This is a genomic window from Actinokineospora baliensis (assembly GCF_016907695.1).
GTDB lineage: Bacteria > Actinomycetota > Actinomycetes > Mycobacteriales > Pseudonocardiaceae > Actinokineospora > Actinokineospora baliensis.
The window spans coordinates 6,897,686-7,013,028 of the sequence record NZ_JAFBCK010000001.1; the positions used below are offsets into that span (position 1 = coordinate 6,897,686).

Sequence of the window (115,343 nt, forward strand, 5' to 3'; positions counted from 1 at the left end):
CCGCAACCACACGCTGCAGAAGGTCCCGTTCATGCTGATGGCGGGCGCGAAGGACGTGGAGTCGGGAGCGGTGTCGTTCCGGTTCCGGGACGGGTCGCAGCTGAACGGGGTTCCGGTGGACCGGGCGGTGGAGGCCATCGAGGGCTGGATCGCTCGGCGCGAGAACGGGTCGCCTTCCGCGGAGACGTTCGTGGTGGGGTAGGCGCTCGGCTCGCCTGCGGCATTGCGCTGGATCCGTGGTGGGTTGGGTGTGCTCGATGGGGCGAACCTGTTTTGCGCGGGGCCCCTGCGCTGCCCGTGGCAGGACCGCAAAGCTGGGGCCGAAAAGCATGGCCCTGCAGCGCACAACGCTACGGACACCGCCACCCCACGCAAAACAGGTCCGCCCCATCGAGCATTTGGGTGGGCGGCTTCCTGGGAGCGGTGGTGGGGCTGGCGGGGCTGGCTCGGTGGGTTGGGGTGGCACAGCGGCTTCTGGCTTCTTGCTTCTGGCAGGGAAGGTGCCACCGGGACGGCGGAGGGGGGTGGCCGCGGTCCCGGTGGCGGGTCTGTAGGGGGCGGTTCTACAGGACTAGTCGACGGGTAGGACGTGGTGGAGTTGTTGGCTGCCTTCGATGGGGACGCAGCCTTCGCCTTCGAAGACGAGCCTGCTCGGGTCGGTGATGAGGTCGGTTTCGAGGGCGAGTTTGAAGCCCGCGATGCTCGCGGCGGCCCGCATGGTCGGGTTGTCGGCGTTGACCGTGTACTGGAAGAGGCGGATGCCGACCGCGTAGGCGGTGATGAGGGCGGTGACGCCGTCGCCGGTGGAGATTTGGGCGTCTATTTTGAACGCGCCCATGAAGGTGAAGCTGTGGTCCTGGGTGTTGCGGGCGGAGGGGTGGATCAGGGTCTCGGGCAGTGCCCTGGCCGACAGCGTCAACGCGGCGTTCGCACCTGAGAGGTTGGTGGCCGACATGGTTCCTCCTGCGCTGAATGGGGTCCCCCGACCGACGGATACCGTCACACCGAGTCTCAGCACTGAGCGTGGTCCACTCAATGGCACTCGCCCGACCGGGGAACCACTGCCCACCTGTGGGTGACCGCGGACGCCCACCACCTCCCACCTCCGCGCACGGGAGAGTCCACACTGCACCCGACCGGGGTCGGTCAACCCCCCGCAAGGCCGGTCTTCGCCACCCCCGGGTGGGTGTACAACAGCGGAGCGCTGCCGTCCACCGAAGGTGTGCGACCGTAGTGGGGTGCACCTGGTGATCGTCGACGACGAGGCGGCTGTGCGGGATTCGCTGTCGCGGACCCTGCGGTTCGAGGGGTACACCGTCTCGACCGCCGCCGACGGGGCCGCGGCGCTGGGGGTGATCCGCGCCGAGCGGCCGGACGGGGTGATCCTGGACGTGATGATGCCGGTGCTCGGGGGGCTCGACGCGTGCCGGGTGCTGCGGGCCGAGGGCAACTACGTGCCGATCCTCATGCTCACCGCGCGCACCGGGGTCGACGACCGGGTGGCCGGGCTGGAGGCGGGCGCCGACGACTACCTGGTCAAGCCGTTCGCGCTGCAGGAACTGCTGGCCAGGGTGCGCGCCCTGCTGCGCCGCGCCGAGTACCACGCCGACACCGCCACGGACACCTCCTTGCGCTTCGCCGACGTCGTGCTCGACCCGGTCACCAGGGAGGTCGGCCGGGGCGGGCGGTCGCTGCGGCTGACCAGGACCGAGTTCGCGATCTTGGAGGTCTTCCTGCGCCACCCCCGCGTGGTGCTGACCCGCACCGCCATGTTCGACCACGTGTGGGGCTACGACTTCGGCGCGGCGTCCAACGGCCTGGACGTCTACGTCGGGTACTTGCGGCGCAAGCTGGAGGCCGAGGGTGAGCCGCGACTGCTGCACACCGTGCGCGGGGTCGGCTACGTGCTGCGGGAGGACCCGCTGTGAGGTTGTCGCTGCGGTCCCGGTTGACCGTCCTGGCCGTCGGCGCGGTCGCCGTCGCCGTGCTCGGGGTGGCGTTGACCTCGTGGTTGCTGGTGCGCGGCAAGCTCAACCGGGACTTCGACGACCGGCTGCAGTCCGCGGCCAAGGTCGCCGTCGCCGCCCGCTCGCCCGAGGCGGCACTCGGGTTCCTGAGCACAACACCGGCCCGCGACGAGCGCCGGGGGCCGCCGCGCCGTGACCCGTACGGGGTGATCGTGCAGTTCCTCGACGCCGATGGCCGGGTCACGGGTACCGCGGGCGGTCCGGCGATCCCGGTCACCGGTCGCGCGATGCAGGCCGCCGCGGGGGTGGTGCCCAGGGCCCCCGAGGAGGTCTTGGTCAACGACGAGCGCTACCGGGTCCTGACGTTGCCGCGCGCCGACGGTGCCGCGCAGGTCGCGCTGGACGCCGAGGACATCGAGCGCACGCTGGCCGAGTTGGGCGCCTGGCACGGGCTGGTCGGGCTGATCGGGGTCGCGCTGGCCGCCGTGGTGGGGTGGTTGGTGGCGCGCACGGCGCTGCGGCCGGTCGACGAGCTCACCGCCGCCGCGGAGGACGTGGCCAGGACGCAGGACCTCTCGGCCGGGATCGCGGTGCGCGGCACCGACGAGATCGCCCGTCTCGGTGGCGCGCTCAACGCCATGCTCGCCGCCCTCGCGAGCTCCCGCGAGGCGCAGCGCCGCCTGGTCCAGGACGCCGGGCACGAGTTGCGGACCCCGCTGACCAGCCTGCGCAACAACGTCGAACTGCTCGTGCACGCCGCCGGGAACGCCCGTGACCTGCCGGAAGAGGACCGCACCCGGCTGCTGGCCGACCTGCGCTCGCAGGCCGAGGAACTGACCACGCTGATCGGCGAGCTCGTCGAACTGTCCACAGGAGACCGGTCCCCGGAGGCCGAGGAGGTCGTCGACCTCGCCGACGTCGTCGGCCCGGCGGTGGAGCGGGCGCGGGCCAGGGCGCCCAGGGTGCGCTACACCGCGCAGTTCGAGCCCGCGGTGGTCCGGGCGCGGCCGGTGTCGCTGGAGCGGGCCGTGCTGAACCTGCTGGACAACGCCGCCAAGTGGAGCCCGGACGGGGCGACGGTCACCGCCAGGGTCACCGCGGTCGACGGCTGGGCCAGGGTGGACGTCGACGACGAGGGGCCGGGGATCGCCGAGCAGGACCGGCCGCACGTCTTCGAGCGCTTCTACCGCGCCGAGGCCGCCCGCGCGCTGCCCGGGTCCGGCCTGGGGTTGGCCATCGTGGCCCAGGTCGCCGCCCAGCACGGGGGCGGCACGGACGTGGGCACCGCCCCGACCGGCGGCGCCAGGGTGTCGATCCTGCTGCCGCTGGTTTCTTAACCAAGCGCGACCGGGTTCTCATCGAACCTTCATGATCGTCAGCCATCGTCTCTGGTGTGCTGACCACCCACCTGCCCGCTGACGGCGCCGTCCACTGTGGAGGTGCCCGGTGCTGACGCTGGTCGCGGTCCTGTGCGCGGTCGCGGCGGCCTGTTGCTTCGCCGCGGGTGTCCGCGCCCAGCACCGGGCCGTGCGGGCGGCGGTGCCTATAGGCGCGTTGGGCTGGCGCGGGCTGGGCGAGGTCGTGCGCAGCCCGGGTTGGCTGGTCGGCGTCGGGATCGGCGTCGTGGGCAGCGGGTTGCACATCGTCGCGTTGGCGCTGGCCCCGGTGTCGATCGTGCAGCCGATCGGTGTGCTGGGGTTCGTGCTGGTCGTGCTCCTCGGCCGGGGCGCGGTCGACGCGCGGACCCGCAACGCGGTGCTGGCGGTCTGCGTCGGGGTCGGCGGGTTCGTCCTGATCGCGGCCGGGTCGCAGGTGGCGCAGGTGATCCCGGTCTGGCAAGCGCAGCTGCTGGTGGGTGTGGCCGTGGTGGTCGCGTTGCGGGCCAAGGGCGGGTGCACGCGGCTGAGCACGTCGGCTGCTGTGGTCTCCGGGCTCGGCTCGACCGTCATGCACACCGCGGCGGGGTACTGGGGCACGACCGCGGGTCCGGTGCTGGCCGTCCAAGCGGTCGGGTTGCTGGTCGCAGGCGGCTTGCTGCTGCAGCGGGCGTACGCGCGGGGAACGGCCACCACCGCCATCGGCACCACCACCATCGTCGACCCCGTCACCGCGGTCACCGTGACCCTCCTGTTGGGAACCGCGCTCCCGAGCGCCACCGCCCTCGGCGCCCAGGTCGTCCTCGCCCTGGTCGCCGTCGCGGGCGTGCGCGCGCTGACCACACCGGACAGCACCCCCCTGCCCACCCGCCAACGCGACGCCGTCGCGGCGTGATCCCGAACGAAAGGCTCAGTAGATGACCACACCGCAGGACCCGGACACCCCGCGGCCGGAGCCGGAGCAGCCCACCGCCCGCCTCGAGCACCCGACGGCCCAGCCCGCGGTGGAGCAGCCGGACGCCGATCAGCCCACGGTCGAGCAACCCGGTCCCGACCAGCACGGCACCGAACCGCCTCCCGTCGAGCCGCAGCACACCGCCGCGTTCGCCGCGCCCGCGCCTGTGGTCACCCGGTCCCGCTGGCGGCGCGCCGGTGCGGGAGTTGGACGGGTCGCCCGGCACCGCGCCACCCTCCTGGTCGCCGTGCTCCTCCTCGGGGCCGTGCTCGGCGCCGGGACGATGGCGCTGGTCCAGCACGGCAACCGCGACAGCCGCCCCGCCGTGGGCGACGCCCGCGAGCGCGTGGGCCCAGGCGGCCCGGGCGGCCGGTTCGAGCGCCGCGATGACCGCCGAGTGGGCCCGGGTGAGCGCGGGGATGACCGGCGCGGCGGTGACCAGCGTGGTGGTGACCGCGGCCGGGGCGACGACCGGCCTGGACCCGGGCACGGCTGAGCCGTCGCCCACTCCGCGGGTCCCCAGGACGTGTACCCCCAGGCGTCCGGGGACCCGCGGCCCCCACCCTGACCCACTGTCCGCTGTGGACACCAACCCCATCACGCCTGTGGGTTAACCCCTATCCGCTGAGGCAGGTCCCGCAGCGCGACCACTGCCACATCGCGTGACGATTGCGCGCCCAGTCTCCTCAGAACGAAGGCCCCCGCGCCGATTCCTTCACCAGTGCTGAGGGAAGGGGCTTCGGTGAGCGAGCACGGAACCGGCCGACCGGTGCGCAACCCGGTCGCGCGCTGGCTGGCCAACCGCAAGGTCGGGACCAAGGTGCTGGGCACGGTGGGGTTGCTCGCCGTCGTCGCCGCCGGGGTCGGGGTGCTCGCCGTCGTGCGCATGGGGTCGATGGACTCCTCCGCGGAGAGCCTCTACAAGCAGGGCCTGCTGCCGGTCGAGCAGATCTACGAGGTCCGCGTCGACATGGAGAGCACCCGGCGCAACGTGCTCAACCACGCGCTGTCGACCACCCCGGAGACGCTGGCCAAGTACGAGCAGGCGCTGCGCGACGACGACGCCGCCTTCACCGAGGACCTCGACGCCTACGCCAAGCACACCACCGACCCGTCGCTGGTCGAGCAGGTCCGCACGAAGTGGGCCGAGTACCAGCGCATCCGCGACGAGCAGGTGCTGCCCGCGGGCCGCGCGCACGACGTGGAGAAGGTCGGCAACCTGCGCGACACGCTGCTGGTTCCCGCCGCCAAGGCCGCTGAGGACCTGGTCGTGCAGATGGTCAACCACGAGGTCGCGACCGCGGAGCAGCGCCGCCAGCAGGTCACCGACGACTACGAGTCGTCCCGCACCACGATCATCGTCGTCCTGGTCGTCGGCATCCTGCTGTCGCTTGGCGTGGGCTACTACGTCGTGCGCGGCATCCTGGGCGGCCTGCGCAAGGTCGGCACCGCCATCGCCGCGCTGGCCGACAAGGACCTCACCGGGCACGCGGGCCTGCGCGGCCGCGACGAGCTCGCCGTGATGGGCCGCGACCTCGACACCGCCATGGCCACCGTCCGCGCGACCGTGTCCGAGCTCGCCGGGACCGCGATCGCGCTGTCGTCGGCGTCCGTGCGGCTCTCGGAGGTCAGCGGCACGCTGAGCACCGGGTCGGGGCAGGCCGCCGAGCGCGCCGGGACGGCGGCCGACACCGCGGGACGGGTGAGCGAGAGCGTCCGGTCGATGTCGGTCGGCGCGCAGGAGATGACCTCGTCGATCGCCGAGATCGCCAGCAGCGCGGGCAAGGCGGCCGACGTCGCGCAGCAGTCGCTGGAGGCGGCCACCGATACCGGCACCCAGATCGCCGCGCTGGCCCAGGCCAGCTCCGAGATCGGCGAGGTGGTCAAGATGATCAGTGCCATCGCCGGTCAGACCAACCTGCTCGCGCTCAACGCCACCATCGAGGCCGCCCGCGCGGGCGAGGCGGGCAAGGGCTTCGCCGTCGTCGCCAGCGAGGTCAAGGACCTGGCCCAGGAAACGGCCAAGGCCACCGACGACATCTCCCGCCGGGTCGAGGCGATCCAGGCGGGCACCGCGGGCGCCGCCCGCTCGGTCCAGCAGATCCAGGAGGTCGTCGGCCAGATCACCGACCACTCCACCACGGTCGCCTCGGCGGTGGAGCAGCAGTCGGCGACCACGGCCGAGATGAGCCGCGCCATCGACGAGGCCGCCAAGGGCAGCGGCGAGCTCTCCGCCACCTTCGGCGCGGTCGCCGAGGTCACCACCGCGACCACCGACAGCGCCCGAGCCAGCCAGTCCGCCGCGGACGACCTGTCGACGCTGGCCACCAAGCTCAACGCCCTAGTCCGCGTCTTCCACTACTGAGACCCGAGATGACCGCCCCCTACGCCTTCCCCCGCCCCACCCTCACCGACGCCGAGCGGGCGGTGCACCGCCTCTACCCCAACACCGGCGCCCAGGTGTGGTCCGCCCTGCTCGCCCGAACCCCCCTGACCGGCACCGAAACCGACGACCAGGCCCTCCTGGACCTCATCACCACCATGACCCGCTCGGACGAGGTCCTGTCCCTCTACGCCCAAGCCCTGCGCATCCGCGTCGACACCCACACCGCCCTCACCGCCGCCCACGCCCTCGTCCGCGGCGCCGAATAGCCGATCAGGGCATGTCCTCCGGGATGGTCCACGTCCCCGAGGCGTCGAACGCCTCGCAACCGTCGTGTTCGAACTGGACCGTGCGGTCGAACGGCGATTCTGCGTTGGCGCAGGCACCGTGGTCGGATCCGAGGGTCCCTGCGAGGGGGAACCAGTAGCGGCAGGCACCGCATTGCTGCTGGTACCACTCGTCCTGGTACGCCACGTCGTCCACGTTTCGGTTGAGCCCGCTCACCCACCGGTCGTGTATCGCGTCGAGAGCACCCGGCTGCCGGGATACGTGATGGCTCACCACTACTTGCCCTCCAGGAGGCGTGCGATCCCGGCGGGTGTGGACACCCTGTTGTCGATGGTCACCGCGAGCTCGAAGAACCCGCCGTCCATCTGGCGCCCGCGGTCGTGTGTGATCACCTTCGCGCCGAGCTGCTTGGCGAGGTCATAGATCGCGGGGTCCTTCGTGCTGCCCGGAACTCCCATCTCACCCAACGATCGCACATTGTAACCGAGCCCGCGCAACCCCTCGGCCAAACGGGGGGACAGGTTCGCGTCGAGGATGTAGCGCTGCCCGGCGCCGCTGAAACCCGCTCGCTTGGCCATCTCGTTGCGGACAGCGTTGATCACCTGGTTGCGCAGGTTGGTAGCCGACCCGTTGATGATGTTGGACGTCACGGTCGCCATCCGGCTCGACGACGAGGCGGCCCACTTGCCCACGCCGGTCGAGACGAGCTTGCCCAGGACGCTGAAGCCGCCACCGAGGGCGCCGCCCATCACGGCACCCGCCACCGGGTCACCACCGGTCGACCCGGCGGACACAGCTCCGCCGGACGCGCCCGCCGCGACACCGCACCCGAACCACCCGATCGGGGTTGTCCCGCACACCGCGCCGACAGCCACCGCTGCCACGGTGCCCCGGATGACGCCGCACACGGTGCCGCAGCCGGGTTCGCGGTAGCCGGGGATCGGCTCAAGCATCCGCTTGCCCGCTTCGCCCACCGGACGCAGCTCGGCGTCGAAGTAGCGTTTGGACAGCTGCGCACCACCCGGCTTGGACACATCCGCGACGGGCTGTCCCTGCCAGTTCAGCTTGCTGGGGACATAGCCGTTGACCGTGGGCCAGCCGCTGGCCAACTGCCCCGTGGGTTGGTAGCCACAGCCATCACACCACAGTCCGGTCGGGTCCCAGAAAGTCGCCGGGCTGTTGTTGGCGTAGGCGTACCCCGTCCACGACTGCGGGTCGGTGAAATCCTGCACCGGGTCGACCGAGACGAAGCGACCGGTTGCGGGGTCGTAGTTGCGGGCGCCGATGTCCACCAGTCCAGTGGTGGTGTTGGCGGGCATGTTCAGGAAGCCGTGGTTGTCCGCCCACGTCCCGCCCTGGGTCGCGCCGACCTGGTTGCCGTAGGGGTCCATCTCCCGGCGGGTCACCGAGAAGCCGACCGCGCTGACCGAGACCGACGTGGTGTTGTGGTGGTCGGACTGCAGGTACTCAGGGTTCGCGCCGCCGACCCGGCGGGCGACCACGGTGCCGTTGTGGGTGTAGTACCTGGTCCCGGTGATGACTCCCGTCGCGGTGTCGCGGGACCACTCCTGCCCTGGCAGGTAGAGGATGACCTTGCCAGGCTCCCGACGAATCAATTGGTTGCCGTCGGCGTCGTACACGTAGCCGGTGGTCCCCGTCGGGGACTGGACCTGCGTGAGTCGGTTCTCCTCGTTCCAGGTAAGCGTGTGCTGGGCCCCGCCGATGGTGCGGGTCGAGGTGTTGCCCGCGTTGTCGTAGCCGTGGGCGGTAGTGGTCGCCCCCGGACCGGTCGTGGTCGTAGACGTCAACGAGTGCGGCCGCGTGCCTCCTGCCGCCGGGTAGGTGTAGTTGGTGATGGTGTCGGCTTGACCGATGCCGTGCTTGGTCTGATTGGTGCGCAGGCCAATCTGGTTGATCGTCCACGACGTCCAGTACGGATCGGGTCCGCCAACGGTGCTCGTGCTCGGCGCCGCCACGCAGTTGTCCGTTGAGGTCCACGCCTCCGACAGCCGAGCGAGGCTGTCGTAGCCGAAGCACTGGGTGCGGGTGTTGCTCGCGGGGGCGCCCCGGTAGTTGACGATCTTCGTGAGGTTGCCCGCGGCGTCGTAGGTGTAGTTGAGGTCGTCAACCAGGGGGTCCGCGCGTTGAACCGACAGGTGCGAACGGGACAACCGGTGGGTGCGCGGATCGCGTTCGAACGAGAACTTGCCTGCGTTGCCCAGGGAACTCAGCTGGTACTCGACCGCCTCGCCCGAGGCGTTGTAGACGGATCCGGACACGTAGTCGAACGCGGCGCTGGTGCTCTTGAGCCGATTGCCGTACTTGTCGACGGTGAAGCTGAGGGCCTCGCCGGGCAAGCCCCCCTTCGTCGGCAATGCCATGCCGGTCAACTGGCCGGTCGTGGTGTACGAGAACGTCGTGGTCTGGAATCCGGCGAACCCGGTTTCCGACGTGGGCAGTTGGATGACCTGGTTCTGCGGCAGCCCCTGGCTGTTGTACCCGCCGACACCGACGAGGTAGTTGCCGTTGGCGGTATACCGCGTGCTGGAGGTGAGCTTGCCGACACCACCGGTCGCCGTGTCGTAGACCCACGTCGCCAACGTTGTCTTGCCCACCCCGCTCCCGCTGTACTGCGCGGTGCGGCGCCCGAGCACGTCGTAGTCGTAGCTAAGCACCTGTCCGCGCGCGTCGGTCGTCGTGGTGACCTGGCCTACCAGGTCGTATGTGTCGGTGGTCTGCCCCGCGTCGGGGTCGGTGGTGACCGTCTTCCTCCCGAGGAAGTCGAACTGGTACTCCCACTTGTTGCCTGCCGCGTCGGTGACCCGGTCGAGTTGACCCCGGTCGTTGTAGCGGAAGGTCGAGGTCGCCGCCGTCCCACCGGAGACAACGTTGCCGGTCACGGTCGGCTGCGTCAGGTATTGCCGGACCTCCACCTCGCGGCCCAGGGCATCGGTGACGGTCGCCTTGGTCACACCGCCCACGGCCGGGAACGTGGTGACCCGGTCTCCGCCGTACACGGTCGTCGTGGTGGCCTTGGCCGTGGTGCCTTGGTACGAGACGACGGTGGTTGGGCGACCGCTCGGGTCGTAGGTGGTCACGGTCCGGTCGTCAACGCTGGCGTCGGGGACGGTGATGAGGGTCGTGCTGGGCACTCCGGTCGTCACATAGCGGTTGTTGGACCTGATGGCCCATCCGTGCGAGTCATACGTGACCTCGTTAACAACTCGCTTCGTCACACCCGCGGGATCGCTGACGTCGTCCTTCTGCACCTGTCGCGTCCTACCGAACGCATCGGTGAGGGTGACGGAGGTGACGTAGTTTGTACCGGTGCTGTAGTCGACGAGGTTGCGTTCGGTGAGCGCGAGCGGGCCGTTGTCCCGAACCAGGTAGGTGTACTCGGTGTTCGGGGTGTCGCCTGCGGACTTGGACCGACCTGGTCGCCACACAGCCGTGACCCTGCCGAACACGTCGAGCGTCGACTCGGTGATCCGGTTGGCGATGTCCACCACGCGCACCGACGTGCCACGGGCGGGCTCGAATGTTGTGGTCGTGTTCTGGTTCTTGGCGTTCGTCATCACGACCTGCGCGAGCACCCCGCCATCAGCAGGTGTGTACGCGTTCTTGGTCTCCTGGTTGAGCGCGTCCTTCTGCGACAGAACGCGACCGGAGGCGTCGTAGGTCGTCGTGCTCGTGGTCGCCCAAGTGGGTTGCCCCGCGTAGGCGGTGGCCTTCTCGACCTTGGTGGTGTCGCCAACCGTGGCGACCACACCCGCAGTGGCTTGCGAGTCGAAGTAGCTGCGCTCTGACGAGACGATGGGTGCGGGCGCGATGACCTGTCCCGTTGTCGGGCACGCCGCAGTGGACTTCCAGACCTGGGCGACCCTGTCGCGGATCCACAGTGTTGTGTTGTCCGCGTAGCTCGTGGTCGTGCAGCCGTCGGTGATGCCGTCGGCGGAGTCGGTGACCGATACCGGACGCCCAACGGTGTCGTACCGGGTCAGCTGGGTGTTGGTCTGAACGCCGCCCGCGGCGAGGTTGTTGACCTTCTTGGTGCGCGTAATCCGGACGATGTCCGCCGTAGCAGCCGGCAGTCCCGCCCTAACACGTGTTCCCGTTGTCGCGAGTTTGGTCGGGGTATTGGTGCTGGAGCCGAGCTGCGCACCGCTGGTACCGAGGAACGTCTGCGATTCGTAGGCCATGCCCGCGAAGGCGTTGTCATCGGTGGTCGACTCCCCGAGGGAGTTGGTGACCGATGCGGTTCGCTGCTGGTTGCCGGGCAGGGTGTCGCCGTGCATGCCGCGGAAGTAGGTGGTGCGGACGAGGGTCTGCTTGTCGTACGCACCACCGATGCCGTTGACGGTGTTGCCTGTGCGGACCTCGACCTGCTTGTACCCGCGGAACTGCCCGTAGGTGCGGTAGGCGGGCTTCGTCACCTCGGCGTCGTCGTAATGCCAGGCGGGCGGATCCAAGTAGGTGTAGTCGGTGTTCTGCGTCGGGGAGATCCCGTTGGCGTCCTGCAGTTCGACACGGCTAACCGGGTACACGTGGAAGTAGTCCAGCGTGGGGTTCGCGTTGAGCGGCAGCCGCCAGTAGACCGGGTAGCAACGTTTGCCGTTGTTGGCGTTGTCAGTGGGTACCGATGTGGCCGTGCATTCGACGGGCAGGTATGTGACCCGGTAGCGACCACCAGTGGGCGTCGCGACCTCTTGGAGCCGCCAGTGCGCCATGGCGGGCTGGGAGTTGTAACCGGAGACGCGGTTGTCCAGGAGTTGGCTGTTGAACACGACCGGTCCGGTCGAGGTGCCAACACCCGTTTCGGTGTACGCGGTGCGCACGATCTGGTCGAGGCGCAGGGATGGATCACCGAGACCGGGGAAACTCTGGGTCAGCGTGTGCGACTCCACGCGCACCGGAAGGGATCCAGTGCGATACCACGTGGAGATCTCGGTCAGCCGCTTGGTCGACCAGAAGCTGGGCGAGTGGTTGGCGCAACTGGTGGCGGGCAGGCACTGCTGGTCCTGCGGGGTGTCGGGCCAACTGGCCGCGTTGGCCGCGGTGAACTGGGCCGAGTCGCACGTGATCGCGCCCGCGGGCACACAGCGTTCGGACACGGCGAACCGCACCTCGGCGGGGGCGGGTGAGCCGTAGACGGAGCCGCTGATCTTGCGCAGGCCGTACTCGATCCGCTTGAGGGTGCCACCCCGGGTGTAGACCACACCGGAGTTGCCGTTGTTGGCGCCGTAGTAGTTGGTCTCAGGCGTGTAGTAGTAGATGGCGGCGTTGCCGTGTGGGTCTTCGACGTAGTCGAGGTTCCAACGCCAGCCCTGCGTGCAGGACGATTGCGCGAAGCCCGCGGCGTTGTAGCAGGGGTTGCCGACACGGGGCCCGTAGACGGGCACTGTCCAGGTGGAGTTGGTGGCGTCCTGCGTGGTGCGACCGGGTGCCGAGTTGAGCCCGAAGTAGAACTTGGAACCATCGGTGGTGGTGATACGCCAGTGCTCGCCGTTGAGCGCGCCGTTGGCCGCCGAGTAAACCTGCTCGACCCGGGTCCCGTCGTCGTTGGCTTGCCTCCAAGTGCCGGTTGCGTCATCACGGACCAGCGAGGTCGCCCGACCACCGAGGCTCATGCTGACGATCTCACCCGCCCAGCACAGGTCAGCCGTCTGCTGCGCCTGCGGCAGGGTCGTGTCATCCGCACACGTGCGATAGGTCCGCTCAATGAAGCCCGGGGTGTAAGACCAACCCTGCCCCACCCAGGAACTCTGGTTGTTGGTCGCCGCGGTGCGCCCGTCGACCGTGGCCGAGTTGTACGTCAGGGACACCTGGGGGGCCACATCGTTTCCGCTGGCGGTCGGGGGGACCGCAACAGGGTAGGACCAGGTGAAGGCGCCGGTGTTGCCCGAAACGGCCCAGCTCTCGGCCGGGGCGAGGGAGCTCGCGGAGAACGCCCCGTTGGTCCCATCGGCCGCGCCGGTCGCGGCCAAGACGGTTGTGCCGCGGCGCAGGGCGAGGTCGGTGGACACCGATTGCGCGGTGGCGTCGTTCTGTGTCTTGACCGGAGTCTGGACCTGGCAGGTGGGCAGCTGCGGGGTGGTCAGGACGCACTCGGGGAGTCGGACGAGGCGCAGTCTGCTGCCCAGGTCGGCGCCGGAGGCGTATCGGAAGGTGGCGTAGTCGAGCAGCACCTTGGCGTTGTCGAGCTCCCCCCCGTTCGGCTGCAGCGCGATGACGACCGCCGTGCCCGATAGTTGCGCAATCGACCGCGGCGCGAGCTGGACCCGCACGGACGCCCGGCTCGCGCGAACGGGGGTGGATACGCGAACGGGGAGCGTCCCCGCCTGACTCGGCGCGGGTGTTCCCGTCGCCCGGTCGGCCGAGTTGGCCCGCTCGGCGCCGACCGGCGGAACGGCGGCTGCCAGCACGACGTCGGCCGCTCCCGGCGCGGGCCACGACGTTCCGTACCGCGTTCCGTCAAGTTTTTCCGCGATCGGACTGGCGGTCAGTGGAAATGTGGCGTGCGAGATCACCTTGTCCAGGACCGGCGCCGGGAGCCGAGCGGGAGCCGCCGTTGAACTTGGCGCCGAAACGACGGCGACCACGCTCGAGAGCAATGCGGACAATATGATCAACAGGACCGACCGTCCGCGCCATGATCGTTCAAGGGCAGCATTGGGCAGCACTTTGACCTGCATTGATCCACATCCCCAGTACGCGTCAAACCCCAGTTAATGGCACTGCGGGAAACTAAAGCACGGCGACTCAACGGCCCGGAAGCCCCTTCTCCCCAGGCGCCGAAAGTTGCTCCGAACGGTCCACCCGGAATGTTTCTGTGGCCTTCAACTCCCTTCCCCCGGCCGGATTCGGCGGCTATCGTCCTCGGGTCCACGCGCTTTCCTGGGGGTTAGACCATGCGCCGAAGTTCCCGCTTGTCCTCATCCGGTCCGGTCACGCGCACAGCCGCGTTGGCCGGGCAGGCGTTGCTCGTCGCCGGGCTCGTGATCACCGGGTTGTCGGTGCCCGCCGCGGCGGCTCCGGCGAAGCCGTCCGCTGAGCCCGCGCCGCTGTCGGCCGCCGAGAAGAGCGCCTTCTCGGCGGCCCGCAAGACCGGCAAGCCCGTCGCGATCGCCGATCAGGTGACCGAGTCGACGCAGGTCTTGGCGCGGCCGGACGGGTCGTTCGTGTTCGAGTCCAGCGCGGCGCCGCAGCGGGTCAAGCGCGGGGACCACTGGGTGGGGATCGACCCGGCGCTGCGCGCCAACGCCGACGGGTCGCTCTCGCCCGCGGCCACCCCGCTCGACGTGTCGTTCTCCGGTGGCGGCACGGCCCCTTACATCACGCTGAAGTCCGCCGAGGGCCAGGTCGCGCTGCACTGGCCGACCCCGCTGCCCGCGCCGCGGGTCGAGGGCTCCAAGGTCACCTACGCGGGCGTGCTGCCCGGCGTCGACCTGGTGCTGATCGCCTCCGCGCTGAGCTACCAGCAGGTCCTCGTCGTGCACGACGAGGCCGCGGCGGCGAACCCCTCGTTGCGGCAGGTCAAGGTCACCGCGCGCACGACCGGTCTGGAGTTGCGCACCGGCGCCGACGGCGCTCTCTCGGCGGTCGACAGCGCGGGCAAGGCCGTGTTCACCGGCTCCACCCCGACCATGTGGGATTCGAGCAAGCCCGCCGCCACCGACGCCACCCCGACCGCGGCGGACCCCAAGGCGGGGCGGGTGGACAAGGTAGCCATCACCGCCCGCGCGGTCGCCGTCGAACAGCCCGCGGGCAAGCTGACCGCTGCGGCGCGGACCACGGTCAAGGCCGCCGAGGTCGCGATCGCGCCGGATGTCGCCGCGCTGACCAGGCCCGGCGTGAAGTACCCGGTCTACGTGGACCCGTCGCTGACCGGCAACCAGCTGGCCTGGGGCGAGACCACCGCGAACGGTTACAGCTACTTCAACGCCAACATGGACGCCCAGGTCGGCCGCTGCTACAACGGCGCGGGCGCCTGCGGTTCGCTGACCACCGCGCGGTCGTTCTTCCGGCTCAACACCGAGCCCATCAAGCCCCGCTCCGGCTGGGCTGCCGTGGTGTGGACCGCTGGCGTGTACACCACCCAGACCCACGGCGCGCACCTGTGCACCGCGGAGCCCGTGCGGCTGTGGAGCGCCCCGCCGATCTTCTCGGGCATGTCGTGGAACAACCCCGGCTTGTCCGGTCTCCTGGACACCAAGTACTCCGGCGCGGGCGACCAGTGCGGCGGTGCCGGTGGTGTCGCGTTCGACGCGGCCCCGGTCAAGGACTTCGTGCAGACCGCGGCCAACGGCGGCTGGAACGACATCACCGTCGCGCTCGCGGCCGCGGACGAGAACCAGCAGCTGCAGTGGAAGAAGTTCGCCACCTCCGGCGCCGCCGCGCCGAAGCTGGTCGCCGAGTTCAGCTACCGCCCCAACCAGCCGACCGGCTTGAACATCCCGGCCGCGGCCAAGTGCACCCCGTACCCGCAGGTCGTCGGCACGTCGACGCCCGCGTTGCAGGCGAGCGCGACCGACAACAACGACCCGCCGCTGCCCATCGTGCTGCGCTACGAGATCTACAACCGCGCCACGAACGCGCTGGTGACCCACTCCGGCGATGCCGCGCAGATCTCCTCCGGGACCGTGGGGACGTGGACCACCCCCGTCCTGCCCGACGGTGACTACCGGTACCAGGTGGGCGCCATCGGCCTGTACCCCGGCTACCCCGCCCGTTACCTGTGGGGTCCCGCGTACTCGTCGGTGCTCGACTTCAACGTCCGGTCAGCGCCGCTGACGCAGACGCCGACCATCAGGCCGAGCGCCGATTACCCCAAGCTCGCGTGGGGTGCTCCGGCGAACGCCCCCGGTTCCGTGATGCTCAACGACCCGGGCAACGCCGAGGTCGAGGGCTTCACCTACACCTTCAACGGCCCGGGTACCGAGGTTGTCCCTGGCCCGACCGACTGCGTCTACGACCGCGTGTTCGGCACTACGGGCGGCTGGGTCTCCGGTAGGTCCAATGTGAACGTGCGGCTGCCCGCGGGTCTTAGCCCGGGCTACCACACCATGTACGTCCGCAGTTTCGACCGCGCGCACAAGCTGTCGCCCGAGTCTCAGGCGTACGAGTTCTACGTCGCACCGAACGTCGCCTCGCCGTCGACGCTGATCGAGGCCGAGACGATGACGATCTCGCAGCCGAACGGCCAGAACTCGACCGTCGGCGTCCAGGCGGACTGCTGCGGTGTCGACTGGTCGGGCACCGGGCAGGTCCACTTCGTCGGCAACGCGGTGAACCAGACGTTCACGCTGGCCTTCACCGTGGGCACCGAGCGGGACTACGACCTCGGCGTCGGCATCACGAAGTCTTACGACTACGGCATCGTGTCGTACAAGATCGACGGGCAGTCTGTGGGACAACCGTCGCCGAACGGTCCTGCGGGCTCTTACGACACCTACGACGTTGTTGTCCGGTACGGACAGGTGTCACTAGGCACTCGTAGGTTGACGGCAGGCACGCACACGCTCACGGTCACCATGACCGGCACCAACCCCGCCAGCGTCGGTAGCCGCTACCACGCCGGGGTCGACTACCTCGTCTTGGCGCCTACTGGCCGCTTCGAGGCGGAGCAGGCCAGTCAGGTCACGGTCACCGCGTCCGCGGGGGTGACCTTCGGGCGACAGGACCAGGCCGCGGGTACCGCCAGCTGGTCCGAGGGCGCGCAGCTGGCCATCGACACCACCGCCGCGGGTCAGTCGGCGGAGCTGGCCTTCCGCATCCCCACCGAAGCGGACTACGCGATCGGGCTCAACCTCACCACCGGGCCCCAGCAGGGCATCGTGAACGTCCTGCTGGACGACACCCAGCTCGGTGAAGCCAAGAGCACACCGCTGGACACCTACACCGCGGCGGTGGGCACGACCTACTACCGCTTGGGCGGCGCCCACCTCACTGCGGGAATCCACAAGGTGAAGCTGGTCGTCGTCGGCAGGAACAGCGGCTCGTCCGGCTTCAAGGTGGGCGTCGACCACCTCAACGCCATCGCGTTCGCCAACTCGACCGTCACCGACTTCACCTCGGCGATGAACAACAACGGCATCGCACCGGACGGCACCGCCGCGGACCTGGACACCAACGGCATCGCGGGTATCTCGGCACAGACGCTCGCCGCGGCGGGCATGGCACCGGGTCAGTCCGTGGCCGTCGAGGGCGCCACCTTCGTGATGCCCGCGCACCGCGCGGACGGCAACGACAACGTCATCGCGTTCGGCCAGACGATCTCGCTGCCGGTGTCGCAGCAGGTCAAGGCGAGCGCGGTGGGCTTCCTCGTGGTCGACACCTGCTACCAGATCCCTGAGCGCACCGGCGCGGTGACCTACCAGGACAACACCGTCGACAAGCCGCGCTTCCCCTCGGTTCCGGACTGGTTCGACGGCCCCAAGGGGTCCGCGCAGGTCGTGCTGCCCTACGTCACGTGGGGCACCTCGACCAACAACGCCTACCAGCCGAGGATCTACGCGATCTTCGTGCCGACCGACCCGACCAAGGCGCTCAAGAACGTCACGCTGCCCAACTACGGCACCCCGTTCCTGCCTGGCTGCAACGGCGGGTCCGCCCTGCACGTGCTCGCCATGGCACCGCGACCGGTCCAGGCGGGGTGGCTGGGTGCGTGGGCCTCGCAGCCGGACACGGTCACAGTGCCGCCCGCGGGGGCTGGTTTCGCCAACCAGACCGTGCGCACCGTCGTACACCCGAGCGTGACCGGCTCACAGGTGCGGATCACCTTGACCAACGCGGGCAATCCGTCGCCTCTTACCGTCAACAAGGCCTCTGTCGGCGCTCAGCAGGGCACCGGGGTTGACTCTGTCGCGGCACCGGTCGCGCTCGCCTTCGGTGGTAGTGCGTCGGTGACGATCCCGGTGGGCGGTGAGGTCACGAGTGACGCTGTCGCGTTCCCGTCGACCTCCGGTGGCTCGGGCAACCTCGTTGTCAGCGTCTACCACTCCGCTGCGGCAAGCCGAGTGCCCGCGCACTCCGGTGCCACAGCCGCAGTAAGGCTGGGCGCTGGTGACCTAACCACGACAGCCTCCGGCAGCGGGTTCACCACGACTCTTACCGGTACCTACGTTCTGTCCGGTCTTCAGGTCTCTACCTCGGACAGCTCGCTAGGCACCGTTGTCGTCCTAGGCGACCAGCAGTCCGCAGCGGCGGACAGCGATGTCAGTGCCGGACACCGCAAGACGTGGGTGGACAAGCTTCCTGACGCCTTGAACACCGCAGGGATGCCTCTGCCGGGCAGCATCGTGAACGCCAGCCGGTCTGGGCTCTCGACCTCTGCCTCTTGGCGGATGAACGAGGCCAGTGGCACCACGCTGATCGACGCGAATGGGTCGAACGCGGGGACGCTGACCGGCGGCTACACCCGCAGCACCGAGCGCGGAGGCGCCGTCGACTTCAACGGCAGCACTGGACACGCCACCATGGCGGGCAGCCCGATCAGCACCACGCAGAGCTACACGGTGTCGGCGTGGGTGAAGCTGGAGTCGACCGCCGCGTCGGCCACGGTCTTCAGCCGCGGCGACAGCTCCACCGGGTCGCTGCAGTTGCTCTACTCGAAGCCGCAGAACGCCTGGGCACTCACCAACCCCGCTGGTGGCGCGTCTGCCGTGGTCGTCGGCTCCGCGCCTGAGCTCAACGTGTGGACGCACCTGGTCGGCACCTACGACGCCGCTGCCAAGGAGATGAGGCTCTACGTCAACGGCGTGTCCGCCGGAGGCTCCAGGAGCGTCGTCGACGGTGCTGGACCGTTCGTCATCGGGGCGGGCAAGTCCGCAGGCGGCACCGTGTCCGGCTACTTCAACGGGCTCATCAGCGAGCTCCGCGTGTTCCAGGGCCTCGCAACCGACACCGACGCGGGTGTGCTGTTCCAGGGCAACGCGGTCACCGGCCAGCAGGCGGGGGTGAGCGCGCCGTCGCTGTTCGACGCGGCGGCCACGCTCGGCAGGAACGTCTACGACGAGCCCAACCTGCGTACGGTCGTCGTCGCCCTCGGCGCCAACGACGTGCTGGCAGGCAAGAACAAGTCCGACATCCTGGCGGGCTTCAAGAGCGTGATGCTCCAGAGCAACGCGGGGGCGCTGCGCAACACGCGCCGCTCGGACGGCGACCTCACCCACGTCATCGTGTCGACCATCCCCGCGTTGGGCTTGGCCGCCAACGACCCGAGGGAAATCACCCGACAGCAGGTCAACAACGACCTGCTGGTCAACTTCACCGACCAAGGGGCCGACGAGATCATCAACATCGCGGGCACCGTGGCCGACCCGAGCAACGTGAACCTGGTGAACCCGAGCTACCTGACCGGTGGGCTGCTCAACGACGCCTACTTCACCGCGGTGGCCGACGCCATCGCGCTGGCAGCGTCGAGCTTCCCGCCGACCGCGCAGTTCTGATCAGCTAGCCCCCAGTGCCCGCCGTAGTGGCTCTTACCGCTACGGCGGGCACTGGGCTGTCCGGGGTTCTATCGGAGTTCAGCGCCCTTCGTCTCCGGCAACGTAAGGATCACGACGAAAGCGATTGCGGCTGCTGCCGAGAGGTACCAGAAGAAGACTGTTGAAGCGCCTATGTCCGCCAAGGCCGTCACTACGAGCGGAGCGGTGCCACCAAAGAGCGCAACTGTGAGGTTGTACCAGGCGCCGATGCCGAGGCCGCGTAGCTCTGTGGGGAACAGCTCGCTCATGATGGCTGGCGCGATCGACGTCATCGCGGTGTATAGGCCCAGGCCAACGCAGAACACTACGACCAGGTTGCCGAGCCCAGGGCGCACCAGTGTGGACAGTGGGTAGCTGAGAACTGCCATCGCGGCCGCCCAGACCAACAGCTGTGGCTTGCGCCCGAACCTGTCCGCGACCGCCCCCATCGGGTACTGCAGGAGAACGAACAGCGCGGTGCCGATGGACAACGCCAGGAACACATCGCTGTCGTCGACTTTCCTGGTGTTGATGGCGAACGGGGTTAGGGCGCTGAAGAACGTGTAGTAGCACAGCGTGGACAGCATCGTGAACCCGACAAGGTGCACGACCGCCTTGGGGTGCTGCCGCAGCGTCAAGAGCAACGGGTTGGTCAACCGCCGCGCCTTGTCCTTGTTGTGCTCGAACTGGTCCGTCTCGTCCAGCGCGCGGCGCAAGACGAGCCCGACGAGGCCCAGAGCGCCGCCGATGATGAACGGGATCCGCCAGCCGTAGTCCTGCATGGCGGCCTTGCCCAAGCCGCTGTTGAGGAAGTAGCCCAGCAGCGACGCGATCAACACCGCCGACCCGGTCGAGATGTAGAAGAACGCCGAGTACCGCCCCCGCCTGCCCGACGGCGCGATCTCGGCGAGGTAAGCCGAGGCGTTCGACACCTCGCCGCCCATCGACAGCCCCTGGGTGATCCGGGCGAGCAGCAACAGAACCGGCGCCAACCACCCCACCTGCCCGAACGTCGGCAACACCCCGATCGCCAACGAAGCCCCGGCCATCCCCACGATCGTCAGGATCATCGCGGGCCGCCGCCCCCGGGTGTCGGCGAACCGGCCCAGCAGGTACCCACCCAACGGCCGGAAGAAGAACGCCAACGCGTAAGTCGCGAACGTCGCGATCAGCGCCTTGCGCCCCGGTTCGAACAACGCGGTGGCGATGTAGGTGCTGAACGTCGCGTAGACAGTCCAGTCATACCACTCAACCGCGTTACCGACACTGGCGGCGACGAGCTTCCGCACGGGTAAGCGGTGCTTCTCGGTGACGACCTCAACCACGACCCACCTCCTGGCGCGCGCACTGCCGTTGGACAGTGCCACAGTAGAGGCTAGATGTGCAGGGTTGTTTCCACCTTGCTATGTGCGTATTCGGTTATCCCAGCTTCCGCTGGACCGTGTCCGTGTCGGGGTCGGCGAGCTTCTGGAGGAGGACGAGCGCGGCCTCCCAGTGCTCCCGAGCCTCAGCCACCCTGTCGAGCTTCGCCAGCGCGTCTCCGAGGGCATCATGGGCGCGAGCTTCGGTGTGCCAGTCGTCCAGGGTTTCGGCGATGGGGAGCGCCTGGGTCGCGTAGTCGAGCGCCGTAGTGGGGTCATCCATGCTGTTGTGGACGCCGCTCAGCGCCGTGTAGACCATCGCGACGTTGCGCTGGTCTCCGTGCTCCTTGCGGATCTCCAGAGACCGCTGGAGGCTCGCCAGTGCGGCCTCGTAGTCGCCGAGGCTGTCCTGAGCCGCACCGAGCAGCCTCAACGCGGTGGCCTCGCCGAACGAATCTCCCTCGGCGATGTGCAGCTCCAACGCCTCCGAGAGCGTCGCTACGGCAGAGGTGACATCGCCGAGCAGATGTTGAACGTCGCCGATGTCGCGTAGTGCCCACGCTTGCGCCCAACGCTCACCCAACTCTTGCCAGCCCTCGCGAGCCAGGTTGAAGTGCTCTAGCGCGGTGGTGTAGTCACGCAAGCCCCTATAGGCGAGCGCGATGCTGGTGTGTAGCCATGCCAGCGCTAGGGGTTGCTCGGCCGCCTCCGCCGCGCGCAATGCGACCAAGTGCGTCTCCACCCAGTCGTTCAGCGGACGGCGGACCAGGAAGTCGCCGAACATGGTCACGGGCAACTGCCAGGCCAGCGTCAACTCACCCGCACGCTCAGCTTGCCCTACCGCGTCCACCAGGTTGGCCCGCTCCAGGTCGCACCAGTGCAGAGCCTCCGCCCTACCGGCAAACGTCGGTAGCGGCCTTCTCGGCCCGGGGAGCCCGATGTCGATGCGGGTGAAGTTGGGCGCGAACACCCGAGCAGCAGCGTCGGCCACTTGCGCGTACCAGGTCAGCAAACGTCGTAGCGCTTCGGCGCGCTCTTGGTCCTCGGCAGCCCGTTCGGCGGCGTACACGCGAAGAAGGTCGTGGAACCGGTAGCGCTTAGGCGAGTCTTCGCGAACCAGGTGAGCGTTCACCAACGCGTCTAGCAACCGCCGGGCCGCAGCCACTGGGAGGTCCGCCAACGCGGCGACAGCATCGAGGCCGATGTCCGCCCCCGGTGCTACACCAAGAAGGCGGAACAACCGAGCCACGTCAGGCTGCAAGGTTCGGTAAGACAACGAGAACACCACCCGTACGGCTGCGGTGGGGTCCTCATCGTCGGTAAGAGCGTCCAACCGCTCTTGGCGCAACTCTTCAGCGAATTCGGACAGGCTCAACGACTCGTTCGCGGCAAGCCTGCTGCCAACGATGCGTAAGGCCAACGGGAGGTAGCCGCAACTGTGCGCCAAATCCGCCGCCGCACCGGGTTCGGCCGCGACCCGTTCAGCACCCGCGATTCGGGCAAGCACCTCCACTGCCCGCTGCGGGGGCAGCACGTCCAAGGCCATCCGTTGAGCCCCCTCCCTGGTCGCCAATCCAGTCAGTCTACTGCGACTGGTGATCAGCACACGGCACGTGGGCGAGCCGGGGAGCAGCGGCCGCACCTGCTGCGGCGTGGCCGCGTTGTCCAGGACGATCAGGATTCGCTTGCCGTAGACCAGGGATCGGTACAGAGCCGCCCTCGGCTCGGTGCCAACCGGGATGCGCTCTCCCGGGATGTCCAAAGACCGCAGAATCTGCTCTAAGGCGTCCTCGGCGGGCACTGCTTCGTCCGCGTGGTAGCCGCGCAGGTCCAGATAGAGGTCTCCATCGGGGAAGTTGTCACGCACCCGATGGGCCCAATGCGTCGCCAGCGAGGTCTTGCCGACTCCGCCGATCCCCACAATCATCGTTGGTACAACCGGAGCAGGGCTGTCCAGCCAATCGCCCAACGAGGCCAGGTACTTCTCCCGATCGTTGAAGTGGGCGGTGTCGGCGGGCAGTTGCCGCGGGACCGGCAGGGCCACCGGTGTCGTCGAGAAGTGGACGCCACCCACCACCGTGTGCGCCTGCACGACGTTCGACGACGTTGCCGCCAAACGGTTCTGGGTCGGTTGGTCGGCCACGGCGCCCTCAGCAGGTGATCAACGGATCGGCAGGCGGCCACTGTAGCGACCGCGACCGGGCGGCGGAGCGGATTCGCTGGCACTGGGCGGGAACCTGCGCCGTCGCCCAGGCAGCCCGTTCGGGCAAGCGGGGCCTGCGGCCGTTCACCGGCGGTCACCCTCGGCAATCCTATTGATGGAATCCGCTGCACCTACCGTGTTATCCCACGATGAACGGCTTGTTTCACAGCCAGCACAGGAGTCTAGTTTGCGGACGGGCTCTCTTTCGGGGCCCAGATCTCGGGGGAAGTCGCGATGATGTTCGAGGACAACACTTTGCTCGCCGACTGCGCCGCGGCGGTGCTCGCCCGCCACGAGCCGAAGCGCTGGCGGCACGCCGTCGACGAGCGTTGGCACTACGTGCTGCCCGCCGACCACCAGCGCCGCGACCAGGGGTGGAAGCTGCACGTCCCGGCGACACCGCTGTCGGCGTGCCTCGTGCTGTCGCGCGCGGTGGAGGTCCTCGCCCGCAACCGGTGCGCCTTCAAGTTCGCCGCCACCCTGCGCCACCTGCACGAGCTCGTCGGCCCCAACGCCGACCGCAACGCGGCGGGCAAGTTCATCACCGTCTATCCCGACGACGACACCCATGCGCGCGTGGTGGCCGAACAGCTCCACGAGGCCACCCTCGGCCTCCCGGGTCAGTGGATCCTCACCGACCGCCGGTTTCGCCCGCATTCCCAGGTTTTCTACCGCTATGGCGGCTTCACCCCGCCGCTGGTGCTGACCGACGACGGCGAGTACCGCGCGGTGCTGCGCACACCGGACGGAACGGTCATCCCGGACCAGCGGGGTGTTGGCCGCGTGGCCCCGGCCTGGGCGGTCGACCCGTTCCTCGACCCAGACGCGCAACCGTCCACTGTGGCCCCCTCGGTCCTCGTCGGCGGGAGGTTCACCGTCCGCACGGCGATCCGGCAGAACAACCGGGGTGGCGTGTACCTGGCCGAAGACCAGGCGGGGTCGCGGGTGGTGCTCAAGCGCTTCCGCGAGCACACCGGCGCCACGGTCGACGGCGGCGACTCGCGCACCAGGGCCCGCGCCGAGGCGCGCATGCTGTCACTGCTCGGTCCGCAGGGCGCCTCGCCGCGGTTCATCGACATCTTCACCTCCGGCACCGACATCTTCGTGGCCCAGCAGTGGGTCGACGGCGTGCCGCTGCGCCGGTTCGTCGCCCGTGAACTGCGGCCGAGCGCCACCGCGCTCGCACTGGACGTCGACCTCGCCGTGGACCTGACCGGGCAACTGCTCGACCTGCTGGCGAAGGTGCACGCCGCCGGGTACGTGCTCGGTGACCTCACCCCGAACAACGTGCTCGTCACCCCCGAACGCAGGCTCGTGCTGATCGACCTGGAGTCGGCCCTGCGACCAGACGACATCGCACCCCGGCTGCTGACGCCCGGCTACGCCGCCCCGGAAGAGGAGGGGCGGGCCCGGATGATCGTCGCGGCACCCGACAGGGCCACGGACCTCTACGGGCTCGGCGCCACCCTGTTCCACCTCGCCTCCGGCGCGCACCCGCCCGCGGCCAAGGGCACCCGGGTGCGCGAGATGGTCCGGTCGATGGCGCCGCGCAACCCGGTTGTGGCCAGACTGGCCCCGGCCATCACGGGTCTGCTCTCGCCGGATCCCGCGCAGCGCCCGGACATCGAGGATGTTCGCGCGATGCTGACCGCCCCGGTCACGGCCGCCGAGCCCCCGGCCCAGCCGGACATCGCCGAGCTCATCGACGGGATGCTGGCCGATGTCGTCGCCACCGCGGACCCGGCTGGCGCCTCACTGTGGCGCAACTCGGAAACGGCCAGCCGGTACGACCCGTGCTCGGTGCACGTGGGCGCCCCCGGCGTGATGCTGGTGCTGTGCCAAGCGGTCCGGGCGGGCTACACCGGGCTGCTCGACACCATCGACACCGCGGCCCGGTGGACCATGCGCACACTTCCCCGCGAACCACGGATACTGCCCGGCTTGATGTTCGGACGCGCGGGCACCGCTGTCAGCCTCTATGAGGCGGGCGTGGTGTTAGGCGCGGAAGACGTCACTGCCGCGGGCTTGGACCTCGCGCTGACGCTACCCACGCAGTGGCATGTGCCAGATGTGTTCCACGGTGTCGCGGGTGCGGGCCTGGCGTTGGTGCGGCTGTGGCGGCACACCGGCGACGACGACCTGCTCGTACGGGCACGGCAGTGCGCGGACGGCCTGCTCGCCAGCGCGACTGAGGGTCCACAGTGGACCGCGACCGGGAGCTTCCTGTTGGCGGGTACCCGGCACTGGGGCTTCGCCCACGGGGTCGCGGGCATCGCCGCGTTCCTGCTCGACGTCGGCGAGGCCACCGGAGACGACCGCTACCTCGACATGGCCCGCGCCGCCGCCGAGGCCCTGGGGCGAGTCGCGATCATCGACGGCGACGCCGCGTTCTGGCCCAGCGGCGAGGACGACGAGCACGCCGACACCGTTCGCCTCACCGGTTTCTGCAGCGGCGCCACCGGTGTCGGGACGTTCTTGCTGCGGCTGCACCAGTTGACCGGCGACCACGCCGCGCTGGACCTGGCCGACCGCGCGGCCACCGCCGTCCACCACGCCAACTGGACGTCCCCGCCCCTGTGGTGCCACGGCCTGGCCACCGACGGCGACTTCCTCCTCGACTGCGCCGACCTGTCCCCCACCTACCGCGACCACGCCGCCGACACCGCCCGGGCCATCACCGCCCGAGCCGTCCGCCGCCGATCCCACCTCCTCACCCCCGACGACACCGGCGACGTGGTCGCCTCCTTCGCCAACGGCTACGTCGGCACCCTCTCCTTCCTCCTCCGCCTCCACCACGGCGGCCCCCGCCCCCTCCTCCCCACCTACGCCAGGGACGTCGTCCCAGCCTGAGCCAACGAAAGGAGGTGCCCCAATGGACCTGACCGTGAACCCCCTCGACCTCCTACCCGCCGTCGAGCAAACCGGTGACGAGCCCCAGCTGCTCTCCAGCTGCTGCAGCCACTGCTTCTCCTCCATGATGCTCGTCACCAACGGCTGCGAGTGGTAACCCCCACGGTCGGTGGTCGCCCCCTTCACCGGACCGACCACCGACCTCACCACCGGCCTCCGGCTGCATCACCAACCACCGCCCCCCCCCGAAGCAGGAGTGTTAGCCCCCGAGCCTGCCCACGCACTCCAACCCACCGAGTCAGCCCCGCCAGCCCGACCACCGCTCCCAGGAAGCCGCCCACCTAAATGCTTGAGGGGCCTCGAGGTTTCCGGACAGGAACCCAGTAAGATTGTCCTGTCGGGAAGTTGAGGGAGTGCACGTGGCCCATCGGAGTCCGTACTCGCCGGAGTTTCGTGAGGAAGCAGTTCAGATGGCGTTGCGGTCGAAACGGCCGATCGCCGAGACGGCGCGAGAGTTGAATATGAACTCGGAGACACTGCGTGTATGGGTGCGGAGCTATGAGCGGGAACAAGGTGCGGACTCGGCCGTCGCCGTGTCGGAGCCGTTGGCAACGGACGAACGAGCGCGACTACGAGAGTTGGAACGCCGTAACCGCGAACTCGAGATGGAAGTGTCTTTCCTGAAAAAAGCCGCAGCGTACTTCGCGAAGGATGCCGAGTAGTCAGCAAGTACGAGTTCATCGAAACGATGCGACTTGAACCTGCGAAGTACGCGTATCCCGTCCTGTTCATGTGCCGACTGCTCGACGTTTCCAGGTCCGGCTACTACGAATGGCGCGGCCGGGCGGAATCGGCCACCGCGCGACGGCGAGAGGAGCTGAAAGCGTTTATCCGGGACGCGTTCGAGGCCTCGGACTCGACTTACGGCCACCGGCGGGTCCATGCCCAGTTGCGGCGGGCAGGCGTGTGCGTGGGTGTTGAACTGGTCCGGCACCTCATGCGTGAACTGGGGCTGGTTCCCTGCCAGCCAAGGCCCCGGCGGTTCGGGCTGACCACCGCGGCGGCCGCGCCGGTGGGCGACCTGGTCGGCCGTGACTTCACCGCGCCCGCGCCGGGACGCAAGCTGGTCGGCGACATCACCTACGTTCCCACGATGGAAGGCTGGCTTTACCTGGCCACCGTGCTGGATTGCTGCACGAAAGAAGTGATCGGCTACGCGATGGACGACAACTACCAGACACCGCTCATCAGCCGCGCTATCCGCAACGCGGCCCGAAACCGCCCACTCGCCGACGGTGCGATATTTCACAGCGACCGCGGCAGCAATTACATGTCCACCGAGTACCACAACGTCCTCACCAGCCTCCGGTTGAAGCAATCAGCAGGGCGAACCGGAATCTGTTTCGACAACGCGATGGCCGAATCGTTCTTCGGCACACTCAAAAACGAATGCGTCAACCGGATGGCTTACTCCACCCGAGACGAAGCCCGGCAGCACATCACTCGCTACATCGAGTTCTGGTATAATCGCCGACGACTTCACTCAGCGATAGGCTACCGCCCACCGCACGAGGTATACATCGAACACAAGAACCAACAAATCGCCGCTTGAATAGACAGTTGATCCCCTGTCCGGAAACCGCGCGGCTCCTCAGCTCGATGGGGCGGACTTGGTTTGTGTGGGGGAGCGGTGCCCGTAGCGTTGTGCGCGGACAGGGCCATGCTTTTCGGCCCCAGCTTTGCGGTCCTGCCACGGGTGGCGCAGGGGCCCCGCGCAAACCAAGTTCGCCCCATCGAGCCCACCCAGCCACCACGAACCGACCCCGCCAACCCAGCCCACCGAGCCAGCCCCGCCAGCCCCACCACCGCTCCCAGGAAGCCGCCCACCCAAATGCTCGATGGGGCGGACCTGTTTTGCGTGGGGTGGCGGTGTCCGTAGCGTTGTGCGCTGCAGGGCCATGCTTTTCGGCCCCAGCTTTGCGGTCCTGCCACGGGCAGCGCAGGGGCCCCGCGCAAAACAGGTTCGCCCCATCGAGCACCCCGTACCACCGCGATCCAGCGCAATGCCGAAGGCGAGCCGAAACAAGCAACTTCACCCGCGCAAGCACTCCCGCAGCACCGCCAAGTGCTCCTCCCCCATCCCCCTCCGCGGATCCACCGCGATCAACTCCGTCACCACCCCCTCCCGACCAGCCAAGAACTCCTCCCGCGCAGCCGGATACACATCAAAGTCATCGTCCAACCACACCAACGGCCGACGACCGGCGAACGCCGCAACAGGCCCGTACTTCCACGAAGCCCCCGTGTCCGCACAGTCGACCACCGCGAGCGGCGGTAGCCCGATAGCCGGACCGACCAGCGTGTTCGCCTGGTGGTTCCACGTAGTCGCCCACACCAGCTGAGCAGGACCAGCGTCCAAGAGCGCAGCCCCGTGCCCAGGGTTGAGCCACATCCGCAGCGGGTGCTTCCTGCTCCACCCCCGCAGCCGGAACCGGTGTTCAACGAAACCCGGCGGCTTCTCTTCGGCCGCGAAAGGGTTGAGCGGCCCGTCGACATCGAGGAAGACAAGCATCAGGACTCGGCGCGCCAGCCAGGGGGCGGGTCCTCGCCCACTCGCCCGTCAATGGCTTCCCGCAAGAGGTCCGCGTGGCCGGCGTGGCGCCCGTACTCCTCGATCAAGTCGCACACCAGACGCCGGAGGCTGACGTGGTTGCCGTCCCCATCGGAGAGATGAACCAGCTGGTCCAAGCCCCCGTCGGCCAGCGCCGCAGCAAGGCGTGTTCGAGCGCGGGCGACAGCCTGGTCCCACTGGGCGTAGTGCTCGGCGGGTGTGGCGTCGGTCGGGCCGAATCCCCAGTGCGGGTCGCCGGTCCAGGGGGTGCCGGTGAGGCGGACGGTGAAGATGTGGTCTTCGACGACGGCCAGGTGGCGTAGCAGGGTGCCGATGGTCAGGGTCGACGCGCCGATCCGGGTGGACAGGCCGTCGGCGGAGAGGCCGTCGGCTTTCCAGCGGAACGTGGTGCGCAGGCGGTCGAGTGCGCCGGTGAGGTGTTCGGCCTCGGTGCCCGCGAGCGGGGGCTCCCAGGGGGTGTCGGTCATGAGTCCACTGTAGACGAATCCCGTCACTCGCCTCGGGGCTTGGCGCGCACGTGCATGCGTTCGCCTTGCGGGCCGAAGAGGCTGAGGATCTCCACGGGCGCGGTGCCGGTCGAGCCGAACCAGTGCGGGAGGCGGGTGTCGAACTCGGCGGCTTCGCCGGTTTTGACGAGGATGTCGTGTTCGGCGAGGACGAGCCGCAGGGTGCCGCTGAGCACGTAGAGCCACTCGTAGCCGGAGTGGGTGCGCGGGTCGGGTTCGCTGCGGGTGGTCGGGATGACCATCTTGAACGCCTGCAGTCCGCCGGGGTGTTGGGTGAGCGGCACGATCACCGCGTCGGCGTGTTTGATCGGCTTGAGCCGCACCCTGGGGTCGCCGACCGGTGGCGCGCCGACGAGGTCGTCGAGCGGGACCTGGTAGGCGCGGGCGAGCGGGAGCAGCAGCTCCAGGTTGGGCTTGCGCTCGCCGGACTCCAGCCGGGACAGGGTGCTGACCGAGATGCCGGTGGTCTCGGCCAGCTGGGTCAGCGTGGTGCCCCGGCTCTTGCGCAGCGCCCGCAGCCGGGGGCCCACGGCGGCCAGCACCGCGTCGTCGTCGGTAACCATGACCCCAGTTTGCCATAGCGGCAAGAGTGGTAGGAGAAATTTGCCGCCAGATCGCACCATGGCGGCATGACGAAGCGCTGGGCGTTGGCCGCCCTCTCCCTGACCATCCTGTTGCCGTCGTTGGGCACCAGCGTCGCCAGCGTGGCCGCACCGGCGCTGGCCCGGGTGTTCGGCGCCACCTTCGCCGAGGTCCAGTGGGTGGTGCTCGGCTACCTGGTCGCCATCACGGCGCTGACCGTGGTCGCCGGGTTCCTCGGTGACGCGACCGGCCGCAGACGGCTGTTCCTCGCCGGGATCGTCCTGTTCACGGCGATGTCCGCGGCCTGCGCGGCGGCACCGGCGCTAGGGGTGCTGGTGGCGGCGCGGGCCGGGCAGGGCGCCGGGGCGGCGATCATGATGGCGCTGTCGATGGCCTTCGTCAGCGAGACCGTGCCGAAGGAGCGGATCGGTACCGCGATGGGCCTGCTGGGGACGGCGTCGGCGGTGGGCACGGCGCTCGGGCCGCCGCTGGGCGGGCTGCTGATCGCCACCCTGGGCTGGCAGTCGATCTTCCTGGTCATCACCGCGCTCGGCGCGGTCGCGTACGGCCTCGCGCGGCGGCACCTGCCGGACCAGCCCCAGGCGCCGCGCGCCAAGCTGACCACCGCGGTCCTGCGCGACCGCAAGCTCGTCGCGAACCTGACCATCAGCTCCCTGGCCACGACCGTGCTGATGTCGACGCTGGTCGTCGGGCCGTTCTACCTGTCGGGCGCGCTCGGCCTCGACGCGGCGCTCATCGGCGCGGTGCTCGCGGCGGGTCCGACCGTGGCGGCCCTCAGCGGCTTGCCCGCGGGCCGCGTCGTCGACGCGCTCGGCACCCACCGGACGACGGTGCTGGGACTGACCGGGATGGCGGTGGGGTGCGTGGCCCTGGCCGCGCTGCCCGCGAGCCTCGGGATCCCCGGCTACCTCGGACCGATCGTGGTGATCACCGCGAGCTTCGCCCAGTTCCAGGCCGCCAACAGCACCGCGGTCATGACCAACGCCCCCGCGAGCGGTCGGGGCGCGACCTCCGGGGTGCTGGCCCTGTCCCGCCAGATCGGCTTCATCCTGGGCACCTCCGCGATGGGCACCGTCTTCACCCTGGCCGCGGGCACGTCCGACATCACCGCCGCGGGTCCCGCGACCGTCGCGACCGCCCTGCACGTCACCTTCGCGACCGGTGCCGCCGTCATCGCTGTGGCGGTCGCCCTCGCCCACCTCCGGCAGGGCTGGGCCCGAAGGCTCGAGCCGGGCGCCCAGAAGACGACACCCACCGTGACGAGCCGCGCGTAGCGCCACCCAATCGGGTAAATTGCGCTAAACCGGACGAATGGAACACGGCCGGTCGGGGTGCGCGTCGGAGCGCCCCGATCGCCGCGCGGGAGGACGATTCAGCGCATGGACTGGATGCTCAGCCCCGAACTCTGGATCGCCTTCGGCACGTTGCTGCTGCTGGAGGTCGTGCTCGGGATCGACAACATCGTGTTCATCTCGATCCTGGCCGACCGGCTACCGGCCCACCAGCGGCAGCGCGCCAGGATCGTCGGCCTGTCGCTGGCGCTGATCACGCGGTTGCTGCTGCTGGCATCGCTGTCGTGGGTGGTCGGCCTGACCGCGCCGCTGTTCACCGCGCTCGGCCAGGAGATCTCCGGGCGCGACCTGATCCTGCTGCTCGGCGGGCTGTTCCTGCTGGGCAAGGCCACCTACGAGATCCACGAGCAGCTCGAGGGCGCCGAGCACTCGGGCACCCGCAAGGCCGCCTCGTTCGCGGCGGTCATCGCGCAGATCCTGGTGCTGGACGTGGTGTTCTCGCTGGACTCGGTGATCACCGCGGTCGGCATGGTGGACGAGCTGGCGATCATGGTGACCGCCGTGGTGGTCGCGATGATCATCATGCTGGTGTCGGCGCGGGCGATCAGCGAGTTCGTCAACCGGCACCCGACGGTGAAGATGCTGGCCCTGTCGTTCCTGCTGCTCATCGGCGGCAGCCTGATCGCCGAGGGGTTCGACCAGCACATCCCCAAGGGCTACGTGTACGGGCCGATCGCGTTCTCGATCTTCGTCGAGTTCCTCAACCTGCGCGCCAGGGCCAAGCGCGCCGCGCCGGTGCACCTGCACCCGACCTACGTCAAGAAGGACGACGGCGAGCAGGAGGACGGCGAGGTCAAGGACGGCTGAGCGCGGCCAGCGAGCGCTCGATCGCCTCGTCCGCGCTGCTCACGCTCGGGAACGTCGGCACCCGCTCGCTGACCCCGGCGATCCGCAGCACCCGGTGCGCGATCCCGTCCACGTCGGCCACCAGGCACACCCGCACCTGACCGCGCGCGCACGCCCCGACGAACCGGGTCAGCACCCGCGCGCCGTGCGCCGACAGCAGCGCGACCCGCGTCAGGTCCACCACGACCACCCTGGGCTCCGGCGCGGCCGAACACGCCGCGAGCAGCCGGTCGCGCAGCGGGGCCACGTCCACGGCGGCGACGTCGCCGACGACCCGCACCACCGCGGCCCGCTCGGTCACCGCCAGATCGATCTCGACGCCGTCCACCAACACCTCGTCACACCACAGGGAGCCACAACCGGCGCCCCATCATGCTCCACGGCGCCCGAACGGGCCACGCGGCACCCGGGAACCACCCGATCGGCCCAGACCGGACCGGTACTGTTCTGAATGGACAATCCCTAGTGGACTCGGCGCGCCGCGGCCGACCGACCACGGCGCGCCGGGACCCGACCTACCGGATGCGCTTGATCTCGCCCCTGGCGCGGTAGAACGACCCGCTGGCCGAGGTGATGACCTCGGTGACCACGTAGCGGGCACCGGGCACGCGGATGTTCTTGGGGAACTGGACGCCCCAGCTGGAGTCGTAGCCCTCGGAGACCACGTGCACCCGGACGCGGCCGTTGTGCTGGACGCACTCGACGATGACGCCGTCGGTCGGCGCGGTGATGACCTCGACCTCGGCGGTGGCCTCGACGCGGTCCAGGCTGCCCGCCTTGATGTCGTGGCGGGTGGGCAGCTGCCCCTGCTCCGCGGCGTGCACCGCGGCCGGGCTGGCGTCCACACAGGCCAGTGAGCCGTCGGTGGTCACCAGGTACAGCCGCTCGTCGCGGTACTGCATGGAGTACGCCGAACCGCAGCCGGTACCCAGTTTCCACAGCCGGGTGCCGTCGGCGGCGAAGCAGTACACAGAGGACTGGTTGTCGCCCGCGAAGACGAACTCGCCGTCCGGGGAGGTGGCGCAGGAGAACACGGCGGCGTCGCAGCGGTAGGCGGCCCGCTCGCGGCCGTCGGACTTGGCGAAGCGGTGCACCCAGCCCCGGCTGGTCCCGGCGAAGACCTCGGCGCGCTCCTGCCAGCCGAACAGCACGCTGCCGGAGGTGTCGGTGTGCCACACGCGGTCGCCGCGGCCGGAGTAGTGCGTGACGCCGCTGGAGTCGCCGTGGAAGACGCCCTCGGCCGAGTTGCGGACCATCCACGCGCTGTCGCCGGTGCTGGGCCGCGACCACTGGAACTCGTCCTCGTGGTCGACGACGGTGACGCCGCCGTGCCGGTCGGACACGCCGAGCACGCCGTCGTGGATGTCGAGCCAGTAGATGTCGACATCGCCCGCGATCTCGTAGGCCACCCGGGGCACCTTCGCGCCCAGGTCGTAGACGTTGCCGTCGTCGCACCCGGCGTAGACCCAGAAGTCGTCGGCGACGATGCACTTGACCGAGTCCGGCAGGCCGAACCGGCCGGTGACCTGGCCGTCGTGGGTCAGCGTGTAGACGTCGCCGTTCTCGTTGCCGACCCAGGCGCGGTCCTCGCCGATGAAGATCCCGAACGCCGGCGCGCCGGAGGCGAAGCGCCACAGCACCGGGGCCTGCCGCGCGGTGGAGCGGGTGGAGACGATCTCGCGCCTGCTGACCGGCCTGCGCTGGCGCTCGCCCTTGACCGCGGGTGCGTAGCCCTTGCGGACCTTCTCGCCGACCTTCTTCGCCGCCGCCGCGAGCGCCTTGGCGTGGTCGGCGAAGGCGGCGGTCCTGACCTGGCCCTGCTCCCCGATCCGCCCGTAGGTGATGGTCACCTCGGTGTCCTCGACGCGCACCTCGTAGAACTTGTGCGCACCGCCGCCGGTCTCGGACAACTCCAGGTAGGTCGTGGCCGACATCAACGTCTGTTCCCCTCTCCGTGAACTGTGGATCACCCTATAGAGGGACTCCGACAGTTCTTGACCGTCCATTGCGCACCCCGGGGAGAGGTCCGGGGTGCGCTGCGCCGCCGTCTACTCCGCTGGGGCGACCGTCAGCCGGGCCAACCGGCGCTCGTCCGGCCAGCGCACGTTGCGCGCCCAACCCGCCTTCTCGAACAGCCAGATCACCCGGGCGGAGATGTCGAACTGGCCGCGGCGCACCCCGTGCCGCGCCGAGGTCGGGTCGGCGTGGTGCAGGTTGTGCCAGGACTCGCCGAAGGACAGGATCGCCAGCGGCCAGAAGTTCGCCGACTTGTCGCGGCTGGTGAACGGCCGGTCGCCGACCATGTGGCAGATCGAATTGACCGACCAGGTGATGTGGTGCAGGAACGCGACCCTGGCCAGCCCGGCCCACAGGAACCCGGTCAGCAGCCCCCACCAGGACCAGGTGATCAGCCCGACCAGCACGCCGGGCAGGCCGACGCTGAGCACGACCCACAGCGGGAACAGCCGGTCGACCGCGCGGATGTCGGGGTCGGCGGCCAGGTCGGGGGCGAACCGCTCGACGTTGGTGCGGTCGCTGCCGAACAGCCAGCCCATGTGCGCGTGCCAGAACCCCTTGGCCAGCGCCAGCGGCGAGGTGCCGAACAGCCACGGCGAGTGCGGGTCGCCCTCCCGGTCGGAGAACGCGTGGTGGCGCCGGTGGTCGGCCACCCAGGTGATCACCGACCCCTGCGCGGCCAGCCCACCGGCCACCGCCAGGGCCACCCGCAGCGCGCGGTTGGCCTTGAACGCGCCGTGGGTGAAGTAGCGGTGGTAACCCACCGTGATGCCCAACCCGGACACGACGTAGAACCCGGCACCGACGGCGATCTCCGTCCAGCCGATCCCCCACCCCCACACCGCGGGGACCACGGCGACCAGGGCGAGGAACGGGATGATCAGGAAGAGCCGGATGGTCACCAGTTCCGCGCGCCCCGCCGGGGCGCCGAGGACCGGTTTGGCCGCCGGGCGGGGCTCGTCGACGGTGGGTGTGATCGTGGTCATGTCCTGCCTTCACTCCTGCGTACATGGGGGGCGGCCGCCATGGCCGGGCCCGCGGTTCGGGTGCGTCCGGGATCGCCCGACGCGGCCGTCCGCGGCCAACTCGATCGAACCGGGCAGCAGCCGGGCACCGCCGGGCTCCACCCGACCGGTGTCGCGCCTGGGGCCACCGCCTCTTGTCCCCCCCGACGGTACGCGGCCCCAGGAGAGGTGACCGTGTGGTGACCCCGCCCTGCGGCTGAGCTCACCATTAGCCCAGGTCACCGCCCCGCTCAGGACAACGGCCGCACGATCGGCGCCCAACCCACGCTGTCAAGCGCCCGCATGCCCGCGCGGCGGGACGACCAGTCCGTGCTCGATGGCGTAGAGCGCCATCTGCACTCGGTTGCGCGTCCCGGTTTTGCGGGCGATCGCGGCGTTGTGCGAATCGAGCGTGCGCACGCTGATGTTCAACCTCTTGGCGATGTCCTCTCGTGACAACCCTTCCGAAACGGCCTCCAGAACCTCGCACTCCCGAGGGGTGAGGCGGTGTCGCCGCACCTCTTGCTTTGGTTCGTTGGCAGCCCGCCGCGCGGCTGGATGACCCCAGTGGGTCTGGCCGTTCGCGATGGCGCCGACCGCTTGGACGAGTTCGTCGCCGCTGACGTCCTTGAGGAGAAAACCGCGGGCGCCCGCATGGACCGCGTCCCGCGCCGTCGGGTCATCGGAGTACGAGGTCAGGATGAGGACACGGGCGTCCGACCGATGCGTGAGGATCTCAGCGGTGGCGTCGATGCCGTTCCCGCTCGGCATCCGCACGTCCATCACAACGACGTCCGGCTCGACCTCCAGCACCATCGCCACCGCCGCGGGCGTATCAGTGGCAGTACCCACGATCTCGAAGCCCCCGTCCTCGAGGAGCACACGCAGGCCGTCAAGGACCACTTGGTGGTCATCGACGATTGCGACGCGGAGTCGCGTGGCAGCATGTGCCGCCAAGGCAGCAGTCTTCCCAGATCCAGTACCTACCGTGACGATCACACCTGACGCCGCGGCCCACAGTTGGCGAAACCGCTCGGTGTCGCCGTCCAGCGCGGTGACGATGTCGTGCACGGTGGCCCACCTAGGTACCCGATCAGCCGTGAGCGCCCGGTGCACGGTGTCACGGCTGAGCGCGGTCCGTTCGGCGATGGCGCGCACGGTTGGCGCACCAGCGGCGACGTACAGATCCCTCAGCGCCGTGAAGAGGGCCTTTCCCGCCTCCCCCGGTGGCTCGCCGAAGGTGATCACCGCGGATCAGCGGCGCGTGCGGCCACCCACAGCTCGTGGAACCGGTGAGCGTCGCCACCCAGCGCACGCACCACCAACTCGAGGTTGTGCCACCGCGGTGCTCGATCGGCAGCCAGCACCCGGTGCACGGTGTCACGGCTGATCCGGCCGCCACACCGCAACGCTACGTCCCGCACCGTCGGCTCCCCCGCCGTGACATGCAGCAGGCGCAGTTCGGCGAGCAATGCGGCCAACACGGGGTCGGCAACCACCGGCTTCCGTATCGGCACTGGTCCTCCGTGTCCGAGTTTGTCAGAACCTGTCGCATGCCCTAGTGGTTTTCCCTACTAGTGAACCACCATCTACTCACCGGAGGAAGGGCGGCACGGTGGGCGTGGTCGAACTGGTCAGCGCTGGCACGGCGGCGTCCGTTGTCGCGACTTGTCTCACCCGGTACCTGATCATCCGCGCCGCGTTGCGCGGGACCAAGCCCGCCGAACGACCGGCCATCCTCCGCGCCCTGTCCACCGTTCTCGGCTTCCGCCGACGGGGGCGGTAGCGCTACCCACGGTTTCCACGGTTGTTTCCGCCGGGACCGGACCCGATAGTCGCCTTGGCCACCAGCGGATGTCCCCGCCGGTGGTCCGGTCACCGGGCCCCGACCGTTCGATTCCCTGCAACCGAAGGACATCGAAGTGAGAGAGCGCAAGCTGTTGCTCGCCGTCGCGGTGGCTTTGGCCGTGGTGGCGGTTCCGGTCGCGAACGCGGCTGAGGGGCCCGCGGTCGCGGCGACGCCGACCGATCAGCTCAAGGTGCCCGGGGGTAGCGCCCAGGTGGTCAACGGGCAGCGGACCACCGTGCGGGAGAACCCGTTCGTCATCGCCGGGATGCGGGCCGGGGGCGGTGGGCCGCAGGGCCAGTCGTGCACCGCGTCCGTGGTCGGCAAGCGCAAGATCATCACCGCCGCGCATTGCATGGTCGACGCGACCGGCGCTAAGCACTACCTCTACGGCGACGACGACCTCAACACCACCGGGGACGAGACCTTCCGCACGAAGCTGCTCTCGTACAAGACCCACCCGAAGTACACCGGGACCGGCGGCTGGCAGACCGGCTACGACGTCGCCGTCGTCACCACCGAGGACGACCTGCCGGTGCCCGAGAGCCAGTGGGCGAAGGTGGCCGGGTCCGGCGACACCGCGCTGACCCAGCCCGGCAAGAGCGGCACCGCGGTCGGCTACGGCCGGACCTCGGCCAACGGCGGCTCCGGCGTGCTCTACAAGACGACGCTGCCGGTCAACGACGCCGCCAACTGCCAGGTGTTCAACATCCGGGTCAACCCCGACCTGATGCTGTGCATCGGCTACAACGACGGCCGCACCGCGACCTGCACCGGCGACAGCGGCGGCCCGTTCACCGTCGACGGGGTGATCGTCGGGGTGGTGTCGTGGGGGTCCAGCGGCTGCGACCGCTACAGCATCATGGCGCGGCTGACCAACGAGATGGGCGACTGGGCCCGGTCGGAGATCGGCGGCACTCCCCCGACCGACGGCAAGTTCACCGTGGCGGTGTCCCCGGCCGCGGGCCGCGCCGACCCGGGCAAGTACATCTCGGCGACCGTGGCGACCACCGTCGGTGACCAGTCCGAGCGTCTGGAGCTCTCCGCGACCGGGCAGCCCTCGGGCGTCGCGGTGAAGTTCCAGCCCGCCTCGATCAACTCCGGTGAGTCGGCCAAGGTCACCTTCGACGTGGCGGCCGGGGCGGCCAAGGGCAGCTACCCGATCACGGTGTCGGCCAAGGGCACCAGCGGGACGAAGACGGCGACCTACACGCTCACCGTCGGCGACGGCGGGTCCACCGACGGTCCCAAGCCGACCGCTTCGCCTTCGTCGGCGACGGTGAGCCGGGGCGGGAGCGTGAAGGCCACCGTCACCGTGGCGGGCGGGACCGGCGCGAGCAAGCTGTCGGCGACCGGTCTGGCGTTCGCGCCGATGTTCTTCCCGTTCAGCGTCACCCCGGGCGGCAGCAGCCAGATGTCGCTGTTCGCCCCGTTCCAACCCGGCACCTACAAGGTCGTGATCACCGCGACCGACACGGCGGGCAAGACCGGTCAGACCGAGTTCACGCTCACCGTGACCTGAGCCTCGGCAGGGTAGCGGAGGACGGCGGTGCGGTCGGGCGATCCCCGGCCGCACCGCCCATCGGCGTTCCCAGAACCGTTGTGACGCCGGGGAAGTGATGACTTCCGGCGGCCATTCGGGGTCGGTATGCTCCACCCGTGGGCTACCAGGCCGATCGTGCAGCGGAGCGCGGCGCACCGGGCGTCTGGTTCCGGCCCGCCGTGACCGCTCCGGTGGCCAGGGACCGCGAGCTGGCCGCGCTGACCGAGGCCGCGAAGTGGCCGCCGTCGCTGGTGCTGGTCGAAGGGGTCGCCGGGGTCGGCAAGGGCACCCTGGTCGCCGAACTGGTGCGGCGGCAACGGATCGAGCACTGGGTCGCGGCCCGCCGGTGCGACCCGTCGAGGCACCAGACCCCGTTCGGGGTCTTGGTCGACCTGCTGAGCACGTACCCGCGCGCGCTCGGTCCACTCGGGCAGGCAGCGGGCGCGGTCGGCTCGCTGGTGCCCGAACTCGCCGACCGACTACCGTCCTCATCGGACACGTCAGCCGCCGCGGTCGCCACCGGGTTGCGCGAGGTGATCGGCGCCATGGGGCGGGTGACATTGGTGGTTGAAGACGCGCAGTGGGCCGACAAGTGGAGTCTGCGGGTCTTGCGGGCGATCGTGGACGACCCACCTGCGGCTCTGACTCTGGTCCTCACTTACCGGCCGGAGCAGGTCGGTGCCAGCGGTCCGCTGGGACCACGATCCGGGCGGATGAACCGGACCAGGATCGTGGTGGAGCCCCTGGGGCGCGACGGGGTTGAGCTGCTCGCGGCGGAAGTGGTGGGCGAGGTGTCGAGCGCGGCGGTGGACGCGTTGTGGCGGCGCACAGCGGGATTGCCGTTCGCGGTCGCTGAACTCGTTGGCGCGATGGGTGATCCGGCTGTACTCCGGGATGCTGATGGCACCTCGGCGGAACAGGCGCTCGACCGGGCTCCCGTGCCGTGGTCGGTCCGCGAGGAGATGACCGACCAGGTGCGACGACTCAGCACCGCGGCGGCCTCCGTCGTTCGCGCGGCAGCGGTGCTGCGGGTTCCGGTGCCCGCTCAGGTGTTGTGCGCGGTGGCGGGTGCGGAGATGATCGAGGTGGGCCGGTTGCTCCGCCGAGCCGTGCTGGTCGAGACGGGGCCACACATCGGGATCCGGTACCCGCTCGCTGCTCGAGCGGTGTACGAGTCGATGCCCAGCGGCGAGCGGCGGCGGTTGCACGAGCGCGCTTTGGCCGTGCTCGGGGGAGAGTGGCCCGCGCACCAACTGGCGACGCACGCGCGGGGTGCGGGCGCGGTCCGGGAGTGGGTGCGCCACGGTGTGCGCGCGGCGGAGGAGGCGATGGCGGCAGGGGACGATGACACCGCTTTGGGGTGGCTGACCGACCTGGTGGCCGAACCCGCTTTGCCCGCCGAGGAATTGGCCCGGCTCGTGACCATCCTCTGTGGACACGGTCTTCGCGGCGGCGGGCATCGGGAGGTGATTCCAGTGCTGGAGCGGCTGTTCACCGACCAGCGGTTGCCGGAGCGGGTGCGCGCCGAGGTCGCGATCGGGCTCGGTCTGCTGCTCATGCGCGCACCGGGCGACCTGCCGCGCGCCGACATCAAGATCCGGTCGGCGGTGCGCACCCCTGGGGTCGCCGAGGCGTGGAGCCTGCGCGGGGTGGCGATCTTCGGAATGCCCTACCTCGGCAACCGGTCGGTCGAGGAGTGCCGCCGCTGGCAGAACCTGGTGTTCGAGCGCATCGGTGCGATGCCCAGAGGTCCGGCTCGCACCGCACTGCTGGCCAGCATGGTGCAGTCGCGGCTGACCCTCGGCGACGCCAGTGCGGCCGACCTGGAGGACTTGCTGCCGTCAGCGGTCGACCCGCACGACCTCGAGCACCTGGAGCAACTGAGCCGCGCGCGGTGCAACCTCGCGGACGTGTGCGCGTGGCTCGGCCACTACGACCACGCCAGGGCACTGCTCGCCGAGGGTCTGCGCGGGGCGGCGTCCGCGCCGTACGTGCGCAGCACCGGGCTGGGCACCGAAGTCAGGCTCGACTGGATGGCCGGGCGCTGGGCCGGGTTGGCCGAGCGCGCGGAGGCGATCGCCGTCGCCAACGCCGGGTCGTTGCCGGTCGCGGGTGAGATGCGTTTGGTCCAGGGGTGGCTGGCGATCGCGGCGGGTGACCTCGCGCGGGCCAAGAAGTGCTTGCGCGAGACGGGGATGACCGATCCGGAGACCGGTGTCGCTCCCGTGGTGCTGTCAGCCATCGCGGCGATGACCACCTTGCTGTTGGACCGAGGTGACATCCGATCGGCCTGCACGCACGCCGACGCCGGTGTCGCACTCTTGCGCCACCAACGGGTCTGGGCCTGGGCAGGCGACCTCACCCCGGTAGCCGTCGCCGCTTACGCAGCCGCGCAACGCTTCGAAGACGCCCGGCGACTGATCGACCAGGCCGCGACCGGCATCGCCACCCTGGACGGCCCCTTCCTGAGCGCAGCCCTCAACACGGCCCGAGCCCACTTGGCAGCCGCCACCGAACCACCCCACACCGCCGCCTCCCTGTACACCGCCGCCGCGGCCGAACACCAGAGCCTCGGCCTGCCCCACATCGCCGCCACCCTCACCGAACGCGCCGCCCTCCTAGGAGCACCCCACTCGTTCCTGGACCTGGCCAAGACCTACGAATCCCTCGGCGCCGTCATCGCCGCGGCCCGCTGCCGCCACCACGCCCGCCGCGCGGGCACCCCCGTCCGCTCCACCCGAGGCCGCCGCGGCTACGGCCGGTCGCTGTCCCCCCGAGAAACCGAAATAGCCCACCTCCTCGCCGACGGCCGCACGAACCGCGAGATAGCCGAAACCCTCTTCCTCTCCCGCCGCACGGTCGAGGACCACGTGGCCAACATCCTCCGCAAACACGGCTCCCCCACCCGCGCCGCCTACGTGGCGGACAACTGACCACCGTGACCAGTACGGCGAAGAGGAGCGGTATCGAACCGCAGTTCGTCAATCATTTCCTTCCTTCGCGCACCCGCGCTTACCAGAACGGGAGCCGATGCGGAAGCGCCAGGAAAAGATGATCATCAATTCTCCCGAAATGCCGCTGAACAGCGCAATCGCGGTTCCACGCCACCAAGGTGCTTCCGCATCACCGGAACGGAAGGCTAAAGTCGGGGCACTTCTTGGTGTTGCGCTGACTAGAAAGCCTGGGGTTTCACGATGCGCAGAAGGTCCCGGATGTCGCTTCATGCTGCCCGTCATCGGTTATCGGTGCCGGGCACCCTCTTGCTCGCGGCGGTCGTGGGGGTGGTGGGCCTCGCCATCCCCGCTCAAGCCGCCGCCCCCGCACCGTCCGCCCCCGCTGCCGCGCCGACCGCGGCCGAGGACAGCGCCCTGCAGCGCGCCAGGGCCACCGGCAAGCCGGTTGAGGTGGCTGAGCGGACCACCGAGTCGACGCAGGTCATCGCCCGGCCGGATGGCAAGTTCGTGTTGGAGTCCAGTGCCGCGCCGCAGCGGGTCAAGCGCGACGGCAAGTGGCTCACGGTCGACGCCACAGTGCGGACCACGCCTGAGGGCACCCTCTCCCCCGTCGCCACGCCGCTCGACGTGGCCTTCTCCGCGGGCGGCACGGCGCCCTACGTCACCCTGAAGTCTCCCCATGGAGACGGACAGGTCGCCCTCACCTGGCCGTCGCCGCTGCCGACCCCGAAGGTGGACGGGCCGTCGGTGACCTACCCGGCCGTGTTCCCCGGCGTCGACCTGGTGCTGACCGCCTCCGACCTCGGGTATTCCCAGGTCCTCGTGGTGCACGACGCCGCGGCCGCGGCCAACCCCGCCCTGCGAGAGATCAAGGTGACCTCCCGCACCACCGGCCTGACCCTGACCAGCGGCGCAGACGGCGCGCTCTCGGCGGTGGACGGCACCGGTAAGCCGGTGTTCCGCGGCTCCACGCCGACCCAGTGGGACTCCAGCCAGCCCGCGGGCCACGCCAAGCCCTCCGCGCAGGACCCCGAGGGCGGTCGCGTCCAGCGGGTCGACGTCGCCGTCACCAAGGCGACCGAGCAGCAGGGCCGCGTCGCGGGCAAGGCCGCGAAGGTCGAGACCGGCGAGGTCTCCGTCCGACCCGACATCGCGGCGCTGACCAAGCCCGATGTGAAGTACCCGGTCTACGTCGACCCGTCGATGACCGGCAACCAGCTGGCCTGGGGTGAGACGACCCAGAACGGCTGGAACTACTTCAACGCCAACATGGACGCCCAGGTCGGCCGCTGCTACAACGGCAACAACCAGTGCGGTGCCCTCACGGTCGCGCGCTCGTACTTCCGCTTCAACACCTCCGAGCTCGCCCCGCGCGCGGGCTGGCCCGCGGTGGTGTGGAAGGCGCAGGTCGCCACCACCCAGACCCACGGCGCGCACCTGTGCGTAGCCGAACCCGTGCAGATCCGCCGCACCGGCGTGTTCACCGGCAGCCTGAGCTGGAACAACCCGGCCGTCGAGGGGGTGCTCGACACCCGGTCCTCCGGTGCCGGTGACCAGTGCGGCGGCGCGGGTGGGGTGCTGTTCGAGTCGAACGACCTCAAGGACTACCTCCAGGCGGCCTCCATCGGATCCTGGCCGGACATCCACATGGCACTCACCGCTCCCAACGAGGCCGAGCAGCTGCAGTGGAAGAAGTTCGCCACCTCCGGTGCCGCGGCGCCCAAGGTCGTGGTGGAGTTCAGCTTCCGCCCCAACCAGCCCACCGGCCTGGCCGTCCCGAGCGCGTACCTGTGCAGCTCCACCGCGACCACCGGCACCGCGACCCCCACGCTGACCGCCACCGCGACCGACAACAACAACCCCACGCTGCCGATCGTGTTGCGCTACGAGGTGTTCAACAGCAACGGGATCCAGGTCGCCAACTCCGGCAACGACGTGCAGATCGCTTCCGGCACAACGGGAGCGTGGACCACGCCACCGCTTGGCGACGGCGTGTACCGCTTCCAAGTCGGTGCGATCGGGCAATACCCGGGTGACCCCAGCAGGTACCTGTGGGGACCCGCGTACTCGACGTCGTACTACTTCATCGTCCGCACCACGCCGATCCCGGCGTTGCCGACGATCCGCAGCGTCGACTACCCCGCGCAGAACTGGGGCGCGGCAGCGAACAACCCGGGCTCGTTCATCCTGTCCGACCCGACCAACCCGGACGTCCTCGGCTTCAGCTACAGCTTCACCGGCCCCGGCACGCAGACCATCCCCGGCCCGGTCGACTGCGAGATCGACCGCCAGTTCGGCACCACGGGCGGTTGGGTATCGGGCAAGACCAACGTGCCGATCCGGGTGCCCTCCGGCTTGAGCCCCGGCTACCACACCCTGCACGCGCGCAGTTTCGACAGCGCGCGCAAGTTCTCCCCCGAGCAGTCCTACCAGTTCTACGTCGCCCCGCCCACCCCGGTCGCCTCGACCAGGATCGAAGCCGAGTCGATGGCGTTCTCGCAGCCCGGCGGGCAGAACGTGCCCGTGACCAACCAGGTCAGCTGCTGCTGGGTCACGTGGTCGGGCGGCGCGCACGTGCATTTCCAAGGCACAGCGGTGAACCAGCAGTTCTCGCTGGCGTTCACCGTCGCCACCGAACGCGACTACGAACTCGGCCTCGGCGTGACCAGGTCGATGGACTACGGCCAGACCCAGTTCTCCATCGACGGCGTGGCGGTCGGTCAGCCGACCGACGCCGGGCCCGTCGGCTCGTTCGACCACTACGACCCGGTGGTGCGAACGCGGCAACTGTCGTTGGGCACCAGGCGGCTCACCGCGGGCACGCACACGCTGACCGTGAAACTGACCGGTGCCAACGCGGGCGCCGTCGGTGACCGCTTCCACGCGGGCATCGACTTCCTGCAGCTGAACCCGACCGGTCGCTTCGAAGCCGAGCAGGCCAACCAGGTCACCCCGACCCAGCCCGCGGGCCAGAGCATGACCGTCGTGGCGCAGAACCAGGCCGGTGGCACCGCGTCGTGGTCGGAGGGCGCGCAGTTGGCCTTCGACGCGACCGCGGACAACGCCTCGGTCGAACTGGCCGTCAAGATCGCCCAGGAGGCCGACTACGCCCTCGGTGTGAACCTCACCAAGGGGCCGCAGCAGGCCAAGGTGGCGGTCTCGGTGAACGATGTGCCGCTGGCCAACACCGACACGGCAGCCTGGGACGGCTACCAGGCAGCGGTGGGTACAGCGTACCTGCCGCTCGGCGGCGTGCACTTGACCGCTGGCACGCACAAGGTGAAGTTCAAGGTGTCCGGTCGCAACGCCTCCGCCACGGGTTGGAAGATCGGCGTCGACTACCTCACCGCGGCGGCGATCGGTGCGGCCACCGCAGCCGACTTCGCCTCAGCGATGAACAACAACGGCATCGCCCCCGAAGGCACGGGGTCCGACCTGGATGGCAGCGGTGCCAAGGGAATCTCGGCGCAGACCATGGCCGCCGCGGGCTTGGCCCCCGGCGCGTCGCTGACCGTCGACGGCGCGACCTTCGTGATGCCCGCGCACCGGCCGGACGGCAACGACAACGTCGTCGCCTACGGCCAGACCATCCCGCTACCCGCGGCGCAGCAGGTGAAGGCCAGCGCCATCGGCCTGCTGGTGGTCAACACGTGCTACAGCAGCCCGCAGCGCGCCGGTGGGGTCAACTACCTCGACAACACGACCGACCGGCCGCAGTTCCCGCCCGTGCCCGACTGGTTCATGGGCTCCAGGGACACCGCACAGGTCGTGCTGCCACACTTCACCCTCGGTACCGCGACGAGCACCGCGGGCCAGCCTCGACTGTTCACGATCTTCGTGCCCGCCGACCCGACCAAGGTCGTCAAGTCGGTGACGCTGCCCAACTACGGCACCACGTTCATGCCCGGTTGCGTTGGTGCTCCGGCGATGCACGTGCTCGCCATGGCGCCGCGTCCGGTCGCCACCGGGTGGCTGGGCGCGTGGTCGGCACCTGCGGACACCATCACCACCCCGCCGGGTGGCGCGGGACTGGCCAACCAGACCGTGCGCACCGTGGTGCACCCCACCACGACCGGCTCACAGGTGCGGGTCACGCTGTCCAACGCGCTCAACCCGAACCCGGTCACCGTCACCAAGGCGTCCGTGGGCGCGCAGAAGGGCACCGGGGTCGAGGCCCTGGCCACCCCGGCGGCGCTGACCTTCGGCGGCACCGCGGCGGTGACGATCCCGGCCGGTGGCGAGGTGATCAGCGACGCGGTGTCCTTCCCGGCCACCGCGGGCGGCACGGGGAACCTGGTCGTCAGCGTGCACCACGCGAGTGCGGTCAGCACGATCCCGGTGCACGCCAACGCGACCGCGCCGGTGCGATTCGGTGCGGGGGACCTGACCGCGGCGACCTCGCCAACCGGGTTCACCACCGCGGCCAACGGCACGTACCTGGTGTCGAGCGTTCAGGTGTCCACAGCGGACACCTCGGCGGGCACCGTCGTCGTGCTGGGTGACCAGTACGCCGCCGCAGCAGGGCCGGACGCCACCGCGGGTCACCGCAACACCTGGGTCGACCGGCTTCCCGGCGCGCTCAACTCGGTCGGCGTTCCGTTGCCCGGCAGCATCGTCAACACCAGCCGCACCGGTTTGCCCGAGACCGCGGCCTGGAAGATGACCGAGCCCAGCGGTACGACGCTCCTCGACAGCGCCGGGTCGTCCCCGGCCACGCTGGCGGGCGGCTACACCCGCACCACTGCCCGTGGCGGAGCGGTGGACTTCAACGGCACCACCGGATACGCCGCGACCAGTGGCGCGGTGCTCAACACCGCGCGCGGGTACACGGTTTCTGCGTGGGTGAACCTCGAGTCCACCTCGACGACGGCGACGGTTGTGGCGCAAGGCGGTACCGCGACCGGGTCGATGCTGCTGCAGTACTCCCAGCCCGCCAACGCCTGGGCGCTGACAGGCCCGGGGTCCGACACCGCGGGCGCGGCACTGGCCACTGTGGTCGGTCCGGCACCTACCCTGAACACGTGGACGCACCTGGTCGGCACCTACGACAGCGCCACCCGGCTGCTTTCGCTGTACGTCAACGGCCAAGCCGTGGGCACCCCCGTGGTGTCCACCGCCACCTGGACCGGCACGGGCCCGCTGTCCATCGGCGCCCTCAAGCTCTCCGGCGGCACCGTCTCGAACTACTTCAACGGCTCCATCACCGACGTCCACGCCTTCCAAGGGTCGTCAACACCCGTAGACGCCCAGGTCCTGTACCGCGGCGACTCCACCGCGGGCCCCCGGACCGGCGTGGGCTCAGCCTCCCTGACCAACGCCGCCGACACCCTGCACCGCCACGCTTACGGCGAACCGAACCTCCGCACCGTCGTAGTCGCCCTAGGCGCCAACGACGTGCTCGCGGGCCGCTCCAAGGACGACATCCTGGCCAGCTTCCGCTCGGTGATGCACCAGGCCAACGCCAGTGCCCTCCGCAACACCCGCCGCACCGACGGCTCCCTCGTCCACGTGATCGTCGCGACGATCCCCGCCCTGGGCCTACCCGCCGCCGACCCCCGAGAGATCGTCCGCCAACAGGTCAACGACGCTCTGGTCAACAACTACACCGACCAAGGCGCCGACGAGATCGTCGACATCGCCGCCGCGGTGGCCGACCCGACCAACAGCCACCAGATCAACCCGAGCCACCTGACCTCGGGCACCTTCAACGAAACCTATTTCACCACCGTGGCCAACGCCATCAGCCTGGCCGCCTCCACCTTCCCCCCGACCGCGCAGTTCTAACCCCCACCCGAAGGGCGGACCGACCACGGTCCGCCCTTCGGCATTCCCACCCCAAGCGTCCGCCCGAACCCACACCCCCACCTGGTGCACGACAGGTGATGGCGGGCGAGCGGACCTGGAACTCCGGCCGTTTCCCGCGTGTACTTCTTCCACCGGACTCCTCAATCCCGTATCCCCCCGGAGGCAGACACGATGCGCAGGACAACCGCGCTGGCTGGCGCACTGCTGATCGCGGCAGGAACCCTGGTAGCCACCACCACGACAGCGAGCGCCCACGAGTTCTGGGGCCGCTACCACATCGGCGTTTACCACAACCGAGCCGAATGCGACGCCGACTCCGACAACCTGCACAGACCCCCCTACATGTACACCGACAACTGCTACTGGTGGGACCAAGACCCCGGCGACTTCGGCAGCCGCAACGACGGCCCCGGCTGGTACTTCTACGTCCGCGAGGACATCCACTGACGCCACGGTGCTCGCCCGCCCCGGGTGAGCACCAAGCAGCATCCACCCTCGGCCGAGTCAGGCCGAGGGTGGATAACGTCTCCCTTGACTTGCCTCCCTCAAACGAGCCCCAGGTACGCCAGCGGGCTAGTGGGACCACTGCACGCCTCGCGGCGAGGCCGCCGCGAGGTCGGTTTGGCGAAGATGGATTTCCCCGGCATCGTCGATCCGCAATGGTGTCGTGCTGAACGCCCCCGATCCGTCTCGGGACAACCCGCGGATCGCCCACACTTCTCTGGGGGTGGCGGACTGCGCGAACCGCACACGCAGGTCCAGCACGGTGTACGAGTGCTCCGGAACAAGGATCAGCGCGGAAGGCGCGGTGGCGAGCTGTCCGTGGATCGCGAAGGCGTGCGAGGTACCTCTGGAGAGCGGCGCGGGTAGCCGCAGGCGGTCTGGCGCGATGAGGGTACCGCCGTAGAGCACACGCGGCTCCTGGATCTGGCACGTGGTCGTGAAGTCGAGCTCGACGAGGTCGTCCTCGACAGCGGTGGTGCGGTGCAGTTCCAGCAGCTCGGGCCGGGAACGGTCGAGCGACAGCACAACGTGGAGCTCGGTGCTCGTCCGCACGGCCCGCGAACCGGATACGGGGGTGGCCTCCGCCAGTTCGGCGAGGTGGTCGATCGCCTCGTCCACCCGGCGGCGGATGGTGCGGGTGTCGCAGTTGTCCTCGTTCGCGACCCAGGAGACGCGGTCCTGGTACAACGCGTGCCGCGCCTCGGCCTTCAGTGCGAACGCGACGAGCGCCACCTCGGCGAGGTCGTCGGGCAGTCGGCGCGCCAACTCGGTGAGCCGAGCGGTCACCTTGCGCCGGATCGCCAGTTTGTCGTCACCGCTGACGATCTCGCAGGCCGCGCGCAGCGCGGGACCCACCCGGTCCTCGATACCGCTCGCGAGCACGCCCCGCCCCTTGCGCAGCGACTTCAGTTCGCGAACCAAGTTCACATGACCGATCATCTTCGTCTCCCTCGTGGACCGCTTCGCCCCGCGGAGCCTGCGCCCGCGGTGTGGACCAGAAGTGGACAGATGGTGGATGTCTCAGACGTGCTCGGGAGCGGCCCGCCGTGTGACCGATACGCTCAGGGCCGTCGCGACGCGGATGCCGTCCTGGCCGAGGAACACACCGGACACACCGATTCGGCCGAGGGTCCGCTGGTCGGCGGCTCCGATGCCGTAGGCGACCACTTGTGGACGAGTCGGCCACTTCGGGTCAGCGAGTGCGTTGTACGCCTTGGGCCACGCCGCCGGGTCTGTTGGCCTGCCGTCCGAGACGAAGAACACCACCGGCCTGCGCACGAGGAACCGCTCTGCCTTCAACGCCCGCACGTCGCGCTCGATGGTCTCGCGCACGAACGTGAACGCGAGTCCGAAGTTCGTACCCACCCTGGGGCGGGGCACGGTCAGGTCGGGGAGCTCCTCTATGGGCCGCAACGGGTGCAGCAGTCGGGGTATGCCCGCGAACCCGACAACGCCGACCCGCGTCCGTGCTGCGGCGTGTGCGTCGGCGCACACCGCGGTACGGAACTCCCGCAAGCCCAGGTTCAGGTCCCCTACGCGGTCGGCCATCGACGACGACAGGTCACAGACCACATAGCACGGCACGATCTCGGCGCGCATCAGTTCTCCTCCGTCCGGATCGGGTGATCGTCTCCGGCCCGTGTCGACCGAAAGTGGACGAAATGGGGACACCCTGATACCCGGACGGCCGATTGCGCGATGTGTTCAGCAGAGAACAAGCTCGCACGCGGGGAGGCGCGGAGTGGACTTTCGGATGTTTGGCCCGCTTGAGGCGTGGCACGAGGGCAAGCCTGTGCCCTTGGGAGACCAGCAGCAGCGGTTCTTCCTCGTGGTGCTGCTGCTGCACGCCAACCGGCCACTATCCCCCGAACGGCTGACAGAGATCATTTGGCCCAGCCTCCCGGAACGGGTCAACCTGGTGCGCGGCTACATCAGCAAGCTGCGCACGGCTTTCCGCGAGGCTGACGACGTCGACATCGAGAAGACCCCGACCGGGTACGCGTTGCGGGTCACCGACGACCAGGTCGACACGACCAGGTTCTACCGGTTGCGCGAGGCAGCACGTGGCGCCGCCGATCGCGCCGAGGCGATCGACTTCTTGCGCGAGGCGGTCGCCCTGCGCCGCGGTCGGTTCCTCGAGGACATCGATATCGACCGGGTCGGCGGGCCTGACGTCGTCTTCTCCGAGGACGCGTTCCACGACGCGGTCGGTGATCTGGCCCAACTGGAACTCGACGCGGGCGACCACAGGTCCGCGCGGGACCGGTTGCGCGACGCGGTGCGGATGGACCCGGTCCGGGAGCGGTACGCCGCGCTGCTGATGCGGGCTCTACTCGCCGACGACGACCACCTGGCCGCGTGGCGGGTCTTCACCGAGACCGAGGCCGCGCTCGCTGAGATCGACCAACTCCCGGGCCCGGTGCTGCGCAACCTCGCCGCCCTAACGGAACAAGGGGATCCGGTCAGCTCGCTGCCGCCGCGATCGAGGAGCTTCACAGGTCGGGAGGACGAGTTGGCGGCGATCGAGGACGCCGCCGCAGCAGACAGTGGCGTGGTCTGGTTGAGCGGTGCGCCGGGCGTCGGCAAGAGCGCTCTTGCCGTCGAGGCCGCGCACCGGATGCGCGACCGCTTCCCACAAGGGCAGCTCTTGGTCCGGCTCAACGGGCACACGCCGAACGTGCGCACGACGACAACCGAGGACGCGCTGGCCCAACTGCTGGTGGAGATGGGCATGCCCGCCGAGCAGGTGCCCGCGACCGCTGGGCGGAAGTACTCGCTGTACCAATCGATGCTGCACAACACCAAGCGGCTCGTCGTGCTGGACAACGCGGAGTCCGCCGAGCACGTCCAACCCCTGCTGCCCCAAGCTCCCGGCTGCTTCGCCATCGTGACCAGCAGGCGGATGGGCGGTGCGGACACCGGCGAGCACATCCGGCTTGCCCCGCTGCCCGCGGGCGCGGCTGTCGAGCTCTTCCGGGCTGTGGTCGGATCGCGGCGGGTACCGGGCGTCCCCGACGAGCTCGCCGCCGTGGTCAAGCGCTGCGGCCACCTGCCGATGTCGATACTCGTCGTCGCCGCGCTGTTCCGCAGGCACATCAGTTGGCCGTTGCACCACCTGCTCGACCTGTTGGAGGAGAGCGGCCCGTGGCGCAGCGACGGTGATGACCTCGCGGCCGCGCTGCGGATGTCGTACCAGCTGCTCGACGCCTCGCGGCAGCGCATGTTCCGGCTGTTCGGACACCTACCGGGGCCAGAACTGGACGTGCAGGGTGCCGCTGCGCTGGCGGGTTGCGACGTGGCGACCGCCCGCGCCACGTTGGACTACCTGCACGAGGTCTGCCTGATCGAGGAAGTTGCGACCGAGCGGTACCAGATGCTCGACCCGCTCAAGGAGTTCGCCGCTGCCGAGCACTCTCCCGACACCGCCGACGAGGCGGCCACCGGGATGACGCCCACCGAGGCTGAGGCTGCCCTGCTGCGGCTGCTCGACTTCTACCTCGTCGCGCTGACCTCGGCCGTCAGCACGGCTTATCCGTTCGACCGGCACCTGCAACCGACCTCGCACCGCGCCTGCGCTGCCGCGCCCACCTTCACCGATCCGCGCGCCGCACTGCGCTGGGTCGAGGACGAGCAGGGCAACCTGGTCGCCGCCATCGGTCACGCCGCGGACAACGGCAGGCCGGGACACGCCTGGCGGATGGCTGTGCTCATGTGGCGCTACTTCCACACCACCAGCCAGGTCGAGGACTGGATCTCGACCATGGGCCGGGCCAAGGAGATCGTGTTCGACGAACCGGACTACTACGGTCAGGCGCACGTGTTGCTCAGGATGGCCACCGCGTACAACCGGCTCGGCAGGCTGACCGAGGCACGGGCGCTCGCTCAGCAGGCACTGCCCCGGTGGCGACGGCTCGGTGATGCCCGCGGCGAGGCGGCAACGCTCTGCGCTCTGGCGATCCCGATCGCGGAACTCGGTGAGCACGACTTGGCGGTCGAGCACTTCACCAGCGCGCTGGCCAAGTACGAGCAGTGTGCCGACCTGCGTGGTCAAGGGCACGCGTTGAGCATGCTGGGCCACTTCAGCGAGCTGCGTGGCGATCTCGACCTGGCCCTCCGGCAGAACGAGGCCGCTGTTCCCCTGCTGCACGCGGTCGGCCACGCGCAGGGGCTGGCGCACGCGCTGAACAACCTGGGCTCGGTCCAGCTACAGCTCGGCTTGGCCGAAGAAGCGCTGGACAACCACGTCGAGGCGTACGAGAGCGCGCTGGAAGCCGGGGACCCCTGTACGCAGGCCTATGCGTTGAACTACATCGGCAACGTGCACCGCGTACAGGGCCGGTTCGCTGAGGCCGCACACCACCAGATTCGAGCGCGGGCCGTCGCGGAGGGGACCATCGATGCCGACCTGCACGCCCGGCTCCTCTGCGACCGTGGCGAGACCGCGCTGGCCATGGGCGAGATCACCGAAGCCCGTGCCTCCTACGAGGCGGCATTGGACCTCGTGGGGGGCGACGGTGACCGGATCCACCAGGCACGCGCGCACTACGGTCTCGCCCGTGCTCTGCACGATGCGGGCAAGCACGAAGCAGCCTCACCGCAGTGGAGGCTGGCCGAAACCGGGTTCACCGCACTCGGACAACCGGAAGCCGCGGTCGTCCGAGCACAGCTGGAAGCACTCGACTGCCCTTGTCAACGGCCGGGCGGATCGCGATGAGCGCACGCCGCGATCCGCCGAGGCTTACGGCGGTGCTTCAGACCTGGTGCAGAACGCGGTTCAGCCCCGGGTAGACCTGCCGGACCGCGCGGTGGTTGCGCCAGCGACTCAGTGTCCTCGCCACCTCCCGCAGGTCCATGCGCACGGTCGCCGAGTCGACGTGCGCCGCGTCGTCGAGGACCTCGAACAGGGTCACGCAGCTCTGGTCCACCTCCCCCGACAAGGCGTGGGCGAGGGAACGCCGGACCCCGAATCGAGCTCGCGAGCGGCGCGACCCGATCGGTATCAGCGTCACCGCCCGATCGAGCAAGGCAGCTGACTCGGCGGCTCTGCCGAGGTCGCACAGCGACCACCCCCTGGCCAGCTCCACCGGTTCTGGCGCGGTCGTGCCGAGGACCGGGTACGCCCGAACGTCCGCGGTGGCCGCCTCGATCAGCGCCGCGGCTCGGTCAGACGCGCGTTCGTAGGCGCCGAGATCACCCGCGAGGGCGTGGCCCTGTGCTTCTCGGCGCGCGGCCATCGCGAGGGTGCGCCTGCTGGGCGTGCCGATTTGCTGGGCCTGCCGGGCCAGGTCGATCGTGCGGATCGGGTCGTGGCGGTAGAGGGCCAGGCCCGCTTCACGGACCAGCGCATAGCTCGCTATCTCGTGATCGCCCCCCGCGCGAGCCAGCTCAGCGGCGTGCCTGGTCCACCACAGCGCTCCCTGGTCGTCCCCGGACTCCTGGTACATCCAGCCCGTGTACTCGGCCATCCGCGCCGCGAGCAGCAGCAGACTCGCTCTAGTCGGCTCGGGGTTCTCGGCGGCGAGCGCGTGCACGGTGCGCACGTGCGCGACGAGGGGCTCCAGCACCATCGCCGGGCTCGCCTGCGCGCCGAGAACCCGCAGGTGTTCGAAGGAGGTCCGCATGCCCTCGATGACCCGGTCCTCGAGAGTGGGTCGGGGGCCACCCACGAGTGCCAGACCGAGGACCGTGCCCGCGGTCAGCACCTGCCTGCGGTCCAGGGTCAGGTTCTCGGCATGCCGGTCACGGTCCGCGCGGGCGGCCGCGATCAGCTCCCCGCCCGCGCCGAGTGCGGCGTCGCAGAGCTTGGCCAGGGTCTCGGTCGGTGCCCTGAGCCCCCTCTGGACCCTGCTCAGGTAGCCCTTGCTGTAGTTGACCCGCTTGGCCAGGGCTCCGATCGACAACTCAGCCGCGACGCGGTGGTGGTGCAACCGCTCAGCGAATGATTCAGCCACTGTGCCTCCCATTTCGGCCATCTTGAGTACAACACCCCTGTTGTGTGGAGCGCAATTGCCCACCAGCTTTCCGACGCGAGCCGGTGGGCAATTCGCCGGTCGTACTCAGCCGTGCCAGGGGTTGCCCTCTGTCGTGATCGTGGTCGTCGTGGTCGGCGGGTTCTTCGGCTCCTCGTCGGACAAGCTGGTCGAACCAGCTGTGACCTGCACACCCGTCGCGAGGACGAACGCGACCGGGATCGCGCACAGCGAGGTGACGAAAGTGGACATGGTTTTGGACATGGCGAATCCTCCAGGTGAAGGTGTGGGAGTGGTTTTCGGATGTCCCGATCCCCATCACAAGGATTCAGCGCGGCGCACACCGACAACAAGGTGTTGCCCGTTGCCAACACCGGTGGGCACCGGTCCACCAGGGCATCCACGAATGGTCCACCGCTGGTCAACGACCTCCGTCGATGCTGCGGCAGTCCAGGACACCGGCCCGCCGGAGGCGGGCGAGCACAGAGGAGATCGAGTGACTGACCCAGCCACTGACGACGACACCACGCACGACAGCGTCGACGGGCCCGCGAAGACGAGTTCCGAGCAGGACTACGACCTCGCGATCTCCTTCGCCGAGGAGCAGCGGAACGCCGCCGACGAACTGGTGCGGGCGTGCGAGCAGCGCGGCCTGATCGTGCTGCACGGACCCGAGCACACCCACGACTGGTGGGCCCGCAAGGAAGGCGGCGACCTGCCCGAGGCGCGGGTCCGGTACTTCGTGCCCCTGGTCTCCTCGATCGACGAGTTCACCGAGGCGGCTCTGCGCGCGGTCAAGGCAGGTGACGAGCACGTTCTTCCCGCACTGGTCGGCGACGTCTCGGTGCCTGCCGACCTGATCCACCCGCACGTGACCTACGTGCGCGCCGACACCGACCGGCCGGAGCGGTTCGTCGACGCGTTGGCCACCAGGGTCGAGCTCGCCGAGACCTCGGGTATCGGTCGGGCGCTGGTAGCCGACATCGTCAGCCGGACCAAGGCGCGCGCCGAGGTCTCAGGGACTCCGGTCTCCTTCAGCCGCTACGCCGAACAGGACGCCGTTCTGCGGTACCTGGGCGAGCAGTTCGTCGCCGCCATGCCCGGCCTGGACGTGACCCGGTTCACCGGCACGGTGCACATCGGCGACTCCCGGATCGCCGTCCGGGTCGAGCAGGCGGGCGACACCGTGTACGCCCTGGACATCCTGCGGGGCGGCATCGGCGGCGACGAGACGGTGAACTTCGTCGTCGGCAGGCACGACGCGGGTAGCGCGTGCAGCAACGGGTGGGCGCGCCCGGTGTATGACGCGAAGGCGGGTGCCCTGCTCGAACTGCGGGACCTGTCGCTGCTCGGTGGTGGCTCAGCCACTCGGATCTACCGCAAGGACGAACTGTTCGCCGCGCTGTGGAAGCGGGTCAATGCGGTGCTCACCGCCACGGCCACGCGATAACGACGCTGAACGGGACGTGCCCCGCACCTGTGAGGTGCGGGGCACGTCCCGTTCAGCTGGTCACTCCTCATCGGCGACGCCATTGCCACCGTTGTCGTCGGGGTTGTCGTTGTCGTCGTCCCGGGCGCGGTCGAGCACCTCCTCCAGCCGCAGCGGGCTCGGTGGGTGGTGGCTCAGGCACAGCGGTGTCCGCATCCGGCGGAGCCCGATCCCGTCCCCGGTCACGTAGAACTCGCCCCTGTCCAGCTTCGCGATGTCGGCGACGGTGCTGCCCTTCGCCCTGGCGATCTCGTTCGCCGCGGCGATCTGCGTCGCGTTGTTCAACCTGCCGAGGAACTGGGTCGTGGCGTTGCCGGTGACCTGGTTGTGCACGCCCTTGGGGGCCTGGGTGGCCAGCACGAGGCCCAGCCCGTACTTGCGCGCCTGGGAAGCGAGCAGGATGGTGCTCTGCGTGCTGGCCGTGGTGCTCCCCGACGGGGCGATCGTCTGCGCCTCGTCCATCACCAGGAGCCCGCCCAGCGGCCGGTCCCCGGCGGGGTTGCGCTTGAGCCAGGAGAAGATCTCCAACTGGAGCTGGCTGACGAAGCCCTGCCGCTGCTCCTCGGACGGCAAGCCGATGAAGCTGATCACCGACAGCCGTGCTCGGTATCCCGGGGATGGGGTCAGCAGTACCCCCGGGTCGGTCGGCGCGCCCGCACCGCCGAGCAGCGGGTCGTTCACCATCGCGGCCCGCAGCGTCTCGGCCAGGTCGGCCGCGGTCGCCGCGCCGGTCCTCAGCTTGCTGACGCCCTCTGGGAGTTCGGCGAGCAGCTCGACGAACTCCGCCAGTTCGCGTTTGCCGGTGCGCGCATGGTGCCGCAAGGCTTCACGCAGCACCGCTTTCCCGCGCTCAGCGGACTTGGTCCTCCCGTCGACCTTGGCGCGCGGCACCAACCGCGCCACCGCGGCCTCCAACGCCGCGGTGAACTCGTCGGTATCAGTGCTGACCTCTGCGAAGTCCGGCAGCGGGTGGAAGCTGAGCGGTCGACCGCTCTCCCTACCCGGGGTCCACACCACGACCTCGGTGTTGGCGAGGTAGTCGGCGGCGGTGTCGGCATCGCCGGGGCGCCAGCCATCGGGTGCGTCCGGCCAGGCGTCGCCGAATCGCGCCAGGTCGTTGTTGGGGTCCAGCACGATGGCCGACACCCCGCGTAGCGCGCACTCCTCGACGATGCGCCGCAGCAGCACGGTCTTCCCGCTCCCACTGCCCGCGATGATCATCACGTGCTTGCGCAGCGACTCCAGCTCGATCAGGATCTCACCGCCCGTACCGAGCGCGATCTCCTCCGGTCGGGGAGGCCGCTGCCCGGCGGGCGGGGGCCGGGTCTCCTGGTGACCTGCGGGGGACTTGGTCGAGGTGGGCAGGATCTCCCGCAGGAACGTGTTGGTGCTCGCGGGTTTGCGCGCGGCCAACCAGGTCAGCAGCCGGTGGGACCGCTGGGGCAGCATCGACTTGAGCGCGCTGAACGTGCGCAGGTCGTCGTCGGTGATCTCGATCCGCTTGCCGCCCACGCCGACGATGGCGGCGACCTCGTGCCTGGTGACGGCCCCGGCCCACCCCTGCGTTCCGTTGCCGAGCATCACCAAGAACCGGTTGGCCACCCCCGGCTGGACCCCGGCCGCGGACCGGGCAGAACGCAGGCGCTTGAGCACCCCGTTGCCGTGCCCGCTGGCGATCAGCCGGAACGACCAGCGCTGCGTGACGTCGAGCTGCTCGTCGGTGATCCGGTGCAGGGTGGCGTGGACTTCGTCACCACCGGGCAGGATCTCGCTCGACCACCGCATGTCGTCGTTGCCGACCTCGATGATCCACGACTGCAGTCCCGCGTGGAGCAGCTCGGGCATCAGGGCGTCCTCGTTGTGCTGCTTCAACGCGGCCGCGGAGATGTCGGCCTCGCGGCGCAGCCGCTCGTACTGCGCGTCGAGCTCGGTGAAGTAGTCGAGGGTGGGGACCACCTGCTCGGCCACCGCTGCCTGCTGCTTCTCGTCGAAATCGGCCAGTTCCCGGATCTCACCGTGCAGGCACGACTCGGCGTGCGCGTGGACGCGCATCAGCAGCTGCCTGGGGGTGTAGGCACCCCACGACTCATCACCGAACGCGCTGGGGGCGACCGGCCACGTCGGGTGCGGCGGGACGAACCCGACGCCCTGGTAGACCACTCCGAGCCAACGCTGGACGAACACCCGCCCGATGCGCGGGTCGGTGATGGATCCCAGGATCGGGATCTCGGTGAACCGGTCGCCGAACGAGTCGCTGGCGGCCGAGTGCAGCATCTTCCAGGTGTTGGGCAGACAGGCCACAATGGACAGGGTGCGCCGCGTGGTCTCCCGCAGCTGCATCATCCCGTCGGCGAGCAGGGCGAGCTGCAAGCCCAGTTCGGCGTCGGTCACACGCTCACCGGTGGCATCCTGGGCCATGTTGACCAGCGTGTCCAGTTGGTCGATGGCGACCACGCACGGGCCGGTGAGCGCCAGGACCCGCGAGATGTCCCGCACCAGCTGCCGTGCCGGGGTGTTCGGGTTGGGCAATCCCCAGTTGCCGAACTCGGTGCTGGCCGACCCGGTCAGGTACGCCCAACCGATGTCAGCGTGCTCCGAGGCGTACAGCACCAGCGCGCGGATCGTGTCACCACACTCGACCGCGATCCTGGGGTCCACTTTGCGCAGACAGGCGATGAAGTCCTTGAGGTGTCCCGGCTTCAGCGGCGCGTCTCCGACGACCGCGCTCGCCACCTCGTCGGGGACCTCGGCCACCGCGCAGGCCTGCCGCAGGAACCGGCTGATCTGCGTCTGGCGGTCGTCACCTCCCCGGTGCAGCTCGGAGCGCATCGCGCTCGCCACGTCGTCCCAGAACGTCGTTCCCGTGTTGAGCTCGACCAGGAAGAAGTAGCCCTCCACCGCTTGCACCATGTTCCGGACCGAGCCGAGCAGGTGCGTTTTGCCGACACCCTTTCGACCCTGCAACACCAGCCCGATCGGACTGGGACCGGTGCTCGCCTTGGCATCGCGGAGACTGGCCCCGATCCGGTCCCGCGCTTTGAGGTGCAGGTCCTCCACATGGGACGGCGAGGTGTGCCAGACGTCGTCCGGGGTCTCGGCCGAGTTGAAGCGGAGCGCGGCCAGCGCCTCGCGCAGTTCCTCGCTCATGACTCGTCGACCGCCATCAAGTGGTTGTCCTCGCCGCCGATCCGGATGGCGGCCGCGTGGTCGGCCTCCGTGAGCACCTTGCGGTTGGAGTCGGGGGCCAGGTGGGTCCCGCCCGCCCGCACCATCGCCAGCAGCACCTCATCCACCTCGGACTTGCCCGCGCCGTTGAGCTCGGGGCGGAGCTTGGCCAGGCGGACCCAGTCCTGCGGCTTGACTGAGAGCTCCTCGTACACCCTGCGGATCAGCGACTCCAACTCGGCCGACTCCAACTCGGCCGGGCGCGGTTCGGTCGGGCGCAACTCAGCCGGGTGCACCTCGGTCAAGTGCGTCTCGGGCAGGTGTGCAGCGGCCGGGTGCAGGAAGCCGAGGATGGAGTGCTGCTGGAGCAAGCGCTCGATCACGGTCCTGGCGAACACGAACACGACCCGGGCCAGGCCACCCGCCTTCGCGGTCGGCTCGATGTGCGCCATCTCCCGCTCGCACCAGGCGATGCCCGCCGCGGTGATCTGGTGCACGAACGGGGTGCTCGTGGTGTGGCTGACCAACAGCCCGTCCCGGTTCAGCCGCTCGCGACCGGCCTTGTCGAGCGTCACGCCGTGCCGCGCCTTGAGCTCGGTGTTGGTGATCTCCTCGTTGGCGAGCACGAGGGCTATCAGCGTGGCCTGTTCGTTGGCCCCGTACTTCTTCGGCATGGTGCCGCCTCTCATTCGGTGAAGGCTTGGCCGCGGCGGTCGATCCGGTCCAGGAGCGCGTCGATCCCGGCGCGCAGGTGCACGGGTATCGCGACCCGCTCGCCATCCGTGCGGGTCTTGCCCAGTAGTTCCAAGTCGGTGGCGAGGTCACGCATCAGGGACAGCTCGTCGCGGTCCAGTGCGGCTGCCATGTCGTGCACGACCTGCTCGATGAGCACGAAGCGGGCCGCGTAGGGCATCTCGTCCGGCAGCGCGCGGAGAACCGCCGCCACTTGGCGGAGGACTTCTCGGTCCGGGGTCTCCGCCGGGCTCGGCCTACCGGTGATCAGGTCGTGCAGCTCGCGGGCCACATCGATCGGCCGTGTGCGCGGTGCCAGTTCCAGCGGTCGCAGGTTGCGCAGGAACCCCGGCAACTGCGCCCGATCCGTACCGTGGGTCAACACGCAGAACAACTGCCGTTGGTCGCCGTCGGGGTCGAGCGCGTGCCTCAGGAACCGTTCCGCCTCCGTGGTCTGCCACCGGCTCACCTCGCCGTCGACCATCAGGCACAGGTGCTTGGCGGGCTCCCGCGGGTGGTCCAGGAACTCGACGTTGGCCGACAGCGATCGGTCAGCGCGCAAGCCGAGCGCACGCAGCTCTTCGATCAGCTCGGTCGCCGCCACCTGGGCCGAGCGCGGGCTGGACACCAGCAGGTCGAGGTCGAACTCCCGACGCCGAGACCTGGCCGCGGCCACATAAGCGTCCCTGTTGTCGGCCAGCAGGTCCGTGCGGTCGAACTGCTGGCCGATCACCGCCGCCACCGTTTCCAGAGCGTACGAGATCTGATCGGGGGACGGTACCTGCTCCGACCGCACCGGGAGCTGCTCGCCGAAGCTCCAGTAGGAGACGTACGGGACCGTGAGGTGCCGCAACATCAGTTCTTCCGACACGCTCTTGGCCAGCCAGTTGCCGAACAGCGGCGCCACGGCTTCGGTGCACCTGCGGTGCCACTCCTCGGCCTGCTGGTACTCGACCCGGCCGTCGAACCTCGAGAGGACAGGCAGCACCATGTGCGGGGGGCGGTCGTAGGGCAGCCTGTCCCTGGCGATGTCAGCGCGTTGCGCGACGTCGACGACGTCCATCAGGTTCTGGTCGTTCGCGGTGAAGACGACCACGAGCCGATCCGGCAGGTGCGCTGTGCAGATGCCCGCCGTGTCGGAGATCCCGGTCCGGCTGTCGATCAGCACGAAGTCGTAGTTGTCGGTCCACTCTTCCCGGCACCGCTCCAGGAAGGTCGCGAAACCCTGTGCGTAGAGGTCGGCCCAGTCGATCCGCTGCATGCGGCTGTGGTAGGTGGGGTGCGTGCGGCGGGGGTTGGCGGGATCCAGCCCGCCCGCTGCCAACAGGTCGAGGGTGCCCTCGCCGATGTCGATCGGGACGATGTGCTTGCCGGGTGCCTTCGCGCCGCTGAGGAAGTCGTTGGCCAGGTCGATCACACCGCTGTCGGGAGGCGTGGACAGGGAAGGGCCGAAGTAGTGGTGCAGCCCAGGCGCCTCGAGGTCCCAGTCCACGACCAGCACTTTGCGACCCCACCGCGCCAGCAGCACGGCGACGTTGGACAGCGTTGAACTCCGCCCGACCCCACCCTTGTAGGAGTAGAAGGTGATGACGGTGCCGGTCATCTCTGCGCCACCTCCTCGGGACCGTCGAGATCAGCGGACGGCGGTCGCCCAGTGCGTTGCGCCGGATCACCGAACCTGGGGATCAGCGGAGGAGGCATGAGCACGGGGTCGGGGGTGACAACGAGTGGCCAGTCGGGCTCCCACTCCGGAACCTGTTCGAGCACCTTCGCCAGGTCGGAGGCGAACTCCGCTACCCGGTCGTGGAAGCGGTGGAAGTCGCGAGTCATCTGGAACACCGGATCCGGGTTGGACACGTCCTTGAAGTTCCACCAGGAGAACTCGCGGGCCTCGGGTGGGAAGTTGTCGGAGTCCGAGTACAGCACCGGGTAGATCAGCCCTTGGGGGATGCGGCCCCCGCCGATTCCGAGCATCTTCTGCCGCGCCCGCATGCTGTGGAACTCCGCCATGCACCACGGAGACCGGAAGTACGGCGGGGTGAACAGCGGCACGATCATCTTGCTGTGCAGGAGGGCCTGCTGGAGATCGGAAGGCCAGTGTGCCCCTTTGGCGATGGACAACCGATCCATGTACACCCTGGGTGTATAGGACATCTCGCCGATGAGGCAGTCGAGCAAGCGTTCGTAAAAGTGGTTCAACAGCCACTTCTGCGCCATTCCCTTGCGGCTATAGCTGATGAACACGTCCCACTTGTAGCCGGTCACAGGCGAAATGGTAGGCAACGACCGCGACCCGGAAATAGACGTAGAACAGGACAGAAAAGCCGGACCGGCCAAAAACTGGACAACGTCACGCGACGACAGAATCACAAGGATGCCAACTGCATCCACGCCGCCCGCATAGGCCCGACGAACGCGCCAGTACCCACAACCCGGGGCCTGGAACATCATGCGCTAGCTTCGCTGCCGCCCCTCACGCCAACCGACCACCCGAAGCCATCCACGTCTTACAGAACTACGAGGCACCCAGAATGAAAAGGCTCACCCGGTGACGTGACCACAGGTTGAAGTCAAGACTCAGCCCTTGTCAATCAATCGGCGGGACACACGGATCAAGTCCACTCCACAGTGCGCCGCCACCTTGTCCTGAAATACTTCCTCGGTCGATTCCAACGACCTCCCTTCCCGCAAGGTAATCAAGATCAGCGGTCGCTCCGGCGCGCCAATAGCTACTCGGACGGCCGCCCACAGCAAGTCGCGGAACGTCTGCGGCTGCCCCCAGCACATGTATCGCCGAACAGTGCCGTCGGTGATGTCCATGTGCATCGGCTTCTCCGCCCGCGTCCCAGGCACTGTTCGCCACTCCGGCCCTATCGCCTCGCGGATCGTCTCACCGATGTCGGCAAGTCGTTTGACTGCGTAGGCGGCATAGGAGCCGACACCCTCAAGAGCGCGGGTGTATTCCTTCATCGGCCCATCCTTGAGCCACACGCGCATGCCCTCGGCTGTGTAGTGATCGGCGAGCTCGCCGCCGATCGCTGGATGGTCGACCCATAGCGAGTACTGCTCGGTCTTCTGCTGGTCTCCCAGTGACTCCCAGTCCAGGGCGTGCACCTGTCGGTACAGCTCCCGGCACACGGCCTCCCGCACGGCGCTAGGCAGTTTCGACTTCGACACGCACCCTCCTGCTACCCGCTGGCCTCCGCTGTTCGCTGGCGAACCACAGTTTCAACCTGGTGCGCTGTGACCGCCGGGTCGTCGTGCTCCCAAGCCCGGATCACCTTCCACCCCGCGGCTTCCAACACCGAGGTCGTATCCTCGTCGCGCGCGCGGTTGCCCTCGATCTTGTTCCGCCAGAAAGCGGAGTTCACGGACGCGGGTCTGTGGTGCTCAGGACAACCATGCCAGAAACAACCATCGACGAACACCGCGACCCGGGCCTTGGGGAAGACGACGTCGGCGGTCCGGCGCGAATCGGCGAGCGGCCTGGCGGAGACGCGATACCGCAGCCCGCGCCGGTGCAGGAGCGCGCGCAACGCCAGCTCGGGGGCGGTGTCGCGGCCCCGGTTTCCCCGCATTGATGCCCGTACTCCGGCGGATGAGGCCCAGGAGTTACTCGGGAGCTGTTCAGTAGTGACGAGACCCGACTCGCGCGCTTTGGTCCACCCCTCAGCGAGGTTGCGGGGCCGCGTCGCGTGCGACACCGGACCCAGCTCACGGGTATGGGCACGGCCGCCGTCGGACCACCGCAGCCTGGCGAGGACTTCTACGCCCGCCCGATCGGGCTTCAGGTCGACCGACGCGCGCGCGTAGCGGCCCGCGCCTAGGTCCACCATGCGTCGGTGTCTGCCGCCCGCAGCCCGGTCCTGCTCAGCGGTGGTGTCCGCGGCGGCACGGCCCGGTCGGGGCTTCCACGCACTGTCCGGGGCGGTCACCTCCCGTCCGTGATCTCGTCCAGGCACGTCGCCACCGCCTCGGCGAACACCTGCCCAAGCAGTACCGGCACCGCGTTGCCCAGCTGACGCATCTTCTCCCCGCGCGGGCCGGAGAGCCGCCACTCGTCGGGGAAGGTCATTACCCGGGCCGTCTCGCGAACAGTCATGTAGCGGTGCAGGTACCGATAGCCACTGGGATCCGTGTCGTCTTTCACCCGCTCGTCGGTGAGTAGCACAGACTCACCTCCGGGCACGCCGTGAACGCCTGCTTTGACTGTCTTGGCCGGGCGGTCCATGGTATTTGGGGTGTGCCCTGGGTAGATCCGCGCGTCCGGCCACCCCACGTGGTCGGTGAAGCCGCCCACGAAGTACTCCCGGCGATCGAGACGGTCCCACCTGACAGCAGGCAGCGGTCCCTCGTCACCAGTACCGACCAGAGCGTCACGCAGGGTGCGCCACGGCAGCAGGCCGTCGTCCTGGACGCGCTCCGGCAGCTTCGCCTCCACGCGGTCGCGAACGTGCTTGGGCACCTTGGGGTGCCGTTCCCAGTACCGCCCGTCACCAATCGACCTGTGTAGCGCCGCCTCGGAGTGCGTGGGCTTGACCAGGTCACGGAACCGCTCGAGGTCGACCCCGAGATCTGCCCGGAACGCGACTATGATCACCCGGCTCCGGACCTGCGGTACGCCGTAATCCGCTGCGTTGACCGGCGTCATGACGACGTCGTAGCGTCTCGTCGGGTCGATACCGGCCACGTCGGTCCCGCGCAGGACCGCGTCGTGGGCGTCCCAACTGGTCTCCGGGTCCCGTTCCAGGAACGGCAGGCCCAGTTCGCGGAGTATGTACTCGAAGTAGGGCTTGAACGAACTCCGGAGCAGACCTCGCACGTTTTCGCAGATCACGGCTTTCGGCTGGATCTCGCGGACGGCGCGGAACAGCTCGGGGAACATGTTGCGCCGGTCCTCGTCGCCCTTGGCCACACCGCCGAGGCTGAACGGCTGGCACGGCGGACCACCCGCGAGCACATCCACTTTGCCGCTCAGGTAGCCCAGGTCCAGTTCCTGCACGTCCCCGGCCACCAAGGGCCACGGCTGACCTGACTCCGGCACCCACTCGTCCTCGCCCCGCGGCTTGGCCCCGTTCGCTTCGAGGGTGTCACACGCGTGCCGGGCGTACTCGTTGAGCAATAGCGGCCGGAAGCCCGCGCGGTGCACGGCCATCGCCAACCCGCCACCCCCGGCGAACAGTTCCACCGAGGTACGGTCCGTCATCTCTTCTCCACAGGGGTCCGGGTGTCGGTGGAGCCTAACGCACTCCGTGCACAGTGCTTCGGACCGACACAGCCGCCGCACTCCTCAGCCGTCGACCAACGCGTACGAGGGCTTGCTGGAGTCGACGGTCTGCCATTGCAACGCGCCGACATTCTTGGTCGCCCCGTCTGGCAGCCGCAAGACGATCGCCATCACCACCCCGGACGGGTCCCGTTCGACCACTCCCGGGACTGCGGCGTCCTTGCTGACCATGGGGTAGAGCAGCATCTTCGCCGTCGTCGGGCCGACCTTGAGCGACTCGAGAGCACCTCGGTGCGCGGAGGTGGCGTTGCCGCGGATCCGCCCGTCGACCTCTTTTCGTCCGTGCAGGCTCAGTTCCACCTGACCGCGCAGGACCGCTCGCCTGCCCGACTTCTGCTGCGGCATCACGATCCGCCAATCCGTCACCACTTCCGGCCCCAGGCGGCTGATCCACGCCAGGTCCGGCTTGAACGACATGGGGTGGCGCCAGGTCAGCGCGCTCAACGCGGCCACCACTTCGGCATGCCCCACGGTACCTGTGAGCGCGGCGAACGGTGTCTTCCCGTTGTTCGACAACGTGATCAGTTCCTGGCAAGCCGCGATCAAAGGGACACAAGCGTCCACGTTGCGTTCCAACGACTCACTCTCCCGCGTCGCGGGATAGGCGGAGCTCGGTTCCCGGTTGCCCACTCGTCGCTCCACGAGGACGGCGTTGTACATCTTCGACGACGCCGTCGGCTGGAGACCGTGGCTGCTGACCAAGGGCGGCACCTCGGCCGGTGTGCAAGTGGGCCTGCCGTTCTCATCGACCTCGGCATAGGCCTTGAGCTCTTCGCGGAAAGTCCGTTCGTCCAAGCAGATCGACTCGAACGAGTCCCTGAGACCCTCGGTCGTGAACAACCGCACCAGGTCCCGGTACCCCTTGCGAAAGCCGAACCAGCGGCCCATCTGCATGAGGGCGTCTGCGGTCTGGGTCGCCCGGACGTAGTACGACACGGTGAGGCCCTCGACCGTGAAGCCGCGGGCGAGCTTGTTCCCGCCGACCAGGATCCGCCAGACCTTGTGGTGGTCGAAGTTGACTTCCTCCTGCTCGATGTCCTGGTCGCTGTTGACCACCAACACCGGGTTGCCGTTCGGACTGACCCGCCGCGCGACCGCGCCGAGGTATGGAATGAGGTCGTCGAAGGAGCTTGGGACAGCCTGCCCCTCGGCGCGAACAGCGGACACCGGGAGCAGGTCGGCTTCGAAAGCATCGCGCAGTCTGGCGTGGCTGGTCGCGGAGAAGTACCCGGACTCACCCCAGATCTTCCTGATCTGGTCGGCTGTCGCCCGGTGGGTATCGGTGTGCATGGCCTCGTGCACCAACATGGTGTGGTGTTTGAACTCGGGATGTCCCTCGGCCTCGCGGAAGAGCTTCATCGCGCCCGTGAGCACGAAGAAGTCGATCGCCCGTCGCAGGTCTCGGTCGGACTCCTGGTCCGTCCCTGGTGGGTCGACGATCCGGATGTGGGCCTTCTCGTTCGAGTTCGCGACAGTGAGGTCTCCGTTGGTGAAGTCGCTGTCGAGGTCGTGAAAGTCCTCCGCGCCCATGTAGCCGGGCGGGCGTTCGAGCGAGATGAGGAAGTCTTTGGGAAAAATGTCCTGCGCGTCGCCGGGATCGATGAACACGTTGGCGAACGGCGTCGCCGTGTAGCCGACGTACTGCCCCCGCGGCAGCATGCCGAGCAGTTGGGAGATCAGCCCGTTGATCGCGGTCCGCTTCCGTTTCCCGGCGGGCGACTGCTTGGCGTTGATCGTGTTGACCGACGCCTGGTCCGACTCGTCGTCGATGATCAGCGCGGGGATCTGGTGCAGGCGGGCGGTGATCAGCTTCAGGTCATTGACCAGCTTGGTCAGCACCGGGCCGTTCTTCTTGACGATCATCAGTCGGGCATCGGCGGCCAGCAGGTTGTCGATGTGGTTGAGTGGTTTGCGCCGATCCAGGTGCTCGAAGTCCAGTGCCGAGATGCCCTGTTTGAGGCTCCGGTAGTCGAACTCGCGCGTGGTCATGCGGTGGATGTCGGGTTTGCCGACGTCGGCGGGCCTGCAGCCGTGCTCGACGAACCTGCCGTCGAGCCAGTCGTGGTCGTCCTGGTAGTCGACGGCGGAGAGCGCTTCGACGCTCTCGGGGTCCACGCCGCGCAAGATGTTCTCGCGGCCGACGAACTCCATGTCCAAGCGGCGCTGGGTCTGTTCGCGCAGCATGTTCGTCGTACCCGTGAGCACGATGATCAGCCGGTACCCCGCGTCCACCGCTTTGGCGATGACGCCGGTGAAGTTCGCGGTCTTCCCGCTCTGGACGTACCCCACCACCAATCCCTTCGCCTGGTACGGCTGGGTGCGGGTGGGCTCGCTCAGCCGCTCGACCACGTGCCTGGTCGCGTTGTGCAGGCTGGTGATGGCCTGCGCGTCCCAGCCACGCCGGGTGCGCAGGTGGTTGGCGTAGTGGTTCCAGTAGAAATCCCTGGTCCGGACGAGGTCATCGTCGTACCAGGGGTCCCACTCCTTGGCGATGACGACCGTGCCGTCCTTGCCGTGCATGGGGAACAGCGACTCGAAGAGCCGGGTCGTCGCGGCGTTGACGCCGAGCTTGTCGACGACCACAGCGCGGCGCTGGGGAGTGTTCGCGCCAGTACCTTGGGTCCACTCGGCGTCCCCGGCACGGGCACTGTCCCACTTCGCCAGCTTGATGTGCAGCTCGTTGCGCAGTTCGTCATCCGACGGGGACGAGGCCTCAAGGTAAGCGCACAGCGCGGCGTCGGAGATTTCGGCTCCGCTGCCGAACTCGGCCGCCTGCGCCAACGCGTTCCGGTGCAGATGCCGGGGACCGCTGCGGTTCATCGCGTCCAACGCGGCGAGGTAAGACTTCGCCATGGCGTCCGACATTGTCATCCTTCCAGGTGGTCGACGGCCGCCGACAGGACAGCGGGCGGCGCGGCCGCCGGGTCGAGACCGGTGAGGTCGATGCGGTAGCGCACCTCCGCGAGGCGGTCCAGCGCGACCCCGGCGTCTGCCAGGGATCTCGGTGTCAAGCGTGGGAACCCCTCACCGACGGCGTACACTGCGGACGCCACTCGCCGGGTCCACCGGGTATCGCACCGTTCGCCGAGGTCCTCTTGCCAACCCCACACGGCCAGTCCCGCGTCCAAGTCGTCGCGACCTGTGCCCGGACCGAGCATGGCACGAACTCGCTCGACCAGCTGCCCCAACCGGGCTCCTGCCCCTGTCCCCGCCTGCGTGAGCTGGTGGGACACCAACCACAGCGGCCGGTCACCGGTGGGTACGAGTTGCGGCAGGGACTCGATCCAGTGCGTGCGCCGCTCCGAGCTGGTCGTCTTGACCTCGACGTCGTCGCCGCGCAGGCCGAAATCATGTTCCTCTCCCTCTGGGCCCCGCCAAGCCGCCAGCGCGGCTGGCGCGCCGAGTCCGTGGATGAGCCCGGCGAGGCTGAGCAGCTCGCCGAAGAGACCGATCTCGCGCTCCCTCGGGAACCCCTCTTCACGTCGGAGAAGAGCGGCGAACTCGCGCAGGGTGAGTGCCAGCGCGTCAGCGGGCGACATCTGATCGAGCTGGACCCGGTCGGCGATCGAGCACAGCAGTGGATAGGCCGCCTGGAACAGTGCGGGCACCGTGACGACGACCTCGAGGCAGCGGCCGACGTCGTGGTGGGTCAGGCGGCTGACGACGTGTTGCAGTCGGGTTGCGGGCGCGTGATCGGCTCCCGGACTGTGGACCCGGACGCCCAGATGCCCCTCCGCCGGGGTCACGAAGAGCCAGACCAGCGGATCGCCGGCGATGGGCTTGAGGTAGGGCACGCCCTCGGCGAGGACCCGCTCAAGGTGGGCAGGGGCGAGGTGCCGGTCCTGGGAGGTCGAGTAGGTCATCGGCGCTCCGCCCGCACGGCGGTCGTCAACAGCGACTTCCAGAGCTCGATGTTGTCCTTATCGCGCGAACCGAGGTACTCACCCTGGAAGACGTCCTCCATCAGCAGGTAGATCATGGTCTTGATCAGCGGCAGGTCGTTGAGCCCACCGTGGCGGTCACCGAGCAGCATCTTCCGGTACCGCTTGTTGAGCCAGATCGTCCGCTCGTCGCGGTCGATGTCGAAGAACTGGTCGTCGTCGAACTCGCGCCATCGCAGGTCCACCGGATCGACTCTCAGTGATTCGATCTCCGCCTCGATGGTGCTCCGCAGCCCCGGGGTGAAGCCCCTGCCGGGCGGGACCATCGGTTTGCGCGTCGATCGACGCTTGTTCCCAGCCTGGTAGACCTGCTCAGCGAGGTGGAAGTAGTCGCTGAACCCGGTCCCGTCCTCGGCTCTGGCCGCCTCGCACGCCTGGCCGAACTCCGGCCGGACCTGGACCCTCGATTTCTCCGGGTTCATTCGCAGCAGCGCCTCGACATCACCATCGATCTCGACCTCGACGCGCGCCAACTGGAGCTTGGCGTGGGGTGCGTGCACACCTTCCCAACCTCCGGGCTGCAGGAGGCGATCCCGCCGGTAGAAGTACATGCCCTGGTATTCGGCGGGACGACCGTTGAGCTTGAACTGCCGAGCGGTGGACCTGGGCGGCCAGATGTGGCAGCGAAAAGTCAGCGTTTGGCCGTCAACGGTCGCCCTGAGGTCCTTGGGGAACCCAGTCGCGCCAGGGCGGAGGTAGCCGAACGGGTTGATTGGTTCCACGGCGATCGGCGATGTGGGACCCGCTGTGCCCGCTTCGTGGACGTCGAAAGTAATAGACACCCGACCGCTTTCGATCAGGCGGTGGAACACGAGCCCGAGGTGATCGCCCGCGGCGGTGACCTTCCGCGAGATGAACCGCTCGACCTGGTCCTTGTCGCGCGTGGCGGGAAAGCCCCCGACTTCGTCCCAGCGGACGATGGTGCCGCTACCCGAGTCGGGCACTCCCCGGTCCTGATCGAGCTCCTGGGCGGCGAACGACTCGGGGACGATGTCGCACAAAAAATGGGTCTTGGCCTCGCCCAGCCGCCAGCGACGGCCGACAGCGACCGCGCCCGCCGCTCGCGACAGCACGGTCAGCTCGCGGGCCTGGCTGAAAGAGGCCGCCTTGAGCCCCAGCCCGAACCAGCCCAGGTCCGCCTCACCATAGGCCCGACGACCACCGACCGTCATCGCCTCATCGATCCGGTCAGGAGCGATCCCACGCCCGTTGTCCACCACGTAGAGCGAGCACAACCGACCCCGGCCACGCACGAAACGGATCAACACGTGGGTGGCGCCCGCGTCGATCGAGTTGTCGACGAGGTCGGCGAGCGCCGTCTCGAACGAGTGGTTCCGACCGATGGCCTCCATCGTCCTTGAGTCCGGAGGCAGCTCCACACTCCCATCAGTGGGCACGCTCTCGATCCACTCGCCTGTCGCCACCTGGTACCCACCCCTCGGACTGATGCTTCTACAGCACCTAATAGGCCCGTTCAGCGGGCGTGTTACACCTGATCATAGCCAAGTAGTGCATGTGTCGACACTCTCAGTCAGCTCGCCCAGGGCGCGCCCCAGGCGGATGACCCACCCGGTAACCCACTGGCCGCCGACCGCACGTCCCAAAGTCAAACGACGATACGAGTACGAGGAGGCGATCCAAGTGATCAGCGTCCAAGCACTACTGATGAAGGTAGGCGGAGCGCTCAAGAATACGGCGCCATCACGATGGAAGCGGCGACACCACCACGCGGCCGTTCCGCGCGCAGGGACCGACAGGCACGTGCTGAACCCAACTCCTCCCTTTCGGGGACACCATCTTGAACGCAGATGTCACCGAGGGATTCTTGACCTCAAGAAGTCAAGCACTTGCCGCCTATCGCTTGCGGCGACCCCGCTTTCTTTCCATCGGGCGAAGGGTGAACTTCTCAGGAGCGGGCTCGGGCAACAACCTGGACAGCCGACTGCCCAGGAACACGCCTATTGCCATACTCGCGCCAGGTATTCCCATCATCAGAAGGAAGAACAACGCGCCGTCGTGCCGGTGCGGATAGTCCGCGGTCACGATCTTGGCGCCCGCGCCACCTCGGCCAGCGCCGGAGCCGTCGATTCGCAGCTGCACGTCGACCGCGCCGACGCGCGGCCCCACCGAGTGGATCCGCTTGTCCTCGGTGCGTTCTTCGCCTTCCCACCGCACCTGCGCCTCGCAGACCGTGGTCAACCAGAGGTCGAGGGGATTCGTCGCGCACGACCGCACCTCGGCGACGCCGGTGCGGCGCACGGACGGCTCGGCCGAGGGCGTCAACCCGGTCCGCGACTGCACGCCGATGAACACCCAGATCCCGACCAGCAGGAAGGCGATACCGGCACCGATGGTCGGTCCCCAGCGCATCTCAGGCGTCCTCGTCCGGGTTGAGCGTGTCGTTGATCGACTTCGTGCCCTCCTTGACCGTCTTGGTGCCCAGGTGGTCGAGGGTGCGGCCGAGCCCGGACTCGGCCATCCGGTCCACCCTGTCGGTGTAGGCCTTCAACCGCCCCGACTGCGGCGCCAAGTCGTCCAACGTCCTGGTCGACTGCCGGATCGCCTTGTTCGCCTCCCGCCCCAGCTCCGTCGACCTGCGCCCGAGTGACCTCGCGGCCTCGGCCGACCGGTCGCCGAGGACGCGGTACTTGGCCACGAAACCCTGGATCGCCTGGAGCAGCTTGCCCAGTCGTTTTTGCAGCTTGGCGGCGAGCTGGACCGCGTCGGCGATCACGCTGGCGATGAACACGCCGACCGAGGCACCCAGGGTGAACCAGGATGACGCCAGCGCCAGCAGGGCCCGGGTGATCACATTGCTGATGAAGGTGGCGATCAGGTCGAAGACGATGGCCCTGGTCGTGCCGACGACGACACCGGCGGTCCGCACGCCGTTGGCGGCGTCCCTGGCCTGGTCGGCGACCTGTGCCAAGGCTGCGATGTACTGGCTGGCCAGCCCTTGGTACGCCGTGGCGGCGTCACCGCTCCACCCCGTGGTCAGCGCCATCGCCGAGGTGTAGTCGGCGTTCATCTTGTCCAGGCGCTTGCCGATGTTCTCCCAGGTCGCGGCGATGGCGTCGATCTGGCCGGGGTCGCCGGTGAGCACCTCCAGCGGCTCGCGGAGGAAGTCGAGGTGCTCCATCAACCAGCCGACCCCGGCCTTGACCAGCTCACCCAGCGGGTTCATCACCATCGACAGGACGTCGATGCCGATCATGGCCCCGTCCACGGCCAGTTCCTGCCAGTTGGAGTCGTCGCCCAGGTCGTGGGCCAGGTTCATGCTCGATTCCAGCAGGCCGGAGCCCGCGAAGGTCTTCGGTCCCTCCGCCTCGGCGACCAGTTCGTCGCTCACCGCCCGCCCCCGAACCTGTCGTAGTGGGCCGCGAGCCGCCGCTCCAACTCGGTGTAGTCGGTGACGGTGCGCGAGATGCCCTCCGACAGCGCCCCGGCCAGGTCGGACGCGCTCTTCAGCAGGTCGTCCATGTGCCCCTGGAACACCTGCAAGGCGGGAATCACCAGCGGTGAGCAGAGCAGTCCGTAGGCCGCCACACCGCCGAGCCCGACCTGCGCGGCGGCCGAGTCGGCCTCCCGGATGCCGTCGGCGACGGCGGCGACCCGCCCGGCGTGCGTCGACAGCGACGCCGTGTCCTCGATCTCGTACCCCGCGGTCACCGCCGATCCCCCTTCCCGTAGACGCCGCCGAAGCCCTCGTCGTCGTCGAGGTGGGGGCGCGGCCGGGGCCGGTCATCGGGTTCCGGGTCGGCGGGCATGGACCGCCGAACGATGTCGAGCGCCTCGGAGTCGCCGCCGACGAGATCGGACATGATCTCCATGGTGCGCGCGGCCGCCATCCGCGCAGCCTGGGTGTAGGTAGCCTGGATCAGCGCGGCCAACTGCCCGTGCCGCATCCGCTCGGCCTCCGGCGAGAGGGTCAAGCCGGTCAGACCGCCGCCGGGGTTGACAGTGACGCTGACCACGCGGTCGGCGCTGGAGTGCGTGACCGAGTTCGCCGCCAACCGCTCCTGCGCGTCCTGCGCCTTGGCCATGAGCGCGGCGGTGCGCTGCTCCTGCTCCCGCATCCACTCGTGCGGATCGTTGATGTGCGCGCCGAACACCTCGGGCCGTCCTCCTCGGGTAGACGTGGATCGCGACGGAGGGTAGCTCCCCGCGCCCGGCCCACGCGGTCATTTGGACGATGTCGGCCGGATCCACGCCCGCGCCAGCAGCAAGGAGAAGGGGCGGATGTTGATGATCCGGTCCGCGTAGGACGCCAGCGTGAGCGGGCCGATCTTCGTCAGGTAGCCAGCCCAGACCACCAACCCGATCCTCCCGGCGGTCAGCTCCGCCAGCAACCGCCGCATCCAGCTCACACTGACCGTCCACAACACTGCCACTGCCACTGCCACGCCCGGCGGCGCGCCGCTGGCAAAGACCGGCCTCCGACCAGCATCATCAACCACGAGCCAGACCGCCAGCACGTCTCCCGCCACTGGTTCCAGAAAACGCGTCCGGGATCCCGCCCTCTCCACCGCCGGAATCACCCACCGGGTCCGCATCCACGACCTGCGCCACGCCCACGCCTATCGGCTCCTCCGGGGCGGCGCTGACCTCCAAACCGTCCGCGAACGCCTTGGCCACGCCACCTCCGCGCGACCGAGCGCTGCCTCCAGGCCATTCCCAAACCCACCGACACAGCATTCAACGCCCTTGCACACATCCGCAACACCGCCGAAACCACCAAACACGACATGCGGCCGACAATCGCGACTCCGTCGACAAGGCGCAGCCAACAGCAATGGAGTCACGTCCGTTCGATTCGACGGCGACGAATCTCCTGCTAGACCAACCCTCACCCTCGACCAGGTTCGTTCGCGAACAAACCGTCGCACACTCCGCCTGCGTGGACCTGGTCACCCAGGCGGTCAAACTACGTCAACAGGTGGCTGAAATGCCGAACGGCCTGTCAGTACTAAATACTGACAGGCCGTCTCACCAGCGCAAATAAACTGGTGGGCGATACTGGGATTGAACCAGTGACCCCTACCGTGTCAAGGTAGTGCTCTCCCACTGAGCTAATCGCCCGAGGCGGAGGCGGGAATCGAACCCGCGTACAGGGCTTTGCAGGCCCTTGCCTAAGCCACTCGGCCACTCCGCCGGATCCCGAAGGGGTTGGCCCCCGGGGGGCCGGCGCAGAGGCCGAACCGCTTTCCGAGCGGACGACGGGATTCGAACCCGCGACCCTCACCTTGGCAAGGTGATGCGCTACCAGCTGCGCTACGTCCGCACACCCACCAGGCTCCTGGTCAGGACCCCCAACCCGTCCGCCGTGGTGCGAGCAGAACTCTATAGGACGCCTGATCCGGCCTCCAAATCGGGGGTCGGTTCCCGGCGTTCGCTCAGGTCAGGTCGGTGGAGATCAAGTGCGTGAGCGCCTCGTCGACGTCGACCCAGAGGTGTTCGTTGCCGGGGACGACGACGTCGTAGGTGCGGTCGAGGAAGTCGGCGAGTTCCTGGGCGGAGGCCTCGAACACGGCGTGGCCGGAGGGGGAGCTGAGCTCGATCACCACGACCTCGGGGTCGTCGACGGCGGGGCGGATGCGGACGTCGCCGTCCCCCGCCTCGGCGATGAGGCCGTCGGCGAGCAGGTCGCGGGCGAAGACCCACTCGACCCACCCCGCGCGGCCGGTGCGGAACGCCGCCACCACCGCGTACGGGTCACGCGTGTCGTAGCGCAGCTCGACCTTCACCGGGACCGCTGGGGTCCTCGGCGCGAGGAGGTCGAACACCGCGGTGGACCGCAGCGTGACGTGATCGTTTCGCATCGTCGCTACCCTTCTGCTCCTCTCCCAGCCAAACGACTGAGTCCCTTCTATGTGACGGCACCACGCCGGGAGCGGGACGTGGATCAGGTGCACATCACCCGTCCGGTCCACTACCCTGTGCGTAGGGCTGTCGCACCACTGCGCAGCGTGACGAATCTGCGTGAGGCGTCTCCATACTGGCTGGTTTTCGGCCGCGCCGGTAGCGCCCTGAGCACGAATGTTCCTTCCCTGTTTTCCCCACCGGGGGCAATGCCGCGCTGACCTGCGGGCCTGCCTCCCGGTTGTGGCGTGACCCACCCTTCGCGCAGGTCACAGGTGGGTCAAGGCGCTTGGCCGTGCCGCTCGAACGGCCCAACGGCACAATGGTCAGGCGCGTGAGGGAGGTGGTGCCACCGTGGCGGACGAGGCCAACGAGAAAGGCGCGATGCGCCCCGATTGGGCTAACCGCAACGCGACGACCCGGACCGTGTGGCGGGTGGGGGTTGGACTCGTCGGTGGACTGGTCCTAGCCGCCGGAATAGTTATGATCCCCTACCCCGGCCCCGGCTGGCTGGTGGTCTTCGCGGGCCTGGCGATCCTCGCCGTGGAGTTCTCCTGGGCCCACCGCGCCCTCACCTACGCCAGGGGCAAGTACGACACCTGGACCGCCTGGCTGGGCCGCCAACCCCTGGCCATCCGCCTCCTGGTCCTCGCCCTCACCGGCGCCATCGTCGTCACCACCATCTGGCTCCTCAACGGCTTCGCCCTGGTAGGCGGCTGGTTCGGCCTCGAATGGCCCTGGCTGGGGTCCCCCCTGTTCGCCTGACCAAGACCATCCTGTAGTCTTCTCCCAGTCGATGCGGCCACGGCCGCACCGGGCGATTAGCTCAGCGGGAGAGCACTTCGTTCACACCGAAGGGGTCACTGGTTCGATCCCAGTATCGCCCACTGGTTATATTTGCAGGTCAGCGCCCTGCCAACGGATCACGTTGGTGGGGCGTTGATCGTTTCGGGGAGCACGTGGGGAGCAGCGTGATCTGACCCCAATCGCGATACCGAAGGGGTCAGGCCGCTTTCGTTGGTACAGCGTCGTTTCCAGGTCGTCCCCAGTCCACACCCTGCTCCCAGCAATGATCCAAAGTGATCAACATGTGTTTGACCAGGGGATTCGTGATACGGCTGTGGTCGTCGACGTCGCGGCGGCGGCCGTGGATGAGCCGGGCCAGGCGGGGACGCGGTGTTGATCAGCCACGACGGACTCGACTTCATCATGACAACGGCTCACTGGGGGCGACACTGCTGGCACGTCGACCGTGGTCGACACTCGCAATCCGCCATCGCCACCTTCGGTAGGTCTAGGTTCACCAGGACGCGCCCGAAGGACGGACCGAGAACGGCGTGCCCCCTAGGCCATCGACTCGGCCTCTCTTGGTCACTCATTGCGATCTATTGGTGACTCGAATCTCGAGCCAGCACTTTGGTCTTGGTGTCGGTGTCGCGTCCAACTTCATGCCGGTCGTCTTCTCGACGGTCCTTCAACGGGGGGCTGGTCAAGTATGCGTAGAACGACCACCTCAACCGCCCTCCGCGCGGAGTTGGCGGACACCCACGTCGTATCCGGGACGTACTCCGGGATCGCTGGTGTCACGTTGATCGCCGACGTCGCCGCACGCGGCAGGCCCACGGTGTTCGCTACCCGCGAATATCGTTCGTTGAGCCGTGGTTGGAGGGGCACCGGGAGACATTCAGCAACGTAGTCATGACGCTGGCGAGGTCGGACGGCCGCAAATCGTCACGGAGTTAGAGGTTGGGGTCTTCGAACTGCTCGGTGCGTTCAGCCGGTTCGAGAAGACGGTCGACATTGCCGGTCGGCTCGCGGACCGGGGCCGCTGGCAATCGCGCACGGCCTGCTGCCCACGCTGGAGCCGCCGGTGGACTCGTCCAACGCCGCCCGGCAGGTGCGGTCGAATCGCTTTGAGCTACCGACGTTTAAGTTCGACCAGAACGGGGACAAGACCCACCGCTCCGCCGATCACGGCTTGGACGAGTACGGGCCGTTCGACTCGGCGCGGCCTCACTGCTGTCACCGTCCTCGACCCGCAGCACGCCAACCTGACAGGTGCCCTGCTCGGAACGGGCGGCCTCGCCGCGTCCTACCTCGCCCTCGCAACCGGTGGACTCGGCGTCGGAGACTTCAAACTCGCTGGCGTCCTAGGCCTCGCGCTGGGGTGGTACGGCTGGGCGGCGGTTTGACTGTTGCACTCCTTGGGTGGCTTACCGCAGCGGCTGTCCGGGGTTGGCTCCGCTTGGCGAAACGCGCCGACCGAGCCTTACCGATCCCCCTGGGGCCTCACCTCGGTGCAGAAACGGTGCTCGCGATCTTGCTCAGCGCTGGTTGAGGAGTTGCAGCCCTCCCATGCAGCGCTGTAGCCCCGCCGCCTCAACTCTGCGGGAGATCGCGCAGAGGTCTGTCGGACTTTCTACCCGTAGCGGCTCGGCTGGTAGCGTCGGCAGGGTGTCGCACGGCAGTGAGAGCGAAGCCAGTGAGACCGCTGCTCGCCTTGCTGGTGAGGTCCGGAGGCTTCGCAAAGCAGCCGGGCTGAGCCAGCCGCAGCTTGCCCAGCGTGTCGGGTACACCCGCCAGTATGTGTCGCTGGCTGAGCGACCGCAGAGGAACCTGCCCTCTGTCGATCTTGTTCGTGCGCTGGACGCGGCCCTTGGCGCTGAGTTGATCAGGCTCCGTGAGCTGGCGAAGCAGGACCAGACCCAGCGGCGTGCGCGGCTGGTTGGGTACATCACTCCTGAACCCGAGCGTGGTTCGTCGATGTCCCGGCTGGCAGGGCGCTCGTCAGGTTCGGTGGCCGAGCTGTGCGAGGCGTTGACCAGTTACGCGACAACTCCAGCTCAGCTACAAGGTGAAGATCGTGATCCACCCACTTTGAGGGCGGTGAAGCAAGACCTGAAAGCTGCGTTCGACGCTTACCAGCAGTCGCGTTTCTCCGTCGCGGCAGGTAGAGCTTTGGTCGTGCTCGGCGACGCGCAACGAGTCGTTCATGAGGCGTCGATTTCAGGGCGATCCGAAGCTCAGGGTGTGCTGGCGTTGTCGTACCAGGTGGCGGCTTCGGTGCTGACGAAGACGTAAGATTCGGACTTGGCGTGGATAGCCGCTGAACGCGGTTTGAACGCTGCCGAGCAGGCCGACGACCCTGTGATCAGGGGGTCGCTGATGCGCTCGGTGGCTTTCGCGATGTTGTCGAACGGGCGCTTCGAGGCCGCGATGCGGGTCATCGAGTCTGGCGCGCGCGGTGTGGAAGGCGAGCTGGGCCGCGGCAGTGCGGCGGTGTCCGTGTACGGGATGTTATTCCTCGCCGGGTCCATGGCGGCAGCGCGCTTTGGTGACGGTGTCCGGACCACTGGCTACCTGGACGAAGCCACCCAGGCCGCGCGACGGCTCGGGCGCGATGGCAACGATCTCTGGACGGCGTTCGGACCGACGAACGTGGCCATCCACCGGGTCAACACAGCGGCGGAACTGGGTGATCTCCAGACAGTTCTCAGCACGAGACTGCCGATCGACACCGCGAACGTGCCGGTCGAGCGCCGCGTGCGGTACCTGCTGGACTTCGCCCGTGCGCAGAGTTTGACCGGCAGAGGCGATGACGCGCTCGGCACGCTCCTGGGCGCGGAGCGAATGGCTCCCGAACACGTACGTAAGCACCACGTAGCCAGAAGGGTTGTCATGACGTTGGTCCAGAACTCGCCGGGGAAGCCTGGGGTGCAGCTCGACAAGCTCGCGCAGCGAGTCGACATCACCGGGATGGCGTGATGGGCAGCCCAGCGGACAAGTTCGCCACACCCCGCCTCGCGGCTGGCGCGTTGTTCGTCAAAGACGACAAGATCCTGCTGGTGCGCAAGACGTACGGGAATCGGTGGGACATCCCGGGTGGCTACGTCGACATCGGTGAATCGCCCGCTGATGCGTGTGAGCGCGAGGTCCGCGAGGAGCTGGGGCTGACCAGATCGATCCAACGCCTCCTGGTCCACGACTGGGCGCCGAACGGGGCAGAAGGCGACAAGATCCTGTACGTGTTCGACTGCGGCGTCCTCGGCGATGACGAGCAACGCATCCAGCTCGACCAGGTCGAGTTGGACAAGGTCGAGTGGGTGGCGGTCTCCCGCCTCGGGGACTTCGTGATCCCGAGGTTGGAGCGCCGCTTGACCGAGGCGTTCCAGGCTCACGGCGGACTCGCGCCTGTGTACCTCGAACATGGCCAGTCGCGCACCGGCCGGTAGCCAACGTGCCTGATCGTCGGTAGGGGGCAAATAGTCGATGCTGTCCACGCTCATTTGACTATTTGCCCCCTGACCAAGCCCCGGTGAGCCCTGTTCAGATGACACTCAACGCAAGGTTGCGTGTCAGAGGAGCAGGAGGCTTCCGTGACGATCTCCACCAGCCAGGACTCGGACGGACAGACCGACCTCGTACGGAACCCGCTGCCCATCCTGAGCACGACGCAGCAGGCGGGACTGCGACCGGAACTGCTGGAGGTCGTCGAGTACCGCAAGAGCGGGTTGAGCCTGAATCACGTGGTCGGGTGCCCGCTGGACTGCGGGTACTGCGTGCGGCATCTGTTCGGCAACTACGAGATGAAGGTGCCCCGTGCGTTGATGGCTGACGCCGACGCGGTCGACCTGCTGGTCGGTCACCGGTTCTTCGAGCCGCACGTCACGCCGGTGCAGGTGTTCAACCGGGCGACCGATCCGATGTTGCCGCGGGTCAAACCGCACACGTTCAACACTCTGCGGCTGCTGGACGAGCGCGGGCTGACCAACCACGTCCTGGTGATCACCCGGTGGCGGGTCACGCCCGAGGACTGCGCCGTGCTCAACTCGTTCCGGCACCTCAAGGTCACCCTGCTGGTCACCCGGTCGGGGATCACCGACGACCGGATCGAGCCGGTCGACTCCGATATCGCCACGGCGTCGTTGCAGACGGCGTTCGAGCACGCTGAGCGATACCGAGTGGTGTTGTACTGGCGGCCGATCGTGCCTGGTCTCAACGACACCGATCACCACATCCGGTCGGCTCTGGAGTTGAGCAGGCACGCGCACGCGACGGTGTTCACCGGTCTGTTCTTCAAGGACCAGATCCGCGACTACTACCGCGCCCACGGCCTGCCCGAACCCTACGAGGACCAGGCCCGCCGCAAAATCCTCCCCCGCGACCTGGAACGACGCATCCTCGCCGCGGCGGCCACCCGGGGACACGGGTCGCCGCTGTTCCGCAAGACCAGTTGCGCGGTCACCTACGCCCACGGCCTGGCGGACTACAACGGCCACTTCGGCATCCGCGAGCTATGCGACATCTGCCCCGCCACCCAACTCCAGCGGTGCTCGACCGCGTGGTCTCCGCCGGCGGTCGGGCGGGTCGCGCCGATGGCGGAGGCGCTAGGCGGCAGGCTGGTGGAGATCACCGATCGGGCGGTGGTGGTCGACGGGCTGGACGAACAGCGCCGGTACCGGATGCAGCACCACCTCGGCTACCAGGTCCACGACCTCGCGAAGCCCCACCACCGGCATCAGCACGGACGGGCCGACATCGGTTGGCCCAGCAACCAGCAGGAAGGCGTCTCCTCATGATCCCCGTGGCGTTGGCTGGTCGGCGACTGGCGGTGGTCGATGTGGAGGGCAACGGCGGACAGCCGCCGGAGATCGTGGAGATCGCCATCCTGCACCTCGACCAGCCTGTGAAGCCCGAGCACGTCACCACCTGGTTGATCCGCCCGCAATCTCCGATCACTCCGTTGGTCACCCGCAAGGTGCACGGCATCAGCAACGCCGACGTAGCCGACTGCCCGACGTGGTCCCAGGTGGCCGACCAGGTCACCGAAGCCCTCTCCGACCGGGTGTTGATCGCGCACAACGCATCGGTCGAACACCGCGTTCTGTCCGCTCACCTGCCGACCTGGCAACCCTCCCTGGTATTGGACACGCTGCGGCTGGCCAAGCACCTCCGACCCGGATCGACTACCGGCTACGGCCTGGACCGGCTCATCGACGACGTCCAACTCGACACGCACCAGTACCCCGGCCAGCGGCACCGCGCCGGATACGACACCTGGATGACCGCACAACTGCTGTTCACCCTCGTCGGTCACGCCGACCTCGACTGGCCCGAACTGGTGCGAGTCGCCGCGATGCCCGGCTTCGAGCGACAGGAGGAAGGATTGTGGTGAACGTCGAACGCCCGGTCACCGTGGCGGTGCTGGGCACGCACTCCACCGGCAAATCCACCTTCCTCGCCCGCCTCGCCCACGAACTGCGCCGCCAGGACATCCAGGTCGCCACCGTCGCCGACCTCGGAGAACAGGCCCAGCGAATCGGGCTACCGATTCTGTTCAACCACACCTACGCCTCCACCCTCTGGATCATCACCCGCGGCATCAGCAACGAGCTGGAGGCATGGCTGCACGCTGACGTTGTGCTCGTCGACCGCGCCGTGCCCGACGCGCTCGGCTACTACCGAGCGGCGTTGGCCTATCGACACGAGCGGCCCGACCCCGCCGCGTTGTCGTCTCTGGAGTCGCTGGTCGAGGCACACAGCCTGCACTACGACCTGATGCTGCGCACAACCCTGGACCCCGAGATCCCGATAGGTGACAACAAAGAACGGGACTCCAACAGCGACTTCCGCGTGCTGGCCGACCACTACGTCAACCGCGTACTCCACGAAATGCGCTTGCCCCACGAACTGCTCCCCGCCGACGGCCACGACCATGCTCTGGCTCGCACGGTCGCGTTCACCACCGCACGCCTGTCCGGCTTACAGGTGGGACCGTGACCGGCAGGCGGGAGAGCCGAGCGGTCATCGTCGCGGTCGACAGCCCAATTGGCCAAGTCATCCGCGGGATCGACGATCTCGCCGCACATCTACCCGCCGCGAGAACTCCTCGGACATGTCCATTGTGTCTTACCGAGGTGTGGCCGTGCGCCAGGTTCCATGACGCGGCCAACCAAGTACAGGCCGCTGGAGTCCGCCTCGCAGTGCTCATTCCCCCGGACTTGCATCCCCTCCTCTGGTCGCAAAGTTAGACACGAAACCGATCCCTGAAAGAGCGACAGGTGAACACACTCCCAGACGACAACCTCGACGAGCGCGCGGATGAGTTCCGCGACGGTCTGATCGACAAGCTGAAGGCGCAAGGGATGATCCCCCTGCCGGTGGTGGAACAAGCGTTCCGCGCGGTGCCGCGGCACCGGTTCGTGCCCGAGGGCACGCCGCTGGAGGTCGCCTACAACGCTGATGACTCGGTGGCGATCAAGCGCGACTCCGACGGCGTGATCATCTCTTCCACGAGCGCGCCATTCATCCAAGCCCGGATGATCGAGCAGGCCCGGCTCGGGCGGGACATGACCGTGCTGGAGATCGGTTCAGGTGGCTACAACGCCGCCCTGCTCGCCGAGGTCACCGGTCCGGGCGGCCGGGTGATCAGCGTCGACATCGACTCCGACGTCGTCGAGCGCGCTCGTGCGGCACTGGAGGCCACCGGTTACGACGACCGGGTCGTTGTGCTGCACGCCGACGCCGATCGCCCAGTGGGTGGGCTGGACGAGCCGTTCGACACGATCCTCGTGACCGTCGGTGCCTGGGACTTCGCCCCTGCTTGGCTGGAGCAGTTGGCGCCAACGGGCACGATTGTGCTCCCGCTGCGGATGAAAGGGATCAGTCGGTCGATCGCCTTCCGCCGCGAAGGTGATCACCTGGTGAGCACCTCGTCGGAGGTGTGCGGGTTCGTCACCATGCAGGGCGCTGGCGCGGTGGACGAGCGCGTGTTCCTGCTGCCAGACGGCAAGGGACACAACGTCAAGCTGCGATTCGACGACGGCGAGCCGCCACAAGATATGAGCCAGCTCGACGGTGTCCTGGCCACCGAACGAACCGAGGTGTGGTCGCAGGTCACCATCAGCCACGGGGTGTCCTTCGCCGACATGTACCTGTGGTTCGCCGGATTCATGCCCGGCTTCTGCAAGATCGCCGTCGACGAGGGCACCGAGATGGCCGCCGACCGCAAGAACTGGTTCCCCTTCGGCGTCGTCCGCGGCGACTCCTTCGCCTACCTCGCCATCCACCGCCTCGACAGTGGAGTCGAGTTCGGCGCCCGCGCCTACGGGCCGAACGGCACCGAAGTCGCCGCGGCGATGGTCGAACAGATCCAGGCTTGGGACCGCCTCGCACGCGGCGGCCCGGAACCCACCTACGCCTACTGGCCGCACGCCGTTACCCGCCCCGCGGCCAGTGACAACACGGCCGTGCTGGAGAAGACCCACGGCCTGCTCACGATCACCTGGCCGACACCCGACCAGGCAACCCCACGAGAGGTGAACCGATGACCGTCCTGATCCTCGACCGACCCGCCGCCCCGCTGGGCCTCGACCTTGCCCACCCCCTTGTCGACGACGCCCCGGTCATCGACGACACGGAGTTCGAGCTGGACATGCGCGTCGTGGAGTCCGCCACCCGTCTGGTGATCACCACCTGCGACACCAGCGACGGGTGCGGCAACACCTGCAGCACCAGCGCCTGCAGCACGAACTCGGCCGACCCGTTCTAGCCCCCTGACCCCGCCGTTGGCGCCCGGCACCACGCGGGCGCCAACGGCGGTCCCACCAGCCCAGCGGAGAGGAGCGAACGATGCGCTACCGGCACACCGGCGTTGTCCTGGTCCGCGCCACCACCTACCCCGGAGACCTCGACCCGCCACCAGACCTGGACCTGTCCGACCCGACCGCAATCGAGCGCGGACGCACCTGGCTCGCCGCAGTCTGGACTCGCTCCGAAGTCCGAGACGCCCTGCGCTTGGCGAGCCCCGCTTTGACGGCCCGACTTGACCAGGTTCTCCAAGGCCCCAGTTCGCTCAAGCAGGTCCGGCGGGCCGTGACGTCCATGGCCTCGTACCTACTCCGCTGGCAACGCCGCGCTACCCCGTTCGGCCTGTTCGCGGGAGTCGGCACGGCCTCTATCGGTCCGGCCGCTGCCAAGGTCGGGGTCGAACACCGCGTCGTACTGAGAGCGGACGCCGAGTGGGTCCTCAATCAGGTCGAGCAGCTTGAACAACACCCGGCGCTACGCGAACGCCTCACAGTGGTCGCCGACAACACCCGCTTCGTTCGCAGTGGCCGCATAGTCACCCACAAGCGGCCCCAATCGGCGCTGGCTCGCCTGGTGCCCTGCGGGAATCCTCGGTGCGTCTGACTCGGCCCGTGGGGTTCGCCCTCGCCGCGGCAGGTACACCGATCGGCTTGGAAACGCTCGTCGACGAGGTGAGTGCGCGGTTCCCTACTGCCTCTTCGGATAAGGTGCGCACGCTGCTTCATGGGCTGATAGACACCGGCCTGCTGATCACCAACCTCCGAGCACCGATGACCGCCGTTGACAGCCTGACCTACCTGGTTCAGGCACTTCGCACAGCAGGCGCGAACTCTGGTCTGGACGAGATCCATGAGTTGCTACGGAGCCACAACGAACAGAACTGCGCTGGGCTGCGTGCGCAACTCGCCGACAGGATGGTGGCGCGGACGCCTGGGCCCGTACTGGCGGCCGATGTGGCACTCGACGCGCGAGTTGTCATCCCTGAAACGGTGCTGACTGAAGCCGCCTCAGCCGCCAGCATCCTCGTGCGTACCACAACACAGCCGTTCGGATCTGCGTCCTGGCTTGACTACCACGCACGCTTCCGCGCTCGCTACGGCGCTGGCGCGCTGGTTCCCGTACTCGAACTGGTCTCCGATGCCGGGCTGGGCTACCCAACCGGATACCTCGGTGCACCACGAGCCAGACCGGCTTGGCGAACCCTTACCGAGCGCGACGCCGCCCTACTTGCCTTGATCCAACAGGCCACTCTCACCGGTACTGACGAAGTAGTCCTGAGCGAAGCCGACATCAACACGCTGACCGTTGGCGACCACACCACCGCAGTTCTCCCTGACCGGGTCGAACTCGGAGTCGCGATCCATGCCCCCTCCACCGAAGCGATCAACCGCGGTGACTTTCAACTCCGCATAACCGCCGCACCTCGCGCCCACACCAGCATGGCCGGTCGCTTCGCTCACCTTCTCGACGAGGAAGACCGCGCCCGGCTGGCAGCCACCTACACCACCGGCGACGCGTTGGCCGTGCACCTGTCCTTTCCACCCCGACGCCCTCACAACGAGAACGTCACCCGCGTCGCGCCACAACTCCCGACGGTCCTGCACCTCGCCGAGCATCCTGCCGCGGCAGTCGCGACGGTCAGCATCAACGAGCTGGCGGTCACTGCGGACGACGACCAGATGTATCTGGTCCACCAAACCACCGGCCGCCGCGTGGCGCCCCAGGTCTCGCACGCTCTCGACACCACCGCGCAGACGCCGCCGCTAGCCAGGTTCCTCGCCGAAGTCGCCAACGCCCGCACCGCGGTCTTCCGCAGCTTCGACCTCGGCGCGGCCCGGACGCTGCCCTACGTCCCGCGCATCCGCTACCGGCGCACAGTGCTCGCCTCCGCCCGCTGGCTACTAACCCCCAGAGACCTCACCGACACCACATTGCAGGCATGGCAACACCGTTGGCGCGTACCGAACCGCATCGTGCTGGTCGACGGCGAACTCCGCCTGCCGCTGAACCTCGGCCACACACTCGACCGCTCACTACTACAGGGCCGACTAGACCGAGCCGACCGCGTCGAACTGCACGAAGACGGCCCGCCCAACAGCGATGGCTGGATCGGGCGACCCGCCGAACTGCTGATCCCACTCACGGCCACCAACCCGGTCCCGCGCCGACTGCCAAGCACCACCCCTCCGGCCGCTGTCCTTGCGCCTGGCGGCTCGACGCTCGTCCAAGTCCGCATCACCGGCAACCCCGCACGATTCGACGAGATCCTGACCACTCACTTGCCGGCCTTCGCCACGAGCCTCGGCGAGCTGGTTGACCACTGGTGGGTTCGGCGACACCGCGACATGATCCGCCTCGACGCTGATCACCACTTGGCCGTGCTCCTGCGCCTCGCCGACCCTGGCCACTTCAGTGTCGTCACCACTCGTCTTGCCGAGTTCGCGTCCGAGCTGGAGCGCAGCGGGTTACCAGGCCAACTCACCTTGACCTCAACACCGCAGCATCCGGCCCGCTATGGCGACGGTCCTGCTGCAACTGCGGCCGAGAGAGTCTTCGCCGCGGACACCGCTGTCGCCCTGGCCCAGATTGCTGCGGCTAGGGACTCCGATATCCCCGCACAGGCCCTCGCGGCAGTCTCGACGGCGGACATGGCCGCATACTTCGCGGTAGATCGTCAGGTCGGATACCGCTCGTTGCTCCGCTGCCTTCCCCAAACGAGCGGCCCGCTCGACCAGACCCTGCGTGACCACACTCTCGCCTTGGCCCATTGTCCCGCCATCGCGGCTATTGCACATGGCCCTGCCCTGCTGAGCGCATGGGCCATGCGCGCGCAAGAGCTGACTGCCTACGCCGCTACGCTCGACCAACAGCGCCAACCGACCGTCTTGCGGGCCCTGCTGCACGACCACCACGTTCGTGCCGTTGGCGTCGACCCCACCTTCGAGAAGGAAACGTTCCGCCTCGCACGTGCCGTTGCCCGTCGACACCTCGCCCTGGCAGGCACCCAGTGACTGTGACCGCAGACACGGCGCTGAACCAGTCCCTCGCGCGGGGTGCCGCGGCCGAGGCTCTAGTACACATCGAACGAGCACGAAGCGGCACCGGGACCTGGGATACCGTCCGCACCTGCCTTCGGCACGTCACCACCGGCCCGATCGATGCCTCCGACCAAGCGGGCCTCTACTACGGCGCCCCAGCCATCGCGTTCCTTCTACACACGGCAGCTACCCACCACCCAGGCTTTCGTGCAGCCGCCGAGAAGCTGAACGACCCCGTCATCAAGCTCACCCAACGGCGCTTGGCCGCCGCGCACGCCCGCATCGACCGGGGCGACCCCGCCACGTTCACCGAGTACGACCTCTTCTACGGCCTCACCGGCATCGGCACCCTGCTACTGCACTACCCGATCGACGAACGACTACTCGCCGACGTCCTTCACTACGTAGTGCGCTTGATCCAACCAAGACATCGAGGCGGAGGCGAAGTCCCCGGTTGGTGGGTAAACCACGATCCTGACCAGATCATCCCTACCCCCGGTGGCCACGCCAACTTCGGCATGGCACACGGCGCTGCCGGTCTGCTCGCGTTCCTGGCACTCGCCACCATCCACGGCCATGAAGTCCATGGCCAACACGAGGCGATCCACGTCCTGTTGAACTGGTTCGACGGCTGGCAACAAGACGACACTCGGTGGCCACAGTGGATCACCCGCGGCGAACTCCGCGCGGGATGCCCTAATCATGCCGAGCCTGCGCGACCGTACTGGTGCTACGGGAACGTGGGGATCGCCCGCGCCCTGCAACTCGCAGCCATCGCCATTGCCGATTCGCACCGCCAGCAGGCTGCCGAAAGCATCCTGCTCGACAGCCTCGCCGACGCCAACCTGGCCCGCCTCACCGACCCGGGCCTCTGCCACGGCATCGCCGGGGTCTACCAAACCGCCCTCCGAGCTGCCCGCGACGCACGCACCCCGCTTCTCGCTGAACAGCTCGCTCGCGTACGCACCCTGCTGGCCGCACACCCCGGCACCGCGCCTGGCGGCCTGCTCACAGGAGGCCCTGGCATCACCCTCGCCCAACTCACCACCCAGCACCCCACGCCCGGATGGGACACATGCCTCCTGATCACCTGACCAGCAGCATCTTCGCCGTCCTCGCAGGCGCCGACCTCACCACGACAGCCCACAACAACAACCTCACCGCCACCGACCTCGACGACGCCATCCGTACCTACCACGCCGCCGGACTGGCAGCCCTCGACCAGCAAGCCGAAGCCACCTGGTACGACCTCCGTATCGAGTTCACCGTCTGGGCCGACGCCGAGTCCATCGCCGTCACCCACCTCCGTCCTATCCTCGACGACCTACAGCAGAGCGGAGCCATCACCACCTGGTGGTTCCTCCGCAAACACCCCTGCTGGCGCCTCCGCCTCCACCACGCCGACAAACCCGCCGTCGACCACGCCCTCAACTCCCTCGTTGCCAACAGTGTCATCCAACGCTGGTGGCCCACCACCTACGAACCCGAAACCACAGCCTTCGGCGGCCCCACCAGCATGGACATAGTCCACGACCTCTTCCACGCCGACAGCCGCGGCGTCGTCGACTACCTCACCCACGACACCCCAGGCATCGGCCGCCGAGAACTCTCCATCCTCTTGCTCACGACCCTCCTGAACGCTGTCCACCTCGAGACCTTCGAGCGCGGCGACGTCTTTTCCCGCGTCGTCCAACTTCGCCCGGCCGCCGCCGAGCCTGCAAAGATCGCCCATCTCGCAGAGAACCTGCACCCACTACTCGCCATCGCCAACCCCCTCGACAGCGACGCCGTCCAGCCCAGGACGCTCATGGTCCAGGCGACACCCTGGTTCACCAGCTTCCAAAAGACGGGGCAACAGCTCTGCGGCGCGGCTACACAAGGAACTCTTCCTCGTGCCTTCGCGCAGTACTTGCGCACATCGTGATCTTTCACTGGAACCGACTCGGTCTGTCCGCCGCCACTCAGGGCATCCTCGTCAACGCGGCCTCGATGGCCACGTTGGGTACTCCTTAGTCCAGTTGAGACCGGCTGAAATGCGTCGAAAACTATCCATCGTCGTGGACGGTTGCGCTGTTGTCTTGCCGATCGTCGATGCCCTGTCTCCCACACGGAAGCGCCTAATGGTTTCGGCTGGCGGAGGGATGCCCCAGTCAGGGCCAAGAAATCACTACTCGGGTGTGGACCTTGTCCACGACCAGTCCACTACCGAGTTCGCTGTCCGGGGTCCCGGCGGGATGGACTTCGATGAGCGGGCCGGTGCCGTTGCGGTGGTCGCGGTCCCAGGTCCGCAGCCATGCGACGTACTCCTGCGCGAGGGCGTCGGCGTCGGGGCCGTGCGCAAGTACCCCGGTCTCGAAGGTGCCTGTGCCTTCGACCGGGCGCTTGGTGCGGTAGGCGAAGCTGCCGCCCCGGACCGCGGTCGGCACGCCGCGGATGGCGGCGGGCCCGACGAGGCCGCTGTCGATGATCGGCTTCGTCGCGTAGAGCAGCGCGAAGCCGGGTGCGGTGGTGCCGACGAACAGGTCCATGCCGTCGATGTGGTCGAACTCGACCCCCGACCAGTGCTCGACGCGTGGCGAGTGCAAGGCGGTCCGCAGCAGCTCGGGGTCGATGTCCTGGTCGCCGTCGACTCGGATGGCGACCTGGTCGCCGTCGATGTGCACCAAGCGCTCGGTGTGGGTGCCCTCGCCCTGCATCGGGACGAACCCGCACAGCCGGTGGCTGAGGCTGGCCAGGCGGTCACCGTCGCGCTCGAACGCGATCGACCGGGTCATGCCGCGCAGCCGCAGCGGCACGACGATCCGGCCATGCTCGGTGAGCTGCCGCGACCAGGCCGGAGGGATGTCCCACGCCCCCGCGGTCACGATCACCCGGTCGAACGGCGCGTACTCGCCGACGCCGTGCTCGGCGTCGGCCTCGACCACGATCACCCGGTCGTACCCGGCCCAGGCCAGGCAGTCGCGGGCGCCGGCGACGATGTCGGAGTCGATGTCGACCGACACGACCGTCCCCGTGTCGCCGACCAACTCGGCGATCAGCGAGGCGTTGTAGCCGCCGGTGCCGATCTCCAGCACACGCATCCCCGGCTCGATACCCGCCTGCTCCAGCATCGTGGCCTGGATGTGGGCCTCCGACAGCGAACTGATCGCCGCACCCTGCTCGTCGCGCTTGGTGACGATGACCGTCGTCGGGTCGTAGACCCGCTCCAGCGACTCACCCACCGGGGCGAACAAGTGCCGGGGCACGGCGAGAAGGGCATCGGCGACCTGGTCGGAGCGGATCGCTCCCATCTCGCGCAGGGCACCCACCATCGCCGCGCGAAGCCTGCCTGGCACGTCGACGTCGTTGTCTCGGAGTGTGCTCACTCGATCACTCTTTCAGCTCTCCTCGGGGCTCGCTCTAGCGGTCAAGAAGGTGCTGGAGAGGCCCTTCACGATCTCTGCTTCGTCCGAGCTAGAGAACTACGCTGGGTGTGCGTACGTCGAAGACCGCATCAAGGGCCACTACTACGAGGAGGTGAAGCAGATCACCACCTACCGCAACGCCCCGAGCCGGCTCCGGGTCCTGGCGATCAACCCGACAGAGTCACCGGCGTACATCCACCGACTGATGAAGGATCTGTGATCACCATGAGGTACGAGGACGCAGTAACCGCCCTCGCCGCCGCGACCAACTGGCACAAGTCCACTCACAGCGGAGGCCAGAACGGAGGCTGCGTCGAAGTCGGCTCCGTACCCGGCCTGGTGGGAGTCCGAGACACCAAGCTCGGCTCGAACAGTCCTACCTTGGCTTTCTCTCCGGTAAGGTGGGCGGCGTTCACCGACAGCGTGAGGTGCCATCAACTAGACCTCTGATCGCAGGGCGGTGGGAGCCTGGCGGCCCTGGTTGGCGGCGATGCGGCAGGTGGCGGTGAGGGTGAGCCGCACGCCGTCGAAGCCTCGGACGCGCCAGTAGTGCTCCCGGACCGGACACCAACGTGCGGCTGGTCGAGGACACCTGTCAATGCCGCAGGGTCGCTGTGCTAGTTGTACTGACCTGGGAGGTTGGGGACGCGGCTGATGGGTGGGTGGCCTGCGAGTGCGGTGTGGCCGCGGTGGTGATTGTAGGTGTGTAGCCATGCCGGTAGGGCTGCGCGGCGTTCGGTTTCGGAGTTGTAGGGGGTCGACGCCGTTCATGGCCAGGTCCTGCTGATAGCGCCTGAACTGCGGATTCGCCCAGTCCGCGTATGCGCGGCGGATGACCGCGTTGCCGTAGTCCCGATACAACCGGGTGATCGCCGCGTAGGGCACGGGGTTGGCACGGCCGGGCAGTCCACGGCCCGCGCCGCAGACCAGGTTCTCGAAGTCCACGTACACCCCGACCGAGGCGTTGCATGCTCAACAGGCCGTTCCGCTGCGAGTGATTCCACCCACTGGCAATCGACGATCCAGCGAGATGCCTTGATGCCGCGACCGACTGATCCAAGGCCGCAGTGGATATCTGTTCGCGCGCACCGGCGTGTGCGTCCGACCACCCGATGCGGCGCCACCAGACCCCGCTCGGTGCAAGGCAGGGACTATCCCGCCATCGACTCTGGCGCACTTTCGGTGGTCAGGGGTAGCTGAGCACGGGGTGGCGTCGCGGCGAGCCCGGCTCACCGCGACTGAGATCCGACCTCGGCCCACCACCGAAAGTGCGCCAGAGCCGATCACACACGAAATAGACCCTGCAAGAGGTCGCAATACGGTCTCCGGAGTGGATGAGACCGTCGAGCACCTGTCGGGGAACGGCTGAGCGCTCGCTGAGGTCAGCGGGTAACGGGACGAGTTAGTTGGGGTTTCCAATCGCGCTTGGTGGCTCGCCTCGCTCGTGGCAGCCGGTGTTATGGGTGTATAACGGTCGCTCTGGTCGGGGGTCCCGGTGAGAGGAGGCGGTGATCTCCGCGTTTGAGGAGTTGCGGATCCGTGGGCATCTTGGGCCTGTTGGAGTCGCGCTGACGCAGAAGTTGGTCAGGGAGGAACTGGCCAGGATGCCGGTGTTGGCCGGGCACGAGTTGGATGATGTGGTGCAGGGCTTCTTCGTCGACCGGCTCGCGAGCGTCACGGCCATGTTGATGGCGCAGGCAAGAGATGAGGCGAGCTTCGGCAGGTTACTGCGGAAGTCGATCCGCCATTGGTTGATCGATCAGGCTCGGAAGACCGGGGGCGGCGTCCTTCGTCGCTCGATCGAGAAGATCTTGAAGGACGATGCGTTCGAGCAAGTCCCGGACGGTGAGCCTGGCGCGGGTCGGTGGAGGCTTGCTGGGACGGATGGTGCCCCGTTCGGGGGTGACCTTGAACCGCTGGTGAAAGCTGCTCGGGGTGTGCCTGATGTTCGAGTGCCGAAGTGGAACAGTGATTCCCGGCGTTCACCCCTGGCGGATCACGCCTCCCTGGTGGCGATCACGCGAGCTGTGTTGACCAAGGCGGAGGGAAGTCTGGAGTTGGCACAGTTGGTCTTCGTCTTCACGCAGCGCTTCCTCGCAGCCCTGGATCCGATCGTAGTCTCGGCGGCCGACGTCGCCGAGTCCGCCGAGTTGCCGTCCCCGGAACCGACTGCTGAGGATCTCGTGATCGCGGCCGACACCGAACTCGACACGGGGTGCGCCGCGGTCGCGGTGCACGCGCGATTGTCTGCGGACGAGAGGACGATCGTCCCTGTTCTGCACGATGTCGTGGCAGTACGGGAAAGGCTGGGCCTCGGGCGGTCCCGGGCGTATCAGATGATCGAGCTCACGAGGACGAAGTTGGTTGAACTGGCAGGCACAGGGCCGGATGCTCAGCGGATCGTCCTGGAGGTGATTGAGCTGTGTCGCTGACTCCTGCTCACCTCGCGCGTGGCCGGACGGTTCGCTCGTTGCGACGTCAGACCTGGGTGACGACTTATGAGGTCGACCGCATCGGGAGGACATCGTGAACGATCCGACCGTTTCCGACCGCCTGCTCGAACTCGCGAGCCAGGCTCGCGTTCCGGATGTCTTGACCGAAGCTGGCCGCCAGGCTCGTTTCGGTGAACCACGCTCTGTGCAGGTCCGGCGGGGCCAGGTGTGGAGAGCGTCGTGGGACGACGTGTCCCTGCTGGTTCTGTTGCTCGACGTCGGTGACTTCGACGTCACCATGACGCCGGTGACGCTGGACCCGCCCGCCGAGGACGAGCACTGCCTCGTCCTGGAACCCAGGGGTACCGCGTTCGGTGTACCGGTGACCGTGTGGCGAGGGCTGCAGGCCGAGTTGCCCGTTCGGGTGCTCGACGCAGTCCTCGACCAATGGACGGACGAGTTCGTGAACGCCGCAGACCAGCGCCTCGAAGCGGACGCGGACCTGCCACCGCGATCACGTCGCGGAACTCCCATCCTGTCGGAGTTCGACCAGGCCGCCATGGTCAGAGCTGAGATCCTCGACGACCTCGACACTCTGCGGGGGAGTCCCGTCCTCCCGATCGAGTCGGAAGGACGGTCGACTCCCAGCTTGGTGAACGTGCTCGCGGACAAGTTCAGCTTCGAGGGTTTGGTGACGGCCTTGATGCCGCTGGGCCTCACCCAGGCCGAGGTGATGGACATCGTGCGCGGCTACAAGCCGATGACTCCCGCGCAAGCTTTCGCGGTCTCGGAGTCCACTGGGGTCGACCATGATCTGGTGTTACAGGCTGTTCGGCCCCTTCCAGCCGACTTGGTGGCGCAGGTGCAACATCCGCGGTTGCGCACGGTATGGCGAGAACATGCCGCACGAGACAACACCGATGAGGCTGCTGCCCGCGAGGCGGGAGCGTATGGCGTCCTGGCGATGGCCGCTCGCCAAACGGGTTCGGGACCTCCGGATTGGTCGAGGAGGATCGAGCAGTACCTTCTCGGTTCGCGGTCGGAGGAACGATGACGCGCGGGAAGTACCCGAATGAAGCCCGCAGCCAAGCCTTCGCAATGATCGACGTACTGGAGCAAAGACGACCCGGTGTTGTGGAACGACTCCGAGTTGACCCTCTCGTCGAATTGGAGGGCTGGGACGACCTCGCCGTCGTCTATGTCGACGAGCCCGCTGGCTACGACCGCTGCTCGGTCGCGGGCAGCTACCTTCACATGCCGCCGACCCTCCGCATCACAGTAGCTGCGTCCCAGAGGCGGAACGGGTTCACCGGCCTCCACGAACTGGGGCACCATCTCCAGAAGACCGACATCACGCTCGGCGGCCGGCTCTTCGAGATCTGCCCACACGAATCCGAGACGTTGGAGGAGGAAGCGTGCGACGCGTTCGCGGCCGAGATCTTGCTCCCTGACGACGAGTTGAGGCCCGCAATCGGGCCGAAAGGTCCGCTCGCCCGCGATGTGGCCGACCTCTTTGAGCGCTCCTCGGCATCTCGCGAAGCCTGCTGCGTGTGGGCGGCGCGGCAGCTTCAGGGAGCGGGTGTCGTGTACTTGCTCGATGCCGACGGCGTCGTCCAGTTCGCCGCTCCTCACAGCTTCATCCCACCCGCTCGCAGATCGGACCAGTCGGGAACCCCCTTGATTGCGGCGGCACTGGAAAGCCAGGAAGGACACTTCACCAGAGACGATACGCACCTCCGCTACGGCAACGGCACCCTGAGCGAGACGCTGTATGGACAGGCCGTGTGGATCGACCAGCACTACCTGATCGCGATCGCGGTGCGCGACATAGTTCCGTGGAAACAGTTAGCTGTTCCTCGTGCGTACACTGGCGGTTCTCAAAGCCGGAAGTGGCAAATCTGCGAGATCTGCAACGACTTCCAGAGCGATGAGACGTGCGAAAGCTGCTCGGAGCCACGATGTCGAGACGGGCACTGCGGATGTGACGTGGCCAAAGCTCGTAAGGAAAGACCGTGCCCTCAGTGCCACCTCCGCCTAGCCCCGAGCAGGTTCCGACCCGGCGAGACCGTCTGCAACGACTGCGCCTGATCCCACTGTTCGCTGGGCCACCGGACAGATGCCGCAGTGTTACGTCAGACCTAGGTGAAGCCAGTTCCATCCCGGAGCTGGCCGAACCAAGGAGTCATCATGGCCAACCGCAGCGCCATCACCGGCCGCTACATCAACAACGCCGCCGCCGCGCGTCACCCGCGCACCTCGGTGAGCACGTCGCCCTCCGGCAACCGCAGCACCGCCACCGCGCACCGCAGCGCGATCACCGGGCGCTACGTCGCCCCGGCGACCGCGGCCCGGCACCCAAAGACCACCGTCACCGAGAACCGCTGACGGTGGCTCCGCAGGTAGGTGGGTCGCTGTCGGTCCACCTACCCGCAATCCCGACGACTTGGGCGACAGCATGAGGAACTGAGCGAGCAAGCGAGGAGCGTGACCGGCAAACCACGGTCAGGCGACAAGAATACATCGACACGCACAGGGATGGGATAGAGATCATGAAGGTTCAGGAGTGCGTGCTGTCCGAGGAGGTGGTCACCGCTGACTCGGCGGAGGCTGCGCTGTGGGACGCCATCGTGGTGCCGGAGGCGATCAAGGAGCAGTTGCGCAACCAGACCTTGTTGTCGCTGCTCGTGCGGCCTGACCTGCCGTTCGCGGTGACGGCGTTGCACGGGTTGTGCACGCTCTACGGGCCGCCCGGCACCGGCAAGACGACCCTTGCGCGCGGTCTGCCAGCGCAGGTCGCGCGCTTCGTTCCCGGCGGCGAGGTGCGGCGGATCGAGATCAACCCGCACGGGCTGATGAGCGCCGAACACGGGCAGTCGCAACAGCGGGTCAGCGAGCTGCTCGGCGAGTACGTGCCGGGTCTGGCGTCGGACGGGGTGCCGACGGTGGTGATCCTGGACGAGGTGGAGTCGATGGCAGTCGCCCGCTCGGCGGCGTCGTTGGCCGCCAACCCGGCGGATGTCCACCGAGCCACCGACGCGGTGCTCACGGCGCTGGACCTCAACGCCGCCGAGCACCCGCACCTGTTCTTCGTCGCGACGAGCAACTTCACCACCGCCCTGGACGAGGCGTTCCTGTCCCGTTCCGACGCCGCCATCCTCGTCCCGCTCCCGGAGCCGGAGGCGCTGCGGGAGATCCTGGCCTCCACGCTGCTCACGCTCGCCGACAAGTACCCGGCCCTGGGTGACCTGGCGCGCTCCTCGGCGATGAACCGCATCGCCGAGGCCGCGAACGGGTTGGACGGCCGCCGCACGCGCAAGGTGGTCTTCGAAGCCCTGGCTCAGCGGCTGGACACGGTGCTCGACCCCGGCAGCCTCACCGAGGACGACCTGGCCTCCGCGGTGAGCAACGCCGTCGCGGAGACGAGCCAGCCGGAGGTGTCCCGTGCGGCGCACTAGGGAAGTGGCGGCCTCACCTATGCGCAGCGCCAGCGCGACCTGGGCGGTGATCGCGGACCTCGTGGCGGACACCGTGGCGCAGTCCTCCGCGCTGTCGCGCGACGAGGCGGTGCAGGCGATGTCGGCCGCCGAGGCGGTCGGGCGGATGCTGGTCGCGGGAGGGCACCTGCACAAGCACCCGATCACCCTGGTGGCTGGCAAGGTGCACTGCGAGATCACCACGGTGTCCGGCACGACGGCGCTGACGCTGGAGGAGAACCTCAATCCCGTCCCCGGCGCGGCGGGCGCCGACGACTTCACGGTCTACCTCCCGTCGCCCGCCCCGCTGCAGGAGCAGGTGAAGGCCGCCGCGGAGAGGCACGCTCGGCTGTCGGACGCCGCGCCGCCCGCTGCGGAGACGAAGGCCGCCAGCTCGGGTCCGCTGATCGACCGTGAGGCCCTCCGCCGGGCGGTGACCCAGCGATGACCTCGACCTACACCTACAGCTACACCCGGACCCATACAGCCACGCACCTGACCGACATCATCCTCGGCGCCATCACTGACATCCTCGCTGATCTCGGAATCAACATGGACCGGCTGCGCCGTGACTGGGTGCAGAACGAGAACGCGATCAAGGCGTGGATCGAGGAGGGCTCGCTGGCCACGGTCGTCCTCGAGTGCCACCAGCCCTCGGGCGCCGTGGTGCCGGTGATCGAGTTCCCGGTGTCCTACGCCGCCTCCGGTGACGGCAACGCCGAGTTCACCGCCTCCCGCGCCCGGCTCGCCCGGTTCCGCGCCAAGCTCGACCGGGTGCCCGCCGGCACCACCTACAAGCTGCTCTGTACCTACAACTGGCCTTGCTCCGACCAACCGGGCTGGGGCCCCGGCCAGCGGGCCAGCATCGGCGGCCTGCGCGGCATCACCTTCGGCACCCTCGGCTCCGCCCCGCACGCCTCGACCGGCATGCGGTACTACCACAACTGAGACCACGAGCAGGAACACCGCATGGGATACATCGACGACGCCTTCGCCAAGCTCAAGCACAACCTGGAGATCACCCAGACCGAGCAGAACTTGGCCAAGGCGCGGCACGAGGCCATCCGCGACTTCGTCAAGTCGCACTGGGACCTCGCCGACGACTTCCTCACCGGCAGCTACCGGCGCGACACCAAGACCAAGAAGCTCAAGGACATCGACATCTTCGTCGTCCTCGACGCCGACGGCTCCCAGGCCGGCTTCCGAGACCAGGCCCCCATCCAGGTCATCAACGCCCTGGAGACCCTGCTCCGCCAGAAGTGGAGCGCCGCCGCCCGCGACGGCATGGCGGTCGTCATCCCCTACGGCGCCGACGACGACGTCATGTCCATCGACGTGGTCCCCGCCTTCAAGCGGGAGGACGGCGGCTACTACATCCCCAACCCGTCGGCGGGTGACTGGCTCGCGACCAACCCCAAGCGCCACCACGAGCTGAGCATCGCCAAGAACACCGACTGCGACGGCAAGTACGTGCCCTTCGTCAAGATGATCAAGGGCATCAATCGCGAGCTCGGCGAGCCCGTCTCGCCCTCCTTCCTGCTGGAGGTCATGGCCCAGTCCCTGGTGAAGCCGCCGATCGGGCGCTACCAGGACGAGGTCGTGCTGTTCCTGGCCACCGCCGCCGAACGCATCGGCGACGAGTGGCTCGACCCCGCCGGTCTCGGCGGTGACGTCAACGCCGTCATGAACGCCACCCAGAAACTCGCCGCGGCCAACGCGCTCAACCAGGCCCGCGCCATCGCTGAGCGGGCGGTCGACCTCGAAGACGACGACCAAGAGCACGCCGCGTACGACGAGTGGAAGAAGCTCTTCGGGAACCGGATGACCAAGCCGTGAACCTCTCCACCAACCCCGCCGGTGTTCGCGGGATACCGCCTCGGGCCATCCACGAACGGCAGCTCGACGAGGACATGCTGCTCCTGCAGCGCGCCGCGGCGGCAAGTCACCAACGTGGCCAGCTCTTCGAAGCCGTCCGCGTCGACGCCGCCGTGGCGCTCGCCGCCGCTGGTGTCCTGATCACGTTGATCGGGCACGGCCGGACCGTGGTCTCGATCGTCGGCTTCTTCTGGTTCGTTGTCTCCGCGTTCCTGCTCAAGGGCCTCGCCGGGAACACCGCCCGCCAAGGCGCCCTGCTCCAGGAGATGTTCGACACCGCCCTGTTCCACATGCCCTGGCGCGCCACCGTCGCCGGCGATCCCATCCCCGAACCAGACGTCCGGCGCCTTGCCCGCCAACTCCCCCGAGGTGGCAAGAAGGACAAGCGCATCACCGACGGCTGGTACGACCCCACTCACGACGTCTACCACCCCTACGATGTCTTCATCGCCCAGGAACAGAACCTCTCCTGGGACGCCCGTCTCCGCCGCCGCTACAGCCACCTCATCGCCGCTGCCGCGTTCCTGTGGACCGCCATCGGGCTGGTTGTGGGTCTCGCGGTCGCGAACGCCACACTGCTCGACACCCTCCTCAGCTTCTTCGTCCCGTCCCTGGCTGCCTACCAGATCGCCTACGAGATCTGGTCCAGCCAACGCAAGGTGGCAGACGAACGCGAACGACTCGCCAAGGTCGTCAACACCGAACTCAACAACGGACGCCCCGGCCCCGTGCCCGAGACCGAATGGCACCGCCTGCGCAACGTGGCCCGCGACGTCCAGGACGGCGTCCTCCGCACCCGCCTAGACCCGGCCCGAGTACCCGAATGGTTCTACAAACGCTTCCGCAACGACGACGAACGCGACTTCGGCGACACCGCAGAAGGCCACCGCGTCCGCCTCGCCCAGGACCCAACCTCAACCACCTAGTTCGCTGGGCGGGATGCGCCAAACCCGCCCAGCGAACCCGCTTCAACCAAGCGGAGTCAGCTCGAACCGGCCCTCCACCACCAGGCTGCCGGTATAAAACCGCTGGTCGGCCCTGTTCCCATCCTTTGGTACTCCCGCCCGAGGTCCGGCCCTCCCCAGACGATCTCGCGCAGGTTGGTGCCCTCCCCGAGGTCCGGCCCTCCCCAGACGATCTCGCGCAGGTTGGTGCCCTCCCCGAGGTCCGGCCCTCCCCAGACGATCTCGCGCAGGTTGGTGCCCTCCCCGAGGTCCGGCCCTCCCCAGACGATCTCGCGCAGGTTGGTGCCCTCCCCGAGGTCCGGCCCTCCCCAGACGATCTCGCGCAGGTTGGTGCCCTCCCCGAGGTCCGGCCAGGGCGGCGGCACGTATCGAGGTCACCAACCGACAGGAGGCAATGCCGCCGCCACTGGCCTCCGAACAAGGCCCTCGATCTCCGACAGATGACGCGGCTTCTGCAGCTTACGAGCTGCACGTTCTCGCCCGGTCGTGTCGTACAACCGGCGGCGATGATCACCCGCAGGAGTAGCTCGTCGGTCGATGTCACGTGTCAGTCGGCCGAGGCCGGCGTGGTCCAGCTCTTGAGGTCCTCGAACACCTCATCGCTCTCGAGTTCGTGCCCGCGGTCCAGGCTCTTCAGCAGAGCGGTCGTTCCCGTCAGCCGATCCGGGTAGTAGACCTCCGGAGTCAGGCAGGTCGGGCAGTCGCCCAGCACGCAGAAGGGCCACAGCGGAATCATCTCTCCCTGCCAGGTGGACAGGTACAGACGATCATCGGCGAGCGGTCGGTTGGTCTCGAACACCGCAGGTTCGAAGTCGGGGTGATCACCCATCAGCGCAAGGCCCGAGACCTCGTACTTGCCGGCGTTCGGAAGCCATCGGAGCTTGCTCGTGTGCACCAGTGACATCTTGGCGAGGACCGAGCTCCCGGTGAGCGCTCTGAAGGTCAGCTCCTCCAGTATCTCCAGACTGCGCTCGATCTCTGCGCGAGTACGGGGGCTGGCTCCGTGCCTGAGCTTGTCCCGCAGCGTCACGAGGGAGCTCAGGTCGGCCATCAAGCCTTTCCCTCCCTTCTTCGTCGCCGTCGCCTCGGCCAGGCCTGCCGCCTCGTCCCCGCTCCCCCGGGCGAACGTTCCCGTCGCCCTGATCACTCCTACCCAGTGCCCTAGCGAGACACCGCCCTGCCGCACTCCCGTCGCCCACGCCTGTACCTCTGCCAGGGCACCCCACCCGCGTTGCGCGGAAAGAGAAAGGGAGACGATGCCCAGAGAAAGGATCAAGGACTCGACGCACAGGAGAGCCGCCTCGTGCTTCTCCGCTGGCGACGAACTGTGCTTGAACCTGCGCACGGCACGGGCAATCGGGTACGGATAGGAATCCTGGAACAGCCGATACGGTTCACCCTGCCTGCGCAAGTTCTGCGCCACCAGCGAGCTGAGCTCGCCCGCCTGTTCCAGCCTGCTCCGACGCTCGCCGCTACCGCCCGGCTCAAAAATCGCCTTCTTCGAGCGCCGTAGATTGTCGTGGATCCTCGCGGCCTCGTCGACGCCTTCCGTCAGTCTGGTCACGGCGGCGCGAATCTCGGCGAAGGTGCCGTCACACGCCGGAACGAGGAGATCGGCCAGTCCCTTGGGGCGGATCCGCGGAATGACGTTGTAGCGAGGAAAGTTGCGTTCAGCCTGTGGGCTGGACAGGTAGGCCGCCAGATACTCGGCGGGCACCTCACCCTGAACAGGCCGTACGACCAGCAACCCCTGACCCGCCTGCACTCCCTCATAATGACGCGGCAACACCGTCCAGTGACGAGCTGCGGCCAGATCACGCCCCACCACGTCGCCTTCGCGCAAGGTACTGCCGGAGTCGGCTTTCCGTGCAGTGACCGGGAGATCTTCGACGTCCGGCAGCGACACATCGAGCAGGGCAGGACGAAGTACCCGCTGCTCCTTACCCGCCCCGGCGGCGTCGACATCGTTGTCCGCTGACGAGGTCCGCACCTTCCCCGCGATCACCTCGGCGATGTCGCCGAGGCGCCACACACCGTCTCGAGCGAGCTTCTTCATCTCGTGCTCGTGCCGGTAGTGATGAGGCGTGAGCTCGTACCCGTTGAAGACGATGTCCGCCACTGATACGCAGAAGCTCTGATCGGCCGGAGTTCTCTTGCGCTCCGAGCTGCCCCGCTTCTGCCACCTCGATATAACGTCGGCCAAGGTGGAGGCGTGGGCGCCGTCACGCAGCCTTTCCTCTCCGGTCATGTCGTAGAACCACACGAAGTCCGTGCGGCCCGTCTTTGTGAAAAGCAGCAGCGATGCTGACACCCCTGTGTACGGCTGGAAGATCCCCTTGGGCAAGCTCACCACGCCGTCCAGCTTGTGCTTCTCCACAAGTGTGCGCCGAATCTCCTGATGAGCCGAGGTGCTTCCGAAGAGCACTCCGTCCGGCACCACGACTCCGGCGCGTCCACCCGGCTTCAACCAGCGCAGAATCGCTGCCAGATAGAGCAGTTCAATCCTCCTGGTTCCGGCATACGTTTTCAACTCGTCAGAGAGCCGGTCGTAGTCGTAGTGCCCACCGAAAGGTGGGTTGGCCAGGATCAATGAGTACTCGCCCAAGTCGTCGGCATCCCTGCTCAACGGGTCGACCGACCGGAGATCCGGCCGCGCTACGCCGTGCAGGGCCAGGTTCATCTCCGCGATGGGTAGAAGTTCAGAATGCGCGCTGAATCCTCGGAGGACACCTTCGGGTGCCACTCCCACACCCGATCGTTCAACGAACTGTCTGGCGGCCAGCAAAAGCTCTCCTGTACCGCAAAAGGGGTCGCAGATGTCGTCAGCTCTGCCGGGTCTCGTTATTTGCACCAGCAGCTCGACGATGTCGCGTGGTGTTCGGAGGTCTCCCGAGCTCCCATCCATCTTGCCGAGCAGATGTTCGTAGACAGCGCCAGCGGTGCCCGCCTCACTGACGGCGATGTCGTTGACAAACTCGACTACCCTCATCAGCAAGCTTGGCGTAGTGATCGTGAACCGCACGCTTTTGAACTGACTGAAGTGATCCGGAAACCGATAACTGAGATCCCGCAGCCATGCGACAACGTCATCGCAAATGAGCGCGAGCATGCGCTGCGGGGCCTCGTTGGTGAGCTTCGACCACCGTAGGCGCTCAGTCGCCCCTTGGTAGATCAAGGGCTGCGTCGAACCGTCGGTGCCTGGGTACAGCTCCTCTAGCCGGCGGAGGTGGACCAGATAGGTGATCTGCTCGATCACCTCCAGCGGGTTCGAGATGCCCGCTGCCCAGAACGAGCTCCATACCTGGTCGATCTTGCGCTTCATCTCAGCCGTGATCACCCGGTCAACGCTATCGCTCGCAGCGGACGGCTGACATCATTACGGACGAGTAGCCCGCTACGAGCCCCGCTTTCGGGGTTCGCGATCGCTGGCTCGACGCCGGTGGCGCTGTTGCCGCGAGGCGGCCGATCGCGCACCGCGGTCTGCTGCACCCGTACTGCCGCGCCAGGACGCTACTGACTCGCCGGTCCGGTGCTTTCGTGCGTCGTGGGCCGCCGAGTCCGCCGCAAAGCCCGCAGTTGCCGGGCCGGTGATCTCGCTGCGACGGCGGGCGGTGGCAGCGACGAGCGGTAAGGTCTACGGCTTCAGGCGACTGAGGCACAGTTCGCCGAGTCGGATCAGGGATTCCGCGAACCCGCTTCAACAAGCGGAATCAGCTCGAACCGGCTCTCGACCACTAGGCTGCCGGCGCAAAACCGCTGGTCGGCCCTGTTCCCATCCTTTGGTGCTCCCGCCCGGGAGTCGAACGCACACCGGAGCCGGAGCAGAACTGGAGAATTGTGCCTACTTGCATGGGCCCGTGGCGAGCTCTTCGGCCGCGCCCACCCAGTACGGCTCGACGCGGCCACGGAGCGCCAAAGCGCGCCTGCGACGAGCAAAGCGCATTCTTTTCACCAAAGCGCCTCATCGGACTGTCGTGCCGCACCCCTGCGTGGGGAGCATACCGGGGAGCAAATGGGGAGCAGAAATGCGCTCCAAACGGCGAAGAACTGCACTCAACGACTCGGACCGTACACGCGTTGACCTGCCAGAACGCATTCCGGCAGGTCAACGCGATATGCTGTACATAGTTCACACATAAGGGCTCTCTGAGTAGCGCTCAACGAACTGCAACGGTGTTCAACCGCAGGTCAACGGCATCGTACGACTGGCTCGGGACCCGTAGGTCGGTGAGTACTTAGTCGTCCCCACGGTCTCGACTACTGCGGCCAGCATCTCCACAAGCCGCAGCCACAAGCCAGCCATCCCACGCGGGGTCAAGCAGCGCCTTTCGGCTCCCCTCGGGGAAGCCGCCGCGCCAGGAGGTCGAAGTTGCGGTTGCGGGACCACAGGTCCCGGTTGCCGATGACGTACAGCCGGTGCTTGGCCCGGCTCGCGGCCACGTTGAGCAAGTTCGGCTTCTTCGACGCCCACGCACGGGCGCCCGTCTGCTGGGGCGCGGTGCCGAGAACAAGGATCACGATGTCGGCCTGTCTGCCCTGCGAGCGGTGGATGGTCCCGGCCACTAGACCCCCGTACCCGCAGGCGGCCGCCTCCACCCGCTTGGCTACATCCGCGAACGGCGCGATCACGAGGACCTCCGACATCGGGAACTCCAGCCCGGCCAGCACATCGAGGATGTGCTCGAGCTCCTTGCCCTCGGCGGGTACCCAGTGGCCCTGGGTGTCCCGCCCCACGACGTCGATCCACTTCGACGGCGGTAGCGTCGGGTACGCGGTGGCGAAACGCTTCGCGCCCGAACGGGCGGTGGCGTGCACCATCATGCCGTCGTAGGCGATGTCGTTGGCGATCCCGAACATCGGCTCCTGGCACCGGCGGTGCACCGCCAGCGGCGCGCCCACCCAGATGTTGCCGTCCTGCTCGGACAGTTCGGTGCCCAGCGGGGTGATCCGGTCGGCCAGTCGCTGCACCGAGGTCCGGCTGGTGAGCCACTGCTCGTCGACGGCGAACTCGCGCCGTATCGCCTGCTCGGCGCTGAAGGGCACGGTGGTGATCGGTTCGAGCTGCAGTGGATCGCCCACGACGACCGCGTTGCGCGTGCGCCACAGCGCGCCCACCGCGCCCTGCGGGGTCGCTTGGCCCGCCTCGTCGACCAGCAGCCAACCCAGCGCCTCGGCCCCCACCTGGCCGAACATCCGGCCGAGTGAGGCGAACGTCGTTGAGACCACCGGCACCACCAGGAACAGCGCCTGCCACGCCGCCAGCACGGCGGACGGGCCCGCCGTCTTCGGCACTTCGCCGGAGACGACGTCCATCGCGCCGTGCAGGGTCTGGCGCATCTTGTTCGCCGAACCGCGCAGAAACGCCTTGTGCAGCCGCAGTGCGGCCAGGAAGAGTTCGGTGCGGGTGGTGTTCCACGCCGGATCGGTCCACGGCGCGGTGAGTTCGCGGCGGCGCCGGTCGCCGAACCAGTCCTGCCCGGGGAAGTGGTCGCCGAGATCGGTGCGCGCCTGCGCCAGGGTGGACGCGATCAAGTCCAGTTCGTGTTCGGCCTGGCGCAGCGCGTCCCGTGCGGACTCCACGACGCGCTGCGCTTGGGCCTGCGCGTCCGACAGCCGCCGCAGCTCTTGGTGCGTGGCGGCAACGGCTTGTTCGGCCGTGAGCACCTCCGCGCTCAGGTACCGATCGCGCTCGCGCCATTCGCGCTGGGCCCTGCCCCACGTCATCAGCCACTGCAGGAACCCGGGACGGAAGTCCTGGTGGCCGCGGTGGATGCCCCACCGTCTGGCCCGTTCGGCGTTCCAGTCCCGAGCTTCGCCATCCACCCTGGACTTGTGACTCAGGATGCCGGTCAACTGCCGATTCGCTTCGGTCAAGTCACCCACGCACTCGCGGACCCGTTGTTCGGCCGCGGGCTCCACGCGGAGAGCCTGGTAGGCCAGTTCCCGCTCGGCCTGGCCCGCCTCGGCCTGCTTCAGCGCTTGGCGGAACTCGGCGACCGCCGCGGGCCACTCACCGGGATCGCCCGCCTTGAGCAGGGCAAGCAGGCCCGCTCGCGAACTGAGCTGGTCCGCGGGCACGTTGTATTCGGCCCACCAGAACGCGTCGGCGAAGGCCGTGCGGTTTGCCTTCTTGCCCAGGCGCGCGGACAGCAACGCCCAGCCCGCGTCCCCGGTGTCCTGGCTGCCGCCGAGCAGCGAGGAGGCGATCCCTGGGAAGTAGTCGACCGAGGCTGCGGCGGCGCGCCAGTGGTCGTCGATCGCGTTCCGGGCAGGCATCTCGTTCGTGACGTTCTCCACCGCCGTGTTGTTCGCCGACGCCACAGCGACCTCGAACCCGGTGATCTGCGGCTTCAAGCGGTGCAGCACGCGGACGTACCTGCTGGTCTGCCATGTCTCCGTCTCACCGGTGAAGGCGTCGCCCGGGCGGCGGAGCTCGGCGAGGCCGCACGCGCGCCGCACCACCAGCGCGGCGACGATGTCGCGGAGCATGGTCGTTTTGCCCGTGCCGGGTGGTCCGTTGACGCCGAAGACCCCACCCGGGCCGTCCGCCAGCATAAGCGCGCGGTTGACGGCCAACTGCTGTCCCAGCGCCAGCGAGTGCTCCGGGTCCGCGGGCCACCGGCCCAGGGGAATCCTCGCCGGTGCCACGGCGTCCAGCACCACGTCGAGTTGTTCGCGCACATCCACCCGATCACCCGGGGCGAGGTCCGAGTCGGGCCGCAGGTAGTCCCGCAGGGCCGCACCCGCCTGACCCGCGCGCACCTGCTCGGCCACGGTGACCAGGTCCTCGGCGAGTGCACTGTTGATGAAGTCGAGCCCGTCGGTGCTCAGCGCCTTGCGCTCGGGCACGATCTGGCTCTCGATCCGGATCTCGCCGTGCGGCACCGACGTGCCCAGTCGCACCAAGTCCTCGACCACCAGCAAACAGCGGGCGAGCAGGTCCTCGTCGATGACCAGACCCGACTCGTGCTCACGCGGACCGCGGACGACCTCGTCGCCGTCCGCGACTCCGGGCGCCATCAGGTCCTCGAACAGCTCGTCGAACTTGTCGGCGGCGTCGTCGAACCCGCTGAGCCAGCCGGGCGCGTCCGGCCCCGGGTTGAGCAGCCTGCTCGTGGCCCACCCACACGCGCCCAACACCTGCGAGTCCACTAGCGGGCGCCCGTCACCCCCGACGGCGAACACGGCCAGCGCGCTGTCTCCCGACGGGCGCTCGTCGTAGCTGTCCTCGTCCGGCTCGAAGACCGAGCGCACGACCTCGAACACCGGCTCCAGCCGGTGCACACCCAGGTACACCACGTGCCGCCAAGCCTGGCCGGGTTCCAGTCTCCGCCGGGCCAACTCGTGCCCCATCTCCCACGGCAACGGCTTCCCCGCGACGACCGCGGTGCGACGCTCGTCGCGGTTCGCCTTGCCCACCTTCTGGGGGCTGAACATCTCCACCGCGCGCCAGAACTCGATGACCTGCGCGCGGGCACCGTCGGCCCCCGGTTGAGCGGACACGGCGGCCGGTGCGCCCCGGGCACGTCGAACAGGGGTGCCAGCACCCGATCTGTTCGCGTCTTCGAGCACCTGGGCCAAGAGGCCCTCGCGGCGGCTGGCCGGTGACGGGGGCAGTGCGGGTGTCCTCGCCTGTCCCGCAGCCGTCGCGCCGGGGCGGACCAACGCGAGCCGCTCGGCGCTGTTCGTCGCGCGCCGCTGCGGGGTGGGCAGCCCGCTATCAGTCAGCGCCTTGTGGACGTGCTGGTAGATCTCGTCCAACGTGAGCGGTTTGGCTTGGCCGAGCGCGTCGAGCAGTGCGGCGGTGAACGCCGTGTGCCGCGATCCCGTCGGGGCGAACGACGGCTTGGTGGCGGAACTAGAGGCCAGGGTGTAGGTACCCTCGAGGCGCAGCTGACCCGGGACCAGGCTGCTGGGGCTCGCCATCGCCGCGATCGCCTGGCCCGAAAAACAGCAATCCAGGACGAGCACCCTGGCCCGGGCTCGGGCTTGGCCGAGCTCCAGCTTGATGCGCGACACCGGGATGCCGCTGTAGGCGACGGTGTCCGGCTCGGTATCACCGAACGCGAGGTGCAAGTTGCCGCCGTCGTCGAGGACGCCGTGACCGGAGTAGTAGACCAACAGGAGATCCGTCGCCTCGGCGGCCACCCGGCGCAGCGTGCCGCCGACCGCAGTCCGCGACGTCGGTCTAGCCAGTCCCTCGACCGCGCAGTGCGCTGCGCTGAACACGCCCCTGGTCGGATCGGTCAGGGTGTCGCGCAGCGCCGAGAGGTTGTTCGACACAGCGGGAATGTCGGGCAGCTCGGGTGAGGTGTAGTCACCCGCGCCGATCAGCACCGCCCGGGACATACCACGGTCGGGAAACCACGCCCCGCTCATCCGGCCAGGCGCCTGTAGTCGATCAATAGCACTCGGACACTATGCCGGCGGACAAGCGGCCACCGGGCACGAACGCGGCTGTAAGTCGTCGAACAGCCGAACCACGATCAACCAAGGCCCGGCCGTCGCACCCGGCCCCTGAGCCCGCCCCACAATCCACAACCAGATCGCCTGACCAGGGAAACAGTCGCGCTTCCACTGGTCAACGAGCATTGACACGGCAGTAGTCGCGTTCCAGGCCATCTCTGCCCGTCACCGAGGACGACTGTCCCATCGACGGGCCACCGGCATCATCGCCTCCACTACCAACCGTCGGGTAGGCAGCGGACTGCTCCTGGAATCAACCACTTCGCCATCCGCGGCAGGGAGCAGAACAGTGAGCTTTTTCATCCTGTGGCGGCCCCGTAGTTGTCCACACTGCACGATCCCGTTGCAGCAGGATCCGCGATGGGGAGAACTGCGGGGAGCAAATGGGGAGCAGAAATGCCCGTCGAACGGCTCAAACTGCACTCGACACCCTGAATGCACTCGTGCTGACCTGCCAAAATCAGGTTGCGGCAGGTCAACACAATATACCGCATATAGTTCACAAATAAAGATTCTCCGAGCAGCAATTAACGACCCTCAACGACGTCCAACCGCGCGGGTCAACGGCATCGCGCGGCTGGCTCGGGAGCCATTGGTCGATGAGCACTTGGTCATCACCACGGTCTCGGCCGCCGCAGCCAGCACCCACCAGCCGCAGTAACCATCGACGCCCAGTCATAACCCCTTCCGAACACATTGAGGCCCAGCCGGAGCATCCCAACACACAGATCAGAGGCATCGGCTCGAGTTTTGAAATCCGCAGGAGAGTATTCTATGGACAAGTCGCCTACTCGCCACTCGACGGCACAAGTAGCCAACTGATTACATGTCGTAGTTGCCGTCGCAGCCACAAGCCTCCGACTACAGCTTCATCGTCGACCACATCAGGACCACCTGGCATCCAAGGCAGAAGACGGCATCAGATCCTTGCTCTCGGCATCGCCACCACGATCCTCATCGACGCGGCGTCGTCGAGCGGGTACCACTGCCCGCTGATTCGGCCGACCAGACTACCGCTGCAGGCCGAGCAGGTGCCGGTTCCAAGCCTGCCGGTTGCTCAACCATCGGTCACGAGGTCATACGCGTGCTATTGGTTAAGAGAGCACGTACTGGCGTAGAGGGGTGGATGATTGGGCACGGTGGAGGGCGAAGCCGGGAACGGCAGCGTGGTGAACACGGTGTCCGGCCTGGTCAGTGGGCATGTGCTTCAGGCCGGATCCATTCATGGCGATGTCCACCTCAGCGCTTCAGCTGCTCGGGAGCCGGTGGGGTTGCCGTATCGGTTCGGGCCGGTGCCTACCCGAGTGAGGGGATTTCAGCAACGCATGATGGCCGCACCCGTGACTGGCGATGGCCTGGTGGGGGTAGTGACGGGGCTGGGCGGGGTGGGCAAGACCCAGCTGGCTGCGGACTACGCTCATCGCCTCTGGGACGGACAGCACGTACAGCTGTTGGTGTGGATCACGGCCACTTCCCGCGACGCCATCCTGGCCACGTATGCACGGCTGGCCGCAGAACTGACCGGCGTACACGGCGAAGACGCCGAGCAGGCGACTCGTCGGACGTTGGACTGGTTGAACAACACCGAGTACCGGTGGCTGGTGGTCTTCGATGACGTGCAAGCCCCAGCGGACCTTGCCGGTCTGTGGCCGCCACGCGCCACACGCGGGCAGGTGCTGGTCACCACCCGGCGCCGCGACGCTGCACTCACCCGGGTCGGCCCAGTAGCGGAGGTCGGGCTGTTCACCTCGGAAGAGTCCATCGCCTACCTGCGGACATTGCTCAACCACCGGGCGGATCTGGCCGAGGGCGGCGTCGAACTCGCCGAAGCGCTCGGGCATCTGCCGCTGGCGCTGTCCCAAGCCGCCGCCTATCTCGCTGATCGAGACCTTACCTGCATCGAGTATCTGTGCAGGTTCCACGACCGGGCTCGTCGATTGGTCCAGGTTCTGCCCGATCCCGACGCTCTGCCCGACGAACACCAGAACACGATTGCCGCCACTTGGTCGCTATCGGTTGAGGCCGCCGACCAATTGCCCCCAGTCGGCTTGGCCGCGCCACTGCTGCGACTGTGCGCGCTACTGAACGGCAACGGCATTCCACTGTCAGTGCTCATGACCGACTCGGTTTTGACCCACCTCACCCAGGCCACCGGCCGCCACATCGATGGCGAACAGACCCGCGATGGGTTGACCTGTCTGCATCGTCTCAATTTGATCACCTTCAACCCTGGCGCCCTGCATCTCGAGGTGCGGGTCCACGCTCTGGTTCAACGCGCCACTCGCGACGACATCTCTGAAAAGGAGTTGACGCGCCTTGCTTACCTCACCGCCAGTGCATTGGCGGCCGCCTGGCCCGACATTGAACGAGACACCGCCTTGGCCGCTTCCCTACGCGCCAACACTCTTGCTCTGCACACAAACACCGGCGAACTTCTCTGGAACCCCGAGGCACACTTAGTGCTGTTCAAAGCCGGAAACAGTCTCTGCGAAGCCGGACAACCCGCCGCCGCGCGGGACCACTTCGCCGATCTACTCAATACCGCCAACCATCTGCTGGGATCCAATCACCCTGATACCCTCGTCATCCGTCACAACCTCGCCCGATGTCTAGGGGAGACGGGGGACGCTGCTGGGGCTGCGGCGTTGTTGACCAAGCTCCACCCGCAGTATGTGCGAGCATTGGGTCCGGATCATCCCGAAACTCTCACCAATCGACACAGTCTGGCCTACTGGCGAGGAGAAGCTGGCGATGCCGCTGCGGCGAAGAACGCCTTTGCCGAGCTGGTCGAAGATTGCCTACGTGTGTACGGCTCCAATGATCCGCGTACCCTCACTGCCCGAGGCAATCTCGCGGGCTGGCAGGGTTTAGCAGGAGACGCAGTCCAGGCGGCCCAGGGGTTCGCCGAATTGCTCGAGGACTGCCTACGGGTGGTGGGGCCCGATCACCCCACCACCTTCACCATCCGCAACAGCCTCGCCTTCTGGCGAAATAAGTCGGGAAACGCCGCCGAAGGTGCAGCCGAAATCGCCGATTTGCTCGAAGACCAACAACGGGTATTGGGGCCCAACCACCCCAGCACGCTCGCCACTCGCCACAACCTGGTCCATCTACGAGGACAGGTCGGAGACGCAACCGGAGCCGTAACCGCCTCGGCCAAGCTGCTTGACGATTGTCTGCGAGCGCTCGGTCCTGAACATCCCGCCACCCTCATAACTCGCGACACCCACGCCTACTGGCAGGGACGGTCAGGAAACGTGCGGCAGGCTGCCGAAAATTACACGAAGTTGCTCGACGACTGCCTGAGAATACTGGGACCCGACCATCCCATCACCCATGCCACTCTGACCTCCCGAGGCGAGCTCGCCACGTGGCAAGGGGAGACGGGAGACGCTACCGGAGCCGCGGTAGCGTTCGCAGAGCTACTCGACGACTGCCTGCGGATACTAGGCCCTAGCCATCCCAACACCCTCATCGCCCGAGGCAACCTCGCCGGATGGCAAGCGGAATCTGGAGACGCCGACGCAGCCACCAAGGCGTACGCCAAACTACTTGACGACTGCATCCAAATACTGGGTCCCGATGACCCGGCCACCCTCGCTTCTCGCCGAAACCTCAAGTTTTGGCAGGAGCAAACCCTGGAGGAGTTCGAATCGGGAGAACAGATGCGCCTTTGGTAGACCCGCAGGGCTCCAGACTCTGCTCGATGCCTCTCGCCAGCCACGGACGGATGCAGATGGTTGCCGAAGCCTGCCATAACCAATAGCTGGTGAATCAGATTCATGTTGTGCGATGATGGATCCACCGGATGCGACTTTGTGTCACCTTGAACACCGCGCCCATGCCCGGGCAACTCGGCTTCGACCTGGCTGTGGCGGGCCCGGCGTGGGCGCGGGGCGTGCCCTCTGCCGCGCTCTGTCGGTACGGTATGACGCGACCACGGAGACCGGGCGAAGCGCAAAGGCGCGGGCCTGCGACGACCACGCTCATGCTTCTCACCAGAGCGCCCGATCGGACAGTTGCACCGCGCCCGTGCGTGGGGAGCACGTCGGGGAGCAAACGGGGAGCAGAAATGCACTCCAGACGGCACTGAACCGCATTCAACGACTTGAATCATGCACGCGTTGACCTGCCGAAATCACATTCCGGCAGGTCAACGCGATATGCTGTACATAGTTCACACCGAAGGGGTCACTGGTTCGATCCCAGTATCGCCCACCCAGGTCAGAGGCCCATTCCGGTTCCCCGGGATGGGCCTCTGACGTTGTGCACAGCGGTGAAGTACAGCAACTGGGTCAGCAGAAGTCCCTACCGAGCTTGTCCAGCGCGACTCGAACCATGAGCGCACCGAAACTGCGTCTGCACAGTCAAGTGGCATGTCGTGTGAGAGCGCCCAGGTCCAGGACATCGTTTCCAGGCGTTCGAAGTCAACCCATCCACTACCGACCAACGACAGAAGGAATCTGTCTCCCCGCAGTCACAGTCCCATGCACTCTACGGGTTCCGTCCGGCGTGGCGGCTGTTGCGCACCGTGATAGCGATCTTCTCTGTTTCCGAACCAGCCGAGTTCACGATCTGTTGAATCTCCACTTTGCCTGTATCGATGGCGAACAAGGTCGCGAGCATACCGGCGCACGCGTGGATGACCCCGCGACAGCGCTACGACCAAACCGAACTCAGCCGCACAGAGCACGAGAATCGTTCCCCACGGCCCGACCGGCCACAGTTGCGACCACCATGGCAACACAGGCGGACACAGCAGCGGCCCGCGTCGGACCAGGCGCGAATGGGCGAGCATGCAGATCGCGGCCGACTTAATGTGACCCGCAGTGATGCCCACCGGCTGGCGAACTGCCGTAGCGCGAGCGCCTGGTCATCCACTTCGGAACGAGATCTTGATCGTCTACCCGGCGGGCGGGTTGTCAATGGTCGTACCAGAACTCGGGACGGTGGGGCTCGGTGGTGCGGGGTGGCGGGGTGGGACATAAAGTAAAGGCACTTGACCAGAGGAGAGGTGTTGGCCGCCGAGATTCCCGCCCTGTTGGCCATGGCGTTTCGCACCGTCATGGACGAGGTGCACGAGTTCCTTGCCGCGGAGGGGTTTGGTGATGTTCGGCCTGCGCATGGGTTCGTGTTCCAGTACCTCTCGCACCGTGCGGCGGGGGCGACGGCGGTTGAGCTGGGGGTGCACCTGGGGGTGACCAAGCAGGCGGCGGTCCAGTTGGTGGATGAACTCGAGGCGCGCGGCTACGTGGAGCGCAGGCCGCACCCGAGCGACCGTCGCAGCAGGATGGTGGTGTTGGCGCCGCGCGGGTGGGCTTGTGTGGCGAGCGTGGTGCGGCGCTGGAACGAGATCGAGGCGCGCTGGGTCGACCTGATCGGAGCCGATCAGGTCGACCGCCTGCGCGCCGATCTCCAGCGGATCGTCACCGCGTCCGGTCAGGCGGTGGCGTTGCGCCCGGTGTGGTGAGGCTCCCAGCGGTGCGCCTCGAACGGGGCGTCGAGCGGGGCCTCGGTCAACCGGTTGGCGAACGTGGACAGCGTGTACGTACCGACACCGAGCACCACGTCCAGGGCGTTGCGCTGGTCGTAGCCCGCGGCGAAGAACGCCTCCAGGTCCTCTGTGGACACCCCGCCGTTGGTCGCGAGGACCGCGGTGGTGAACTGCCGCAGCGCCTCGAGCTTGGCGTCGGCGAGCGGCTTGCCCTCGCGCAGCGCCCCGATGACCTCCCCGTCGACCGCCTGGCGGGTCATCGTCGCCGAGTGCAGCGCCACGCAGTAGTGGCACTCCACCCGGGTCGCGATCGCCATGATGACGACCTCGCGCTGCAGCGCGTCGAGCGACGACCGGTCGAACGCGGCCGTGTTGCCCATGAACGTCGCCAACAGCTCCGGCGACTCCGCGATCCGCGCGACGGGCGAGGGGATGAACCCGAACTTCTTCCGCGCACCCTCGACCATGGGCTTGGAACCCTCGGGCGCGGTCTCGACCGTGTGACTGACGAACGACATGCGGACCTCCTCCTAGTTGTCACCACGAAGGCTGCCGGCGCCCCCGGCAACTAGTCAAGTCGCTTGACTAGTTGGCGCTCCACCGAACGGCCTAATGCAGTCAAGTGGCTTGACCGTTTTGGTCGGGGTGGGTAGCTTCGTCATCGAGCGCGACAACGGTGCGCCGTTGGGGTGGTGGGACACCCCGAATGGCCGTACCTCCGCGCGGAGTTGAGCAACCGGGGGAAGTTCTCATCTACGGATAGTCATCTTCGAGCTGACCATGACGCGGTCCACGTCCCCGACATGGACGGTACGCACATCGCCGCGCGCCTGGGCGGGTTTCGCTCGTTCCTGCCGCGTCGCTGGTCGGTGCCCGCCTTCGATCACTGGGGAGTGAATGTGGAGCCGGTCCCGTTACACGCCTGGCTGCGGGGAGCAGTCGCTGACCTGCTCGACCGCCCGGCGGCCGAGGTCGATCCCGCCGCGCGGTTCGCCGAGCTGGGCCTGGACTCGCTGCGCGCGACGCAGCTGGCCGCGGCGCTCTCGCGCGAGCTGGGCGCGGCGGTGCCGGTCTCCGCACTGTGGGCCTACCCCTCGGTCGACGCCCTCGCCGCCTTCGCCCGCGACGGCGCGGCCGTGACCAGCACCGCTGTGACCAGCACCGCCGCGACCGCCGACGAGCCCATCGCGGTGATCGGCATGGCCTGCCGCTTCCCCAGCGCCGACGACCCCGAGGGATTCTGGGACCTGCTGCGCGACGGCGTGGACGCGGTGCGGCCGGTGCCCGCGCACCGCTGGCCGACCGATTCGGCGACCATGGCCACCGACCAGGCGGCGCTGCTGGCGCAGCCCCTGGACGAGTTCGACCCGCTGTTCTTCGAGATCTCGCCGCGCGAGGCCCAGGAGATGGACCCGCAGCAGCGGCTGTTCCTCGAGGTCGCCTGGGAGGCGCTGGAGAACGCCGGGGTCGCCGACGCGCGGCTGGCGGGGAGCCGGACCGGGGTGTTCGCGGGCGCGATCTGGCGGGACTACGCCGACCTGGCCGGGATCGACCCCGAGCGCACCGCCGTGCACTCGGCCACCGGGCGGGCCGTCAACATGATCGCCAACCGGGTGTCCTACGCGCTGGGCCTGCGCGGGCCCAGCGTCGTGGTGGACACCGCGTGCTCGGCCTCGCTGTTCGCGATCCACACCGCGTGCCAGAGCCTGCGGCTGGGCGAGTCGACGATGGCCGTCGCGGGCGGGGTGAACCTGCTGCTCAGCCCGGCCACCACGGTCGCGCTGACCCGCTTCGGCGGGCTGTCGCCCGACGGGCGCTGCAAGTCCTTCGACGCCCGCGCCGACGGCTACGGCCGCGGCGAGGGCTGCGGCGTCGTGGTGCTCAAGCCGCTGTCGCGCGCGTTGGCCGACGGCGACGAGGTCTGGTGCGTGATCGCGGGCTCGGCGGCGAACAACGACGGGCTCAGCAACGGCCTCACCGCGCCGAATCCGCTCGCCCAGCAGGAGGTCCTGCGCGACGCGTACGCGAACGCGGGTGTCGCGCCCGCCGACGTGCACTACCTGGAGACCCACGGCACCGGCACGCAACTGGGCGACCCCATCGAGGCGGCCGCGCTCGGCGCGGTGCTCGGCGCGGGTCGGGAGCGGCCGCTGGTGATCGGGTCGGTGAAGTCGAACATCGGCCACCTGGAGGGGGCGGCCGGGGTGGCCGGGCTCATCAAGGCCGCGCTGTGCCTGCGGCACCGGGAGATCCCGGGGAACCTGCACTTCGAGCGGCCGAACCCGCACATCGCCTTCGACGACCTCGGCCTGCGGGTCCCGGTCGCGGTGGAACCGTGGCCGCAGGACCGGCCCGCGGTCGCCGGGGTGAGCTCCTTCGGTTGGGGCGGCACGAACGTCCACGTCGTCCTGCGCGGTTGGTACGACCCGGTACCCGCGCCTCGACCGGTCGCCGCGCCGGTCGAGGCGCCCAGGGTGGCGTTCGTGTGCTCCCCGCACGGGCAGCAGTGGGCGGGCATGGGGCGCGACCTGTTCCGCGCCGAACCGGAGTTCCGCGCCGCGATCGTCGAGTGCGACGCCGCGCTCGCACCACACCTGGGGTGGTCGGTGCGGCAGCGGATGTTCGCGGCCGACGACGGCGCCGGTGACGCGGTCGACATCGCCCAGCCGATGGCCTTCGCGATCCAGTACGGCATCGCGCGCTGGCTGGACTCGTGCGGGATCCGACCCGACGCCGTGGTCGGCGCCTGCTTCGCCGAGATCACCGCGGCGGTGCTCGCGGGCGTACTCGACCTCGCCGACGGCGCGCGCCTGGTTCACCTCTACAGCAGCGCGCAGGCCCAGGTGGCGGGCACCGGCGGCGGCATGGCGGCCATCGAGCTGCCCGCGGTCGACCTGGCCCGCTTCACCGGGCCGGATGTCGTGGTCGCCGCCGAGTACGGACCCCGGTCGAGTGCGCTCTCCGGGTCGGCGAGCGCGCTCGGTGCGGTGCTCGACGTGCTCAAGGCCGAGGGTGTCCGGTGCGCGATGGTCCGCATCGACGTCGCGGTGCACAGCCCCCAGTTGGACCGCGCCCTCGCGCAGTTGCGGGCCGCGGACGTCCGGCCGCGGCCCGGCCGGATCCCGATGATCTCCACGGTCACCGGCGAACCGGTGGACTGGCGCGCGGTCGACGGCGACTACTTCGCCGAGAACCTGCGCAGCCCCATCCGGTTGCGCCCGGCCGTCGAGTGGCTCTCGGCGGGGCACGGCGTGTTCGTCGAGATCAGCGCCAACCCGATCTTGAGCAGTGCCCTGCGGCAGACCGTGCCGACCGCGGTGGCCACGATGAGCCGCGACGGTGCCGCCGACCCGTTGGGCGAGCTCGCCGCCCTCGGTCTCGGCGCACCCGCGGCCGAGCGGGACGTGCTGTTCACCCTCTCCGCCCGGAGCCTGCCCGCCCTGCGCGAACGCGCGTCCCGGGTGGCCACGACGATGACATCCCAGGCGACACCCGCCCCGGACACCCTGGCCGATTTCGCCGCCGCGTCGGCCAGGCGCGGCGACGGCGAGCACCGGTTGGCCGTCGTCGGCCGGTCGACGGCCGAGGTCGCGACCGCGCTGGCCGCGTTCGGGGCGGATGGGGCCGCCGCCGGTGTCCGCGTCGGTGCGGGCGGGACCAGGCCGAAGATCGCCTTCGTCTTCCCCGGTCAGGGTTCCCAGTGGCTG

The 115,343-nt window shown here is 68.3% G+C and carries 88 protein-coding genes, 4 tRNA genes and 2 pseudogenes (2 of these 94 running past the window's edge); 50 read left to right on the top strand and 44 right to left on the bottom strand.

What is annotated here, in order from left to right; all coding sequences use genetic code 11:
• A protein-coding gene (gene thrS / locus JOD54_RS30610) for a threonine--tRNA ligase (RefSeq protein ID WP_307860415.1) crosses the window boundary here: on the top strand, positions 1–202 show its final stretch. The gene continues 1,853 nt to the left of window position 1, outside the view; 202 of the gene's 2,055 nt are visible here — the last part of the coding sequence; its start codon lies off the left edge, out of view; its stop codon occupies positions 200–202.
• Between the two features lie 369 nt (positions 203–571).
• Here the strand turns inward: thrS and JOD54_RS30615 are convergent, their stop codons facing one another.
• Positions 572–955, bottom strand: coding sequence for a hypothetical protein (locus JOD54_RS30615; RefSeq protein WP_204455415.1), 384 nt, complete (start codon positions 953–955; stop codon positions 572–574).
• 283 nt (positions 956–1,238) lie between these two features.
• Between JOD54_RS30615 and JOD54_RS30620 the strand changes: the two genes are divergently transcribed.
• The 6 genes from JOD54_RS30620 (at position 1,239) to JOD54_RS30645 (ending at position 6,950) form a co-directional block, all read left to right on the top strand.
• Positions 1,239–1,928 (top strand): response regulator transcription factor, encoded by a 690-nt coding sequence (locus tag JOD54_RS30620; protein WP_204455416.1) that lies wholly within the window; start codon positions 1,239–1,241, stop codon positions 1,926–1,928.
• On the top strand, positions 1,925–3,304 hold the full coding sequence (locus tag JOD54_RS30625) for a HAMP domain-containing sensor histidine kinase (RefSeq protein WP_204455417.1): 1,380 nt from the start codon (positions 1,925–1,927) through the stop codon (positions 3,302–3,304). Before JOD54_RS30620 ends, JOD54_RS30625 begins: the two co-directional genes overlap by 4 nt.
• A 109-nt stretch (positions 3,305–3,413) precedes the next feature.
• Complete coding sequence (locus JOD54_RS30630) at positions 3,414–4,238, top strand: hypothetical protein (protein ID WP_204455418.1); 825 nt, start codon at positions 3,414–3,416, stop codon at positions 4,236–4,238.
• A gap of 22 nt (positions 4,239–4,260) precedes the next feature.
• Entirely contained in the window at positions 4,261–4,794 is a 534-nt protein-coding gene (locus JOD54_RS30635) for a hypothetical protein (protein ID WP_239573559.1), read from the top strand.
• A 246-nt stretch (positions 4,795–5,040) separates the two neighbouring features.
• Positions 5,041–6,663 (top strand): methyl-accepting chemotaxis protein, encoded by a 1,623-nt coding sequence (locus tag JOD54_RS30640; protein WP_204455419.1) that lies wholly within the window; start codon positions 5,041–5,043, stop codon positions 6,661–6,663.
• Between the two features lie 8 nt (positions 6,664–6,671).
• Complete coding sequence (locus JOD54_RS30645; protein ID WP_204455420.1) at positions 6,672–6,950, top strand: hypothetical protein; 279 nt, start codon at positions 6,672–6,674, stop codon at positions 6,948–6,950.
• Between the two features lie 4 nt (positions 6,951–6,954).
• Here the strand turns inward: JOD54_RS30645 and JOD54_RS30650 are convergent, their stop codons facing one another.
• The gene (locus JOD54_RS30650; RefSeq protein WP_307860417.1) at positions 6,955–7,245 is read right to left on the bottom strand and encodes a DUF3027 domain-containing protein; all 291 of its coding nucleotides are present in this window, start codon (positions 7,243–7,245) and stop codon (positions 6,955–6,957) included.
• Positions 7,245–13,391, bottom strand: a complete 6,147-nt coding sequence (locus JOD54_RS30655) for a DUF5615 family PIN-like protein (protein ID WP_204455422.1) — start codon at positions 13,389–13,391, stop codon at positions 7,245–7,247. Before JOD54_RS30655 ends, JOD54_RS30650 begins: the two co-directional genes overlap by 1 nt.
• A 486-nt stretch (positions 13,392–13,877) precedes the next feature.
• On the opposite strand from JOD54_RS30655, the gene JOD54_RS30660 reads away from it, so the two are divergent.
• Positions 13,878–19,415, top strand: coding sequence for a LamG-like jellyroll fold domain-containing protein (locus JOD54_RS30660; RefSeq protein WP_204455423.1), 5,538 nt, complete (start codon positions 13,878–13,880; stop codon positions 19,413–19,415).
• 68 nt (positions 19,416–19,483) lie between these two features.
• Here JOD54_RS30660 and JOD54_RS30665 read toward each other — a convergent pair whose 3' ends face one another.
• Together JOD54_RS30665 and JOD54_RS30670 are read right to left on the bottom strand one after the other, a co-directional pair.
• Positions 19,484–20,758 (bottom strand): MFS transporter, encoded by a 1,275-nt coding sequence (locus JOD54_RS30665; protein WP_204455424.1) that lies wholly within the window; start codon positions 20,756–20,758, stop codon positions 19,484–19,486.
• 94 nt (positions 20,759–20,852) lie between these two features.
• A complete protein-coding gene (locus JOD54_RS30670) occupies positions 20,853–22,937 on the bottom strand; it encodes an ATP-binding protein (RefSeq protein WP_204455425.1) in 2,085 nt (694 codons plus the stop codon).
• 294 nt (positions 22,938–23,231) lie between these two features.
• Between JOD54_RS30670 and lanL the strand changes: the two genes are divergently transcribed.
• The 4 genes from lanL (at position 23,232) to JOD54_RS30680 (ending at position 27,459) form a co-directional block, all read left to right on the top strand.
• Entirely contained in the window at positions 23,232–25,847 is a 2,616-nt protein-coding gene (gene lanL, locus JOD54_RS30675; RefSeq protein ID WP_204455426.1) for a class IV lanthionine synthetase LanL, read from the top strand.
• Positions 25,848–25,869: 22 nt separating this feature from the next.
• Positions 25,870–26,004 (top strand): hypothetical protein, encoded by a 135-nt coding sequence (locus tag JOD54_RS35375; protein ID WP_275592693.1) that lies wholly within the window; start codon positions 25,870–25,872, stop codon positions 26,002–26,004.
• A gap of 262 nt (positions 26,005–26,266) precedes the next feature.
• Entirely contained in the window at positions 26,267–26,569 is a 303-nt protein-coding gene (locus JOD54_RS36105; RefSeq protein WP_372440367.1) for a transposase, read from the top strand.
• A gap of 26 nt (positions 26,570–26,595) precedes the next feature.
• Entirely contained in the window at positions 26,596–27,459 is an 864-nt protein-coding gene (locus JOD54_RS30680) for an IS3 family transposase (RefSeq protein WP_372440260.1), read from the top strand.
• A gap of 480 nt (positions 27,460–27,939) precedes the next feature.
• Here JOD54_RS30680 and JOD54_RS30685 read toward each other — a convergent pair whose 3' ends face one another.
• Genes JOD54_RS30685 through JOD54_RS30695 form a run of 3 tightly spaced genes read right to left on the bottom strand, consistent with a single transcriptional unit; the run spans position 27,940 to position 29,548 of the window.
• The gene (locus tag JOD54_RS30685) at positions 27,940–28,419 is read right to left on the bottom strand and encodes an HAD domain-containing protein (protein WP_204455427.1); all 480 of its coding nucleotides are present in this window, start codon (positions 28,417–28,419) and stop codon (positions 27,940–27,942) included.
• Positions 28,419–28,946: a mycothiol transferase gene (locus JOD54_RS30690; RefSeq protein WP_204455428.1), complete on the bottom strand. Its 528-nt coding sequence runs from the start codon at positions 28,944–28,946 to the stop codon at positions 28,419–28,421. The genes JOD54_RS30685 and JOD54_RS30690 overlap by 1 nt, the downstream gene beginning before the upstream one ends.
• A gap of 23 nt (positions 28,947–28,969) precedes the next feature.
• On the bottom strand, positions 28,970–29,548 hold the full coding sequence (locus JOD54_RS30695; protein ID WP_204455429.1) for a helix-turn-helix domain-containing protein: 579 nt from the start codon (positions 29,546–29,548) through the stop codon (positions 28,970–28,972).
• A gap of 66 nt (positions 29,549–29,614) precedes the next feature.
• Here JOD54_RS30695 and JOD54_RS30700 point away from each other — a divergent pair, with 66 nt between their 5' ends.
• Complete coding sequence (locus JOD54_RS30700; protein WP_204455430.1) at positions 29,615–30,862, top strand: MFS transporter; 1,248 nt, start codon at positions 29,615–29,617, stop codon at positions 30,860–30,862.
• Between the two features lie 105 nt (positions 30,863–30,967).
• Positions 30,968–31,747: a TerC family protein gene (locus tag JOD54_RS30705; protein ID WP_204455431.1), complete on the top strand. Its 780-nt coding sequence runs from the start codon at positions 30,968–30,970 to the stop codon at positions 31,745–31,747.
• On the opposite strand, the gene JOD54_RS30710 is transcribed toward JOD54_RS30705, so the two are convergent.
• From JOD54_RS30710 to JOD54_RS30730, 5 genes are all read right to left on the bottom strand, one after another.
• Positions 31,734–32,114, bottom strand: coding sequence for an STAS domain-containing protein (locus JOD54_RS30710; protein ID WP_204455432.1), 381 nt, complete (start codon positions 32,112–32,114; stop codon positions 31,734–31,736). The two genes, JOD54_RS30705 and JOD54_RS30710, sit on opposite strands and share 14 nt — an antisense overlap.
• A 187-nt stretch (positions 32,115–32,301) precedes the next feature.
• Positions 32,302–33,720: a WGR domain-containing protein gene (locus JOD54_RS30715; protein WP_204455433.1), complete on the bottom strand. Its 1,419-nt coding sequence runs from the start codon at positions 33,718–33,720 to the stop codon at positions 32,302–32,304.
• A gap of 114 nt (positions 33,721–33,834) precedes the next feature.
• Complete coding sequence (locus JOD54_RS30720; RefSeq protein ID WP_204455434.1) at positions 33,835–34,788, bottom strand: acyl-CoA desaturase; 954 nt, start codon at positions 34,786–34,788, stop codon at positions 33,835–33,837.
• A 309-nt stretch (positions 34,789–35,097) separates the two neighbouring features.
• Entirely contained in the window at positions 35,098–36,054 is a 957-nt protein-coding gene (locus tag JOD54_RS30725; protein ID WP_204455435.1) for a response regulator, read from the bottom strand.
• Positions 36,051–36,323 carry a hypothetical protein gene (locus tag JOD54_RS30730; protein WP_204455436.1) on the bottom strand — a complete coding sequence of 91 codons (273 nt, stop codon included), beginning with the start codon at positions 36,321–36,323 and terminating at the stop codon, positions 36,051–36,053. Before JOD54_RS30730 ends, JOD54_RS30725 begins: the two co-directional genes overlap by 4 nt.
• 98 nt (positions 36,324–36,421) lie before the next feature.
• Between JOD54_RS30730 and JOD54_RS30735 the strand changes: the two genes are divergently transcribed.
• The 3 genes from JOD54_RS30735 to JOD54_RS35845 all read left to right on the top strand — a co-directional run bounded on the left by JOD54_RS30735 (position 36,422) and on the right by JOD54_RS35845 (position 41,128).
• Positions 36,422–36,592, top strand: a complete 171-nt coding sequence (locus JOD54_RS30735; RefSeq protein WP_204455437.1) for a hypothetical protein — start codon at positions 36,422–36,424, stop codon at positions 36,590–36,592.
• A 136-nt stretch (positions 36,593–36,728) separates the two neighbouring features.
• On the top strand, positions 36,729–38,174 hold the full coding sequence (locus tag JOD54_RS30740) for a trypsin-like serine protease (protein ID WP_204455438.1): 1,446 nt from the start codon (positions 36,729–36,731) through the stop codon (positions 38,172–38,174).
• A 137-nt stretch (positions 38,175–38,311) separates the two neighbouring features.
• On the top strand, positions 38,312–41,128 hold the full coding sequence (locus tag JOD54_RS35845; protein ID WP_204455439.1) for an ATP-binding protein: 2,817 nt from the start codon (positions 38,312–38,314) through the stop codon (positions 41,126–41,128).
• A gap of 48 nt (positions 41,129–41,176) precedes the next feature.
• Here the strand turns inward: JOD54_RS35845 and JOD54_RS30750 are convergent, their stop codons facing one another.
• Positions 41,177–41,431, bottom strand: coding sequence for a hypothetical protein (locus JOD54_RS30750; protein ID WP_204455440.1), 255 nt, complete (start codon positions 41,429–41,431; stop codon positions 41,177–41,179).
• Between the two features lie 9 nt (positions 41,432–41,440).
• Between JOD54_RS30750 and JOD54_RS35850 the strand changes: the two genes are divergently transcribed.
• Complete coding sequence (locus JOD54_RS35850; protein WP_204455441.1) at positions 41,441–46,933, top strand: LamG-like jellyroll fold domain-containing protein; 5,493 nt, start codon at positions 41,441–41,443, stop codon at positions 46,931–46,933.
• A gap of 192 nt (positions 46,934–47,125) precedes the next feature.
• A complete protein-coding gene (locus JOD54_RS30760) occupies positions 47,126–47,401 on the top strand; it encodes a hypothetical protein (protein ID WP_204455442.1) in 276 nt (91 codons plus the stop codon).
• 126 nt (positions 47,402–47,527) lie between these two features.
• On the opposite strand, the gene JOD54_RS30765 is transcribed toward JOD54_RS30760, so the two are convergent.
• Entirely contained in the window at positions 47,528–48,397 is an 870-nt protein-coding gene (locus JOD54_RS30765) for a hypothetical protein (RefSeq protein WP_204455443.1), read from the bottom strand.
• 81 nt (positions 48,398–48,478) lie between these two features.
• Positions 48,479–49,057, bottom strand: a complete 579-nt coding sequence (locus tag JOD54_RS30770) for a vWA domain-containing protein (protein WP_204455444.1) — start codon at positions 49,055–49,057, stop codon at positions 48,479–48,481.
• 193 nt (positions 49,058–49,250) lie between these two features.
• Between JOD54_RS30770 and JOD54_RS30775 the strand changes: the two genes are divergently transcribed.
• On the top strand, positions 49,251–52,172 hold the full coding sequence (locus JOD54_RS30775) for an AfsR/SARP family transcriptional regulator (RefSeq protein WP_307860419.1): 2,922 nt from the start codon (positions 49,251–49,253) through the stop codon (positions 52,170–52,172).
• Between the two features lie 37 nt (positions 52,173–52,209).
• On the opposite strand, the gene JOD54_RS30780 is transcribed toward JOD54_RS30775, so the two are convergent.
• Both JOD54_RS30780 and JOD54_RS30785 read right to left on the bottom strand, forming a co-directional pair.
• On the bottom strand, positions 52,210–53,409 hold the full coding sequence (locus JOD54_RS30780) for a helix-turn-helix domain-containing protein (RefSeq protein ID WP_204455446.1): 1,200 nt from the start codon (positions 53,407–53,409) through the stop codon (positions 52,210–52,212).
• 105 nt (positions 53,410–53,514) lie between these two features.
• On the bottom strand, positions 53,515–53,691 hold the full coding sequence (locus JOD54_RS30785) for a hypothetical protein (RefSeq protein WP_204455447.1): 177 nt from the start codon (positions 53,689–53,691) through the stop codon (positions 53,515–53,517).
• Positions 53,692–53,923: 232 nt separating this feature from the next.
• Here JOD54_RS30785 and JOD54_RS30790 point away from each other — a divergent pair, with 232 nt between their 5' ends.
• The gene (locus JOD54_RS30790) at positions 53,924–54,877 is read left to right on the top strand and encodes a hypothetical protein (protein WP_307860420.1); all 954 of its coding nucleotides are present in this window, start codon (positions 53,924–53,926) and stop codon (positions 54,875–54,877) included.
• 60 nt (positions 54,878–54,937) lie between these two features.
• On the opposite strand, the gene JOD54_RS30795 is transcribed toward JOD54_RS30790, so the two are convergent.
• From JOD54_RS30795 to JOD54_RS34810, 15 genes are all read right to left on the bottom strand, one after another.
• The gene (locus tag JOD54_RS30795; protein ID WP_204455448.1) at positions 54,938–58,063 is read right to left on the bottom strand and encodes an ATP-binding protein; all 3,126 of its coding nucleotides are present in this window, start codon (positions 58,061–58,063) and stop codon (positions 54,938–54,940) included.
• Positions 58,060–58,755, bottom strand: a complete 696-nt coding sequence (locus JOD54_RS30800) for a hypothetical protein (RefSeq protein WP_204455449.1) — start codon at positions 58,753–58,755, stop codon at positions 58,060–58,062. Before JOD54_RS30800 ends, JOD54_RS30795 begins: the two co-directional genes overlap by 4 nt.
• Positions 58,756–58,766: 11 nt before the next feature.
• Positions 58,767–60,416: a tyrosine-protein kinase family protein gene (locus JOD54_RS30805; RefSeq protein ID WP_204455450.1), complete on the bottom strand. Its 1,650-nt coding sequence runs from the start codon at positions 60,414–60,416 to the stop codon at positions 58,767–58,769.
• Positions 60,413–61,078 (bottom strand): toll/interleukin-1 receptor domain-containing protein, encoded by a 666-nt coding sequence (locus JOD54_RS30810; protein WP_204455451.1) that lies wholly within the window; start codon positions 61,076–61,078, stop codon positions 60,413–60,415. The genes JOD54_RS30805 and JOD54_RS30810 overlap by 4 nt, the downstream gene beginning before the upstream one ends.
• A gap of 312 nt (positions 61,079–61,390) precedes the next feature.
• Positions 61,391–61,990: a hypothetical protein gene (locus JOD54_RS30815; protein WP_307860421.1), complete on the bottom strand. Its 600-nt coding sequence runs from the start codon at positions 61,988–61,990 to the stop codon at positions 61,391–61,393.
• Between the two features lie 11 nt (positions 61,991–62,001).
• Positions 62,002–62,649 carry a very short patch repair endonuclease gene (locus JOD54_RS35855; protein WP_204456874.1) on the bottom strand — a complete coding sequence of 216 codons (648 nt, stop codon included), beginning with the start codon at positions 62,647–62,649 and terminating at the stop codon, positions 62,002–62,004.
• Positions 62,650–62,744: 95 nt separating this feature from the next.
• Positions 62,745–64,019 carry a DNA cytosine methyltransferase gene (locus JOD54_RS30825; protein WP_204455452.1) on the bottom strand — a complete coding sequence of 425 codons (1,275 nt, stop codon included), beginning with the start codon at positions 64,017–64,019 and terminating at the stop codon, positions 62,745–62,747.
• A gap of 84 nt (positions 64,020–64,103) precedes the next feature.
• The gene (locus JOD54_RS30830) at positions 64,104–66,965 is read right to left on the bottom strand and encodes a Z1 domain-containing protein (RefSeq protein ID WP_239573561.1); all 2,862 of its coding nucleotides are present in this window, start codon (positions 66,963–66,965) and stop codon (positions 64,104–64,106) included.
• 2 nt (positions 66,966–66,967) lie between these two features.
• Positions 66,968–67,963 (bottom strand): PD-(D/E)XK motif protein, encoded by a 996-nt coding sequence (locus JOD54_RS30835; protein WP_204455454.1) that lies wholly within the window; start codon positions 67,961–67,963, stop codon positions 66,968–66,970.
• Positions 67,960–69,393: an ATP-binding protein gene (locus tag JOD54_RS30840; RefSeq protein ID WP_204455455.1), complete on the bottom strand. Its 1,434-nt coding sequence runs from the start codon at positions 69,391–69,393 to the stop codon at positions 67,960–67,962. Before JOD54_RS30840 ends, JOD54_RS30835 begins: the two co-directional genes overlap by 4 nt.
• A 502-nt stretch (positions 69,394–69,895) precedes the next feature.
• Complete coding sequence (locus JOD54_RS30845) at positions 69,896–70,411, bottom strand: hypothetical protein (RefSeq protein WP_204455456.1); 516 nt, start codon at positions 70,409–70,411, stop codon at positions 69,896–69,898.
• 1 nt (position 70,412) lies between these two features.
• Positions 70,413–71,390, bottom strand: coding sequence for a WXG100 family type VII secretion target (locus tag JOD54_RS30850; protein ID WP_204455457.1), 978 nt, complete (start codon positions 71,388–71,390; stop codon positions 70,413–70,415).
• Positions 71,387–71,710, bottom strand: coding sequence for an ESX-1 secretion-associated protein (locus JOD54_RS30855; RefSeq protein ID WP_204455458.1), 324 nt, complete (start codon positions 71,708–71,710; stop codon positions 71,387–71,389). Before JOD54_RS30855 ends, JOD54_RS30850 begins: the two co-directional genes overlap by 4 nt.
• Entirely contained in the window at positions 71,707–72,153 is a 447-nt protein-coding gene (locus JOD54_RS30860; protein ID WP_307860424.1) for a YbaB/EbfC family nucleoid-associated protein, read from the bottom strand. Before JOD54_RS30860 ends, JOD54_RS30855 begins: the two co-directional genes overlap by 4 nt.
• A gap of 69 nt (positions 72,154–72,222) precedes the next feature.
• Positions 72,223–72,528: a formyl transferase gene (locus tag JOD54_RS34810; protein ID WP_239573562.1), complete on the bottom strand. Its 306-nt coding sequence runs from the start codon at positions 72,526–72,528 to the stop codon at positions 72,223–72,225.
• Between JOD54_RS34810 and JOD54_RS34815 the strand changes: the two genes are divergently transcribed.
• On the top strand, positions 72,461–72,985 hold the full coding sequence (locus JOD54_RS34815; protein ID WP_372440421.1) for a tyrosine-type recombinase/integrase: 525 nt from the start codon (positions 72,461–72,463) through the stop codon (positions 72,983–72,985). The genes JOD54_RS34810 and JOD54_RS34815 overlap by 68 nt on opposite strands.
• A 60-nt stretch (positions 72,986–73,045) precedes the next feature.
• On the opposite strand, the gene JOD54_RS30870 is transcribed toward JOD54_RS34815, so the two are convergent.
• The 4 genes from JOD54_RS30870 to JOD54_RS30885 all read right to left on the bottom strand — a co-directional run bounded on the left by JOD54_RS30870 (position 73,046) and on the right by JOD54_RS30885 (position 73,860).
• Positions 73,046–73,120: transfer RNA gene (locus tag JOD54_RS30870), tRNA-Val, on the bottom strand.
• A 1-nt stretch (position 73,121) separates the two neighbouring features.
• Positions 73,122–73,193 (bottom strand) — tRNA-Cys (locus tag JOD54_RS30875).
• A gap of 56 nt (positions 73,194–73,249) precedes the next feature.
• Positions 73,250–73,322: transfer RNA gene (locus tag JOD54_RS30880), tRNA-Gly, on the bottom strand.
• 112 nt (positions 73,323–73,434) lie between these two features.
• Positions 73,435–73,860, bottom strand: coding sequence for an SsgA family sporulation/cell division regulator (locus JOD54_RS30885; protein WP_018687187.1), 426 nt, complete (start codon positions 73,858–73,860; stop codon positions 73,435–73,437).
• 424 nt (positions 73,861–74,284) lie between these two features.
• On the opposite strand from JOD54_RS30885, the gene JOD54_RS30890 reads away from it, so the two are divergent.
• The 14 genes from JOD54_RS30890 to JOD54_RS30955 all read left to right on the top strand — a co-directional run bounded on the left by JOD54_RS30890 (position 74,285) and on the right by JOD54_RS30955 (position 87,451).
• Entirely contained in the window at positions 74,285–74,665 is a 381-nt protein-coding gene (locus JOD54_RS30890) for a TIGR02611 family protein (protein WP_204456880.1), read from the top strand.
• 50 nt (positions 74,666–74,715) lie between these two features.
• Positions 74,716–74,787, top strand: a tRNA-Val gene (locus JOD54_RS30895).
• A gap of 1,567 nt (positions 74,788–76,354) precedes the next feature.
• Positions 76,355–76,981 carry a helix-turn-helix transcriptional regulator gene (locus JOD54_RS30900; protein ID WP_204455459.1) on the top strand — a complete coding sequence of 209 codons (627 nt, stop codon included), beginning with the start codon at positions 76,355–76,357 and terminating at the stop codon, positions 76,979–76,981.
• 9 nt (positions 76,982–76,990) lie between these two features.
• Positions 76,991–77,665, top strand: a complete 675-nt coding sequence (locus tag JOD54_RS30905; protein ID WP_204455460.1) for a hypothetical protein — start codon at positions 76,991–76,993, stop codon at positions 77,663–77,665.
• Positions 77,665–78,132 (top strand): NUDIX domain-containing protein, encoded by a 468-nt coding sequence (locus JOD54_RS30910; RefSeq protein WP_204455461.1) that lies wholly within the window; start codon positions 77,665–77,667, stop codon positions 78,130–78,132. The genes JOD54_RS30905 and JOD54_RS30910 overlap by 1 nt, the downstream gene beginning before the upstream one ends.
• A gap of 144 nt (positions 78,133–78,276) precedes the next feature.
• Entirely contained in the window at positions 78,277–79,479 is a 1,203-nt protein-coding gene (locus tag JOD54_RS30915; RefSeq protein WP_307860425.1) for a radical SAM protein, read from the top strand.
• Complete coding sequence (locus JOD54_RS30920) at positions 79,476–80,075, top strand: 3'-5' exonuclease (RefSeq protein WP_204455462.1); 600 nt, start codon at positions 79,476–79,478, stop codon at positions 80,073–80,075. The genes JOD54_RS30915 and JOD54_RS30920 overlap by 4 nt, the downstream gene beginning before the upstream one ends.
• A complete protein-coding gene (locus JOD54_RS30925; RefSeq protein WP_204455463.1) occupies positions 80,072–80,680 on the top strand; it encodes an AAA family ATPase in 609 nt (202 codons plus the stop codon). The genes JOD54_RS30920 and JOD54_RS30925 overlap by 4 nt, the downstream gene beginning before the upstream one ends.
• A gap of 281 nt (positions 80,681–80,961) precedes the next feature.
• On the top strand, positions 80,962–82,230 hold the full coding sequence (fxlM, locus tag JOD54_RS30930) for a methyltransferase, FxLD system (RefSeq protein WP_204455464.1): 1,269 nt from the start codon (positions 80,962–80,964) through the stop codon (positions 82,228–82,230).
• The gene (locus JOD54_RS30935; RefSeq protein WP_204455465.1) at positions 82,227–82,451 is read left to right on the top strand and encodes an FxLD family lanthipeptide; all 225 of its coding nucleotides are present in this window, start codon (positions 82,227–82,229) and stop codon (positions 82,449–82,451) included. Before fxlM (JOD54_RS30930) ends, JOD54_RS30935 begins: the two co-directional genes overlap by 4 nt.
• Positions 82,452–82,531: 80 nt before the next feature.
• Entirely contained in the window at positions 82,532–83,092 is a 561-nt protein-coding gene (locus JOD54_RS35390; protein ID WP_204455466.1) for a lantibiotic dehydratase, read from the top strand.
• 8 nt (positions 83,093–83,100) lie between these two features.
• Positions 83,101–85,500, top strand: coding sequence for a lantibiotic dehydratase (locus JOD54_RS35395; protein WP_307860426.1), 2,400 nt, complete (start codon positions 83,101–83,103; stop codon positions 85,498–85,500).
• Between the two features lie 2 nt (positions 85,501–85,502).
• Positions 85,503–86,621 carry a lanthionine synthetase C family protein gene (locus tag JOD54_RS30950; RefSeq protein ID WP_204455468.1) on the top strand — a complete coding sequence of 373 codons (1,119 nt, stop codon included), beginning with the start codon at positions 85,503–85,505 and terminating at the stop codon, positions 86,619–86,621.
• Positions 86,603–87,451 (top strand): thiopeptide-type bacteriocin biosynthesis protein, encoded by an 849-nt coding sequence (locus JOD54_RS30955; RefSeq protein ID WP_204455469.1) that lies wholly within the window; start codon positions 86,603–86,605, stop codon positions 87,449–87,451. The genes JOD54_RS30950 and JOD54_RS30955 overlap by 19 nt, the downstream gene beginning before the upstream one ends.
• A 226-nt stretch (positions 87,452–87,677) precedes the next feature.
• On the opposite strand, the gene fxlM (JOD54_RS30960) is transcribed toward JOD54_RS30955, so the two are convergent.
• On the bottom strand, positions 87,678–88,892 hold the full coding sequence (fxlM, locus tag JOD54_RS30960) for a methyltransferase, FxLD system (RefSeq protein ID WP_204455470.1): 1,215 nt from the start codon (positions 88,890–88,892) through the stop codon (positions 87,678–87,680).
• Here fxlM (JOD54_RS30960) and JOD54_RS30965 point away from each other — a divergent pair.
• Positions 88,885–89,151, top strand: coding sequence for a hypothetical protein (locus tag JOD54_RS30965; protein WP_204455471.1), 267 nt, complete (start codon positions 88,885–88,887; stop codon positions 89,149–89,151). The two genes, fxlM (JOD54_RS30960) and JOD54_RS30965, sit on opposite strands and share 8 nt — an antisense overlap.
• Before the next feature lie 5 nt (positions 89,152–89,156).
• Positions 89,157–89,381 carry a DUF397 domain-containing protein gene (locus JOD54_RS30970; RefSeq protein ID WP_204455472.1) on the top strand — a complete coding sequence of 75 codons (225 nt, stop codon included), beginning with the start codon at positions 89,157–89,159 and terminating at the stop codon, positions 89,379–89,381.
• Between the two features lie 167 nt (positions 89,382–89,548).
• On the opposite strand, the pseudogene JOD54_RS34830 reads toward JOD54_RS30970, so the two are convergent.
• Together JOD54_RS34830 and JOD54_RS34835 are read right to left on the bottom strand one after the other, a co-directional pair.
• Positions 89,549–89,683 (bottom strand): annotated as a pseudogene (locus tag JOD54_RS34830) (IS481 family transposase); the annotation flags it as partial.
• A gap of 46 nt (positions 89,684–89,729) precedes the next feature.
• A pseudogene (locus tag JOD54_RS34835) lies at positions 89,730–89,882 on the bottom strand (NYN domain-containing protein); the annotation flags it as partial.
• Between the two features lie 557 nt (positions 89,883–90,439).
• Between JOD54_RS34835 and JOD54_RS30980 the strand changes: the two are divergent.
• From JOD54_RS30980 to JOD54_RS31020, 9 genes are all read left to right on the top strand, one after another.
• Positions 90,440–91,363 carry a hypothetical protein gene (locus tag JOD54_RS30980; protein WP_204455473.1) on the top strand — a complete coding sequence of 308 codons (924 nt, stop codon included), beginning with the start codon at positions 90,440–90,442 and terminating at the stop codon, positions 91,361–91,363.
• A 94-nt stretch (positions 91,364–91,457) separates the two neighbouring features.
• Positions 91,458–92,417, top strand: a complete 960-nt coding sequence (locus JOD54_RS30985) for a hypothetical protein (protein WP_204455474.1) — start codon at positions 91,458–91,460, stop codon at positions 92,415–92,417.
• Complete coding sequence (locus JOD54_RS30990) at positions 92,414–93,451, top strand: ImmA/IrrE family metallo-endopeptidase (protein ID WP_204455475.1); 1,038 nt, start codon at positions 92,414–92,416, stop codon at positions 93,449–93,451. The genes JOD54_RS30985 and JOD54_RS30990 overlap by 4 nt, the downstream gene beginning before the upstream one ends.
• Positions 93,452–93,550: 99 nt before the next feature.
• Positions 93,551–93,748: an ABC transporter ATP-binding protein gene (locus JOD54_RS30995; protein ID WP_204455476.1), complete on the top strand. Its 198-nt coding sequence runs from the start codon at positions 93,551–93,553 to the stop codon at positions 93,746–93,748.
• Positions 93,749–93,912: 164 nt separating this feature from the next.
• A complete protein-coding gene (locus tag JOD54_RS31000; RefSeq protein WP_204455477.1) occupies positions 93,913–94,818 on the top strand; it encodes an AAA family ATPase in 906 nt (301 codons plus the stop codon).
• Between the two features lie 19 nt (positions 94,819–94,837).
• Complete coding sequence (locus JOD54_RS31005) at positions 94,838–95,284, top strand: CBASS system Cap8 protein (RefSeq protein ID WP_204455478.1); 447 nt, start codon at positions 94,838–94,840, stop codon at positions 95,282–95,284.
• Complete coding sequence (locus JOD54_RS31010; RefSeq protein ID WP_204455479.1) at positions 95,281–95,784, top strand: hypothetical protein; 504 nt, start codon at positions 95,281–95,283, stop codon at positions 95,782–95,784. The genes JOD54_RS31005 and JOD54_RS31010 overlap by 4 nt, the downstream gene beginning before the upstream one ends.
• 21 nt (positions 95,785–95,805) lie before the next feature.
• Positions 95,806–96,672 carry a CBASS oligonucleotide cyclase gene (locus JOD54_RS31015; protein ID WP_204455480.1) on the top strand — a complete coding sequence of 289 codons (867 nt, stop codon included), beginning with the start codon at positions 95,806–95,808 and terminating at the stop codon, positions 96,670–96,672.
• On the top strand, positions 96,669–97,637 hold the full coding sequence (locus tag JOD54_RS31020) for an S-4TM family putative pore-forming effector (RefSeq protein ID WP_204455481.1): 969 nt from the start codon (positions 96,669–96,671) through the stop codon (positions 97,635–97,637). The genes JOD54_RS31015 and JOD54_RS31020 overlap by 4 nt, the downstream gene beginning before the upstream one ends.
• 56 nt (positions 97,638–97,693) lie before the next feature.
• On the opposite strand, the gene JOD54_RS31025 is transcribed toward JOD54_RS31020, so the two are convergent.
• The 3 genes from JOD54_RS31025 to JOD54_RS31035 form a co-directional block, all read right to left on the bottom strand.
• Positions 97,694–98,041 carry a hypothetical protein gene (locus tag JOD54_RS31025; RefSeq protein ID WP_204455482.1) on the bottom strand — a complete coding sequence of 116 codons (348 nt, stop codon included), beginning with the start codon at positions 98,039–98,041 and terminating at the stop codon, positions 97,694–97,696.
• A 182-nt stretch (positions 98,042–98,223) separates the two neighbouring features.
• Positions 98,224–101,013, bottom strand: coding sequence for a class I SAM-dependent DNA methyltransferase (locus tag JOD54_RS31030; RefSeq protein WP_204455483.1), 2,790 nt, complete (start codon positions 101,011–101,013; stop codon positions 98,224–98,226).
• 977 nt (positions 101,014–101,990) lie between these two features.
• Positions 101,991–106,025: a caspase, EACC1-associated type gene (locus JOD54_RS31035; RefSeq protein ID WP_239573564.1), complete on the bottom strand. Its 4,035-nt coding sequence runs from the start codon at positions 106,023–106,025 to the stop codon at positions 101,991–101,993.
• Between the two features lie 1,295 nt (positions 106,026–107,320).
• Here JOD54_RS31035 and fxsT point away from each other — a divergent pair.
• Complete coding sequence (fxsT, locus tag JOD54_RS31040) at positions 107,321–109,822, top strand: FxSxx-COOH system tetratricopeptide repeat protein (protein ID WP_204455485.1); 2,502 nt, start codon at positions 107,321–107,323, stop codon at positions 109,820–109,822.
• Positions 109,823–111,141: 1,319 nt separating this feature from the next.
• Entirely contained in the window at positions 111,142–111,612 is a 471-nt protein-coding gene (locus JOD54_RS31045) for a MarR family winged helix-turn-helix transcriptional regulator (RefSeq protein ID WP_239573565.1), read from the top strand.
• On the opposite strand, the gene JOD54_RS31050 is transcribed toward JOD54_RS31045, so the two are convergent.
• Positions 111,582–112,154 carry a carboxymuconolactone decarboxylase family protein gene (locus JOD54_RS31050; protein ID WP_204455486.1) on the bottom strand — a complete coding sequence of 191 codons (573 nt, stop codon included), beginning with the start codon at positions 112,152–112,154 and terminating at the stop codon, positions 111,582–111,584. The genes JOD54_RS31045 and JOD54_RS31050 overlap by 31 nt on opposite strands.
• Before the next feature lie 381 nt (positions 112,155–112,535).
• On the opposite strand from JOD54_RS31050, the gene JOD54_RS31055 reads away from it, so the two are divergent.
• On the top strand, positions 112,536–115,343 hold the 5' portion of the coding sequence (locus tag JOD54_RS31055; protein WP_204455487.1) for a type I polyketide synthase. 2,028 nt of this gene lie beyond the right edge of the window; the window shows 2,808 of its 4,836 coding nt (coding positions 1–2,808); it begins with the start codon at positions 112,536–112,538; its stop codon lies off the right edge, out of view.

Bases quoted from the DNA above. Each gene is read 5' to 3' on its own strand.
- JOD54_RS30615 (WP_204455415.1), bottom strand. From the start codon at position 955: ATGTCGGCCACCAACCTCTCAGGTGCGAACGCCGCGTTGACGCTGTCG.
- JOD54_RS30635 (WP_239573559.1), top strand. From the start codon at position 4,261: ATGACCACACCGCAGGACCCGGACACCCCGCGGCCGGAGCCGGAGCAG.
- JOD54_RS30645 (WP_204455420.1), top strand. From the start codon at position 6,672: ATGACCGCCCCCTACGCCTTCCCCCGCCCCACCCTCACCGACGCCGAG.
- JOD54_RS30660 (WP_204455423.1), top strand. From the start codon at position 13,878: ATGCGCCGAAGTTCCCGCTTGTCCTCATCCGGTCCGGTCACGCGCACA.
- lanL (WP_204455426.1), top strand. From the start codon at position 23,232: ATGATGTTCGAGGACAACACTTTGCTCGCCGACTGCGCCGCGGCGGTG.
- JOD54_RS35375 (WP_275592693.1), top strand. From the start codon at position 25,870: ATGGACCTGACCGTGAACCCCCTCGACCTCCTACCCGCCGTCGAGCAA.
- JOD54_RS30680 (WP_372440260.1), top strand. From the start codon at position 26,596: ATGCGACTTGAACCTGCGAAGTACGCGTATCCCGTCCTGTTCATGTGC.
- JOD54_RS30685 (WP_204455427.1), bottom strand. From the start codon at position 28,419: ATGCTTGTCTTCCTCGATGTCGACGGGCCGCTCAACCCTTTCGCGGCC.
- JOD54_RS30690 (WP_204455428.1), bottom strand. From the start codon at position 28,946: ATGACCGACACCCCCTGGGAGCCCCCGCTCGCGGGCACCGAGGCCGAA.
- JOD54_RS30695 (WP_204455429.1), bottom strand. From the start codon at position 29,548: ATGGTTACCGACGACGACGCGGTGCTGGCCGCCGTGGGCCCCCGGCTG.
- JOD54_RS30700 (WP_204455430.1), top strand. From the start codon at position 29,615: ATGACGAAGCGCTGGGCGTTGGCCGCCCTCTCCCTGACCATCCTGTTG.
- JOD54_RS30705 (WP_204455431.1), top strand. From the start codon at position 30,968: ATGGACTGGATGCTCAGCCCCGAACTCTGGATCGCCTTCGGCACGTTG.
- JOD54_RS30715 (WP_204455433.1), bottom strand. From the start codon at position 33,720: ATGTCGGCCACGACCTACCTGGAGTTGTCCGAGACCGGCGGCGGTGCG.
- JOD54_RS30720 (WP_204455434.1), bottom strand. From the start codon at position 34,788: ATGACCACGATCACACCCACCGTCGACGAGCCCCGCCCGGCGGCCAAA.
- JOD54_RS30750 (WP_204455440.1), bottom strand. From the start codon at position 41,431: ATGACGGGCAGCATGAAGCGACATCCGGGACCTTCTGCGCATCGTGAA.
- JOD54_RS30760 (WP_204455442.1), top strand. From the start codon at position 47,126: ATGCGCAGGACAACCGCGCTGGCTGGCGCACTGCTGATCGCGGCAGGA.
- JOD54_RS30765 (WP_204455443.1), bottom strand. From the start codon at position 48,397: ATGATCGGTCATGTGAACTTGGTTCGCGAACTGAAGTCGCTGCGCAAG.
- JOD54_RS30770 (WP_204455444.1), bottom strand. From the start codon at position 49,057: ATGCGCGCCGAGATCGTGCCGTGCTATGTGGTCTGTGACCTGTCGTCG.
- JOD54_RS30785 (WP_204455447.1), bottom strand. From the start codon at position 53,691: ATGTCCAAAACCATGTCCACTTTCGTCACCTCGCTGTGCGCGATCCCG.
- JOD54_RS30795 (WP_204455448.1), bottom strand. From the start codon at position 58,063: ATGAGCGAGGAACTGCGCGAGGCGCTGGCCGCGCTCCGCTTCAACTCG.
- JOD54_RS30800 (WP_204455449.1), bottom strand. From the start codon at position 58,755: ATGCCGAAGAAGTACGGGGCCAACGAACAGGCCACGCTGATAGCCCTC.
- JOD54_RS30805 (WP_204455450.1), bottom strand. From the start codon at position 60,416: ATGACCGGCACCGTCATCACCTTCTACTCCTACAAGGGTGGGGTCGGG.
- JOD54_RS35855 (WP_204456874.1), bottom strand. From the start codon at position 62,649: ATGGTGGACCTAGGCGCGGGCCGCTACGCGCGCGCGTCGGTCGACCTG.
- JOD54_RS30825 (WP_204455452.1), bottom strand. From the start codon at position 64,019: ATGACGGACCGTACCTCGGTGGAACTGTTCGCCGGGGGTGGCGGGTTG.
- JOD54_RS30830 (WP_239573561.1), bottom strand. From the start codon at position 66,965: ATGTCGGACGCCATGGCGAAGTCTTACCTCGCCGCGTTGGACGCGATG.
- JOD54_RS30835 (WP_204455454.1), bottom strand. From the start codon at position 67,963: ATGACCTACTCGACCTCCCAGGACCGGCACCTCGCCCCTGCCCACCTT.
- JOD54_RS30840 (WP_204455455.1), bottom strand. From the start codon at position 69,393: ATGGAGGCCATCGGTCGGAACCACTCGTTCGAGACGGCGCTCGCCGAC.
- JOD54_RS30845 (WP_204455456.1), bottom strand. From the start codon at position 70,411: ATGCGCTGGGGACCGACCATCGGTGCCGGTATCGCCTTCCTGCTGGTC.
- JOD54_RS30885 (WP_018687187.1), bottom strand. From the start codon at position 73,860: ATGCGAAACGATCACGTCACGCTGCGGTCCACCGCGGTGTTCGACCTC.
- JOD54_RS30890 (WP_204456880.1), top strand. From the start codon at position 74,285: ATGCGCCCCGATTGGGCTAACCGCAACGCGACGACCCGGACCGTGTGG.
- JOD54_RS30910 (WP_204455461.1), top strand. From the start codon at position 77,665: ATGGGCAGCCCAGCGGACAAGTTCGCCACACCCCGCCTCGCGGCTGGC.
- JOD54_RS30920 (WP_204455462.1), top strand. From the start codon at position 79,476: ATGATCCCCGTGGCGTTGGCTGGTCGGCGACTGGCGGTGGTCGATGTG.
- JOD54_RS30935 (WP_204455465.1), top strand. From the start codon at position 82,227: ATGACCGTCCTGATCCTCGACCGACCCGCCGCCCCGCTGGGCCTCGAC.
- JOD54_RS35390 (WP_204455466.1), top strand. From the start codon at position 82,532: ATGCGCTACCGGCACACCGGCGTTGTCCTGGTCCGCGCCACCACCTAC.
- JOD54_RS30955 (WP_204455469.1), top strand. From the start codon at position 86,603: ATGCCTCCTGATCACCTGACCAGCAGCATCTTCGCCGTCCTCGCAGGC.
- JOD54_RS30970 (WP_204455472.1), top strand. From the start codon at position 89,157: ATGAGGTACGAGGACGCAGTAACCGCCCTCGCCGCCGCGACCAACTGG.
- JOD54_RS30990 (WP_204455475.1), top strand. From the start codon at position 92,414: ATGACGCGCGGGAAGTACCCGAATGAAGCCCGCAGCCAAGCCTTCGCA.
- JOD54_RS30995 (WP_204455476.1), top strand. From the start codon at position 93,551: ATGGCCAACCGCAGCGCCATCACCGGCCGCTACATCAACAACGCCGCC.
- JOD54_RS31000 (WP_204455477.1), top strand. From the start codon at position 93,913: ATGAAGGTTCAGGAGTGCGTGCTGTCCGAGGAGGTGGTCACCGCTGAC.
- JOD54_RS31005 (WP_204455478.1), top strand. From the start codon at position 94,838: ATGCGCAGCGCCAGCGCGACCTGGGCGGTGATCGCGGACCTCGTGGCG.
- JOD54_RS31010 (WP_204455479.1), top strand. From the start codon at position 95,281: ATGACCTCGACCTACACCTACAGCTACACCCGGACCCATACAGCCACG.
- JOD54_RS31015 (WP_204455480.1), top strand. From the start codon at position 95,806: ATGGGATACATCGACGACGCCTTCGCCAAGCTCAAGCACAACCTGGAG.
- JOD54_RS31035 (WP_239573564.1), bottom strand. From the start codon at position 106,025: ATGTCCCGGGCGGTGCTGATCGGCGCGGGTGACTACACCTCACCCGAG.
- JOD54_RS31050 (WP_204455486.1), bottom strand. From the start codon at position 112,154: ATGTCGTTCGTCAGTCACACGGTCGAGACCGCGCCCGAGGGTTCCAAG.